General features: G+C 73.6%; 104 protein-coding genes and 4 tRNA genes (1 of these 108 cut by a window edge). 37 read left to right on the plus strand and 71 right to left on the minus strand.

The features are described from left to right. Positions 1-94: 94 nt before the first annotated feature. From ABZ479_RS11545 to ABZ479_RS11555, 3 genes are all read right to left on the minus strand, one after another. Positions 95-415 carry a DMT family transporter gene (locus ABZ479_RS11545; RefSeq protein WP_499599238.1) on the minus strand — a complete coding sequence of 107 codons (321 nt, stop codon included), beginning with the start codon at positions 413-415 and terminating at the stop codon, positions 95-97. A gap of 103 nt (positions 416-518) precedes the next feature. Continuing rightward, on the minus strand, positions 519-857 hold the full coding sequence (locus ABZ479_RS11550) for a co-chaperone GroES (protein WP_319139263.1): 339 nt from the start codon (positions 855-857) through the stop codon (positions 519-521). Between the two features lie 10 nt (positions 858-867). Beyond that, on the minus strand, positions 868-1,191 hold the full coding sequence (locus ABZ479_RS11555; protein WP_499599236.1) for a DUF3618 domain-containing protein: 324 nt from the start codon (positions 1,189-1,191) through the stop codon (positions 868-870). 100 nt (positions 1,192-1,291) lie between these two features. Between ABZ479_RS11555 and bcp the strand changes: the two genes are divergently transcribed. Next, positions 1,292-1,759 carry a thioredoxin-dependent thiol peroxidase gene (bcp, locus tag ABZ479_RS11560; protein WP_500461411.1) on the plus strand — a complete coding sequence of 156 codons (468 nt, stop codon included), beginning with the start codon at positions 1,292-1,294 and terminating at the stop codon, positions 1,757-1,759. Between the two features lie 21 nt (positions 1,760-1,780). Here the strand turns inward: bcp and ABZ479_RS11565 are convergent, their stop codons facing one another. Both ABZ479_RS11565 and ABZ479_RS11570 read right to left on the minus strand, forming a co-directional pair. Next, on the minus strand, positions 1,781-2,428 hold the full coding sequence (locus tag ABZ479_RS11565) for a class F sortase (RefSeq protein ID WP_499599233.1): 648 nt from the start codon (positions 2,426-2,428) through the stop codon (positions 1,781-1,783). 3 nt (positions 2,429-2,431) lie between these two features. After that, positions 2,432-3,415, minus strand: a complete 984-nt coding sequence (locus ABZ479_RS11570; protein ID WP_500461412.1) for a hypothetical protein — start codon at positions 3,413-3,415, stop codon at positions 2,432-2,434. 193 nt (positions 3,416-3,608) lie between these two features. On the opposite strand from ABZ479_RS11570, the gene ABZ479_RS11575 reads away from it, so the two are divergent. Further along, positions 3,609-4,388 carry an HAD-IIA family hydrolase gene (locus tag ABZ479_RS11575; RefSeq protein ID WP_499512058.1) on the plus strand — a complete coding sequence of 260 codons (780 nt, stop codon included), beginning with the start codon at positions 3,609-3,611 and terminating at the stop codon, positions 4,386-4,388. Positions 4,389-4,454: 66 nt separating this feature from the next. Here the strand turns inward: ABZ479_RS11575 and ABZ479_RS11580 are convergent, their stop codons facing one another. From ABZ479_RS11580 to ABZ479_RS11610, 7 genes are all read right to left on the minus strand, one after another. Further along, on the minus strand, positions 4,455-5,555 hold the full coding sequence (locus tag ABZ479_RS11580; RefSeq protein WP_500461413.1) for a 2-aminoethylphosphonate ABC transporter substrate-binding protein: 1,101 nt from the start codon (positions 5,553-5,555) through the stop codon (positions 4,455-4,457). Between the two features lie 23 nt (positions 5,556-5,578). Beyond that, positions 5,579-6,376, minus strand: a complete 798-nt coding sequence (locus tag ABZ479_RS11585) for an ABC transporter permease subunit (protein ID WP_500461414.1) — start codon at positions 6,374-6,376, stop codon at positions 5,579-5,581. Then, entirely contained in the window at positions 6,363-7,199 is an 837-nt protein-coding gene (locus ABZ479_RS11590) for a 2-aminoethylphosphonate ABC transporter permease subunit (protein WP_500461415.1), read from the minus strand. Before ABZ479_RS11590 ends, ABZ479_RS11585 begins: the two co-directional genes overlap by 14 nt. Further along, positions 7,192-8,253, minus strand: a complete 1,062-nt coding sequence (locus tag ABZ479_RS11595) for an ABC transporter ATP-binding protein (protein ID WP_500461416.1) — start codon at positions 8,251-8,253, stop codon at positions 7,192-7,194. The genes ABZ479_RS11590 and ABZ479_RS11595 overlap by 8 nt, the downstream gene beginning before the upstream one ends. Before the next feature lies 1 nt (position 8,254). Beyond that, the gene (locus ABZ479_RS11600; RefSeq protein ID WP_500461417.1) at positions 8,255-8,926 is read right to left on the minus strand and encodes a phosphonatase-like hydrolase; all 672 of its coding nucleotides are present in this window, start codon (positions 8,924-8,926) and stop codon (positions 8,255-8,257) included. A gap of 5 nt (positions 8,927-8,931) precedes the next feature. Further along, positions 8,932-10,053, minus strand: coding sequence for a TIGR03364 family FAD-dependent oxidoreductase (locus ABZ479_RS11605; RefSeq protein WP_500461418.1), 1,122 nt, complete (start codon positions 10,051-10,053; stop codon positions 8,932-8,934). A 155-nt stretch (positions 10,054-10,208) separates the two neighbouring features. After that, positions 10,209-10,961 (minus strand): GntR family transcriptional regulator, encoded by a 753-nt coding sequence (locus tag ABZ479_RS11610; protein WP_500461419.1) that lies wholly within the window; start codon positions 10,959-10,961, stop codon positions 10,209-10,211. Positions 10,962-11,151: 190 nt separating this feature from the next. Between ABZ479_RS11610 and ABZ479_RS11615 the strand changes: the two genes are divergently transcribed. Then, on the plus strand, positions 11,152-12,558 hold the full coding sequence (locus ABZ479_RS11615) for a hypothetical protein (protein WP_500461420.1): 1,407 nt from the start codon (positions 11,152-11,154) through the stop codon (positions 12,556-12,558). Here the strand turns inward: ABZ479_RS11615 and ABZ479_RS11620 are convergent. After that, complete coding sequence (locus tag ABZ479_RS11620) at positions 12,542-13,492, minus strand: hypothetical protein (protein ID WP_500461421.1); 951 nt, start codon at positions 13,490-13,492, stop codon at positions 12,542-12,544. The genes ABZ479_RS11615 and ABZ479_RS11620 overlap by 17 nt on opposite strands. A gap of 81 nt (positions 13,493-13,573) precedes the next feature. Beyond that, positions 13,574-14,749 carry an ROK family transcriptional regulator gene (locus ABZ479_RS11625; RefSeq protein WP_500461422.1) on the minus strand — a complete coding sequence of 392 codons (1,176 nt, stop codon included), beginning with the start codon at positions 14,747-14,749 and terminating at the stop codon, positions 13,574-13,576. Between the two features lie 47 nt (positions 14,750-14,796). Here ABZ479_RS11625 and ABZ479_RS11630 point away from each other — a divergent pair, with 47 nt between their 5' ends. Continuing rightward, positions 14,797-15,867, plus strand: a complete 1,071-nt coding sequence (locus ABZ479_RS11630; protein WP_500461423.1) for a Gfo/Idh/MocA family oxidoreductase — start codon at positions 14,797-14,799, stop codon at positions 15,865-15,867. 88 nt (positions 15,868-15,955) lie between these two features. Here ABZ479_RS11630 and ABZ479_RS11635 read toward each other — a convergent pair whose 3' ends face one another. From ABZ479_RS11635 to ABZ479_RS11645, 3 genes are all read right to left on the minus strand, one after another. Next, positions 15,956-16,504 (minus strand): ATP-binding protein, encoded by a 549-nt coding sequence (locus ABZ479_RS11635; RefSeq protein ID WP_500461424.1) that lies wholly within the window; start codon positions 16,502-16,504, stop codon positions 15,956-15,958. A 129-nt stretch (positions 16,505-16,633) separates the two neighbouring features. Continuing rightward, on the minus strand, positions 16,634-16,987 hold the full coding sequence (locus ABZ479_RS11640; RefSeq protein WP_500461425.1) for an STAS domain-containing protein: 354 nt from the start codon (positions 16,985-16,987) through the stop codon (positions 16,634-16,636). Between the two features lie 391 nt (positions 16,988-17,378). Continuing rightward, a complete protein-coding gene (locus ABZ479_RS11645) occupies positions 17,379-18,119 on the minus strand; it encodes a GAF and ANTAR domain-containing protein (RefSeq protein WP_500461426.1) in 741 nt (246 codons plus the stop codon). A gap of 172 nt (positions 18,120-18,291) precedes the next feature. Between ABZ479_RS11645 and ABZ479_RS11650 the strand changes: the two genes are divergently transcribed. Beyond that, on the plus strand, positions 18,292-19,332 hold the full coding sequence (locus tag ABZ479_RS11650; RefSeq protein WP_500461427.1) for a glycoside hydrolase family 6 protein: 1,041 nt from the start codon (positions 18,292-18,294) through the stop codon (positions 19,330-19,332). 21 nt (positions 19,333-19,353) lie between these two features. Here the strand turns inward: ABZ479_RS11650 and glxA are convergent, their stop codons facing one another. The 5 genes from glxA to ABZ479_RS11675 form a co-directional block, all read right to left on the minus strand. Further along, entirely contained in the window at positions 19,354-21,282 is a 1,929-nt protein-coding gene (gene glxA, locus ABZ479_RS11655; protein ID WP_500461428.1) for a radical copper oxidase GlxA, read from the minus strand. Then, entirely contained in the window at positions 21,279-23,081 is a 1,803-nt protein-coding gene (locus tag ABZ479_RS11660) for a glycosyltransferase family 2 protein (RefSeq protein WP_500461429.1), read from the minus strand. The genes glxA and ABZ479_RS11660 overlap by 4 nt, the downstream gene beginning before the upstream one ends. Before the next feature lie 472 nt (positions 23,082-23,553). Continuing rightward, positions 23,554-25,701, minus strand: coding sequence for a SpoIIE family protein phosphatase (locus ABZ479_RS11665; protein ID WP_500461430.1), 2,148 nt, complete (start codon positions 25,699-25,701; stop codon positions 23,554-23,556). A 135-nt stretch (positions 25,702-25,836) separates the two neighbouring features. Beyond that, positions 25,837-25,909: transfer RNA gene (locus ABZ479_RS11670), tRNA-Lys, on the minus strand. Beyond that, on the minus strand, positions 25,872-26,195 hold the full coding sequence (locus ABZ479_RS11675; RefSeq protein WP_500461513.1) for a LuxR C-terminal-related transcriptional regulator: 324 nt from the start codon (positions 26,193-26,195) through the stop codon (positions 25,872-25,874). Before ABZ479_RS11675 ends, ABZ479_RS11670 begins: the two co-directional genes overlap by 38 nt. Here ABZ479_RS11675 and ABZ479_RS11680 point away from each other — a divergent pair. The 4 genes from ABZ479_RS11680 (at position 26,107) to ABZ479_RS11695 (ending at position 27,685) form a co-directional block, all read left to right on the plus strand. Then, the gene (locus tag ABZ479_RS11680; protein WP_500461431.1) at positions 26,107-26,415 is read left to right on the plus strand and encodes a hypothetical protein; all 309 of its coding nucleotides are present in this window, start codon (positions 26,107-26,109) and stop codon (positions 26,413-26,415) included. The genes ABZ479_RS11675 and ABZ479_RS11680 overlap by 89 nt on opposite strands. Positions 26,416-26,442: 27 nt before the next feature. Continuing rightward, positions 26,443-26,934, plus strand: a complete 492-nt coding sequence (locus ABZ479_RS11685; RefSeq protein ID WP_500461432.1) for a hypothetical protein — start codon at positions 26,443-26,445, stop codon at positions 26,932-26,934. A 288-nt stretch (positions 26,935-27,222) separates the two neighbouring features. Beyond that, positions 27,223-27,390, plus strand: coding sequence for a hypothetical protein (locus tag ABZ479_RS11690; RefSeq protein WP_500461433.1), 168 nt, complete (start codon positions 27,223-27,225; stop codon positions 27,388-27,390). Between the two features lie 222 nt (positions 27,391-27,612). Beyond that, positions 27,613-27,685: transfer RNA gene (locus ABZ479_RS11695), tRNA-Lys, on the plus strand. A 74-nt stretch (positions 27,686-27,759) separates the two neighbouring features. On the opposite strand, the gene ABZ479_RS11700 is transcribed toward ABZ479_RS11695, so the two are convergent. The 5 genes from ABZ479_RS11700 to ehuB form a co-directional block, all read right to left on the minus strand. Continuing rightward, positions 27,760-28,515, minus strand: a complete 756-nt coding sequence (locus ABZ479_RS11700) for an IclR family transcriptional regulator (RefSeq protein WP_500461434.1) — start codon at positions 28,513-28,515, stop codon at positions 27,760-27,762. A 215-nt stretch (positions 28,516-28,730) separates the two neighbouring features. Further along, a complete protein-coding gene (ehuA, locus tag ABZ479_RS11705) occupies positions 28,731-29,540 on the minus strand; it encodes an ectoine/hydroxyectoine ABC transporter ATP-binding protein EhuA (protein ID WP_500461435.1) in 810 nt (269 codons plus the stop codon). Continuing rightward, the gene (gene ehuD / locus ABZ479_RS11710; protein WP_500461436.1) at positions 29,530-30,165 is read right to left on the minus strand and encodes an ectoine/hydroxyectoine ABC transporter permease subunit EhuD; all 636 of its coding nucleotides are present in this window, start codon (positions 30,163-30,165) and stop codon (positions 29,530-29,532) included. The genes ehuA and ehuD overlap by 11 nt, the downstream gene beginning before the upstream one ends. Next, the gene (gene ehuC, locus ABZ479_RS11715) at positions 30,165-30,812 is read right to left on the minus strand and encodes an ectoine/hydroxyectoine ABC transporter permease subunit EhuC (protein WP_500461514.1); all 648 of its coding nucleotides are present in this window, start codon (positions 30,810-30,812) and stop codon (positions 30,165-30,167) included. The genes ehuD and ehuC overlap by 1 nt, the downstream gene beginning before the upstream one ends. 78 nt (positions 30,813-30,890) lie before the next feature. Then, entirely contained in the window at positions 30,891-31,808 is a 918-nt protein-coding gene (gene ehuB, locus ABZ479_RS11720; protein WP_500461437.1) for an ectoine/hydroxyectoine ABC transporter substrate-binding protein EhuB, read from the minus strand. 141 nt (positions 31,809-31,949) lie between these two features. On the opposite strand from ehuB, the gene ABZ479_RS11725 reads away from it, so the two are divergent. Continuing rightward, positions 31,950-33,434 carry an NAD-dependent succinate-semialdehyde dehydrogenase gene (locus ABZ479_RS11725; protein ID WP_500461438.1) on the plus strand — a complete coding sequence of 495 codons (1,485 nt, stop codon included), beginning with the start codon at positions 31,950-31,952 and terminating at the stop codon, positions 33,432-33,434. Between the two features lie 75 nt (positions 33,435-33,509). Here ABZ479_RS11725 and ABZ479_RS11730 read toward each other — a convergent pair whose 3' ends face one another. Together ABZ479_RS11730 and ABZ479_RS11735 are read right to left on the minus strand one after the other, a co-directional pair. Next, positions 33,510-34,604, minus strand: a complete 1,095-nt coding sequence (locus ABZ479_RS11730) for an LLM class flavin-dependent oxidoreductase (RefSeq protein ID WP_499599206.1) — start codon at positions 34,602-34,604, stop codon at positions 33,510-33,512. A 67-nt stretch (positions 34,605-34,671) separates the two neighbouring features. Continuing rightward, the gene (locus ABZ479_RS11735) at positions 34,672-36,537 is read right to left on the minus strand and encodes a putative bifunctional diguanylate cyclase/phosphodiesterase (RefSeq protein ID WP_500461439.1); all 1,866 of its coding nucleotides are present in this window, start codon (positions 36,535-36,537) and stop codon (positions 34,672-34,674) included. A 384-nt stretch (positions 36,538-36,921) separates the two neighbouring features. On the opposite strand from ABZ479_RS11735, the gene ABZ479_RS11740 reads away from it, so the two are divergent. Together ABZ479_RS11740 and ABZ479_RS11745 are read left to right on the plus strand one after the other, a co-directional pair. Beyond that, positions 36,922-38,103 carry a M6 family metalloprotease domain-containing protein gene (locus tag ABZ479_RS11740; RefSeq protein ID WP_500461515.1) on the plus strand — a complete coding sequence of 394 codons (1,182 nt, stop codon included), beginning with the start codon at positions 36,922-36,924 and terminating at the stop codon, positions 38,101-38,103. Between the two features lie 4 nt (positions 38,104-38,107). Next, positions 38,108-39,340, plus strand: coding sequence for a M6 family metalloprotease domain-containing protein (locus ABZ479_RS11745; RefSeq protein WP_500461440.1), 1,233 nt, complete (start codon positions 38,108-38,110; stop codon positions 39,338-39,340). A gap of 80 nt (positions 39,341-39,420) precedes the next feature. Here ABZ479_RS11745 and ABZ479_RS11750 read toward each other — a convergent pair. The 7 genes from ABZ479_RS11750 to ABZ479_RS11780 all read right to left on the minus strand — a co-directional run bounded on the left by ABZ479_RS11750 (position 39,421) and on the right by ABZ479_RS11780 (position 45,601). After that, positions 39,421-39,493 (minus strand) — tRNA-Lys (locus ABZ479_RS11750). A gap of 53 nt (positions 39,494-39,546) precedes the next feature. Beyond that, entirely contained in the window at positions 39,547-40,095 is a 549-nt protein-coding gene (locus tag ABZ479_RS11755; RefSeq protein WP_500461441.1) for a bifunctional DNA primase/polymerase, read from the minus strand. Between the two features lie 112 nt (positions 40,096-40,207). Further along, positions 40,208-40,579, minus strand: a complete 372-nt coding sequence (locus ABZ479_RS11760) for a DUF8844 domain-containing protein (protein ID WP_500461442.1) — start codon at positions 40,577-40,579, stop codon at positions 40,208-40,210. Between the two features lie 77 nt (positions 40,580-40,656). Beyond that, a complete protein-coding gene (locus ABZ479_RS11765; RefSeq protein ID WP_500461443.1) occupies positions 40,657-41,982 on the minus strand; it encodes an AAA domain-containing protein in 1,326 nt (441 codons plus the stop codon). Beyond that, positions 41,979-43,553 (minus strand): hypothetical protein, encoded by a 1,575-nt coding sequence (locus tag ABZ479_RS11770; RefSeq protein ID WP_500461444.1) that lies wholly within the window; start codon positions 43,551-43,553, stop codon positions 41,979-41,981. Before ABZ479_RS11770 ends, ABZ479_RS11765 begins: the two co-directional genes overlap by 4 nt. Beyond that, a complete protein-coding gene (locus tag ABZ479_RS11775) occupies positions 43,544-44,638 on the minus strand; it encodes a hypothetical protein (RefSeq protein WP_500461445.1) in 1,095 nt (364 codons plus the stop codon). The genes ABZ479_RS11770 and ABZ479_RS11775 overlap by 10 nt, the downstream gene beginning before the upstream one ends. A gap of 78 nt (positions 44,639-44,716) precedes the next feature. After that, positions 44,717-45,601, minus strand: a complete 885-nt coding sequence (locus ABZ479_RS11780; RefSeq protein WP_500461446.1) for a phosphatase PAP2 family protein — start codon at positions 45,599-45,601, stop codon at positions 44,717-44,719. A gap of 260 nt (positions 45,602-45,861) precedes the next feature. On the opposite strand from ABZ479_RS11780, the gene ABZ479_RS11785 reads away from it, so the two are divergent. After that, positions 45,862-46,545: a TetR/AcrR family transcriptional regulator gene (locus ABZ479_RS11785; RefSeq protein WP_500461447.1), complete on the plus strand. Its 684-nt coding sequence runs from the start codon at positions 45,862-45,864 to the stop codon at positions 46,543-46,545. A gap of 332 nt (positions 46,546-46,877) precedes the next feature. Here the strand turns inward: ABZ479_RS11785 and ABZ479_RS11790 are convergent, their stop codons facing one another. Then, positions 46,878-48,266 (minus strand): sensor histidine kinase, encoded by a 1,389-nt coding sequence (locus tag ABZ479_RS11790; RefSeq protein WP_500461448.1) that lies wholly within the window; start codon positions 48,264-48,266, stop codon positions 46,878-46,880. Beyond that, the gene (locus ABZ479_RS11795; RefSeq protein WP_500461449.1) at positions 48,263-48,940 is read right to left on the minus strand and encodes a response regulator transcription factor; all 678 of its coding nucleotides are present in this window, start codon (positions 48,938-48,940) and stop codon (positions 48,263-48,265) included. The genes ABZ479_RS11790 and ABZ479_RS11795 overlap by 4 nt, the downstream gene beginning before the upstream one ends. Before the next feature lie 108 nt (positions 48,941-49,048). On the opposite strand from ABZ479_RS11795, the gene ABZ479_RS11800 reads away from it, so the two are divergent. Then, positions 49,049-49,606 (plus strand): hypothetical protein, encoded by a 558-nt coding sequence (locus ABZ479_RS11800; protein ID WP_500461450.1) that lies wholly within the window; start codon positions 49,049-49,051, stop codon positions 49,604-49,606. A gap of 18 nt (positions 49,607-49,624) precedes the next feature. Here the strand turns inward: ABZ479_RS11800 and ABZ479_RS11805 are convergent, their stop codons facing one another. Both ABZ479_RS11805 and ABZ479_RS11810 read right to left on the minus strand, forming a co-directional pair. Next, the gene (locus ABZ479_RS11805) at positions 49,625-50,488 is read right to left on the minus strand and encodes a spermidine synthase (RefSeq protein ID WP_500461451.1); all 864 of its coding nucleotides are present in this window, start codon (positions 50,486-50,488) and stop codon (positions 49,625-49,627) included. Between the two features lie 34 nt (positions 50,489-50,522). Next, the gene (locus tag ABZ479_RS11810; RefSeq protein WP_500461452.1) at positions 50,523-50,921 is read right to left on the minus strand and encodes a hypothetical protein; all 399 of its coding nucleotides are present in this window, start codon (positions 50,919-50,921) and stop codon (positions 50,523-50,525) included. 177 nt (positions 50,922-51,098) lie between these two features. Here ABZ479_RS11810 and ABZ479_RS11815 point away from each other — a divergent pair, with 177 nt between their 5' ends. Then, the gene (locus ABZ479_RS11815; RefSeq protein ID WP_500461453.1) at positions 51,099-52,421 is read left to right on the plus strand and encodes an NsdA family TPR-like regulatory protein; all 1,323 of its coding nucleotides are present in this window, start codon (positions 51,099-51,101) and stop codon (positions 52,419-52,421) included. Between the two features lie 30 nt (positions 52,422-52,451). Here ABZ479_RS11815 and ABZ479_RS11820 read toward each other — a convergent pair whose 3' ends face one another. From ABZ479_RS11820 to ABZ479_RS11840, 5 genes are read right to left on the minus strand one after another with little or no spacing between them, the layout of a single operon-like run. Beyond that, positions 52,452-52,919: an SUKH-3 domain-containing protein gene (locus ABZ479_RS11820; protein ID WP_500461454.1), complete on the minus strand. Its 468-nt coding sequence runs from the start codon at positions 52,917-52,919 to the stop codon at positions 52,452-52,454. A gap of 33 nt (positions 52,920-52,952) precedes the next feature. Continuing rightward, positions 52,953-54,923, minus strand: a complete 1,971-nt coding sequence (locus ABZ479_RS11825) for a hypothetical protein (RefSeq protein WP_500461455.1) — start codon at positions 54,921-54,923, stop codon at positions 52,953-52,955. Between the two features lie 5 nt (positions 54,924-54,928). Then, positions 54,929-55,750 carry a nucleic acid/nucleotide deaminase domain-containing protein gene (locus tag ABZ479_RS11830; protein ID WP_500461456.1) on the minus strand — a complete coding sequence of 274 codons (822 nt, stop codon included), beginning with the start codon at positions 55,748-55,750 and terminating at the stop codon, positions 54,929-54,931. Between the two features lie 38 nt (positions 55,751-55,788). Further along, complete coding sequence (locus ABZ479_RS11835; protein ID WP_500461457.1) at positions 55,789-56,370, minus strand: SUKH-4 family immunity protein; 582 nt, start codon at positions 56,368-56,370, stop codon at positions 55,789-55,791. A 54-nt stretch (positions 56,371-56,424) separates the two neighbouring features. Continuing rightward, positions 56,425-58,152 (minus strand): WXG100-like domain-containing protein, encoded by a 1,728-nt coding sequence (locus ABZ479_RS11840; protein ID WP_500461458.1) that lies wholly within the window; start codon positions 58,150-58,152, stop codon positions 56,425-56,427. Positions 58,153-58,434: 282 nt separating this feature from the next. Here ABZ479_RS11840 and ABZ479_RS11845 point away from each other — a divergent pair, with 282 nt between their 5' ends. The 3 genes from ABZ479_RS11845 to ABZ479_RS11855 are packed head-to-tail and all read left to right on the plus strand — an operon-like array spanning position 58,435 to position 60,260. Further along, positions 58,435-59,196: a GNAT family N-acetyltransferase gene (locus ABZ479_RS11845; protein ID WP_500461459.1), complete on the plus strand. Its 762-nt coding sequence runs from the start codon at positions 58,435-58,437 to the stop codon at positions 59,194-59,196. 51 nt (positions 59,197-59,247) lie between these two features. Continuing rightward, entirely contained in the window at positions 59,248-60,063 is an 816-nt protein-coding gene (locus ABZ479_RS11850) for a Scr1 family TA system antitoxin-like transcriptional regulator (RefSeq protein ID WP_500461460.1), read from the plus strand. Continuing rightward, complete coding sequence (locus ABZ479_RS11855) at positions 60,060-60,260, plus strand: DUF397 domain-containing protein (protein WP_500461461.1); 201 nt, start codon at positions 60,060-60,062, stop codon at positions 60,258-60,260. Before ABZ479_RS11850 ends, ABZ479_RS11855 begins: the two co-directional genes overlap by 4 nt. A 22-nt stretch (positions 60,261-60,282) precedes the next feature. Here ABZ479_RS11855 and ABZ479_RS11860 read toward each other — a convergent pair whose 3' ends face one another. The 4 genes from ABZ479_RS11860 to ABZ479_RS11875 all read right to left on the minus strand — a co-directional run bounded on the left by ABZ479_RS11860 (position 60,283) and on the right by ABZ479_RS11875 (position 65,148). Next, positions 60,283-61,767 (minus strand): GH1 family beta-glucosidase, encoded by a 1,485-nt coding sequence (locus tag ABZ479_RS11860; protein ID WP_500461462.1) that lies wholly within the window; start codon positions 61,765-61,767, stop codon positions 60,283-60,285. A 74-nt stretch (positions 61,768-61,841) separates the two neighbouring features. Then, positions 61,842-62,759: a carbohydrate ABC transporter permease gene (locus ABZ479_RS11865; RefSeq protein ID WP_500461463.1), complete on the minus strand. Its 918-nt coding sequence runs from the start codon at positions 62,757-62,759 to the stop codon at positions 61,842-61,844. A 5-nt stretch (positions 62,760-62,764) separates the two neighbouring features. After that, the gene (locus tag ABZ479_RS11870) at positions 62,765-63,796 is read right to left on the minus strand and encodes a carbohydrate ABC transporter permease (protein ID WP_499599164.1); all 1,032 of its coding nucleotides are present in this window, start codon (positions 63,794-63,796) and stop codon (positions 62,765-62,767) included. A gap of 5 nt (positions 63,797-63,801) precedes the next feature. Next, the gene (locus ABZ479_RS11875) at positions 63,802-65,148 is read right to left on the minus strand and encodes an ABC transporter substrate-binding protein (RefSeq protein WP_499599162.1); all 1,347 of its coding nucleotides are present in this window, start codon (positions 65,146-65,148) and stop codon (positions 63,802-63,804) included. A gap of 157 nt (positions 65,149-65,305) precedes the next feature. Here ABZ479_RS11875 and ABZ479_RS11880 point away from each other — a divergent pair, with 157 nt between their 5' ends. The 3 genes from ABZ479_RS11880 to ABZ479_RS11890 all read left to right on the plus strand — a co-directional run bounded on the left by ABZ479_RS11880 (position 65,306) and on the right by ABZ479_RS11890 (position 67,439). Continuing rightward, positions 65,306-66,334, plus strand: a complete 1,029-nt coding sequence (locus ABZ479_RS11880; protein ID WP_500461464.1) for a LacI family DNA-binding transcriptional regulator — start codon at positions 65,306-65,308, stop codon at positions 66,332-66,334. Positions 66,335-66,688: 354 nt separating this feature from the next. Next, a complete protein-coding gene (locus ABZ479_RS11885) occupies positions 66,689-66,880 on the plus strand; it encodes a hypothetical protein (protein WP_499599158.1) in 192 nt (63 codons plus the stop codon). 55 nt (positions 66,881-66,935) lie between these two features. Continuing rightward, complete coding sequence (locus ABZ479_RS11890) at positions 66,936-67,439, plus strand: pyridoxamine 5'-phosphate oxidase family protein (RefSeq protein WP_500461465.1); 504 nt, start codon at positions 66,936-66,938, stop codon at positions 67,437-67,439. Between the two features lie 7 nt (positions 67,440-67,446). Here ABZ479_RS11890 and ABZ479_RS11895 read toward each other — a convergent pair whose 3' ends face one another. Beyond that, on the minus strand, positions 67,447-68,241 hold the full coding sequence (locus ABZ479_RS11895) for an isocitrate lyase/PEP mutase family protein (RefSeq protein WP_500461466.1): 795 nt from the start codon (positions 68,239-68,241) through the stop codon (positions 67,447-67,449). A gap of 124 nt (positions 68,242-68,365) precedes the next feature. Between ABZ479_RS11895 and ABZ479_RS11900 the strand changes: the two genes are divergently transcribed. Beyond that, complete coding sequence (locus tag ABZ479_RS11900; protein ID WP_499599153.1) at positions 68,366-68,572, plus strand: hypothetical protein; 207 nt, start codon at positions 68,366-68,368, stop codon at positions 68,570-68,572. A 67-nt stretch (positions 68,573-68,639) separates the two neighbouring features. Continuing rightward, positions 68,640-69,149 carry a flavoprotein gene (locus tag ABZ479_RS11905; RefSeq protein ID WP_499599151.1) on the plus strand — a complete coding sequence of 170 codons (510 nt, stop codon included), beginning with the start codon at positions 68,640-68,642 and terminating at the stop codon, positions 69,147-69,149. Positions 69,150-69,293: 144 nt separating this feature from the next. Here ABZ479_RS11905 and ABZ479_RS11910 read toward each other — a convergent pair. The 3 genes from ABZ479_RS11910 to ABZ479_RS11920 form a co-directional block, all read right to left on the minus strand. Beyond that, positions 69,294-69,366: transfer RNA gene (locus ABZ479_RS11910), tRNA-His, on the minus strand. A gap of 91 nt (positions 69,367-69,457) precedes the next feature. After that, the gene (gene orn / locus ABZ479_RS11915; protein ID WP_500461467.1) at positions 69,458-70,069 is read right to left on the minus strand and encodes an oligoribonuclease; all 612 of its coding nucleotides are present in this window, start codon (positions 70,067-70,069) and stop codon (positions 69,458-69,460) included. Positions 70,070-70,074: 5 nt separating this feature from the next. Next, positions 70,075-71,589, minus strand: a complete 1,515-nt coding sequence (locus tag ABZ479_RS11920) for a helix-turn-helix domain-containing protein (RefSeq protein ID WP_500461468.1) — start codon at positions 71,587-71,589, stop codon at positions 70,075-70,077. A 714-nt stretch (positions 71,590-72,303) separates the two neighbouring features. Here ABZ479_RS11920 and ABZ479_RS11925 point away from each other — a divergent pair. Both ABZ479_RS11925 and ABZ479_RS11930 read left to right on the plus strand, forming a co-directional pair. Further along, a complete protein-coding gene (locus tag ABZ479_RS11925; protein WP_499599145.1) occupies positions 72,304-72,825 on the plus strand; it encodes a universal stress protein in 522 nt (173 codons plus the stop codon). 107 nt (positions 72,826-72,932) lie between these two features. Beyond that, complete coding sequence (locus tag ABZ479_RS11930) at positions 72,933-73,529, plus strand: acetate uptake transporter (RefSeq protein ID WP_499599144.1); 597 nt, start codon at positions 72,933-72,935, stop codon at positions 73,527-73,529. 72 nt (positions 73,530-73,601) lie between these two features. Here the strand turns inward: ABZ479_RS11930 and glmS are convergent, their stop codons facing one another. The 6 genes from glmS to ABZ479_RS11960 all read right to left on the minus strand — a co-directional run bounded on the left by glmS (position 73,602) and on the right by ABZ479_RS11960 (position 81,584). Next, on the minus strand, positions 73,602-75,416 hold the full coding sequence (gene glmS / locus ABZ479_RS11935) for a glutamine--fructose-6-phosphate transaminase (isomerizing) (protein WP_500461469.1): 1,815 nt from the start codon (positions 75,414-75,416) through the stop codon (positions 73,602-73,604). Positions 75,417-75,459: 43 nt separating this feature from the next. Next, positions 75,460-75,735, minus strand: a complete 276-nt coding sequence (locus tag ABZ479_RS11940) for a hypothetical protein (protein ID WP_500461470.1) — start codon at positions 75,733-75,735, stop codon at positions 75,460-75,462. Between the two features lie 72 nt (positions 75,736-75,807). Next, the gene (locus ABZ479_RS11945; protein WP_500461471.1) at positions 75,808-76,974 is read right to left on the minus strand and encodes an acyl-CoA dehydrogenase family protein; all 1,167 of its coding nucleotides are present in this window, start codon (positions 76,972-76,974) and stop codon (positions 75,808-75,810) included. An 8-nt stretch (positions 76,975-76,982) separates the two neighbouring features. After that, positions 76,983-77,939: a hydroxymethylglutaryl-CoA lyase gene (locus tag ABZ479_RS11950; RefSeq protein ID WP_500461472.1), complete on the minus strand. Its 957-nt coding sequence runs from the start codon at positions 77,937-77,939 to the stop codon at positions 76,983-76,985. Continuing rightward, on the minus strand, positions 77,936-79,933 hold the full coding sequence (locus ABZ479_RS11955) for an acetyl/propionyl/methylcrotonyl-CoA carboxylase subunit alpha (RefSeq protein WP_500461516.1): 1,998 nt from the start codon (positions 79,931-79,933) through the stop codon (positions 77,936-77,938). The genes ABZ479_RS11950 and ABZ479_RS11955 overlap by 4 nt, the downstream gene beginning before the upstream one ends. Positions 79,934-79,955: 22 nt before the next feature. Further along, positions 79,956-81,584, minus strand: a complete 1,629-nt coding sequence (locus ABZ479_RS11960; protein ID WP_500461473.1) for a carboxyl transferase domain-containing protein — start codon at positions 81,582-81,584, stop codon at positions 79,956-79,958. Between the two features lie 140 nt (positions 81,585-81,724). Here ABZ479_RS11960 and ABZ479_RS11965 point away from each other — a divergent pair, with 140 nt between their 5' ends. From ABZ479_RS11965 to ABZ479_RS11975, 3 genes are read left to right on the plus strand one after another with little or no spacing between them, the layout of a single operon-like run. Further along, positions 81,725-82,348 (plus strand): SACE_7040 family transcriptional regulator, encoded by a 624-nt coding sequence (locus ABZ479_RS11965; RefSeq protein WP_499599135.1) that lies wholly within the window; start codon positions 81,725-81,727, stop codon positions 82,346-82,348. 38 nt (positions 82,349-82,386) lie between these two features. Further along, the gene (locus tag ABZ479_RS11970; protein WP_500461474.1) at positions 82,387-83,544 is read left to right on the plus strand and encodes an acyl-CoA dehydrogenase family protein; all 1,158 of its coding nucleotides are present in this window, start codon (positions 82,387-82,389) and stop codon (positions 83,542-83,544) included. 31 nt (positions 83,545-83,575) lie between these two features. Continuing rightward, positions 83,576-84,466 carry an acyl-CoA thioesterase gene (locus ABZ479_RS11975; protein ID WP_499599131.1) on the plus strand — a complete coding sequence of 297 codons (891 nt, stop codon included), beginning with the start codon at positions 83,576-83,578 and terminating at the stop codon, positions 84,464-84,466. 37 nt (positions 84,467-84,503) lie between these two features. On the opposite strand, the gene ABZ479_RS11980 is transcribed toward ABZ479_RS11975, so the two are convergent. From ABZ479_RS11980 to ABZ479_RS11995, 4 genes are all read right to left on the minus strand, one after another. Further along, positions 84,504-85,679, minus strand: a complete 1,176-nt coding sequence (locus ABZ479_RS11980) for a sensor histidine kinase (protein WP_500461475.1) — start codon at positions 85,677-85,679, stop codon at positions 84,504-84,506. Beyond that, positions 85,676-86,338, minus strand: a complete 663-nt coding sequence (locus ABZ479_RS11985; RefSeq protein ID WP_499599364.1) for a response regulator — start codon at positions 86,336-86,338, stop codon at positions 85,676-85,678. The genes ABZ479_RS11980 and ABZ479_RS11985 overlap by 4 nt, the downstream gene beginning before the upstream one ends. A gap of 363 nt (positions 86,339-86,701) precedes the next feature. Next, complete coding sequence (locus ABZ479_RS11990; protein WP_500461476.1) at positions 86,702-87,511, minus strand: phosphatase; 810 nt, start codon at positions 87,509-87,511, stop codon at positions 86,702-86,704. Positions 87,512-87,614: 103 nt separating this feature from the next. Continuing rightward, the gene (locus ABZ479_RS11995) at positions 87,615-89,111 is read right to left on the minus strand and encodes a PucR family transcriptional regulator (RefSeq protein WP_500461477.1); all 1,497 of its coding nucleotides are present in this window, start codon (positions 89,109-89,111) and stop codon (positions 87,615-87,617) included. 163 nt (positions 89,112-89,274) lie between these two features. Between ABZ479_RS11995 and ABZ479_RS12000 the strand changes: the two genes are divergently transcribed. The 5 genes from ABZ479_RS12000 (at position 89,275) to ABZ479_RS12020 (ending at position 98,936) form a co-directional block, all read left to right on the plus strand. Further along, on the plus strand, positions 89,275-90,747 hold the full coding sequence (locus tag ABZ479_RS12000; RefSeq protein ID WP_500461478.1) for a sodium:solute symporter family protein: 1,473 nt from the start codon (positions 89,275-89,277) through the stop codon (positions 90,745-90,747). Between the two features lie 53 nt (positions 90,748-90,800). Continuing rightward, positions 90,801-91,763 (plus strand): agmatinase, encoded by a 963-nt coding sequence (gene speB, locus ABZ479_RS12005; protein ID WP_500461479.1) that lies wholly within the window; start codon positions 90,801-90,803, stop codon positions 91,761-91,763. Further along, positions 91,760-93,367, plus strand: coding sequence for a thiamine pyrophosphate-binding protein (locus ABZ479_RS12010; protein ID WP_500461480.1), 1,608 nt, complete (start codon positions 91,760-91,762; stop codon positions 93,365-93,367). The genes speB and ABZ479_RS12010 overlap by 4 nt, the downstream gene beginning before the upstream one ends. Before the next feature lie 246 nt (positions 93,368-93,613). Beyond that, positions 93,614-97,390: an ABC transporter ATP-binding protein gene (locus tag ABZ479_RS12015; RefSeq protein ID WP_500461517.1), complete on the plus strand. Its 3,777-nt coding sequence runs from the start codon at positions 93,614-93,616 to the stop codon at positions 97,388-97,390. A 136-nt stretch (positions 97,391-97,526) separates the two neighbouring features. Next, positions 97,527-98,936 carry a S28 family serine protease gene (locus ABZ479_RS12020; RefSeq protein ID WP_500461481.1) on the plus strand — a complete coding sequence of 470 codons (1,410 nt, stop codon included), beginning with the start codon at positions 97,527-97,529 and terminating at the stop codon, positions 98,934-98,936. Between the two features lie 7 nt (positions 98,937-98,943). Here ABZ479_RS12020 and ABZ479_RS12025 read toward each other — a convergent pair whose 3' ends face one another. The 3 genes from ABZ479_RS12025 to ABZ479_RS12035 all read right to left on the minus strand — a co-directional run bounded on the left by ABZ479_RS12025 (position 98,944) and on the right by ABZ479_RS12035 (position 102,273). Then, positions 98,944-99,564 carry a hypothetical protein gene (locus ABZ479_RS12025; protein ID WP_500461482.1) on the minus strand — a complete coding sequence of 207 codons (621 nt, stop codon included), beginning with the start codon at positions 99,562-99,564 and terminating at the stop codon, positions 98,944-98,946. A gap of 98 nt (positions 99,565-99,662) precedes the next feature. Then, positions 99,663-101,456: a glycoside hydrolase family 3 protein gene (locus ABZ479_RS12030; protein ID WP_500461483.1), complete on the minus strand. Its 1,794-nt coding sequence runs from the start codon at positions 101,454-101,456 to the stop codon at positions 99,663-99,665. Between the two features lie 79 nt (positions 101,457-101,535). Continuing rightward, a complete protein-coding gene (locus tag ABZ479_RS12035) occupies positions 101,536-102,273 on the minus strand; it encodes a hypothetical protein (protein ID WP_500461484.1) in 738 nt (245 codons plus the stop codon). 7 nt (positions 102,274-102,280) lie between these two features. Here ABZ479_RS12035 and ABZ479_RS12040 point away from each other — a divergent pair, with 7 nt between their 5' ends. Next, positions 102,281-102,436, plus strand: coding sequence for a hypothetical protein (locus ABZ479_RS12040; RefSeq protein ID WP_500461485.1), 156 nt, complete (start codon positions 102,281-102,283; stop codon positions 102,434-102,436). 171 nt (positions 102,437-102,607) lie between these two features. On the opposite strand, the gene ABZ479_RS12045 is transcribed toward ABZ479_RS12040, so the two are convergent. The 4 genes from ABZ479_RS12045 to ABZ479_RS12060 form a co-directional block, all read right to left on the minus strand. After that, positions 102,608-103,513, minus strand: a complete 906-nt coding sequence (locus ABZ479_RS12045; RefSeq protein WP_500461486.1) for a LysR family transcriptional regulator — start codon at positions 103,511-103,513, stop codon at positions 102,608-102,610. 151 nt (positions 103,514-103,664) lie between these two features. Then, a complete protein-coding gene (locus ABZ479_RS12050) occupies positions 103,665-104,462 on the minus strand; it encodes a sugar phosphate isomerase/epimerase family protein (protein WP_500461487.1) in 798 nt (265 codons plus the stop codon). 10 nt (positions 104,463-104,472) lie between these two features. Further along, on the minus strand, positions 104,473-105,387 hold the full coding sequence (locus ABZ479_RS12055; protein WP_500461488.1) for a bifunctional helix-turn-helix transcriptional regulator/GNAT family N-acetyltransferase: 915 nt from the start codon (positions 105,385-105,387) through the stop codon (positions 104,473-104,475). A 112-nt stretch (positions 105,388-105,499) separates the two neighbouring features. Then, on the minus strand, positions 105,500-106,606 hold the full coding sequence (locus tag ABZ479_RS12060) for a LacI family DNA-binding transcriptional regulator (RefSeq protein ID WP_500461489.1): 1,107 nt from the start codon (positions 106,604-106,606) through the stop codon (positions 105,500-105,502). 651 nt (positions 106,607-107,257) lie between these two features. Between ABZ479_RS12060 and ABZ479_RS12065 the strand changes: the two genes are divergently transcribed. The 3 genes from ABZ479_RS12065 to ABZ479_RS12075 are packed head-to-tail and all read left to right on the plus strand — an operon-like array spanning position 107,258 to position 110,474. Next, positions 107,258-108,415 (plus strand): Gfo/Idh/MocA family protein, encoded by a 1,158-nt coding sequence (locus ABZ479_RS12065; protein WP_500461490.1) that lies wholly within the window; start codon positions 107,258-107,260, stop codon positions 108,413-108,415. Next, entirely contained in the window at positions 108,412-109,617 is a 1,206-nt protein-coding gene (locus ABZ479_RS12070) for a dihydrodipicolinate synthase family protein (RefSeq protein ID WP_500461491.1), read from the plus strand. The genes ABZ479_RS12065 and ABZ479_RS12070 overlap by 4 nt, the downstream gene beginning before the upstream one ends. Positions 109,618-109,619: 2 nt before the next feature. Further along, positions 109,620-110,474, plus strand: a complete 855-nt coding sequence (locus ABZ479_RS12075; RefSeq protein ID WP_500461492.1) for a sugar phosphate isomerase/epimerase family protein — start codon at positions 109,620-109,622, stop codon at positions 110,472-110,474. Positions 110,475-110,717: 243 nt separating this feature from the next. Here ABZ479_RS12075 and ABZ479_RS12080 read toward each other — a convergent pair whose 3' ends face one another. Next, positions 110,718-110,863, minus strand: partial view of a DUF937 domain-containing protein gene (locus ABZ479_RS12080; RefSeq protein WP_500461493.1) — the 3' end only. The gene runs 298 nt beyond the window's last position; the window shows 146 of its 444 coding nt (coding positions 299-444); the start codon falls outside the window, past its right edge; its stop codon occupies positions 110,718-110,720.

Below are 110,863 nucleotides of genomic sequence, written 5' to 3' on the forward strand. Positions count from 1 at the left end.
CGCGTAACTTCCGCCGGGGGCCACCCCCTACGAAGAAGGGGCCCCAGCCATGGCCGAACTCGTCTCCGCACCAGGGCGTGCGCCGCGGCGCCGTTCAGTGCCCCGAGGTCGCCTTCAGGCCGACCACGGACACCAGCAGCAGGCAGATGAAGAAGATCCGGGCGGCGGTCGCCGGCTCGTCCAGCACCACGATGCCGAGCACCGCCGCGCCCGCCGCGCCGATCCCGACCCACACCCCGTAGGCGGTGCCGATCGGGAGCGTCCTGGCCGCGTACGACAGCAGCAGCATGCTCGCGACGATGCCGAGCCCGGTGCCGACGCTGGGCCACAGCCTCGTGAAGCCGTCGGTGTACTTCATGCCGACCGACCAGCCGACCTCCAGCAGGCCGGCGAGACACAACAGGACCCATGCCATGACGGGCACCTCCACGATCCTCGAGGGGTCAGGGGGTGCGTCGTCTTTGCATGGGCCCTGGTACGGCGCGTCTCGTCAGGGTACGGACCCGACGATAGCAAAGTCAGAGGTAGAGGCCGGTGGAGTCCTCCGAGCCCTGCAGCCGCTCCGCCGCCACCGCGTGCAGGTCCCGCTCCCGCATCAGCACGTACGCCGTACCGCGCACCTCGACCTCGGCCCGGTCCTCCGGGTCGAAGAGCACCCGGTCACCGACCTCCACGGTCCGTACGTTCTGTCCCACCGCGACCACCTCGGCCCAGGCCAGGCGCTTGCCGACGGCCGCCGTGGCGGGGATCAGGATGCCGCCGCCGGAGCGCCGCTCGCCCTCGGGGACGTCGGACCGCACCAGCACGCGGTCGTGCAGCATGCGGATGGGGAGCTTGTCATGCGTCTGCGAACTCACAGGTACGACGTTACCGGCGACGCCGGCGCAGTGAGAGACCGGCCACCACCGCGACCAGCGCCACCGCCGCCACCGCGACCGGCACGATGCGCTCCACGCGGGGCGCGCCGTCCTCCGCCACGAAGTGCCCCCGCAGTTCGGTCACGCCGCGGTTCACCGCCACGTACGCGCGTCCCGCGGTGCGGTCCACCGCCGAGGCGACCTTCGCCTTGGTGTCCGCCGCGATCGTGCTGGGGTGCACCCGCACCGCGATCTCGTCCAGCGTCGCGGCCAGCGCCTGCCGCTTGAGGGCGATGTCCGCCTCGATCTGAGCAGGGCTCCTGCCATCCGACACTGCTCCGCCTCCGTCGTCCTTGTCGACCGGTACCGTGCAGACAGTCTGTCAGTCCGTCCGTGCCGATGCCCGTCGGCACCCCGAACCGGAGAACTGCACCATGAGCGAGCGCCTCCAGCCCGGCGACACCGCCACCGCCTTCACCCTTCCCGACGCCGACGGCAACGAGGTCTCCCTCGCCGCACACGCGGGCCGCAAGGTCATCGTCTACTTCTACCCGGCGGCCCTCACGCCCGGCTGCACCAAGCAGGCCTGTGACTTCACCGACAACCTCGAGGTGCTCGCGGGCGCCGGCTACGACGTGATCGGGATCTCCCCCGACAAGCCCGAGAAGCTCGCCAAGTTCCGCGAGAAGGAGTCCCTGAAGGTCACCCTGCTCGCCGACCCCGACAAGTCGGTGCTGACCGCGTACGGCGCCTTCGGCGAGAAGAAGCTGTACGGCAAGGTGGTGACCGGGGTGATCCGTTCCACGGTCGTCGTCGACGAGCAGGGCAAGGTCGAGCACGCCTGGTACAACGTCAAGGCCACCGGCCACGTGGCCAAGCTCATCAGGGACCTGGGGGTCTGACGTCCCGTCGGTCCCGGGGGGTCACGCCCGGGTGTGCGAGCCGGTCAGCGCCGCGTACACCACGACGTTCGCCGAGTAGGTCTGGGTGGCGTGGTCGAAGGTGCCGCCGCAGGTGATCAGCCGCAGCTCGGGGCGGACCCCGGAGCCGTACACCCGGTCGGGGCGGAAGCCCGCCTTGTCGACGATCTCCACGCCCTCGACGGCGAACTCGGCGACCGAGCCGTCCGAGCGGGTGACCTCCACCAGGTCGCCCTGCGTGACCGTGCTCAGGGCGTAGAAGACCGCCGCCTTGCTGCGGGTGTCGACGTGCCCGACGATCAGCGCCGCCCCCGCGTCACCCGGGGCGGGGCCGCGCCCGTACCAGCCCGCCACGTCCGGTGTGCTGAACGGCGGCGGGTCCACCGCGCCGTCGGCGGTGAGCCCCCGCTCCACCAGCTTGGCGTGGATGCCGGCCGAGCGGATGTCGATCCGCAGCGGGCGTGCCGGGGGCAGCGGTGTGTGCGCCGCGTAGACCTGGGCGGGCCGCCCCGCGGCCCCGGCCTGCGCGGTCGCGGCGGGCGCGGGCGCGCCCACCCCGAAGCCGGGCAGGCCGGGGTCGACGTATCCCTTCAGCCACGCCGCGCCGAGCACCACGGCGGCGGCGAGGGCCGCGACGGTACGTCCCTGCACCGGTCAGTCCCGGGTGCGGCGGCGGTGCACGACCAGCCCCGCCGCCCCTGCCACGGCCAGCACGCCGGCGGCCACGATGCCGGGGACGCCCGCCGGCTGCTGCTCCGCGGCGGCCTGGTGGTTCGCCATGGCGCCGCCGCCCGCGGGGACGGGCGCGGACGGGAAGCCGGAGGCGGCCTCGGTGACCTCCAGCGTTCCCTCGTGGGACGCGCCGTCGCAGGTGATGGCCACCCGGTAGGAGCCCGGGGTCAGTCCGGAACGGACCACCGCGGAGGCGTACATGCCGCCGTCGCTCGCCGGGGCGAGCGTGACCGGGGTGACGAACGCGGAGGAACTGACGGTGCCGGTCTTGGCGCGGTCGCACTGGTCGGTGCGGACGTCCACGTCACCGCCGGGGCCGACCGTGCCCGGGGTGATCCGCACCGGGACGGCGACGCCTCCGACACCCCCGACGCCTCCGACGCCACCCGTGCCGCCGATCCCGCCGACGCCTCCGGTGCCGCCGGTCCCGCCGTTGTTGTCCGTGCCGTTGCCGTTGCCGGGGCCGTCGTCCTCGCCGTCGTTGCCGTCGCGTCCGGAGTCGTCCCGCCCGGAGCCGTTGTCGTTGCCGTTGTCGCGGCCGGAGTCCTGGCGGTCGTTGTCGTTGCTGTTGTCGCGGCCGCTGCTGTCGCGCCCGCTGCCCCCGTCGTCGTCATCGTCGTCGCGGTTGTTGCTGTTGCCGCTGTCGCCGTTCTGCCGGCCGTTGTCCTGGCGGTCGTCGTTGTTGTCGTTGTTGTCGTTGTTGAAGAACTGCAGGAGGGGGTTGCTGCTGCTTCCGCCGTCGTCGTCCCCGTCACCGCCTCCGCCGCCCCCGCCGAACCGGAAGCTGGACCCGCTGGAGTCGTCCGGCCCGTCGTCGGCCAGGGCGGCGGGACCGCAGAACACGATCAGCGTCGCCGCTGCGGCGGCGCACAGGGGAACGCGGGCGGCTCCCATGACAGAGCCCATGATCACGACCTCCACTCACCCGGGCTCATGTCGTCGGATTGGTCGGCCCCGGTGTTTCGAAGGTCCCTTCCCTCGCGGGCCCCCGCATGCGGTGGTGCTCCGGACGGGTCGGGAGGTCGCCCGGACCGGGGAACGCGGGGCGGACACCGGGCGCATGTGCACAGGTCACCCGGCCGGACTAGAGTCCGCAGCCATGACAGCGCGCAAGCCCATCGAATCCTGGCTCACCGACATGGACGGCGTCCTCATGCACGAGGGCATCCCGGTGCCCGGCGCGGACGCCTTTATCAAGCGGCTGCGGGACTCGGGCCGCCCGTTCCTCGTCCTGACGAACAACTCCATCTACACCCCCCGCGACCTGGCGGCCCGGCTCAGCCGCATCGGCCTGGACGTGCCGGCCGAGAACATCTGGACCTCGGCGCTGGCCACCGCCCGTTTCCTGGACGACCAGCACCCCGGCGGGACGGCGTACGTGATCGGCGAGGCCGGCCTCACCACCGCCCTGCACGACGCGGGCTACGTGCTGACCGACCATGAGCCGGACTTCGTGATCCTGGGCGAGACGCGCACCTACTCCTTCGAGGCCCTCACCAAGGCCATCCGGCTGATCAACGCCGGCTCCCGGTTCATCGCCACCAACCCCGACAACACCGGGCCCTCGCCCGAGGGGGCGCTGCCCGCGACCGGCTCGGTGGCCGCCTTGATCACGAAGGCGACGGGGAAGGACCCCTACTTCGTGGGCAAGCCGAACCCGCTGATGATGCGCACCGGCCTCAACACCATCGGCGCGCACTCCGAGACCTCCGCGATGATCGGCGACCGCATGGACACCGACGTGCTGGCGGGCCTGGAGGCCGGGATGCAGACCTTCCTGGTGCTGACCGGCCTGACCAAGGCGGGCGACATCGACCGCTTCCCGTACCGGCCGACCACCGTCGTGGACTCCATCGCGGACCTCGTCGACCTGGTCTGACCCGGCCCTGACGACGGTGCGCCCCCGGCCGGTCCCGGCCGGGGGCGCACCGTCGCCGGGCACGCGTCAGCTGCCGGTGGCCTCCTGCCAGGCCTGGACGTAGGTGTCGAGGTTGGTGTCGATGTCCGCCCAGTCCGGCTGGAAGACCTCGACGCCCTGGAGGATCCCGGCGAGCGCCGTGGCGTTGGCGTCGTCGGCCTTGACGTCGGAGCGCGCGGCGAAGCCGCCGCCGATGGAGCTGACCTGCTTCTGGGCCTGCTCGCCGAGCATGAAGTCCAGCAGCTTCCTGCCGTTCTCCGCGTGCGGGGCGCCCTTGACCAGGCCGCCGGCGTACGGCAGCGCGAAGGTGGTGGGCTTGCCGCCCCGGGCGGCCGGGAACCAGATGCCGAGGTTCGGCATCGACCTGGCCTGGGCGAAGTTCATCTGGACGTCGCCGTTGGCGACCAGGATCTCGCCCTTGTCGACCTTCGGCGCCAGTTTGCCGGTGGAGGAGGACGGGCCGACGTTGTTGGCCTGGAGCTTCTTGAGGTACTCCATGGCCTGGTCCTTGCCGCCGAAGTCGTGCATCGCCTTGATGACGACCGCGGTGCCGTCGCCGGCGACGCCCGGCGTGGAGTACTGGAGCTTGTCCTTGTACGTCGCGTCCAGCAGCTCGTCCCAGGTGGTGGGGGCGGTCTTCAGCTGCTGTTTGTTGTAGACGAAGCCGAAGTAGTTGTTGACGACCGAGGTCCAGGTGCCGTCGGTGGACTTGTCGGCGGCCGCGACCTTGTCGGCGCCCTTCGGGGCGTACTTCTCCAGCAGGCCCTTGGCGTCGGCCTGCTGGATGAAGGGCGGCAGGGTGACCAGGACGTCGGCCTGGGTGTGGGACTTCTCGCGGACGGCGCGCTGCACGACCTCGCCGGAGCCGCCCTCGACGTAGCGGACCTTGATGCCGGTCTGCTTCTCGAAGTCCTTGAAGACCTGGTCGTACCAGCCGTCGCCGTTCTCGCCCTTGAGGCCGTCGGCGCTGTAGACGGTGACCTCCTTGGCGTCCGCGGCGGAGGAGTCGCCGCCGCAGGCGGTGAGGGCGCCGCCGAGGACCAGGGAGGAGGCGAGGACGGCGATCGGGGCGCGCAGGGCGCGACGGGAGACGCGTGAGACGCGGGTGACGCGGGGCACGGAGGACATGGCGGGACTGATCTCCTTGGGGGTCATCGGTAGGAGGCCTTGGTGCGGATGCGGGAGAGGGCGAGCAGGACGAGCAGCGTCGTGCCCATGAGGACCACCGCGAGGGCGGAGCCGGTGAACGGCGAGCCGCGGTCGGTGGCGCTGAAGACGAGGACCGGCAGGGGCAGCCAGTCGGGTGGGTAGAGCATCATCGTGGCGCTCAACTCGCCCATGGACAGGGCGAAGCAGAGCCCGGCCGCCGCCCCCAGGGAGGGCAGCAGCAGCGGCAGGCGGACCCGCCACAGCACGTACCAGGGACGGGCGCCGAGGCTGGCCGCGGCCTGTTCGTAGGCGGGGTCGAGACGGCCCAGCGCCGCCGTCACGGACTGGTACGCGAAGGCCGTCACCAGGACGGTGTGGGCCAGGATCACGATCGTCCGGGTGCCGTTGAGCAGCACGGGCGGCCTGCTGAAGGCGACCAGCAGCGCGAGCCCGGCGACCACCGACGGCACCGCGACCGGCAGCATGAACAGCAGGTCCATCACCCGCCGGGCCCGGCGGCCCAGCGCGTGCGCGGACAGCGCGGCCCAGGTGCCCGCGGTCAGCGCCAGGGCGCTGGCGGCGGCCGCGGTGGCCAGGCTGGTGGTCAGGGCCTGCAGCGACTCGCCGCGCACGGCGGCGTCGTAGTGGTCCAGGGTCGGGCCGGACGGCAGCGCGCCGCTCCAGTGGCCCGCGAAGGACGCGGCCACCAGCACCAGCAGCGGCAGCGCGAACAGCGGCAGGAAGAGCAGGGCGAACAGCGCCCACACGGCCCGGCGGCCGCCGCGGCTATGCACCAGCACGTCGGCTCACCGCCCGGTAGAGGCCGTACAGCGTCAGCGAGACGGCGACGTTGACGGTGGCGACGACACAGGCCGCGGGGTAGTCGGACTCCAGGATCGCCTTGGTGTAGACGAGCATCGGCAGCGTGGTGACGCCCTTGGCGCCGGTGAAGAGCACGATGCCGAACTCGTTCAGGCACATCACCAGCACCAGGCTCCCGCCGGCCGCCAGCGCCGGCAGCGCGTCGGGGAGGATCACCTGCCGCACGATGCGCGGGGCGCGGGCGCCCAGCGAGGACGCGGCCTCGATCTGCGCGGGGTCCAGCTGCCCGAAGGCGGCCAGCAGGGGGCGCATGACGAAGGGCGTGAAGTACGTGACTTCGGCGAGGATCACGCCCCACGGCGTGGTCAGGAAGGCGAACGGCCCCTCGGCGGCGCCGGTGGCGTCCGTCCACAGCCCGTTGGCCATGCCCGCCGACCCGTACACGAAGACCAGCGCCAGCGTGATCAGGAAGGACGGGAAGGACAGGAAGACGTCGACGAACCGGGCGACCGCGCGGGCACCGGGGAACGGCACGAAGGCGATCACCAGGGCGAGGACGAAGCCCAGCACCAGGCAGCCGGCCGTCGAGGCGGCCGCGATCCACACGGTGTTGCCCAGCGCCCGCCGGAAGACCTCGGAGCCGAAGACGTCGCCGTACACGGCGAAGGAGTGCCCGCCGGTGTCGGGGGACACCGACTGCCACACCAGCAGCACCAGGGGGTAGAGGAACCCCGCCGCGAGCAGCGCGACCGGCACCCCCGCCCACAGCAGGCGGGGCGCCCAGGGGCGTGCCTCAGCCATCGCGGTCACCGCCCCCGGTGCCGGCGGGCAGCAGGACGGCGTCGTCGGGCGCGAAGTGCACGGTGACGGCGTCGCCGGGGGCGGGCGGGTCGCGCAGTTCGCTGACGTCGGCCATCACCTGGTGGCCCGCGGTCTCCACCAGCAGGCGGTGGGTGGCGCCGCGCCACTGGATGCCGGTGACGGTGCCGGGCAGCGGGTTGGGCCCGTCGCCCAGGGCCACGGCGTGCGGGCGCACGCACAGCGTGGCCTCGGCGCCAGGGGCCGCGTCGCCGGTGGGGGCGAGCAGGTCGTGACCGGCGAAGCGGACTTCGCCGTTCTTGCCGACGGTGACCGGCAGCAGGTTGGCGTTGCCGACGAAGGACGCGGTGAACTCGGTGCGCGGGCGCCGGTACAGCTCCTGCGGGGTGCCGACGTCCCTCAGCCGGGCCCGGTCCATCACCGCGATGCGGTCGGCCAGGGTCAGCGCCTCGATCTGGTCGTGGGTGACGTACAGCATGGAGACGTCGGGCAGTTCGCGGTGCAGGCGCGCCAGTTCGGCCAGCATCCCCGAGCGCAGCTTCGCGTCGAGCGCGGACAGCGGCTCGTCGAGCAGCAGCACCCGGGGGCGTACGGCCAGGGCGCGGGCGATGGCGACCCGCTGCTGCTGGCCGCCGGACAGCTCGCGCGGGTAGCGCCGCGCGAACTCGCCCATGCCGGTCAGTGCCAGGGCCTGCTCGACCCGCTCGGCGGTCTCGGCGCGCGGCACCCCCTGCGCCCGCAGCCCGAAGCCGACGTTCTTGTCGACGCGCAGGTGCGGGAAGAGGGCGTAGCTCTGCACGACCATGCCGATGCCGCGCCGGTACGGCGGCAGCTTGGTCACGTCGCGGCCGTCGATCCACACCCGCCCGCGGGCCGGGGTGACGAACCCGGCGACGGCGCGCAGCGCGGTGGTCTTGCCCGAGCCGGAGGGGCCGAGCAGGGCCATCACCTCGCCGGGCTCCACGGTGAGGTCGAAGGAGTCCAGGACGGTGGTGCGGCCGTAGGCCACCGTCACGTCCTCGAACCGTATGCCCATCTCAGACCTTCGCCAGCAGGGCGGGAAGCGCGGCGACGGAGTCCAGGACGTGGGTGGCGCCCGCCTCGCGCAGCGCCGTCCCGTCGTGGGCGCCGGTCAGCACGCCCGCCACGACGGGCGCGCCGGCGCGGACGCCGGAGAGCATGTCGTACGCCGTGTCCCCGGCCACCGCGATGTCCCGGACGGAGTCGGCGGCGCGGGTGCGCAGCAGCGCGGTGAGCACCATGTCCGGGTAGGGGCGGCCACGGCCGCCGGCGTCGGCCGGGCTCAGGGTGAGGTCGGCGATGTCCTGCCAGCCCAGGGCGGCCAGGATCGCGTCCTGGGTGGTGCGGGAGAAGCCGGTGGTCAGCACCACGGTGCGGCCCTGCTCGCGCAGCGCGGCGATGGCCTCGGCCGCGCCGGGCAGCGGCGCGCAGGCGCCGGAGTCCACGAGGTCGGCGTAGGCGGCTTCGAACTCGGTGTTGGCGCGCTGCGCCCGCTCCTCGGTGCCGAACAGGGCGCGGAAGACGGAGATCTTGGACTCGCCCATGGTGCGGCGGACGTAGTCCAGGTCGGGTTCGGCGCCCAGGCGTTCGGCGGCCCGGACGAAGGCCCGCTCGACCAGGCCGTCGTCGGCGACGGTGGTGCCGGCCATGTCGAGGACGACGAGCGTGGGGGAAGTGCGGTCGGTCATTGTCGTTACCAGCCGATCTCGTTGGCGGTGTCCTCGCCGATGGCGGGGGAGCAGGTCATGCCGCGGCCACCGGGTCCGGTGACCAGCCACACGCCGTCGGCGACGCGGCTGCGGTGCACCACCAGGGACGGGTCGGTGCACTGCGCGTACACCCCGGCCCAGCGGCGGCGCACGCGTGGCAGGGGGCGGCCGAGCAGTGCTTCCGCGGTGGCGGTGAGGTGGTCGTAGGGGTCCTCGGTGACGTCGAAGGCGAAGGGCTCGTCGTACTCGTGGGTGTCGCCGATGGTCAGCCCACCGTCGAGGCGCTGCACCATGAGCAGTTGCATGCGGTGATGGGCGGCGACCGGCGGCTGGGGCTGCCCGGCGCGCAGGGCGTCGAGCGTGGTGCCGGCGTAGGCGGGGTAGTAGCGAAAGCTGTCGGCGTCGGCGACCGAGGTGGTCAGCGGCTCGTCCAGCGGGTCGGTCTGGGCCATCTGCAGGCGGACCCGGCGCACCGGCAGTCCGGGGCCCGCCAGTTCGCGGACGAGTCCGGTCAGGTGGGCGCCGGTGGCCAGCACGACGGTGTCGCCGTGGTGGGTGTCGCCGTGGTCGTCGCGGACGGTTCCGGTGGTGACGTCGCGGACCTCGCGGCCGGGCAGGAAGGTGTAGCGGCCGGTGGCGGCCAGGTGCGCGCGCAGCGCGGGCAGCGCGACGCGTGACTCGACGGCGGCGTCCCGTTCGCACAGCAGGGCGCCGGTGAACTCGCCGCGCAGCGCCGGGTTGCGGTGCCGGACCTCGTCGGCGTCGAGCCACTTCATGCCGCGCGCGGCGGCGTCGGCCGAGGCCAGGGCCTGCTCGGCGACGGCGCGTTCGGCCTCGGTGCGTACGACGGTCAGCGAGCCGTTGGCGCGGAAGCCGACGCCGGGCACCTGCTCGCCGATGCGCTGCCACAGCTCGCGGGCGCGCTGCGCCGTCTCCAGTTCGGCGCCGGAGGCCCGGCCGGAGACCCAGACCAGTCCGAAGTTGCGGACGGAGGCGCCGCGGGCCTCGGTCTCCCGTTCCAGGTGGACGACCTCGTGGCCGCGCGTGACGGCGTGCCAGGCGTGGAGGGTGCCGAGTGCTCCGGCGCCCACGATCAGGACTCTCATGACGACCACGGTCGGCTCGCCGTCGGACGCGGCCACGTCCGCTCGCTGAACCGGTTGTGAACGGACCCGCAATCTTGGACTAGACCCGTTATCTTTCCGTGACCGTTCGGGGGTCAGGGAAGGGGCGGTCCGGGGGTGCCGAAGGGGGCGTACGCCTACGTACGGGACAGGTGGGTCGTGAAGCTGAAGCGGTCGCCGCGGTACAGCGACCGCACCCGCTCCAAAGGCGCGCCCTCGGTGTCCCGGCTGTGCCGGTGCAGCAGCAGCATCGGCAGCGCGGGCGGCGTGCCGATCAGCAGCGCCTCGCGCGGGGTGGCGAGCACCGTCTCGATCCGCTCGTCCGCGTCGCCGAACTCCACGCCCGCGCGCTCGCGCAGGTACGCGTAGAAGGAGGAGTCCGGGTCGAAGTCCGCGTCCAGCCGCGGCACCCGCACCACCGCGACGTAGGTGCTCTCCAGGCCCACCCGCTCCTCGTCGGCGAGCAGCACGCGCTCCATGTGCCACACCGTGTCGCCCGTGGCGATGCCCAGTTGGCCGGCCAGCACCTCGTCCGCCGCGATCCGGTCGAGCGCGGTCAGGTTGCGGCCCGGCACCCGGCCCTGGCGGCGCACGCCCTCGGTGTAGCTGGCCAGCGACAGCGGCTGCTCGAGCTTGGGCCCCGCGACCACCGTGGCACGCCCGCGACGCCGCAGCCGGCCCTGGATCAGCAGTTCGCGCAGCGCCTGCCGCACGGTCTCACGCGCCACGCCGAAGCGGGCGGCGAGCTCGCGCTCGGTCGGCAGCGGCACGTCCTCGCCGAGTTCGCCGAGCAGCTCCTCCAGCCGCGTCTTGACGACGAAGTACTTGGGGAGCCGGCCGTGCTCGGGGATGCCGGCCCGGGTCGGCGCGCCCGCCTGGGTGTCGTTCACCTGTCGATCCTCGCAGACGGGCGTGGGTGCCCGGCCGCGCGCGGGCGGCGGCCCGGCGGCGTCCGGGCCGCGGGGCGCCGCCGCGCCGCGAGACGTTCACCTGATGATCATCCGGCGGGCGGCGGGAGTTGGGGGCCGCGGAGCAGTCTCTCCCCGCATTTCCGCAGCGATCTTGGAAGGGCGTCCACCGATGCTGTCCCGCTCCCGCACGGCCACCCTCGTCCCCGGCGCGGTCGCCACCGTGCTCGCCGCCACGATGGTGCCGCTCCTCGGCACCCCGGCGGGCGCCGCCTCGTACGGCACCCCGACGATCTCCCTGTCCGCCTCCTACCTCTCGGGCGCGGTCGGCGCCACCGCCGACCCGTCCGTCACGGTCACCGTCGCGCAGAGCGGCGCGGACGCCTCGGCGCTCACCGTCGCCGCCTCCGCCAGCACCAAGACCTCGGTCGCCGGCACCGGCGACGTGACCGTCACCGGCACCGCCGGCACCCGCACCCTCACGGTCGCCCCCCGGGCCCGCGGCTACGCCGACCTGACGGTCAAGGTGACCGGCCTCGGCGGCAAGACCGCCACCAAGACCCTGCACTTCGCCGCCTCCGCCGCCGTCACCCGCGCCGCCGACACCCGCTACACCACCGGCTCCAGCGACGCCTCCGCCGCCGTGGACGTCGGCGGCGGCTACATGGTCGTCGCCGACGACGAGAGCAACGTGCTGCGGCTGTACCGGCGCGACGGCTCCGGCGCCCCGGTGCGCACCTGGGACATCGGCTCCAAGGCCGGCGCCTCCTCCGAGATCGACATCGAGGCCGGCACGCGGGCGGGCAACACCATCTACTGGACCGGCTCCATGGGCAACAACAAGGACGGCGAGGTCAAGGCCGACCGCTCCACGCTCTTCGCCACCACCGTCACCGGCAGCGGCGCCGACACCCAGCTGGCCGTCTCCGGCTACTACGAGGGCCTGCGCGCCGACCTGATCGCCTGGGACAAGGCGAACGGCAACCGCTACGGCTTCGCCTCGGGCGCCGCCTCCGGCGAGATACCCAAGGCCATCGACGGCTTCAACGCCGAGGGCATGGAGTTCGCGCCCGGCTCCACCAGCACCGCGTACATCGGCTTCCGCGCGCCGCTGGTGCCCCCGGCCTCCGGCGGCAAGGCCCTGCTGGTGCCGGTCACCAACCTCGACAAGCTGGTCGGCGGCAAGCCCAACACCTCCGTCCACGCCACCTTCGGCACCCCGGTCACCCTCGACCTCGGCGGCCTCAGCGTCCGCGACATCCGCCGCAACGCCGCCGGGCAGTACCTGATCCTGGCCGGCTCCTGGGCCGCCGACGACAACAGCGACCCGTACGCCCTGTACTCCTGGGACGGCAACGCCGGCAGCGCCCCCGTGAAGCTGCTCGACCTGCCCACCTCCGACCCGGGCGCCTGGGAGGCCGTCGTGGACGTCCCGGACCTCACCGTGGCCGGCGCCCGGGCGCAGCTGATGACCGACAACGGCGCCGCCGACCTGTACGGGGACGGCAAGGAGGCCAAGGACCTCAGCCACCCCGAGTGGCAGAAGTCCCGCAGCACCTGGTTCACCCTCGGCGGCTGAACCTCAGGGCCGCACCGCCCATGACCATGAGCACCCCGGCGCCCGTGAGCATCAGCGCGGGCGCCCGGTGCGGGTCGCCGGTGGCGGCGAGTTCCGGGACGGTCCCGCCGCCCTTGCCCGTCCCCGGGTGCGCCCCGGGTCCGGTGTCCGGTCCGGTGCCCGGCGCGGCGCCCGCGGAGGGCTCCTGCCCGGTCCCGGGCCCGCCGCCCGGCCCGCCGCCCGTGGAGGGATCCGGTGCCGGGGAACCGCCGGGCCGCGCGCCCGGCGTCTCGCCCGGTCCGGCGCCGGTGCCCCCGCCGCCGTCCCCGTCCTCACCGCCGTCGGGCCGCCCCTCCTCGCCGGTCCGGCCGGGGCGCGGGGACTGCGGCCCGGCCGGGGCGTGCCGGGACGGTACGACGTCGAATTCGTAGCCGGTGGACTCCCCGACCCAGTCGCCGTCCTGGCCGCGCCGCTCCATGATCGTGGCCGACGCGGTGACCGGCCCGGCGGGTGTGTCCGCGGTGAAGCGCAGCCGCAGCGCGATCGCCACCTTCCGGCGCGGGGGGAGCGTGGTGCCCGGCCCGTGCGCGCCGCCCAGCACGGCGATGTTCTCGTCGTTGTCCGTGTGCTCGACGGCCACCGGCCGCCACGTGCGGTCCCGGGCGGTGTTCCCGGCCCCCGCGACGGACGTCGCCTTCCGGTACTCCAGGCGGATCTGCCCGGCCGTCAGTTTCCGTCCGCGGTCGACGAAGACGAGGACCGGGTGGACGTCGCGCAGCGGCCCGCGCGAGGTGTTCTCCAGTTCCACCCGGAACTCGCGGGGTCCGGCCCCCGCCGTGTAGACCGGCGGGCCGTCCAGCAGCCGGGCGTCGACCGGGAAGGGCTCCACGGGTGTCCGGGGGGCCGCCGCCACGACCGCGGCCGCCGCGACGGCCAGAGCGCTGCACCACCTCATGGGCAGCGAAGCTCTCACGGTCATCCGCTGATATCACCGCACGACGCGGCGCGGGCCCGCCCGCCGTACCCGTACGGGCGGCTAGCCCACCGCCGTCTGGCCGAAGAGCGGCGCCAGCGCCAGCAGCGCGGCCCCCTCGGCGACCACCCGCCGGCCCGCCGGCGCGACGGTGACCGGCACCGTACGGCCGGCCGCCCGCAGGGTGCGCGGGTCCATGGCGGCGGCCACCTCGCGCGCGAACAGCCCGGGGTCCGCCAGCACCGTACGGCCGCCGAGCACGACCCGGTCGATGTCCAGCAGCGAGACCAGGTTGGCGGCGCCGACGCCGAGCAGCCGCGCGGCCCCGGCGGTGTCGCCGCGGCCGACGGCGGCCAGGCACAGCGCCTCCAGGCAGCCCCGGTTGCCGCAGGCGCACTCGGGCCCGTCCAGGGCGACCGCCTGGTGGCCGAACTCGCCCGCGCCGGTGCGGGCACCGCGGTGCAGGGTGCCGTCCAGCACGAGGCCCGCGCCGAGCCCGGTGCCCAGGTGCAGGTAGCCGAACGAGTCCCCGGCGCCCGTTGCGCCCGGCCCCGGCCCGTCGTCTCCGCCCTCTCCGACGTCCTCGCCCCCGGCGCCGGGCGGGAGCACGGCGAGCGCGGCGGCGTTGGTGTCCTTGTCCAGCACGACCGGCAGCCCGAGGTGCGCGGCCAGCGCGTCGCGCAGCGGGTAGCCCTCCCACCCCGGCAGGCCCGTGACGCGGTGCAGCACCCCCGCGGTGTGGTCGAGCGGGCCCGGGCAGGCGAGTCCGGCGCCGAGCACCGCCCCGTCCGCGCCGGGCGTCGCGCCGACGGTCTCCCGGACCAGGTCCGCCACGGCCTCCAGCACCTCCCCGGCCGGGCGGCCGAGGTCCAGCGGGACGGTCCTGGCGTCCACCACGCCGCCCGCGAGGTCGGCGAGCACCACGGTCAGTTCGTCGCGGTCCAGGTGCACCCCGGCGGCGTAGCGGGCCCGGCGCGCCAGGCGCAGCAGGGTGCGCGGCTTGCCGCCGGTGGGGGCGCCCCGTCCCGCCTCGTCGACCAGTCCGTCGGCCCGCAGCCGCGCGGTGATCTTGCTGACCGCCTGCGGGGTGAGCCCGGTGCGCTCGGCCAGTTCCAGACGGCTGATGCCCGTGCCCCCGCCGGCCGTCGCCGTCCGCAGCAGGCCCAGCACGAGGGCGGCGTTGTGGCTGCGCAGCGCGGGCAGGTTGGCCCCGGAGATTCCCCTGTTCACGTTCCCCATTGTCGGCTTCCCTTGCACTTTGGCAACAGCGTTGCTTAAGTGGTCGCATGTCTCCCGCACCTCTTCGCGTCGGGCTGGTCGGCTACGGTCTGGCCGGCTCGGTCTTCCACGCCCCGCTGCTCGCCACCACCGACGGCCTCGTCCTGGACACCGTCGTCACCAGCAACCCGGAGCGCCAGGCGCAGGCCCGCACCGAGTACCCGGACGTCCGCCTGGCCGGCACCCCGGACGAGCTGTGGAAGCGGGCCGGCGAGCTCGACCTGATCGTCGTGGCCTCGCCGAACAGGACCCACGTCCCGCTGGCGACCGCCGCCCTGGAGGCCGGGCTCGCGGTCGTCGTCGACAAGCCGGTCGCCGGCTCCGCGGCCGAGGCGCACGCCCTCGCGGACCTCGCCGACGAGCGGGGCCTGCTGCTCTCGGTCTTCCAGAACCGCCGCTGGGACAACGACTTCCTCACCCTGCGCGGGCTGCTGGAGCGCGGCGAGCTGGGCGACGTGTGGCGCTTCGAGTCCCGCTTCGAGCGGTGGCGGCCGAGCCTGAAGGGCGGCTGGCGCGAGTCCGGCGACCCCGCCGAGGTCGGCGGTCTGCTCTACGACCTCGGCAGCCACCTCGTCGACCAGGCGCTCACCCTCTTCGGCCCCGCCGTCTCCGTCTACGCCGAGCTCGACGTGCGCCGCCCCGGCGCCCAGGTCGACGACGACGCCTTCGTGGCCGTCACCCACGCCGGGGGCGTCCGCTCCCACCTGTGGATGAGCGCCACCACCGCGCAGCTCGGCCCCCGCTTCCGGGTGCTCGGCAGCGCCGCCGGCTACGTCAAGCACGGTCTGGACCCGCAGGAGGCGGAACTGCGCGACGGCGCCCGCCCGGCGCCCGGCGCAGTGTGGGGCACCGAACCGGAGGCCGAATGGGGCGTGCTGGGCGCGGGCGACGACGTGCGCCCCGTGCCGACCGTGCCCGGCGACTACCCCGCGTACTACGCGGCCGTCGCCGCCGCCCTGCGCGACGGCACCGCCCCGCCGGTCACCGCCCGCGAGGCCGCCGACGCGCTCGCGGTCATCGAGGCGGCCGCCGTCTCGGCCCGCGAGGGGCGGACCGTGCGGCTCACCCCGGCGGTCTGACGGCACCTCCACGCCTCCCGCACCCCACGAGGGGTCACAGCGCCCGGCCCGCGGTCCGCTCCTCCCGGAGCCGCCGGCCGGGCGCTCCTCACCCTCGGGCGCCGGGACCGCGGGAGTGGTCCGGCGCGTCAGGGGAGAGACGGTGGGCGCGCCCCGGACCGCCCGGTTCGGGCAGCCGGGCGCGGAAGCGCACCAGCACCGCGCCGTCGGCCGTGTGGTGCACCTGCACCCCGTCCAGCGGCCCGCCCGTGCCGGTGCCGGTCAGCGTCCGGCACAGCCGGGTGGTCTCGTCCGGGGACGGCGGCTCCGCCGGCCCCTGCGCGGACCCGCCGGGCGGCCGGCCGTAACCGGTGTCGGTCACGCACACCGCACAACGGCCGCCGTCCACGCCCAGGGTGACGCGGAACCGGGGCGCCTGCCCGTACGCGACGACGTAGCCGCAGGCGACCGCGACCGCCTCGGCCACCCGCTGCGCGGCGGGCCCGTACGCCAGGGTCTCCAGCGCCGCACCGCTCATCCGGGCGGCCAGGGCCTCGCCGCCGGGGGCGCGCCGCAGGGAGAAGGTCCAGGAGACGTCGAGTGCGGATCTGCGCGGATCGGACAGGGACAGTCGTGAGGAGGCCGCGAGCTTGGCCATGGCCGGACCACGTCCTGGAGGCGTAGGAGGCACTTCCGGCGACCGGGGTCCAGGGCCGCTCGGTCAGGCTAGAACACCTGAACGCGGCCGGGCTAGGGCGTGTTGGGGGCGCGCGGGCGGGCGCGCGCGTCAGCCGGGGGGCTCCGGCCAGTCGCGCAGGATGGTGAAGCACCGGGTCAGCCGGGTGGCCCGCAGCGTGCGCAGCGTGAACTCGTCCCGGCACACCAGCCGTACCCGCCCGGAGCGTTCCTCGGCGCGGCGCCGGGCGCGCACCAGCGCCGACAGGCCGCTGCAGTCGATGAACTCAACCGGCCGCAGGTCCACCACGATGTCCGGGCGGCCGGCGCCGGTCAGCGCGTCCAGGGCGGCGGACACCCCGGGTGCGGTGAGCGCGTCCACGGCGCCGCCGAGCGTCACCAGGGTGCTGGACCCGTCGGTGCGCCGGTGGATCAGGGGCGTGGCGTCTGTGGCGTCGTCGGACATGGGACGTCTCCGGGAACGGGAGCCTGGCGAGTGCGGCAGGGACGGGAACGGGACGGGACGCCACCGGGGTCCGGGGTGGTGCGCCCCACCCTATGCCCGGCGCCCCGGCACGGGACCGGCCGAGGACGGACCCGGGGCCCGGCCGGGCGGGCCGCCGGCCGGCGCCGTGCCGAGAGGGGCCGCCGTGGCCGCGGACTGCGACCGGCCGCGAACCCCGGGGACGCGCGGGTACGGCCGCTGACCTCCGACGTCGGGCGGCTGGTCGACCTGGGCGCGACGATCCCGGCCCGCGCCCCGGACCCGTGACCGTGTTCGGGGAGGGTCCGCACCGGGTGCCGGAACCGCCGCTCCGGCACGGGTGTTCGCCCGCGCCGGCCACGGGCACCGCGCGTCAACCGCCGGGCCCCCGCAGGGCGTCGGAGTCCACCGCGCCGCCCACCACGCCCGCGGCCAGGTCCGCCAGCCGCACCCGGTGGGTGCGCGCGTACCGCCGCAGCGCCGTGAACGCCTCGTCCACACCGACGCCCCAGCGTTCCGCCAGCATGCCCTTGGCCTGCTCCAGCACGACCCGGCTGTCCAGCGCGGCCTGCAACTGGGCCGCCAGCGACTCCTGCCGCTGCCGGGCCCGTTCCTGGAGGATCCCGACGGCGGCGGCGTCCGCGAAGGCCCGGGCCAGCGCCACGTCACCGCGCGGCGGATCGCCCGGCACCTCCCGGAACAGGTTGAGCGCCCCGATCACCTGCGCCCTGCGCCGCAGCGGCACGGCGTACGTCGCGTGGAAGCCCCGGTCGCGGGCGAGCGGGGCGAAGCGCGGCCAGCGGTCGTCGCAGCGCGCCAGGTCCGGGGCGGTGACCACGTCGGAACCCCGGTAGCACTCCAGGCACGGCCCCTCCTCCCGCTGCCGCCCGAGGAGTTCGCCCGCCCCGCCGCGGCCGGCCGCGGTCCGCAGCTCCCCGCGGCCGTCGTCCAGCAGCAGCCCGGCCGCCGTCACGTCCAGCATCTCCACGCAGCGGTCGGCCACCCGCTCCAGGAAGACGCCCACGTCGAAGTCGCCGTCCAGGGTGTCGGCGAACTCCACGAAGACCTCGGCGAGCCGCAGCTCGCGCGCACTGTGCGTCGGGTGCTCTGTCACGTACGGCTCCAGCCCTCGGCGGCCACGGCTTCGCCGGGGGATTCTGCCATGCGGACGAGACGCGGCATTCGACGGGAAAGTCGCGGACTGGCCCGATCCCAGGGCCTGTTGAGGGTTCGGTATGTCAGGATTGAGGACGACCGGTCTCGTCCCGCCATCCAAGGGGGAGTGGATGTTCGGCACCAACACCGGCCCGCTGCGCAGAGCGGCGTGCGCCGTGTCCGCCGCCGGACTCCTCTCCGTCGCCCTCGGCGGCTGCTTCGGCACCGGCAGGCCCGGGGGGAACCAGGACAAGGGTGGAGACGACCGGAGCAGCAGCCCCGCGAGCACGGCGGGGGCGCCGTTCTGGGTCAACCCCGACACGGCCGCGGCCCGGCAGGTGGCGCAGTGGCGCGCGGGCGGCCGGGAGGCCGACGCCGAACTGCTGGAGAGGATCGCCGGCCGGCCCGTCGCCGAGTGGATCGGCCAGGACGACGCCGAGGCGCGGGCCAGGACCTACACCGAGTCCGCCGCCCGCGACGACCGGGTGCCCGTGCTCGTGCTCTACAACATCCCGCACCGCGACTGCGGCCAGTACTCACGGGGCGGTGCCGCCGACGGCGCCGCCTACCGCGCCTGGGTGGCCGAGGTCGCGGCCGGCATCGGCGACCGCGAGGCCCTGGTGGTCCTCGAACCGGACGCCCTCACCCACCTCGTCGACGGCTGCACACCGGCCGAGTTCCACGACGAGCGCTACGCCCTGCTGACCCACGCCGTGGACACCCTCGGCGCGCTTCCCCGCGCACGGGTCTACCTCGACGCCGGCAACTCCGGCTGGGTCAGCGACCCCGCGCGCCTGGCGGGACCGCTGCGCGCGGCCGGCATCGCCGGTGCCGACGGCTTCGCCCTCAACACCTCGAACTTCTACACCACCGCCGCGAACACCGCGTACGGCAGGAAGTTGTCCGCCCGGCTCGGCGGCAAGCACTTCGTCATCGACACCAGCCGCAACGGCCGCGGCCCCCTCGACGGCGCCCACGACGAGGCCTGGTGCAACCCGCCCGGCCGCGGTCTGGGCACCCCGCCCACCACCGACACCGGCGACGGACTCGTCGACGCCTACCTGTGGATCAAGCGCCCCGGCGACTCCGACGGCACCTGCAAGGGCGGCCCGCAGGCGGGCGACTGGTGGCCCGAGTACGCCCTGGGGCTGGCCCGGCGCGCGGCCTCCTGACCGCGCGCCGGGCCCCCGGCCTCAGGTCACCCGCACCCAGCGCGCCTCGGAGGGCGTGCCCTCGTCGTCGGTGACGACCAGCATGTACCAGCCCGGCGGCACGATCGACGGGTCCGCGGGGACGGTCACGCTCACCGTCCCCTTCCCCCGTCGCACGTCCAGCGCGATCGACCGCTGCTCCACGTCGGTGGCGTGGGTGACCGCGCTCGGCCGCATCAGCCGTGCCGTCTCGATGTGCTCCGCGTACGCCGTCGGGTACGTGGCCGTGCCGCCGCGCCGGACGAACGCCGGGCCCTCGCCGAGCGAGGGCCGGGAGTCCCGGTAGCGGTACGCCGGGGTGTAGACCTCGATCCGCTGCTCGAAGAAGCCCGGCTTGGTGTCGGCCGCGTCCCCGAAGAGCGGGTTGGACCCGAAGACCGCCACCCGGCCGTCGGGCAGCAGCAGCGCCTCGGAGTGGTAGTTGCGGCCCACCGACGGGTCGGCCGCCTCCCGGAAGGCGTTGTCCGCCGGGTCGTAGATCTGCGCCCGCAGGACGTCGCTGGCGCCGCGGCCCCGGTAGTCGCGGGAGCCGCCGGTGGTGAACAGGGTGTCGTCGGGCAGGATCACCGTGTTCAGGTACCGGGTCGGCTCGGGCAGGTCGGGACCGGTCGTGTAGCGCGGGTCCGCGGCGTCCAGGTCCACCACGGCGGTGCGGGTGGTCGAGGAGTGCGACTCGCCGACCCCGCCGCCGCCCAGCACCATCACCTTCTGGTCCTGCGCGGGCGGCAGCAGCACCGAGCCCGCGGTCTCCAGGTCCCCGGCGTCCTCCAGCCCGCCCACCGGGGTGAAGCGGTTGGTGCGCAGGTCCCACACACCCGGGACCCGGCCCTCGTCGGCCGGCCCGTACCCCGCGTTGGCGCCCGAGTAGAAGATCTTCCCGCCCTTCATCAGGAACAGCGCCGGGTAGGTGGGGAAGTACCGCTCGGTGGTGTACGTCCACCTGCGGGTCCTCGGGTCGTAGACCTCGTTCTTGCCCGGCACGACCTGGCCGATGTCGTCCAGCCCGGAGACCGACAGCACACGGCCGTCGGCGAGGGTGACCAGCGTCGGGTACCAGCGGGCCTCTTTCATCGGGTCGACCGGGACGTAGGCCTCGGCGACCGGGTCGAACTCGTAAGTCTCCTTGATCCCCTGGAAGTCCTTCTTGTCCAGGCCGAGCTTGGTGGCCAGCCCGTAGAGGTTCTCCCGGTCCTCGCCCGAAAGGCCCCTGATCCCGTACTGCGCCGCGGTGTTGACGATGCCCTTCTCGCCCTTGACCAGCGACTGCACGAACACCCGCGCCTCGCTCGCCGTGACGGTGACCTCGCCGGTCCGGGCGTCGACGGTCTTCTTGGCGCGGGGCACGTTGACGGGGAACTCCGACCGGAACGAGCGGCCGTTCTCGTTGTTGACGAAGACCGTGCCCTTGGGGAAGTTCCGCGGCTCGTCCGGGTCCTCGTTCTTGATGAGCATCGCGCCGCCCGCCCGGTCCACGGCCTCCTTGAGCTTCTCGTAGCGGGCGGTGCCGCCGGCCACCAGCAGGGTGCCGTCGGCGAGCTGGCTGTGGCCGGCGCAGAACATGTCCTTGGGGGTGTCGACCTCCTTGAAGGTGTTCTCCACCGGGTCCCAGAGCACGCTCTTGAACGACTTGGCCTTGAAGTTCCGCTCGTCGTTGCCGGAACCGGCGATCAGCAGCACCTTCCCGGTGCGCAGCAGCGCCGCGTGGATGGCGTTGACCCGGAACTCCTCGGGGACCTCGACCAGGTCCCAGTGGCCGTACGCGGCCTTGTACTCGGGCTGGTTGATCTTGTAGTCGTGGTACTTCGCGGCGGAGTAGCCGTAGATCGCGGGCGCGTTCATCCCGGCGAGCACCCCCACGGCCGTGCCCCCGACGGCGATCTTCCGCAGTCTGCGGCTGGGTCGGTAGCTCATCGGGCGGCGCTCCTGGCACGGACGAGGGACAGGGACCAGACGGCGACCGGCGCCAGCGCCAGGACGAACGCCAGCGTCGCCCAGGTGCGCATCGCCACGTGGCTGTGGCCGTTGAAGAAGCTGGCGGCGAGCGAGCCGCCGAAGACGAGCAGCCAGAACAGGTGGATGCGGAAGGTGGACAGCAGCCGGTCCGGGCTCGCGGAGTCGCCCTTGGGCGTGACCACGAACCTGCTCTTGCGCCGCAGCACCGCGTCCATCAGCGAACGGGCGTAGATCGGCGCGGACAGCGCCGACATCACCATGCCCGCCGCGCCCGAGGAGCCCTCCGGCTCGTGGGGGCTGACGTTGTGCCGCCGGTTCCACACGTACAGGCCGATCTGCAGCGCCGCCGCGTCGCTGTAGAGCATCATCCAGACCTCGGAGTCGATCTGGATGCCGGAGGCGCCCAGGCCGAGGAAGAGCGCGCAGCTGAGGCCGCCCAGCACCCAGTTGACGGCGGTCATCGGGTAGTAGACGACCATCAGCGTGTAGTTGAGCAGGCGCCCCGGGGAGAGGGTGAACGGCACCCTCCAGAACTGCTTGATGAGCGTCTCGTAGGTGCCGCGGCTCCAGCGCAGCTGCTGGGTGAAGAAGTCGGTCCAGGAGGTCGGCCCCTCGCCGACGGCGAGCACGTCCGGGGTGTAGACCGAGCGCCATCTGCGGCCGGTGGCGGGGTTGCGGTGCCGGTGGAGTTCCAGGCCGGTGGCCATGTCCTCGGTGATGGAGTCGTACAGCCCGCCGACGCCCTTGAGGGCGCTGACGCGCACCGCGTTGTTGGTCCCGACGAACATGGGGGAGCCGTAGCGGTTGCCGGCCCGCTGGATGAGCGCGTGGAAGAGGAACTGCTGGCTCTCGGCGGCCTTGGTGACGGCGCTGTCGTAGTTGCCGTAGACCTGCGGCCCGACGACGAAGGCGATGTCCGGGTCGCGGAAGTAACCGAGCATCCGCTCCAGGAAGTTGGGGAGCGGGACGTGGTCGGTGTCGACGGAGGCGAAGAAGTCGTAGTCGTCACCGTGGGCGTCGAGCCAGGCGTTGTAGTTGCCGTGCTTGGTGCGGGCGCGGAAGGCGCCGCTGGGCCGGTTCCAGCGTTCGACGCCCTTGCGGGTGAAGTGGCGTACGTTCAGGCGCTCGCAGAGGCGCTTGACGTCGGGGTCGTCCCCCTCGTCCAGGAGCCAGACGTGCAGTGTGCCGCGGTGCCGCAGGCGGACCGCGGCCTCCAGGGTCGCCCGCACCATCGCCAGGGGCTCCTTGCCCGGCACGAAGGTGGTCACGAAGGCGACCTTGCTGCCCTTCTCCGGGACCACGGGTACCGGATCGCGCGCGACGAGCGTCGCGTGGGCGTTGGACGTCACGTTGATCAGCCGGAAGAGCTCGATCAGGCCGATGGATATCAGCATCACGGCGTCGCAGGCGACCATCCAGCCCGGCGCGTTCTCCCGGCGGGTCCAGTGGGCCGGCTGCATCAGCCAGACGAGCAGCACCGCCGAGAGCACCGGGGCCGCGCCGAGCAGCAGCGCCGCGCGTATCCGGTGGGGCTCCTCGGAGAGCAGGCTGCGGTACTTCACCCGGTACGGGACGCCGGGCTCCGGCTCCGTGAGCGGGCCCGCGAGTCTGCTGTAGTGCTCGTAGTCGTACCGGGGCGCGGCCGCGCCGGGGTCCGGCCGGGACGGGCCGGGACGGGACTGCTGGGGTATGACGGGCACGGCTGTGCCGGCCCTGGGGTCGGTCGTGTACTGCTGGGCGCCGGGTGTCGGCGGCATGTGGATGCTCCCCCCGAAGCATGTCGCGCCGCTGTCGCGGCGGTGTCGGCGCCCCGGGCGCTGCGGCCCCCCGCCCCCGGGGCATGCGTGGGCGTTCTGTGGCCTCCGGGTCGCGTGAGGCCGACTATGACTCGTCAACGACCGCACGACCGTGAGGTAACGCCTGAATTCACCCCCCTTGCCCCCTGAGGGCCCTCCCCAGGGCCCCACACGAAAAAGCCGCCGAAACGGACCCTTTCGTTCACCGGTAAGGGCGCATAGGTCCGTTTGGCGCATACATGTCCTGCGGTCCCAGCGTCCCTGAATGCCCGTCTTGATCGCAAGGTGTGAAACGAGTTGTTAACCGGTCGTATGAGCGATTTGGTCTGGTTGTGTGCGGGTGACCAGCGGCAGGACCGCGGACGGGGAAGTTTGGACCGGGAAGCGCGGACCGGGGAGCGCGGACCGAGCACCGCGAGCCGGGAGCCGCGGCTCAGCTCCCGTCGGCCGCCTCGAAGCCGGGCGGCTCGTCGTCGGCCTGTTCGTCGTCGCCCGCCGCCGGTGCCCCCATCCGGGCCAGCAGCAGGGCGACGTCGTCGTCGGGTGACTGCAGCCGGGCGCCCAGGACGACGTCGCAGGTGTCCTCCAGCGAGCGGTTGCGGCTCTTGAGCTTGAGCGCGCGCATCAGCGTGCGCAGCCCCACGTCGATGGACTGCCGGCGGTCCTCGACCAGCCCGTCGGTGAACAGCGCCAGCAAGGTGCCCTCGGGGAGCTTGCGCTCCACCGTGCGGAAGCGGATGCCGCCGACGCCCAGCGGCACCGCGCTGGGCAGGTCGATCAGCTCGGCGCGGCCGCCGGGCGGCACCAGCACCGGCGGCAGGTGCCCGGCGGTGGCGAACTGGCAGCGGCCGGTCGCCGGGTCGCAGACGGCGTAGACGCAGGTGGCGATGAAGTCGCCCTCGGCGCTGCCGGTGATGTTGTCCAGGTGCGCCAGCACCTCGTGCGGCGGCAGGTCGAGCCGGGAGAAGGCCCGGGTCGCCGTCCGCAGCTGGCCCATGATCGCGGCCGCGTGCAGGCCCTTGCCCATCACGTCGCCGACGATCAGGCCGACCTTGCCGTCCCGCAGCTGCAGGACGTCGTACCAGTCCCCGCCGACCTCCCGGACGGCGGGGATGTAGCGCGCGGAGATCTCGATCCCGTCCACGCGCGGTGGCTCGTGCGGCAGCAGGCTGCGCTGCAGGGTCAGGGCCGCGTTGCGCTCGCCCGCGTACAGCCGGGCGTTGTCGATGGAGATCGCGGCCCGGGCGGCCAGCTCCAGCGCCAGGGTCCGGTCCTCGTCGTCGAAGGGCTTCTGGTTGCGGGTGCGGAACATCCCCACCGCCCCCAGCACCTCGCCGCGGGCGATCAGCGGCGCGGCGAGGTAGGAGTGCGCCCCCGCCCGTTTCAGCTGGGCGGCGGCCCGTTCGTCGCGGGCTATGCGGCGCAGCATGCGGCTGCTCACCCGGTGCACGACCACCGGCAGGCCCTCCCGCACGATCTTGGTGATCAGCCGGTCGTCGGGGTACCGGGCCAGCTCGCCGACCGGGTCGACGGCGCCGATCGCCTCGCCGGACTCGGCGGCGGCGACGGCCAGCGCCCGGAACTCGGCCGACTGCTGGGCCCGCACCTTGGGCACCGGGCCGCCGCGCAGCACCTCGTCCAGCACGTCGACGGTGGCGATGTCGGCGAGCGTCGGCACCACCACCGAGGCCAGCTCCCGTGCGGTCTGCTGCAGGTCCAGCGTGGTGCCGATCCGGGTGCCGGCCTCGGCGATCACCGCGAGCCGGCCGCGGGCCTCGGCGATCTCCTCGGCCGCCTGGTGGCGCTCGGTGAAGTCCGCGATCGACGCGGCCAGGCCCAGCACCCGCCCGGTGGGGTCCTGGATCCGGTAGTACGAGACCGACCAGGCGTGGTCATGCTCCTGGTCGGCGTAGGTCCGCACCACCGTCTCCAGGTCCAGCAGCGGCTCCCCGGTCTCCAGCACCTGCCGCATCCGGGCCTCCATCGCCCGGAACTCCGCGCCGGGCGAGATCTCCCGCACCCCGCGCCCGATCATGGCCGCGGCGGGCAGGCCGTGCAGTTCCTCCATGGCCCGGTTGACCCGCACGATCCGCAGGTCGGTGTCGAAGACGGCGAGCCCGATCGGGGACTGGTCGACGAGGCTGGCGGACAGCGCCATGTCCGTCTCCACGCGCCGCACCGTGGAGAGGTCGGCGCCCAGGCCCAGCGCGTACACGCCGCCGTCCACGTCGTGCATCCGCATGTTGCGGAACTCCACGTCGCGGGTCGTGCCGTCGGCGTGCACGATCGGGAACACGCCCTGCCAGATGGCACCCGCCCTGACCTGCTTGAACAGCTCGGTGACCAGCTCCAGCTTGTCCGGCGCCACCAGCAGCAGACCGGCGTTCTGGCCCAGCGCCTCGGCCGCCGAGTAACCGAACAGACGCTCGGCCTCTGGGCTCCACAGCACGATGTGACCGGTCCGGTCCAGCACCATCGCCGCGACCTGCAGCAGGTCGAGCAGGCCCCCGGGCGAGGCGGCCCCTGGACTCGGCCGGGCCTCCCTGCCCGTGCCGGGCGGCGGCGGATCGTGCGCGCGCATGGCCTCCTCGTGAGCCCCCGTAGAGCCCTCACATCATCGTTACGGGATATTTTCGCACCGAGTCACCCGGGACGCCGCCCTTGCCGCACAAATGAGCGAGGGCGCCCTTCCCGAAGGAAGGACGCCCTCTCGCTGTGCGCCGCCAGGGACTCGAACCCCGAACCCGCTGATTAAGAGTCAGCTGCTCTGCCAGTTGAGCTAGCGGCGCTCACCGACAGAGAGGATCCTACCGGACCTGTGGGGGTGCTCCCGACCACGTCGTCCAGGAGCGCGGGGTCGTCGTCCAGCCATCCGAGGCGGACCATCTTCACCCCCGCCTGGAACCGGCTGTCCGCCCCTATCTGCTGCATCAGCTCGGCCACTATCCGCCGTACCGTCCGGTCGGACAGGCCCAGCTTCCGGCCGATGGCCTCGTCCGTGAGCCCGGAGGCGAGCAGCCGGACGACCTCCCGGTGCCGTGCGGCGGGGGCGGCGCCGACGTCGTCGGTGAACAGGTCCGAGGCCGCGGCCCAGCAGTGCTCGAACATCTGCCGCAGCACGGCCACCATGGCGGGGCTGCGCAGCACCATGGCGGAGCCCGGGCTCCGCTCGGAGTGGGCCTCGGGGCCGAGCGGCGGCACGATGGCGAGGGTGTGGTCGACGATGATCAGCTTCATGGGCACCGTCGCCGCCGTACGGACCTCGCCGCCGTCGTTGACCATGGTCCGCAGGTGAGCGCGCACGTGCGGCACGGCCGCGGCCGTGGCCAGGTGGATGGAGCGCATCGCGACGCCCCGGCTGAGCGCCTCACGGTTGCGGTCGTCCGCCTCGAAGAGGTGGTCCTCGGGCAGCGCGCTGGGGTGCATCGACAGGATCTCGGTCGTGACGGTGCTCGCCGCCTCGTCCAGGATCGCCGCGATCTGGGACGGCTGGGCGGCGACCTCGATGCGCGCCTCCGCCAGCTGCCGCATGTGCACTGGCTGGAATTCGGACGCCACCTGGCTGAGCGCGGTGTGGGCGTGGGTGATGGTGCCGACCAGTTCCTCGGTGCGCCGGCGGCTGCCCTCGATGAGCTGGGCCATCGCCGTCGCGGGGGAGTGCACCGACCAGCCGCTGCGGGAGGAGGGGAACTGGGCCGCGAGCCCCAGTTCCGCCAGGCAGCGCAGGGCTTCGTCCAGTTCTTCGCGCGACCAGCCGGTGAGTGAACAGACGCTCTCCGGTGTCCAGTCGGCCTCGGCGAGTGCCAGGGCGTAGAGTTCCTGCGCCCGGGCGCGCAGAAGGTCGTCGGTCACTGCTCGCACCCCCAATGCTTCACGTCACCCCCGGCTTCGATCAGGTTAAGGGGCGGGGCTCGTGTATGGACCCTTCGGGGCCCATCCGGTCCCATGTGTCCGCATAGGGCCATGTCCGAATCCGGAACGCGAAAACTACAGACCAGCGGCCCGGCGTCCGACAGAATTCAGTCAGTCGTACGGTTCCCCCAGACCGGCGCAGCACCTCCACCAGCAATACCCCAGCTCACACCCCCAGGACAGGCCTGCCATGACTTCGATTCGCCGCTTCGCCCTCCGTGTCGCACTGGGCGTCGTCGCTTCCATCTCGATGGGGCTGATCGGCGCGAGCGCAGCATCCGCGCAGCCTGCACCGGCCGGTGACATCGCGTGGACGGCGCCCAACCTCGTCATCCACGCGAATGACATCGCCTGGTAGGTCCCGGGCGTAGTACCCCCAAAGACAACAACACCCCCCAAAAGCCACACCCCCTCCCCCCACGCTGACGGGCCCGGCATACCTCCCCCCTCTTGCCGGGCCCCTCAGCATGCCCGCGTGGCGGGCGGCCGTACGGGAGTTCGGCGAGGGGGCCGGTCAGGCCCCGGGGCCGGCGGGCGTGGTCATGAGCACCCCCCTGGACCCCGTATGATTGTCCTGCACGCGCCGCTAGCTCAACTGGCAGAGCAGCTGACTCTTAATCAGCGGGTTCGGGGTTCGAGTCCCTGGCGGCGCACAGCGAGAGGGCGCCCCTCCTCCGGGAGGGGCGCCCTTCGTCGTGTCCGGTCGGGTGCGTGCGTCGTCGCGGCCTCAGAGGGTCAGTGAGAGCAGCACCGGCGCCGCCCGCTCGTTGAGGGTGTCGGCCGCGCCCTTGAGGCGGTGGGCCTGGGTGACGGGCAGGGAGAGGGCGAGGCAGCCGACCGCCTTTCCGACGGTGATCGGGATCGCGGCGCAGACCGTGCCGATCGCGTACTCCTGGATGTCCAGGGTCGGGGTGCTGGCCGGCTGGCTCTCCAGCTTGGTCAGCAGCAGCTTCTCGCTGATCGTCGTCTTGGAGGTGAGCCGTACCGTCTTGTGCCGGGACAGGTGGTCGCGGCGTCCGTTGTGGTCGAGTTGGGTGAGCAGGCACTTGCCGACCGCGCTGGCGTGGGCGGCGAAGCGGAAGTCCACCCACTCGTTGACCTTGGGTGCCGCCGGGCCGTCGGCGAAGTCGACGATCTTGACCTCGCCGTCGTCGTAGCGGCTGAAGTAGACGGCCGCGCCGACCTCGTCGCGCAGGGCCGTCAGGATCTTCTTGATCTTCTCGCCGAGGGCCAGGTCGCGGCTGGCGCTGCCCAGCAGGACCAGCGACTCCCCGACCGCGTACCCGCCGCCGGGCAGGGCGTTGAGGTAGCGCTCGCGGTTGAGCATCGCGAGGAGTTGGCCGAGGTAGGCGATGGGTACCCCGATTTCGCGGGCGAGCTGCTCGGCGGTGACGCCGTTCCTGTGCTTGTCCACGGTCTCGAGCACGCGCAGCGCGTGCTGGACCGCGTAGACCGGCGCGACCTGTCGGTGCTCAAGCGCCACGGTGTCCCCCTACAGGTGTGACCGTTTGCGTCCTTGCTGTAGCTGCTGGTCACGGCTGCCGGGCACGACGGGCGGGCCCGGCAGCTGGGCCGGATTCCACGATAGCCTCAATGTTGTTTGCAGTAGAGCCCGTTGGCGCTTTCCGTACGGGGCCTCAGGCGTATACGCAGGAACGCGCCACTCTGGCATATGCCAAGGGCACGGACCAATTTTCCTCAGAGCACCGCACCGAGGAATTCCCGGGTCCTGGCGTGCTCCGGGGAGCCGAAAATCCGCTCCGGCGGACCCGACTCGACGACCCGGCCGCCGTCGAACATCAGTACGCGGTCCGAGACGTCCCGGGCGAACCCCATCTCGTGGGTGACGCAGAGCAGCGTGATGTCCGTGCCGCGGGCGATGTCCCTGAGCACGTCCAGCACACCGGCCACCAGTTCGGGGTCGAGCGCCGAGGTCACCTCGTCCAGCAGCAGGATGTCGGGCCGCATCGCCAGCGCCCGGGCGATGGCGACACGCTGCTGCTGGCCGCCGGAGAGCCGGGTGGGGTGGGCGTCCTGCTTGTCGGCGAGACCCACCAGCTCCAGCAGCCCGCGGGCGCGCTCGGCGGCCTCGTCGCGGTCCATGCCGAGGACGTGCACCGGGGCCTCGGTGACGTTGTCCAGCACCTTCATGTTCGGGAAGAGGTTGAAGTGCTGGAACACCATGCCGATCCGGCGCCGCGTGGCGCGCAGGTGCCGCTCGTCGGCCGGCACGAGCCGCCCGCCGCGGCCCGGCATGTGGGAGAAGGGCGTGCCCTCCACGTGGATGACGCCCTCGGTGACCCGCTCCAGGGTCATCAGCAGCCGCAGGATGGTCGTCTTGCCGGAACCGCTCGGGCCGATCAGCGTGACGCGCTCCCCGCGGCCGACCTCCAGGTCGAGGTGGTCGAGCACGGTGTTCTCCCCGTACCGCTTGACCACCCGGTCGAAGCGGACGGCGGGCGCCGTGGGAGGCGACCCGGCGGGGACGGTGGACTCTTCAGTGAGCAAGGCGCTTCTCCAGCTTCCGCATCAGGATCGAGGTGGGGCAGCTCGCGACCAGGAAGACCACGGCCGCGATGGTGAACGCCTCCAGGTAGGCGAAGTGGTCACTGCCGAAGCGGTTCGCCTCGTGCACCATCTCGTCGACGGTGATGACCGAGAGGAAGGGCGTCTCCTTGAACATCGAGATCACGTAGTTGCCGAGGGCGGGCACGATCTTCCGCACCGCCTGCGGGAGCACCACGGCGGACCAGGTGCGCGCCCGCGGCAGCGACAGGGCGACGGCCGCCTCCCACTGCCCCTTCGGCACCGCGTCGATGCCCGCCCGGTACACCTCCGAGGTGTACGTCGCGTAGTGCACGCCGAGCACGGTGATCCCGATCACCAGCGGGTCCAGGCCCGGCACCAGCACCCAGACCGCGAAGAGCTGGATCATCACCGGCGTCGAGCGCACGAACTCCACGGCCGCCCGCAGCGGCAGCGTCACCCAGCGGCCGGCCGTGCGCCGCAGCACCGCGATCCCCAGTCCCAGCACGACGGCGAGCGCCGAGCCCAGCACCGTGGCCAGCAGGGTGATCCCGAAGCCGCGCAGGATCAGCGGCAGGCCCTCGCGGGCCGTCTCCCAGCTCCACATCAGGCCCGACCTCCCGCCGGCTGCCCGAGCCGTGCCTTGGCCACGGACTCCAGGCCGTTCACGGCCAGCGTCAGCGCGTACGCCAGGACGAAGTAGACGACCAGGAGCAGCAGGTACGCCGTCGCGGTGTCACCGGTGGTCGAACGGAGCTGGTCCATCTGGAAGGTGAGGTCCGAGATGGTGATCAACGACATCAGGGGCGTGCACTTCAGCAGCTGGATCAGCAGGTTGCCGAGCGGCGGGATCATCTGCGGCCAGGCCTGCGGCAGGACCACCAGGCGCATCCGCTGCCAGGGCGTCATGCTCAGCGCGACCGCCGCCTCCCGCTGCCCGGCGGGCACGGCGTCGAGGGCGCCCCGGACGACCTCCGAGCCGTACGCCCCGTAGTTGAGCCCGAAGGCGACCACGGCGCAGGCGAGCGGCACGAGCTTGAAGCCGAGGATCGGCAGCGCGAAGAAGAGCCAGAACATCTGGACGTACAGCGAGGTGCCGCGGAAGAACTCCACGACCACCCGGGCGCCGCCGCGCACGAGCAGCCGCCGCGAGCGCGCCATGAAGCCGAGGACGAAGGCGAGCAGCAGCGCGAGTGCCGCGCCCAGGACGGTGGCCTGCACGGTGACCCACAGGCCGGCCCCCAGGCTCGGCAGGGAGTGCGTGAACTCCGTGAGGCCGGAGAGGGGTTCACCGGCGCGGAGGAGGTACGGGGACGAGGACAAGGCGCCGCCTCAGGCCTTGCACAGCTGTGCGGTGCGCAGGGTCGCCGGCGGGACCTCCGCCTTGGTGAAGCCGTACTTCCCGATGAGGGACGTGTAGCGGCCGGGGTCGGCGGTGATCCTCCCCAGCTCCTTGTTGAACGCGTCGCGCAGTGCGGTCGCGTCCTGCCGGAACACCGCGCCGCCCGGGCTGTACTGCTTGCGGCCGCCGACCACCGGCAGGAAGGGGTCCAGCACCTCCACCGCGGCGCCGTCGTTGGTGCGGGCCAGCCAGCGCAGCGAGATCCCGGTCAGGGCGAAGGCGTCGATCCGCCCGGCGAGCAGCGCGTCCACCCCGTCCTGCTGCTTGGCCAGGGACTTCACCGAGGTCAGCGGCACCCCCGCGGCGTCCGCGTAGTCCGCCTCGACCGCCGCGCTGAGGACGCCGACGGTGGCCTTCTCGCGGGCGCAGGACACCAGGTCGCTCAGGCCCTTGGGGTTGCCCTCGCGGACCATCAGGGCGGTCGGCGAGACGAACTCGGGCTCCGAGAAGATCACCTTTCTGCACCGGTCGGGCGTGATCGCCATCCCGGCGCTGACCACGTCGAAGCGGTCGGCGGTCAGGCCCGGTATGAGCGCGCCGAAGTCGGTGAGCGTGGGCCGCAGTTCCGGTACGCCGAGCGCCGTGAAGATCTCCCGGTGGAGGGTGGGCGCCTCGCCGGCCAGCTCGTTGCCGTCCCGGTACCCGTACGGGGCCTCGCCCGCGAACCCGACCCGGACGTACCCCTGCTTCCTCAGCCTGGCCAGCAGGTCGCCGTCGCCGGTGGGCGCGCCGGTGCCCACCTGGGTCCGGCTGCAGGCCGCCAGCAACCCCGGGACCGCGGCGAGACCGCCGACGGCCGCGGTACGGGAGAGGAAACCCCTGCGGGACAGTGCACTGCGCTCCGACATGAACCAGACCTCCGGTAGTTCGCTTCCGTGCGGCGCGGTGACCGCACGAGGGCCGCGCCTACCCCGGCGCACCGGGGGCATTCATGCGAATCTGGTGGGGTACCCGATGTCCGGAACGTCCGCGAGAGGCAGGGAGCTGCCATGAGCGACAGCACCGAAGGGAACGGCAAGCGCGAGCAGCTGGTCGTCGAGCGGGTGCCGAAGGCACTGCTCGTCGGCGGCCGCTGGCGGCCGGCGAGCGACGGGCGCGAGTACGAGGTCGAGGACCCCTCCACCAGGCGGTCGCTGTGTGCCGTGCCGGACGCCGGGGCCGATGACGCCGAGGCGGCGATGGACGCCGCGGCCGCCGCGCAGGAGGGATGGGCGGCCACGGCGCCGCGCGAGCGCGGGGAGATCCTGCGCCGGGCCTACGAGCTCATCGTGGAGCGGCAGGACGAACTCGCCCTGCTGATGACCCTGGAGATGGGCAAGCCGGTCGCCGAGTCGCGCGGCGAGGTCCTCTACGCCGCCGAGTTCTTCCGCTGGTTCTCCGAGGAGGCGGTGCGGATCGAGGGCGGCTGGCGCACCGCGCCCGACGGCAACGGCCGGATCTGGGTGATGCGCCGGCCGGTGGGCCCGGCGCTGCTGATCACCCCCTGGAACTTCCCCATGGCGATGGGCACCCGCAAGATCGGCCCCGCCGTCGCCGCGGGCTGCACCATGATCGTCAAGCCGGCCCACCAGACACCGCTGTCGATGCTCGCCCTCGCCGAGGTCCTCGGGCAGGCCGGGCTGCCGGACGGCGTGCTCAACGTGCTGACCACCTCACGCCCGGCGGAGATCAGCGACCCCCTGACGCGGGACCCGCGGCTGCGCAAGCTCTCCTTCACCGGTTCCACGGGCGTCGGGCAGAAGCTCATCGAGCTGAGCGCGCGGCAGGTGCTGCGCACCTCCATGGAGCTGGGCGGCAACGCCCCCCTCATCGTCTGCCGGGACGCGGACCTGGAGAAGGCCGTGGAAGGCGCGGCCATCGCCAAGATGCGCAACATCGGCGAGGCCTGCACGGCCGCCAACCGGATCTACGTCCACCGCGAGCTGGCCGAGGCCTTCACCGGGCGGCTCGCCGAGAAGCTCGGCTCCATGGTCGTCGGCCGCGGCACCGAGCCCGGCACCCAGGTCGGCCCGCTGATCGACGGCGCGGGCCTGGACAAGGTGGACCGCCTGGTGCGCGACGCCGTGACGGCCGGGGCCCGCGCGGTCACCGGCGGCGCCCCGCTCTCGGACCGCCCCGGCTACTTCTACCCGCCGACCGTGCTGGCCGACGTGCCGCCGGACGCGGCGATGCTGCGGGAGGAGATCTTCGGCCCGGTCGCGCCGGTCGTCACCTTCGAGGACGACGACGAGGCGATCCGGCTGGCCAACGACACCGTGTTCGGCCTGGTCGGCTACGTCTTCACGGAGAGCCTGCGGCGCGGGATCCGCTACGCCGAGGAGCTGGAGACGGGCATGCTCGGCCTCAACAAGGGCGTGGTCTCCACGCCCGCGGCGCCCTTCGGCGGCGTCAAGCAGTCCGGGACCGGACGCGAGGGCGGCGCCGTGGGGATCGACGAGTACCTGGAGATCACGTACGTGGCGGTGGACGTCTAGCGGAGCGGTCCCGAGCGCGCGGACGGGCGGTACGGCCGGGGCGTGGGCGGCGGCGCCCACGTCCCGGCCCCGGGGTCAGGCGCCGCCGGGCAGGCCGTACGCGTCGGCGATCAGCTCGTAGGAACGCACCCGCGCGGCGGGCGTGTGGGCGTTGGCCGTGATCATCAGCTCCTGTGCGCCCGTGCGGCGCACCAGCGCGTCCAGGCCCTCGCGGACCGCGTCCGGCGTGCCGTGCACCACGTTGCCGAGCCACCCGTCGACGAAGTCCCGCTCGGCCGGGCTGAACTCGTACGCCTCCGCCTCCTCAGGGGAGGGCAGCAGGCCCGGGCGTCCCATGCGCAGGCGCAGCATGCCCAGGGCGCCGCTGAGCACCTGCCGGCGGGCGTCCTTCTCCTCCTCCGCCGCCAGTGCCGCGACGCCGATCAGCGCGTACGGCTCGTCCAGCACCTCGGAGGGCCGGAAGGACCTGCGGTACAGCTCCAGCGCCGGTTCGGTGTTCGCCGCGGAGAAGTGGTGGGCGAAGGCGAAGGGCAGTCCGAGGACCGCGGCCAGCCGGGCGCTGAAGGTGCTGGAGCCGAGCAGCCAGACCGACGGCCGCGCCGCGGACTGCACACCGCCCGGCACCGTGCCCTGCACGGGACCGGGGATGGCATGGATGCGCGCGTAGGGGTGGCCCTCGGGGAAGTCGTCGTCCAGGAAGCGCAGGAGTTCGGACAGCGCTTGCGGGAACTCGTCGGCGCCCTCGTTCAGCCGGTCCGTGCGGCGCAGCGCGGCGGCCGTGGCGCCGTCGGTGCCGGGGGCGCGGCCGAGGCCGAGGTCGACCCGGCCAGGCGCCAGCGCCTCCAGGGTGCCGAACTGCTCGGCGATGACCAGCGGCGCGTGGTTGGGCAGCATGACGCCGCCGGAGCCGAGGCGTATGCGCTCGGTGTGGGCGGCGAGGTGGGCGAGGATCACGGCGGGGGAGGAGGACGCGACCCCGGGCATCGAGTGGTGCTCGGCGACCCAGTAGCGGTGGTAGCCGCGGGCCTCGGCGAGCCGGGCCAGCTCGACCCCGGAGACGAGGGCGTCCCTCGCGGTGAGGCCGCTGCCGACACCCGCCAGGTCGAGGACGGAGAGCGGGACGGGTGCGTTGCCGAGGGTGGTTCCTCGTACCGGGTCGTTCGTGTCCACGTGCCTGCGTCGCCTCCTGCGGCCGGTTCGCTGCCTACGGCAACGACCAACCCGGCGCCGGCTCCCGCTATTCCCCGGGGGCGGCGGCGTCCGGCCCGGGGCCGCGCAGGGCGGCGATGCCCTCGGCCGGCACGGGGCGCGAGTACAGCCACCCCTGCCCGGTGTCGCAGCCGATCCGGCGCAGCCGCTCCGCCTGCTCGGCGTTCTCCACGCACTCGGCGGTGACGGTCAGCCCGAGCCGGTGGGCGAGCTGCACCAGCGCCTCGACGATCGTCTCGTCGGCCGGGTTGGGGTGCAGGCCGTCGCGGAAGCCGTGCACGAAGCTGCCGTCGAGCTTGAGCGCGGAGACCGGCAGCCGGCTGAGGTAGGCCAGGTTGGAGTAGCCGGTGCCGAAGTCGTCGATGGCGATGCGCACGCCCATCTCCTGCAGGGCGTGCAGGGCCTGTAGCGGCCGGCCGGCCGAGCCCATCACCGCCGACTCGGTCAGCTCCAGTTGCAGCAGCCCGGCCGGCAGCCCGGTGTCGTCGAGGATCTCCGCGACGTCGGCGACCAGGTCGGAGTCCCATACCTGGCGCACGGCGACGTTGACGCTGACGAAGAGGGGGTCGTCGGGCCAGTCCTTCTGCCACTGCCGTGCCTGGCGGCACGATTCGGCGAGCACCCAGCGGCCGAGCTGGACGATGGAGCCGTTCTCCTCCGCGAGCGGGATGAACCGGTTCGGCCCGAGCCGCCCGAAGTGCGGGTGCTCCCAGCGCACCAGGGCCTCGACCCCGCGCAGGCAGCCGGTGCCGAGCTCCACCAGCGGCTGGTACTCCAGCGTGAACTCCCCGCGCTCCACGGCCTGCCGCAGGGTGCTCGACAGCGCCTGCTTGGTCATCCGGTGGGCGTTGCGCTCGGGGTCGAAGAGCGTCCAGCGGGCCTTCCCGTCGGCCTTGGCCCAGTACAGGGTGGTGTCGGCGGCCTGCATGATACCGGTGGCGGTGGCCCCGGCGGCCTCGCGCTCGACGACGCCGATGCTGGCCGAGACCGCCAGGCGCTGCCCGGCGAGGTCGAAGGGCAACTGCAGCGCGGTCAGTACGGAGTCGGCGAGCCCGGTGGCCTGCCCGGTGCCGGTGGAGTCCTCGACGAGGACGGCGAACTCGTCGCCGCCCAGCCGGGCGACGAGCGTCCCGCTGCGCCCGAGGCGGGCCGCGCAGTCCGAGAGCCGGCCGGCGACGGCCTTGAGCAGCCGGTCGCCGATCCGGTGGCCGAGGGTGTCGTTGATGGCCTTGAAGCCGTCGAGGTCGAGGTAGCACAGGCCGATCCGGCCGGTGCGGCTGTCGGCGCCCTCCAGCGCGGTGGCCAGGCGCTCGAAGAACAACTGCCGGTTGGGGAGCCGGGTGACCGGGTCGTGCATCCGCAGGTGCCGCAACTCCTCGCGCAGGTCGCGGGTCTCGCCCAGGTCCTCCACGGACATCAGCGCACCGCCGGGCACGGGCACGACGACGACCTCCGCCCAGACCGTGCGTCCCTCCGGTCCGCGCACGGGTCTGGTGCGGCGCAACTCCCCGCGCCGTCCGGTCAGTACGTCCTCGTACTCGGCGTACTCCGGGCTCTCCGCGAGCGGGGGCGCCTCGCCGCCGGCGCCGGCGAGGCCGAGCAACTCCGCCGCCGTGCGGGTGGTGAGCAGCAGCGGGTCCGCGCCGAGCAGCGCGCCGAGCGCCGGATTGGCCTCGCGCACCCGCCCGTCGGGGTCGACCAGTGCCATCGGCAGCCTGGCCACGTTGAAGGCGGCGCGGTAGTCGCGCACCTCCGGCGACGTGCGCTCCGGGGCCGGCCGTTCGGAGGCTGACCGTTCCGAGGCCGAAGCGTGACGCTGAGTGACCGTCGTGGCTGTCGCCTCGGGTTCGAGGTCCGGGCCTCCCGAGGGTCCGCCCACCGCTGGCTCCCGCATAGGTGTCGTCTCGCACACGTGGTCGTGGAGGAATCGAATGACCGCCAAGAAGCGGCGTTCACGCTGGAAATGTGCCGATCATAGACGTTGGGGAATTGTCGCGGCCACCGCCGTCGTGGTGATTCTCGGCACGCGGCATGCGATCTTGATCATTTGTGATTGGCCCCTGAATTCCATTGACCGGTTTTCGTCACTCATTACGCACTGTAGTGATCGGACGGTAACCCGGGCGGCGCAGCATAACAGGGCAAAACATAGCAAACCGTAGCAGCGTGATGTGGGTGTCCCGACCCCGTACGGGAGGTCCACGTGCCGCTGTCAGGGCTACCCATACGTGCGCATCGGCGGTTCCGCCGGAGCGTCCGCGGGCATGCCCCCGACGGGATCCGGGCGGCCATCGCCGCCGTCAGCGTCTTCGCGGCCGTCGTCGCGTGGACGCTGGTCACCGGCCCCGCGGCCGGCGGTTCGGACTCCTCGCTGTGCGCCCTGCAGCGGACCCGGGCCCACCACTCCGAGGGCGTCAGCGCCTGGAACGCCGCCTACCCGCGCGCCCGCGGCGACGTTGACGCGCTGATGGTGTTCCTGGCGTTCCCCGACGCCGCCCCCACCATCAGCCCCGGCGAACTGGCGGCCGATCACTTCCCGGCCACCACCGACTTCTTCGCCCGCGCCTCGTACGGCACCTTCCGGCTGCGGCCGCGCATCCTGCCGCACTGGCTGCGCATGCCCGCGCCGTCCACCGCGTACGGCATCGGCCGCGACTGGAGCCCCGCGCTGCGCGCCCGCTACCTGAGGGACGCCGTGGTCGCGGCCGACCGGCAGGTGGACTTCTCCCGGTACGGGGTCGTCTACCTGGTCGCCGACCCCGACGCCCCGGGCGTCGACCCGGACGCCACCAAGGTGGTCAACCTCGGCCGGCCGGTCCAGGTCGACGGCGCGGACCTGCACCGCTTCGTCACCGTCTTCGAGGGCCACCCGCCGGACATCAACGTGCTGGCCCACGAGACCGGCCACGCCTTCGACCTGCCCGACCTCTACTACCGGCCGCCCGCGGGCAGCATCGCCGACTGGGACACCCACGTCGGGGACTGGGACCTCATGGGCAGTCAGTTCGGCCTGGCCCCGGACTTCTTCGCCTGGCACAAGTGGAAACTGGGCTGGCTCCGGCCGTCGCAGGTCCGCTGCGTCATCGAGGGCGGCACGCACACCTTCCGCCTCAGCCCCGTGGAGCGGCCCGGGGGCACCAAGCTGCTGGTGCTGCCCGCGGGCCTGGAGGGCGCCGTCGCCATCGAGGCCCGCGCCGCCCTCGGCAACGACCGTCTCACCTGCAGCCAGGGCGTGCTGATGTACCGCGTCCGGGCCGACGTGTCGTCGGGCGACGGTCCCGTGGACGTCGTCGACGCCCACCCGGGCAGCGAGGGGTGCGGCGAGTCCTCGGTCTACCCGCCGCTCGCCGACGCCCCGCTGCGGACGGGGGAGACGTACGCCCTCGGCCGCTCGGCGCGCGTCCGCGTCGCCGACCGCCACTCCGACGGATCCTGGACCGTCCAGGTCACCCAGGGCTGAGGCGATGCGCGGTCCCCGGGCGCTCGCGGTCGTGGCCTCGGTGCTCCTGTTCGCCGCCGGCAGCACCGCCGTCACCGAGGGCGCGCCCGCCGCGGCCCCGCCCGCCGACCGCCCCTGTGCGCTGCGCGCGGCGCCGGGCGTCACGATGTCCGAGGGGTTCGGGGGCGCCGACGGCCGGGAGTTCGCCCGCGCCACCGGCGAGGTGCGGGCGCTCACCCTGCTCGTCGACTTCCCCGACAAGCCCGCCCCCTACAGCGCCGCCGAGCGCTACAGCGAGTTCTTCCCCGCCGTGCGGCACTGGTTCTACCGCGCCTCGTACGGGAAACTGCGCTACGTCTCCACGCCGGTACTGCGCTACATCCGCATGCCCCGGCCCTTCGAGTCGTACGGGATAGGGCGCGGCTACGGCTGGCGGACGCACACCGCCATGATGCGGGACCTGCTGCGCGTCGCCGACCGCGAGGTCGACTTCTCGGGGTACGACCTGGTCAACGTCCTGGTGACGCCCAACGCCGGTCCGCCCGCCGAACAGGCCGTCCTCTCCGTGACCTGGACCGGCGCCTCGGCCGCCACCACCGACGACGGCACGAGCCTGGACCGGGTCTCCCTGGTCTACGGCCACGACCAGTCCGGGGCACGCGTGCTCAGCCACGAGAACGGCCACGCCTTCGGGCTGCCCGACCTGTACTCCGTCGAGGACTTCGGGCACACCGACACCCTCGCGGGCCAGTGGGACAGCATGTCGCTGGACTGGGGCCTGCAGGGCGACCTCTTCGCCTGGCACAAGTGGCGGCTGGGCTGGCTGGACGACTGGCAGGTCGTCTGCGTCCGCGACCCGGGCGCCCGCTCGGTGCACCTCACCCCGGTCGAGGTGCCCGGCGGCCGCAAGGCGGCGGTCATCCCCCTGGGCCGGACCCGGGCGTACGTGGTCGAGGCGCGCGCCGCCCGCGGCAACGACAGCGAGGCCTGCCGCGAGGGGGTGCTCGTCTACCAGGTGCGCACCGACGTCGCCTCGGGGCACGGCCCCGTCACCGTCGCGGACGCCCACCCGCGCACCTCCGCCTGCGAGTACAGCAGCGCCACCTTCAACGCGCTCAACGACGCCCCGTTCTCCACCGGCGGACGCTTCACCGACCCCGCCCGCGGCCTCACCGTCGAGGTCCTCCGCCGTGACCGGGAGGACGAGGGCTGGACGGTGCGCATCACCACCACGCGCCCCCTGTGGGACGGCCCGTAGCGGCCCCGGGAGCACGGCACGCAATGACGAAAGGCGCCCTCCCGATGGGAGAGCGCCCAGGTCAACGGCCTTGCCGTGAGTGCGCCGCCAGGGACTCGAACCCCGAACCCGCTGATTAAGAGTCAGCTGCTCTGCCAGTTGAGCTAGCGGCGCTCGCTGACGTCGTAGACATTAGCATCCGCTTGCGGGCGGGTGAAAATCGATAATCATCCGGCCTCCGCGCGGGCCGCCCGGACGCAGGCCCACAGCAGGACGTCGGCCCCGGGGAGCCAGGGCCGGCGGGTGTCGGGGGCGACCAGCCAGCGGGAACGCGCGTGGCCGGTGTCCCCGTACGGCGGGGGCAGCGCCACCGAGTCCCCCGCGCCGTGGCACAGGACCGGCGGCACCGTCAGGCCCCACTCCTCCCAGCCGAGCAGCGTGGGGAGGCGCGCGGCGGTGCCCGGCTCGGCGAGCAGCAGCAGCCGTCCGCGCAGCGTCGCGGCCGGGCCGGAGCCCGGTCCCGCGGACCACAGCTGCTCCAGGACCCGGCGCCCGAACAGGGCCGGCAGGTTCACCGCGTCGAAGGCCGTCCCGCAGGGCAGCACGCTGGGCGCGGTGGGCCGGGCGGACCACAGCGCGCGCACGCTGCGCGGGAAGGCGCTGGCGGAGGCGAGCCAGTCGGCCCCGTCGGGGGTGGGGTACTGCGCGTACGGATATGGGTGGGAGGCGGACTCCGGCACGCCCCCCGGCCATGTGTGCCACTGCCAATCACTCATGACCCATACAACTACCGTGAGTGAACGTTTCGCTACGCGACATCCCCCGAAGGCCGGACACGCCCGCCCTGTGTCGGGTACCTTGCCCCGAACGCATATGCCACGTGCGCCGTCAGGACAGCGCCGCGTCCCCGCCGCGCATCAGGCCCTCGCCGAACTCGATCATCCGCTTCGCGTAGTCCTCGGACCAGCCCGCCTGCTCGGCGATGGCGGCGGGGGTCAGCCGGTCGAAGCGCTTGGGGTCGGCGAGCTGCGCGGCGGCCATGGCCTGGAACTCCGTCGCCCGGTCCGCGGCCGCGCGGAAGGCGAGGGCGAGCTCCGACGCACGCGACAGCAGCTCCCGGGGGTCCTCGATGGACTCCAGGTCGAAGAAGTGCTCCTCGTCCTCGGCCAGGGCGGCGGGCTCGAACACCAGCTGGGCGGGTTTCAGGCGCGGGGCGGGCTGCTTGCCCGCCGCGCTGTGAGCCGACTGCGGCTCGGACATGAACGTACCTCCAGGATCGTCAGCGCCTTCCATTGTCCCGCCTCGCGCAAGAGTGCCCCGGGCGGACGGCCGGCGCGCTACGGCCGCCAGGCCACGCGGTGCTCGGACAGGTGGGCCAGCACGGCGTGGTTGGCCTCCCAGCCGTCCGGGAACTTCACGGTCACGCCGAGCTGCACCGGCTCCGTCGAGGGGTGCTCGTCCAGCAGCTCCGAGACCCCCGCCCGGCACACCACGATGCACGCGTGCCGGTGGCGCGAGGCCAGCACGCACAGCCGCCCGGTCTCCAGGTGGAACGCGGTGGCGTCGGGACGCCCCGACAGCGGGTGCAGCACCACGGTGACGTCGAACTCCCGGCCCTGCAGCCGGTTGGCGGTGTCCACGGTGACCCCGGTCACCCCCAGGGCGGCCAGCGCCGTGCGGACCGCCGCCGCCTGGTCGCGGTGGGCGGTGCCCACCGCGATCCGGTCCGGGCCCACCGGGGCGGTGCCCCGTTCGGAGACCGCCACGCCGCCGCGGTCCAGCAGCCGCCGGACGACCAGCGCGACCGCGCGCACCGCCTCCGGGTCCGTGCGCGGGGTGCGCCGCGCGGGCAGCTCCAGCAGTCCCCAGCCGGAAGCGGCGGCCTCGTCCACCACCCGGTCCGGGCCCGAGCCGTCACCGGGGACGCCGAAGGACAGCCGCCGGTCACCGTGGTCGGTGCCGCTGCGGAACGGGGTGTACGGGTAGAAGGCGTCCGAGACCAGCGGCGCGGCGGAGACCGGCAGCCGCCAGGACACCGGCAGCCGGTGCTGCGGCAGCCCCGGGTTGTGCGCCAGCAGGGTGACCACCGCGCTGGCCGACGGGTCGTAGCTCAGGCCCGCCCACTGCTCGGCGCCGACCACGCTGAACGGGTCCAGCTGACCGGGGTCGCCGACGAACAGCGCCCGCTCGAACAGTCCGGCCACCTGCAGCAGCGCGTCCGAGCGCATCTGGTAGGCCTCGTCGACGATGGCGTGCCGCCAGGGCTCGGTGTCCTTGACGAAGGCCCACTTGGCGGCGGTCGCGATCACCACCTTGGCCCCGGCGAGGTCCGCCGCCTTGGCGGACTTCAGCACCGCCTCGTGGCGGTCGAGCACCGGGTCCGGCGGCGAGTCGCTGCCGTGCAGCCGGCCGATCGGCAGCCCCGGGTCGGCGGTGGCCAGCCGGTCCACCAGGTCGTCCACCTGCGCGTTGGTCTGGGCGACCACCATCAGGGACTCGCCGGCCGCGACCAGCTCCTGGGCGGCGCGCACCACGAGGGTGGACTTGCCCGCGCCGGGCGGCGAGTCCACGACGACGCCGCGGTGCGTGCCGTGCAGGGTGTCGTGCAGGATCCGCGCGGTCGCGGTGCCGGCCGCCCGGGCGGCGTCGCTCACCGGGCTCACAGATAGTCCTCCGTGGTCGCGGGGTCGGGGCTCTCGGCAGGGACGACGGCGGCGGGGACGACGGCGGCGGGGACGACGGCCGCGGGCGTGCCGCCGCCCGCGGTGGCGGCGCCCGGGGGCCCGCCGTGGGTCCACGGCGTGTCCTCCGGCTCCGGCAGCCCGGCGCCGCCGCGCGGCGCGTGCTCGAACAGCGTCCAGCACACCTCGTCCCCTTCCTCCGGCACCGTGCCGGGGTCGGGGACCTTGCCGCGGCCCATGCCGTTCACCACCCGCAGGAGCACTGCCCCGGTCCCGGCCCACTCGACGAACCGGGCCTGCTGGGTACGGCCGTCCGGCAGCGCGCGGTAGAGCTTCGCGTCCTCGTCCAGATGGGGCCGGTCCTGTGTGAGGACCGTCACCAGGGGGCGCGGCTTGGGCACCTTGCCCTCGCTCATCGCCATCTCCACCCGGTCCACCCGGCCCGCGAAGGCCTCCCCGGCCAGCCGCCGCCCGGCCATCACCAGCGGGTCGTCCAGCGCCTCCTGGGCCTCCAGCCGCACCTGCGCGGTCTCCCGGCCGGCGAGCTTCTGGGCCGCCGACACGGCGTCGTCGCGGCGGGGCTGCGGCGGTTCCCCGGCGCGCACCCGGTCCCGGTGGGAGGTGTACGACCAGCGGTCGCGCTTCCAGCGGTCCGCGACGTGGCCGCCCTCGGGCAGCTCGTGCAGCAGGTCCAGCGACCGCCACACCGCGTCCCAGGTGGGGCGCATCTGGCCGGCCAGCAGGCGGGCGATCTCCTCCCCGGCACCGCTGATCCCGGCGTCGTAGCGGGCGGTCGCCGGGGCGAGCACGGCGTTGTCGAAGACCGGGTCGGTCGCCGGGCCGGCCGGCGGGCAGACCAGCAGGCCGTCCGCGCCGCGGTGGGACTCCGCGCGGCGGGCCGCCGCCATGCCCGTCGTGCCCTCGGGCGGGTCGATCCAGGCCAGCAGCGCGCCCAGGTGCTGGTCCTCGAGGTTGCTCTGGCCGGTCGCCCAGTGCCGGGAGAGCAGTTCGGTCGCGGACAGCAGCAGCGCGGAGCCGGGGGTGCGGGCGCGTTCCCCGTAGTGGGTGAGCCAGCGGCCGAGCAGCGGCACCCGGGCCGGCACCGGGTGCGGCTCGTCGGGGTCGTCCTCGGCGGTGCGGCGGAAGCGGGTCGAGCGCCCGAGCAGACGCACGTACTCCGCCGCGGGCGTGTTGGCGACCACGATCTGGGGCGCGTCGGCGCAGACCTCCGACTCCTCCCGGTTGCGGGTCGCCGGCTCGGTCTCCGTGTCGTCCGCGTAGGACTCCAGGTAGGGGAGGACGACCTGGGCCAGTTCGGCGAGGAAGGCGAAGCGCAGGTCGCGGTCGCGCGGCTGCGGCACCGCCAGCACCCGCGGCGCGTCCCGGTCCGTGCCGACCAGGGCGCCCAGCGGTGCGCCCACCTCGCCCGCGGTGGTCAGCGGGACGAGGACCAGCGGCCGGTCCGACAGATGGCGGTGGCGCACCGTCGCGAGCGGGGTCGCCCGGCCGGTCGCCATGGCCTCCGCCCGGGCCAGCACGGAGATCAGCGACATCCCAGCGCCTCCGCCCGCAGGGCCTGCGCCCGCCGCAGGGCGGCGACCGCGGGATCGTCGGGATCGCCCTCGGTGCCCAGCGCTGCCGCCAGCACCTGCTCCACCTCGGTCAGCGAGCCCAGTTCACCGCGCACGCCGCGGCCGAGGACCTCCACCGCGCCGCAGCCCCGGGCCTGTTCACGGCAGTGGAAGGACAGCTCGCAACTGGCCAGGCACTCGGGCGCGTAGGCCGCGGGCAGCCGGTCCACCGCGTCGGAGAGCTCCGCGGCGGGGCGGGTCGCCGTCCGTCCGTCGTCGGTCAGCCGCAGGTCGAAGGTCGTGCCCTCGGGCAGGGCGGCGGCGATCTCCTCGATCCGGGTCAGCCGGTTCAGCTGCCGCCGGGTGACCGAGAGCTGCTTGCGGACGTCGACGAACTCGGAGGCGGGCAGGTTGGAGAAGTCCTTCGGGCACACCAGCAGCACCCGCTGCTCCGGGGTGCCGAACCCCAGCCGCTCCAGGGCCAGGACGTACACCGCGGCCTGCCGGGCCGCCGCGCCGACCTTCACCGCGTCCGCCGAACCGTCCAGGATCGGGAAGGACTTGACCTCCACCACCGTCCACGAGCCGTCCGGCCGTACGGCGATGGCGTCCGGCTCGAGGTAGACGGGTGAGTCCGCGACCTCGAGCACCAGCAGGGGGTGGTCGAGCAGGGTCCACCGGCCCGCCACGGTCGCCTCCTTGAGCGCGAGGCGGGTCCGGGCGACCCGGCCCTCGGGGCCCGGGGCGGACAGGTCGGGCAGCACGGCCTCGGTGTTCTCGGGCGCGCCCAGCAGGCGCAGCAGTTCCGCGCACCCCTCGGCCTTCACCCGGGCCTCGAAGGCATGGCCCCGTACGAAGGCGAACTGCGACTGCCCGAAGGGCGCGGGGTTGCCCAGCACACGGGCCACCGCCGCCTTGTCCACCCCCGCGGCGTCCAGCAGCGCCCGGCGCCGGCACCCGGGGTTCGCGGCGAGCGCCGCCAGGGCGCGCGCGTCCATCGGGCGCGCCACGGTCGTCGGGCCACGCAGCGCGGCCAGCCGCTCTCGCAGATCGTGCGTAGTGCTCACCCGCGCAAGTCTCGCACCCCCCACCGACAACGCGGGCCACAACGCGGACGCCGCCGGTCCGCGGCCCCGGCCGCGGCGTCAGTGCCGCGGTTCGACCGCCGGTTCCGGCAGGATCCCGACGTCCGCCGGGGCGAGGTCGCGCGAGGTCGCGACGACCGTGGAGGGGGCGGGCCGGGGTGCCGCGAACCGGGTGCGCGCCGCGTCCGTCATGAGGTCCACCACACGCAACGTGGGGCGCGCGAGCAGGAACCCGATGCCCATCACGGCGACGCCGGCCAGGGCGTCCAGCAGGTAGTGGTTGGCGGTGCCCATGACCACGAGGGTCGTGCCGAGGGGGTAGAGGACGCCCAGGGCGCGGACGAAGGACGTGCGTCCGTGGCGCCAGAGCATGATGCCGCACCACAGCGACCAGCCCACGTGCAGGCTCGGCATGGCCGCGTACTGGTTGGTCATCCCGCCCAGCCCGCGCGGCGCGCTCGCCTCGGCGCCCCACCAGCCGTAGGAGCCGTACTGCGCCATGGTGTCGACGAAGCCGTGGCCGGCGGCCAGCAGCCGCGGCGGCGCGGTGGGCATGAGCGTGAAGCCGATCAGCCCGATGAGGGTGGACAGCAGCAGCCAGGTGCGGGCGAGCCGGTAGACGGTGGGCCGCCGGCGCCACAGCCAGACCAGCACCACGGGGGTGACCAGGTAGTGGAGGGAGGCGTACCAGAAGTCGGCGGGAACACCGAGCGCCCGGTAGCGGCTGAAGAGGGAGTTGAGCCAGCGCTCGGGGTCGAGGCTGAGCGCTCCCTCCAGGTGGAGTATGGCGATGCCGTGGTCGACGGCCCGGCCCACGTCGCCGCGTACGAGGAGGCGGCCCGCGGTGTAGAGGCCGTAGACCACCGCGATCAGCGGCAGTTCGGTCCACCAGCGGAGCCCGCCCCGGTAGGCGGACGCCCGCGGGGCGGTCATGCTCATGGTCATGCGGCCGTTCTCCCCCCATCTCTCCCTGTGAGAGTCACATCGGTCTACCGTACGACGTACGCTAGGGAACCCGGGCACCGCCCCCGCCTATTCCCTTCACCCCCGATTCGTCCTGGATTCAACTAGCTGTGCTCGGGAAGACGTGCGAAAAGACGCCCCGACTCCTCCCCGGGTTGCCCGGTAACGCGGGAGAATCAAGGAAACCGCTCGACCCGCAGACCGCTCACCCACGATTCCCCCCGACCGGACACACATTCCACATGACTGTGACCCCGCCGGCCCGCTCCCCACGGCGCCGCGTCCCCCGCAACACCCTGAACCCGGACCGCGTCCTCGACGCCGCCGTCGCGCTCCTCGACCGCCACGGGCCCGAGGCCTTCACCATGCGTGCGCTCGCCCAGGAACTCGGCGTCGGCACCATGGCCGTCTACTCCCACTTCAAGGGCAAGGACGAGATCATCGACGCCGTCAACGAACGGATGCTCGGCGAGATCGAACTGCCCCCCGGCTCCGGCGAGCCGCGCGGGCAGCTTATTGAACTCTGTGTCGGTGTGTACCGGCTTTTCAGTGAGCATCCCTCCGCGCTCCAGTTGCTGACGAGCCGCCCGCTCCGCGGCGACGAGGCCATCGCCGTCATCGACCGCATGCTCTGCCTGCTGATCACGGCCGGACTCGATCCGCCGGCCGCCGCCCGGGCCCAAGTGGCCCTGATGCAGTACACGGTGGGCGCCGCCCTGTGGGTGGTCCGCCGCAAACGCGCGGAGTGCGAGGAGGCCGAGGCCGGGCTGCGCGAGCGGATCCGCAATCGGCTAGCCGACCTGTCGCCGGACCGGTACCCCTCGCTCGCCGGGCTCGCCCCCGAACTCGTCGCGGCCCAGCAGTCGAGCCGCGCGCAGTACGAGTCCGGGCTGTCCGCGCTGCTGGACGGTCTGCTCCCCGGCTGAGCGCGCGGCGCGCACACGGGAGCGCCCCGGCCGGGGCGGGGTGCTGAACTGCCGGCCGGGGCGCCCGTGTGGGGGGAGCGGGGATGGTCGTGTGCGCGGCCTCAGCCGCCGTGGGCCGCGAAGGGCCCGGCGCCCGCGGTCGTGCCCGTGGCCGTGCCCCCCAGGAGGGCGGCCCCGCGGGTGGGGCGACGGCGATGCGAGTTCCTCATGGAGCCGCACGCTAGCGCTGCCGATTCGGACAAATGCCCAGAGCCGCGCGGGCGTTCGATCTTTTATGGCGGGCTTAAGGGAGCCATCGGGGCCGGTTAATGGTGCGGACCTCCCGGGGCGGGTCAGGCCTCCGTGGCCGCGGCGGGGCGCTTCAGCCGCCTGCGGCGCACCACCCGGTGGTTGCGCTTGCCGCCCGTCGCGAGCGGGCGCAGCGCGATCCACACCCGGATCTCCGCGCCTCCCAGCACCGAGGCACCGAGGCGTACGTCGCCGCCGGTGGATTCCGCCATGCGCCGCACGATGTCCAGCCCGAGGCCCGTCGAACCGTCGCCGCCCGCGCCCTGGCCGCGTCGCATCGCGGCCGCGGGGTCCTTGATGCCGGGGCCGGCGTCGGAGACCAGCACGATCACCGCGTCCTGGCTGCTGTGCACGTCCACCGCGAAGGCCGTGCCCTCCGGGGTGTGCCGGAAGACGTTGCCGAGCATCGCGTCCAGCGACGCCACCAGGTCGGCCCGGGCCACCGGCACCCGCACCGGGCGTTCGACGCCGGCGGTGCTCACCTCGCGCCCCTGGTCCTCCGCGAGCGCCGACCAGAAGGCCATCCGCTCCCGGATCACCTCGGCCGCGTCGCAGCCCACCGCGACCGGCTGGCTCTGCGCCTGCTGGGCGCGGGCGGTGCGGATGACCTGGTCCACCTCGCGCTCCAGCTGGGCCACCGCGTGCCGGGTCTGCTCCCCGGCCGGACCGTCGCCCAGCGAGGCCGCGTTGAGCCGCAGCACGGTCAGCGGGGTGCGCAGCCGGTGCGACAGGTCGGCGGCCAGTTCCCGTTCGTTGGCGAGCAGTTGCACGACCTGGTCGGCCATCGCGTTGAACGCGGCGGCGGCGGAGCGCAGTTCGGCGGGGCCGTCCTCCGGGACGCGTACGGTCAGGTCCCCGCGCCCCAGGCCGTGCGCGGCCTCCGCGAGACGCCTGGCCGGGCGCACCATGCGTGTGCCCAGCCGGTCCGCCACCGCCACCGCGCCCACGACCAGGGCCACGCCGACCAGTGCCAGCACGGCCCAGGCGGTGGTGACCCCGCGGCTGACCTCCGCGTCCGGCACGAACACCTCGACCACCGCCACCGAGCCCGAACCGACCGCGGTCGGCTGCAGCAGGGCGTAGCCGCCGGCCACCGGGACGGTGGCGGCCCGGCCCAGTTCGGAGGCCCGGTCGAGGTCGGCGTCCGGCGCGTGCGGGTCGCCGATCCCGACCCCGGCCGTGCCCTCCGTCGCCGGCACCCGTACGGCGATGCGCCCGTCGGCGCCGGCCTGCGTGGAGGCGACGGCCCGCTCCAACTGGGTGCGGTCGGTGGTGATCGCGAGCGCCGGCCCTATCGCCGCGGCCTGCCGCTCGGCGTTGCCGATCGCCCGGTCCCGGGCCATCTCCTTGACCGTGAGCGCCAGCGGCACCGCGAAGGCGACGACGACCATCGCCGTCACCGCGACGCAGACCTTGACCAGCGCCCACCTCATCGGGGTGGCTCCAGTTTCACTCCCACTCCGCGCAGCGTGTGCAGGTAGCGCGGCCGGGCCGCCGTCTCCCCCAGTTTGCGGCGCAGCCACGACAGGTGGACGTCGATGGTCTGGTCGTCGCCGTACGACTGCTGCCACACCTCCGACAGCAGTTCGCGCCGCGCCACCACCACGCCGGGCCGGGCCGCCAGGAAGGACAGCAGGTCGAACTCGCGGCGCGTCAGGTCCAGTTGGGTCCCGTCCAGGACGGCCTGGCGGCGCAGGACGTCTATCCGCAGCCCGCCCACCCGCAGCACCCGGTCGGCCTCGTGGGTACGGGAGCGGCGCAGCACGGCCGTCATGCGCGCCGACAGGTGCTCGACCGAGAACGGTTTGATGAGGTAGTCGTCCGCGCCGGCGTTGAGCAGCCGTACGATCTCCGACTCGTCGTCCCGCGCCGTGGCGATGATCACCGGCACGTCGGTGATGCCGCGCAGCATCTTCAGCGCCTCGGCCCCGTCCAGGTCCGGCAGGCCGAGGTCCAGGATCACCACGTCGAAACCGACCTGCGCGACCTCCCGCAGCGCTTCCAGGGCCGTGCCCACGCTCCGTACGGTGTGCGCGGCCTCGGTGAGGTGCCGGATGAGGGCGGAGCGCACGAACTGGTCGTCCTCGACCACGAGCACACTTGCCATGGCCCGCAACCTAGCCCATCCGGGGGATGCCGGGTGGGCGCGAGCACGTCAGAACGCGAAGCGCAACCCCCAACCCCGCCCGGCGGTTGCGTCCGGCACCATGGACGGATGCGAAGAGGACTGGCGCACGCCGGAGCGTGGACGCTCGCCACGAGCGCCGCCGTCGCACTGTCGTGGTTCGGCGTCCACCACGTGCTGGCGGGTACGGCCTACGACCCGCCGCGGGCCCTGCCGATCTCCGAGCCGGTCGCCGACGAGGTCCGCGCCCCCACCCGGTCCCCGGACGGCGCCGCCACGCACCGTGCCGACCGGCCCGGGGCCGGCGGCAGCCCGGACCGTACCGCCCGGGCCAGGCCGCGCACCCCCTCCACCGCCCCGGCCCGCCCGCCCGGTTCGGCCACCCCCGCAGCGACCTCCTCCGCCGACACCGGCACCGTGCACGGCTACCCGGTCGAGGGCGGACGGGTCGTGCTCGACCTCGGCGCGGACTCCGCGACCCTGGTGTCGGCGACACCCGACGCCGGCTGGGAGATGAAGGTGTGGAAGCAACCGGAGTGGATCCGGGTCGACTTCGTCTCCGCCACCACGACGTCCTCGCTCTTCTGCACCTGGAACGGCCACCCGCCCACGGTCGACACCTACAAGGCGCGGAACACCGGCGGTTAGGGCCCGCCCCGGTCGCGCCTACCGGAACACCGACTCCGGGGGAACGGGGGAGGCCGCCGCCGTCGCGTCCGTGACCGCCGCCGCGCCGCCCGCGAAGGCCTCCAGCTCCCGGCCGTGCTCGACCCGCCCCGGGTGCGGGTCGGAGGCCACCCGCCGGGTGAACTCCGCGACCGGCAGCTCGCCGTCCGCGGCGACCAGGATCACGTTGCCGAAGCGCCGCCCCCGCAGCACGGCGGGATCCGCCGCCAGGCACACGTGCGGGAAGCACGCCCGCACCGTCGCGATCTGCGCCCGCAGGAACTCCAGCCGTCCGCCGTCCGCCACATTGGCGGCGTAGACCCCGCCGGGTGCCATCGCGCGCCGGGCCTGCGCCAGGAACTCCGTGCTGGTCAGGTGGGCGGGCGTCCTGGCCCCGCCGAAGACGTCCGTGATGACCAGGTCCGCCCAGCCCTCCGGGACCTTCGCCAGGCCCTCGCGGGCGTCGCCGCCGCGTACCTTGATGCGCCACGTGCGGTCCCAGGGCAGCTCCCGCCGCACCAGCTCGACCAGCGCGGTGTCCAGCTCCACCACCTGCTGCGTCGAGCGCGGCCTGGTCGCCGCCGTGTAGCGGGCCATGGTCAGCGCGCCGCCCCCGAGGTGCAGCACCCGCAAGGGGCGGCCGGGCGGTGCGGCGAGGTCGACGACGTGGCCGAGGCGGCGCTGGTAGGAGAAGTCCAGGTACGCGGGGTCGTCGAGGTCGACGTGCGACTGCGGGGCCCCGTCGATCAGCAGCGACCAGCCGCGCGGCCGGTCCCGGTCCGGCACGAGCTCGGCGAGACCCCCGCCGACCTGCTCGCGTATGCCGTCCGGTGCCTTCGTCGTCCTCATCCTGCGCGGTGCCATGCCCCCCAGTATGGGCGGCGGTCCGCGGGCGGGCTCAGAGCCGGTCGGCCAGCTCGATCATCCGGGCCGCCTCGCCCAGGGCGTCGCGCAGCACCGCCGGGTCCGTCACGGCGGTGTCGTCGTGCGGCGGCACCAGCCAGCCGGTGCCCGCCACCGGGGGCTCGCGCAGCTCGCCGGGGACGGTGAAGCCGCCGCCCGCGGTCCGGGTGCAGGCGCTGCCCGGCATGTCCCAGCCGTCGGCCGTGCCCGGCGGCACCAGGAAGCCGAGGCTGTCCCCCGAGCTGTCGTGCAGCACGGGCCCGAGGCCGGTCCGCAGGCGCAGGATGTCAACGGCCTCCAGCCCCTGCCGGGCCGGGACGGTGACCAGATCCCATGGCTCGTCCAACAAGGCGCATCCTCCTCGGGCTCGGACGGTGGGTTGCACGGTGTCCAACGCGCGCGGACGTCAACAGCTACGCCTCCTTGACGCCGCCAGGGGTGGCGTTTCATGGCGAATGGAGGGTGAGATATCCCTTTTGTAGCCAAACTCCCGGTACTCGGACCGTCACAGCGAGTACGGTCGTCGCGCCGCCACCCGGCACCGCACCGACCGTCCATCGGGAGCCCGGCGATGCACTCGTCACCGTCCACCCCCAACACCGCCTTCCGGCGCCTGCGCGGAGACCGGTCGCCCGGTGAGTTCGCCGCCGCCGTGCGCCGCGCGGGACGGGACATCGGTGAGCAGGTCAGTTGCGACGCCCGCTACATCGGCCGCGTGGAGTCCGGTGAGATCCGCTGCCCCAACTACGCCTACGAGCGGGTCTTCCGGCACATGTTCCCCGGCCGCGACCTCGCCGACATGGGCTTCGAGCCGCGCGAACTGGTCCGCGGCCGGCGCCTCCCGGCGACACCGGCCCCCCGGCCGGCCCCGTACGAGACCGAAACCGACGAGGAGAGCGACGTGCTGCGTCGCGCGTTCATGACCGGCGGCCCGGCCGCCATCGCCACGACCCTCATGCTGGGGCCGGCCGCCGCGGCGGAGACGGTGCACAAAGTAGGCAGACCCCAGGCCCGCGCCGTCCGCGCGGCCGTCCGGGAGATCCGCCTGCACGACGACCGGCACGGCGCAGGCGCGCTCTACCGCCAGGCCGGCCACTCCCTCGGCGCCGCCTACCGCCTCCTCGACGAGGGCACCTACAGCCAGGCCGTCGCCGAGGACCTGATGGGCGGCGCCGGTGAACTCGCCATCTCCGTGGGCTGGCTGGCCCACGACTCCGGGCGCCTCGCCGACGCCCGCTCCTTCTACGGCGAGGCCCTCGCCACCGCCCGCATGGCCGGCGACCGCGCCCTGGAGTCGCACGCCTTCTGCAACGCGTCGTTCCTCGCCCGCGACGCCGGCCGCTCCCGCGAGGCCGTCCGCGCCGCGCAGGCCGCCCAGCAGGCCGCCCGCCATCTCGGCTCACCCCGCCTGCTCTCACTGCTCGCCCTCCGCGAGGCGGGCGGCTGGGCGGGCCTCGGCGACCGCCCGGGCTGCGAACGCGCCCTGTCCCGCGCCCAGACCCTGTTCGGCCGCGGACCCAGCGCCGCGGACCCGGAGTGGATGACGTTCTACGGCGAGGCCGAACTCGCCGGGCTGGAGGCCCAGTCCTGGTCCGCCCTCGGCGACCACCACCGCGCCGCGGAGCACGCGCGGCGCGCGGTGGGCCTGCAGGCACCGCACTTCACCCGCAACGCCGCGCTGTACACCGCCGAACTCGCCAACAACCTCGCCTCCGCGCGCCGCGTCGACGAGGCCACCGACGCCGGCATCCGCGCCCTCGACCTCCTCGGCCGCGTCCAGTCCCCGCGCGTACGGGGCATGCTCGCCTCCGCCGCCCAGACCCTCCAGCCGTACACCCGGCGCCCGGACGTCGCCGAATTCCTGCGCCGGCAGGCGGAGTCGCGACCGGCGTGAGGCGGCGCGCCCGGCTGTGCCGGGGTCGCGTCAGACGTAGAAGTCCTCCGCGTCCGGCAGAACGTTCCCGCAAAGGCGGCGGGCGAAGGCCTCGTAAGCGTCGTGGCCCAGGAAGTACGGCCCGGTGGAGTGCTGGTAGAACACCCGGCCCAGGTCGTCGACCAGCACGATTCCGCCCTCCGAGGTCTCGTACCCGACGGGGAACACCGCCCGGCGCAGGTTGCCGCCGAGATCGGCGAAGTCCTCGGCGTCGCCCTCGTAACCGACGTCCGGGCGGACGACGAGAGCGATCTCGGGTGCCGCCCGGTACGGAAGGCGCAACAGCCCGTACGAGCCCAGGAATCCCAGGGCGGCGGCGAACGTGGTGAGCGGAAACCCCTGGCGTTCCGCCTCGTGCAGCCGGAAGGCGAGATGCTCGCCGATCCGGTCCCGCACGTCCCGCCCGGGGTACCACCCGTGCTCCCGCAGCCACGGCCGGACCGTCGCCTCGTGCGTCAAGGCGCCGCCACCCTCGTCACCGTTCGGCCACCGCTACGTCCACAGCCGGTCGAAGTGGAGCCGGAGGCCGTACGTCCCGCCGGGGCCGGTGACGGTGAGGGCGCCGTCGGGCGTGAGGGCGATCGCGTCGGCCCGGTGCAGCAACGGAAGGGGGTGGACGCGGGCGCCGAGCAGGTCCCAGACGCCGGCCCGGCCGTCGGCCCAGGCGGCGACGGCGACCGGGCCGTGGGCGGGGGTGTCCGCGGCGGCCAGGGCGGTGATGACGCAGTCGCGCCGCTCCACGGGGTCCGGCATCGGTTCGTCCGAGGTCGCCCACAGGCGCAGGGTGCCGTCCAGCCCGCCGCTGAGGCAGAACGACAGGTCGTGCCGGGCCGAATGGACGTGGGCGAGCGTGGAGACCGGCGCCTGGTGCAGGAGGCGGCTGAGGGGCTCGGGGTCGTACGCGGGGGAGCGCCACAGGTGGACGCGGCCCTCGGCGTCGCCGACGGCCAGGAGACCGGAGGCGGGCACCGAGGCCAGGGCCGACGGACCGTCCTGGTTGTGGCGGTGGGCGGCCGCGCCGAAGGCGACCGTGCCGGGCGGGAAGGCGTGCAGGACCTGGTCGCGGTCGAGGAGCAGCAGGCCGTCGCCGAGAGCCGCCAGGGCCAGCGGCCGTACCTCGGTGGGGGCGGGCACCCTGCGCAGGTCCGCGCCCGTGGCGGGGTCGAGGGCGTGCAGCCGGCCGAGGGGATCGGCCGCGAGCAGCTCCCCCTCGACCGTGCCGGGTCCGAGGGCGGTGAAGGAATCGCCGGGGCGGAACCACTCCGCGGTCCAGGTGTGCCGCTCGGCGACGGGGCGCAGCAGAGCGGCCATCTGCGGCGCGTCGGCGAGCGCGGCGGCGTGCAGGACGGCGGCGCGCTCGGGGTCGCTCAAGCCGGGGGTCGTCAGCACGGGCGCCGCGCGGCGCCATACGGGGGCCAGCACCGCGGGGGCCGCGGCTGCGGTGTCCGGGTCCGAGAGAGCCGCCGTCACGGCGGTCGCGGAGCCGTGGACGAGGAAGCCCGCGTCGCGCAGCAACCGGTCCGCCGTACCGGCGGCGACGGCGTGGCCGAGCACGTGCTCCCGGGCGAAGGAGCTGGTCAGGGCACGGGACTTGAGGACGTCGACGATGCGCTGGTCCAGGTCCGCGACGACCGGTCCCCCGGGCGGCACTTCGTACGGGGCTCCCGCGGGCAGGCGCTCCACGGCGGCGGCGACGGCCTCGCGCGCCGCGGGGTCGCCCGTCAGTTGCGCGTGGAGCAACTCCCACACGTCCCGGGGGACCGGGCCGCGCAGCGCGGCCAGCGTGTGCAGCGCGGGGCGGGCCGCCTCGGGCAGCCGCGCCCACCACACGGCCGTCACGGGCCCCTCGGCGGGCGGCCCGGGGACCGTCGTGGCGAGGCGGGCCGTGGCGGGGTGTGGGAACACCTGGTCCGCGGTGAAGGCGGCGCCGGCGGGGACCAGCCCGGCGTACCAGGCGGCGAACTCCGCGTGATCGGTCAGCACGGGGTCGTCGAGGTCGACCACGAAGGCGCCGTCCGGAACGCTGCCCGCATCCCCCGCTTCGAGCAGCATGCGCACGTGCGGGAAGTCCAGCAGGGGGTTCACGAGGCCCTCCCGGCAGCCGGGCCGGGCGCGGTGCAGGTCGGCGAAGCCCAGAGTCAGCGGCCGCGGGTCGGCCAGGATCCGCCCCAACAGGTCCTCCGGGGAGAGCGGCCCGTACCCCAGTTGCCGTCCCAGTTCCCAGGACATGGCGTCCACGGCCAGACCGCGGGCGGGGGCGAGCCCGTGCACCATGGTGCCGGGGTCCCGCTGCGCGCCGGCCACGAACCACGCCAGCAGATGGCTCTTGCCGGCCCCGGGGGAACCGGTCACCGCCAGCGGTGCCTTGGTGCCCGACGTCGCCCACTCCAGGATCCGCCGCCCGGCGGGCCCCCGGCCGGCCCCGAGAGCGGGCCGGTCCGCCGTCCCCAGTTCCCCGTCCATGGTCCTCAGCCTTCCTGTGCCGCCGCCTCGCGCAGCTTCCGGATGCCGGCGGCCCGGGACCCGGCCGTCTCCCCGTAGGGGAAGTTGTGCGTCAGCCCGGCTTCAGGGAAGAGGTCCGCGAGCATCATCGAGCAGTAGTGCCCCGGCATGAAGCACGACTCCAGTTCGGTGTGGATGCGCTTGACCTGCTCCGGTTCCACCCCGGACGCCCGCAGGTTCGCCCACAGCCGCTCCTCGGGGTGCACGCAGATCCCGCCCGAGGAGGTCAGGATCTTCGCCTCCCCGTCGGCGTCGACGACCTCGAACGCCGCGAACCACTCCGCGCTCGCGGTGTCCCGGATGTCGTCCAGTACCTGCGGCCACCAGTCCTCGCGGTCCGCGAACGCCGTCCCGTCCAGTTCCCGCAGCCGCGTCTCCAGTGCCGCGAACGCCTGCGACGCCGTCTCGGGCCGGTCGGTGGCCGCGATCGCCGTGAGGGCCTCGTCCAGCGCCACCAGGCTCCGCGCGAACGCCTCCAGAGTGCCGTTCACATGCCGCTCGGGCTCGTCGTAGCCGACGAGGACCCCGCGCACGGCGCCGTCCGGGGCGAGGCAGATCTCGTACCCCCGGTCGGTGCCCAGGCGCAGGTACTCCCGGGCCCGCTCGGGCACCTCCGCCTCCAGCGCGTCGGCGAAGTCGGCCAGGGTCTCCGGTTCCTCGGGCGACGTGGCGAAGTACGGTCCCACCTGCAGGGGCACCACCACCTCGGGCGCCCCCGCGAACCGCCGCACCCCGCCGTCGCCGAACCGGGCCACCACGCTTGCCGTCACCTCTGGGCGGCCGTCCATTGCCTGTCGTCTCCTTCTCCTGGTCCTCCGGCGCCGCCCTAGCCGGCCACGCCGTCGAAACCCTTCGAGGCGTCCTGGAGGAACAGGGACCACGGGCTGTTCTCGTGTCCGAACGCCATGGGCTCCAGCGGACGCAGTTCTGCGAGGAGCCGGTCCGCCGCCCCCCGCGGGTCCCAACGCGCCGCCCGCACGGCGGCGTCCGGGAACTGCGGGTCGTAGGCGGGGCGTTCGCGTTCGGCGGCGCAGAGGAAGTACGCGAGCGAATGCAGGTCCTCGTGGAGGGGGAACACCTCCGGCTCCGCCTCGGGCAGTGCCCAGACCCTCCCGGACGCCCCGTCCAGGACCACGTGGTCGTAGTGCAGCTGGGCCACGTACAGGAAGCCCGCCGCGCCCGGAGGGGCGTCGTCGCCCAGGTGCCAGTCGTGGATGGTCGTCATGTGCGTCGGGAAGTCCGGGTCCAGCACGAACAGGCCGCTCTCCTGGAGGGGCAGGCCGATGTTCCGCAGGAACGCGCGCGAGGGCTCGTGGGTGATCAGGGACATCGCCGGGTCGTCCAGGGTGACCAGTTCACCGGGAGCGAAGACGGACTCCAGCAGGGCGCGTGTCACCGTCGGTGGCATGATCCCCTCTCCTGCGCGTCATGGGTGCGGGCGGTCGGTCACGGGCTGCCGATCCTACCGGCGGCCCGCCCGGAGGTCGTCGAGGTAGTCCTTCATGATCGCGTTGCCCTTCACCTGGGACGCGGCGTCCCCGTACTCCACGCTGTGGCTGACCCCGACGTGCGGCATGTACCCCTCAAGCCAGTAGGCGCAGGTGGGCGACTTGTCGTAACACGGCTCCCGCTCCGTGTACATGTGCGTGACGTTTCCGTCCATCCCCCTGTCCATGAACGGTGTCGCCAGGCGTTTCTCCGAGTGGTAGGGGCGATCGCTGTAGGCGACCAGCACGAACTCGTGGTCGTTCGCCTCGTCGCGGTAGTGGGCGGCGGCGAAGTTGTTGCTGGTGAAGGTCTCGTCCTTCGTGCCCGGCTTGTCGTACGTCCCGTAGTGGCCCTTCGCGTGGCGTGCCCTGCGGGTGGCGTCCGCGAGGGGAGTGGACGACAGCGGGACCTCGGTGGACTCCTTCTTCTTGGCGGGCTTGCCGCCGGGCAGCTGGCCCACGGTCCGCTTGCCGGGCTGCGGGATGCTCGTCCGGTCCGTGGGGTTCCCGTCGCGGTCCTGGAGGAGCCGGGTGATGCCGGACTTCTTGTCGTCGTCCGTGAGGTCGACGAGTTTGCCCTGGTCGTCCAGGCGTCGTATCTGTCCGTCCGACTCCAGCACGTAGACCGGCTTGCCCCTGCCCGTCTTCTGCAGTTGCTGCAGCTCGGTCGCGATGCTGTCGTCGTTGTCGCGGTGGTTCTGGTGCATCTGCTTCAGGCCCTTGCGCATGTCGTTGCGCACATGGCCCACGGCCTTCTCGGCCGCCTCGCCGATGCCGTCCACGATCTTCGTGGCGATCGGCATGATGTGCCCGGCGATCTCGCCGCGGCCGCCGGTGCGGTTCTTGGCGTCGCGGGCCCGGCCTATGTGACCCTTCGACTTGCCGTGCAGGGAGCCGGTGATGCCGTCGAGCTGGGTGTCGATCCGGTCGAAGCTTTCCCCGTCGCTCTGGAAGTGAGTGCCGCCGCCGCCCCCGCCACCGCCGCCCCCGCCACCACCGCTGCCTCCGGCGCTGGCGAGGGTGAAGCTGTCGGCCTGCTTCTTGGCGCCGTCGACGCCCTCGCCGAAGCCCTCCTTGCCGGCGTCGGCGGTCCGGCCGAGGTCGACGCCCTTCTGCAGGCCGAGGGCGTTGGAACCGACCTGGATGATCAGGTCGGCGGCCATCGACTCCAGGGCGGCGTAGATCGGGGCGGTGGCGATGGACATCAGCTGGTCCACGACCTGGTTGATGACCTCGCGGAAGATCTTCTTCACGATCATCCGGGTCGCCTGTGTCGCGGCGGCCCCGGCGAAGCTCGACAGCCCGAGCGTGAAGGGGGCGGAGGCGATGGTCGCGACGATCTCGGCTGCCAGGATGCCGAGTTGGACGATCGCCGCGACCTTGGCGACTTCGATCGCGATCGCCACCCCGTCGAGCGCCGTCGCCCCCATCCGCGCGGCCTCGGCGAGATTGGCCAGATGTGTGCCCTTGACCTTGCCCCAGTGCGCCTCGAAGGCGTCCATCGCGGCGCCGGCGTTCGCGCCCAGCAGCTCCTGCACGGCGGTGTGGGCGTCCATGGCGCCGCCGTCCATGTCGTCCGCGAAGTCCCGCAGCGACGTGGCCATCTCGCGGTAGTCGTCCTCGTCGACGTTCGGCCACGCGATGCCTATCAGGTCGAGCACGTACGCCAGTTCGTCGGGCAGTACGACACCCACCGCGGACACCCCCGTGTCTCTTCTTGACTGCAGCAGCAGAGAAATTGACGCTACGTAAGAGGTATCAGTTCCTCAACTGTCGTGGGAATGACGGGCTGTGTATCGGACGGGCACCTGAGCACGCCGCCGTCGCGCACCGGCTCGCGCCACCAGTCGTCGGGGCCCTCTTCGCGCCGAAGGGAGGAGTCGGCCCCCAAACCGGCCGACGACCGGTCCACCTCCCAGCCGTCGGCTCTCAGCAGTTGCACCGCCATGGCCCGTGACCCTGGCGCCCCCGCCTAGGCTGCCCCCATGACCGGACCGGAACTGCGGGGGATCCGCGCCTTCGTCGCCGCCTTCGCCCGCCGCCAGGCCGCGCGCACCGTCGAACTACCCGGCGCCTTCGCCGTTCTCGACGACGCCTACGCGTACTCGCACGGCAACAACCAGGTGGTCGTGGACGGGGCCGTGGACCCCGAGGCGCTGCCGGCCCTCGCCGACGAGGCGCTGGGCCACCTCAAGCACCGAGCGATCACCGTCCTGGACGACGCGGCGGGCACCGCCTGCGCCGGGCCCCTGATCCGTGCCGGCTACCACCACTCCGCCGAGCTCGTCATGCTGCACACCGGCCCGGTGCCGGACGGCGGTCCCGCGGAGGAGGTGGACCTCGACGCCCTCCGCGAACCCCTCGCCCGGCGCTGGCGCGGCTTCCTCCCGGAGGCCGACGACGAGGCCGTCCGCCAGCTCGTCGACCGCCGTGAGGTTCGTCGGCACGGCGCGGACGTCGTCCGCTTCATCGGCGCGCGGACGCCCGAGGGCGATGTCGCCTCCTGGGCGGATCTCTACATCGACCCCGCGTCCGGCACCGCCCAGGTCGAGGACCTCATCACCTCCGAGACCCACCTCGGCCGCGGCTACGCCGACGCCGTCCTGTCCACGGCCTTGCGCCAGGCCGTCGACGCCGGGTGCCCCACCCGCTTCCTCGTCGCCGACGAGGACGACTGGCCCCGGCACTGGTACGGCCGCCGCGGCTTCACGGCCATCGGCCGCTTCCACAGCTTCGGGCGCGGCTGACACTGCCCTTCCGTAGTCTGGTGACCACGGAGAGTACGGGGGTGGGTGTGGATGGCCGGCGAGGTGACCCAGCCGCCGATGGCGTGGCGGTACTGCGGCAACCAGGTCAAACTCTGGCGTGAGCAAGCGGGCGTCACACGCGAGCAGTTGGCCCGCGAGGCGGCGTACGGCTACGAGACGGTGAAGTCCATGGAGCAGGGCCGCCGCCGGCCCACCACTCGACTGCTCCAGGTCGCGGACCAGCTCTGCGGGGCCCACGGGAAGCTCACCGCGGCGCAGGAGTTCCTGAAACCGGAGCGGTTCCCCGAGCGCACGCGCGAGTTCATGCAGGCCGAATCCGAGGCGATCGCGCTGTACGGGTACGAGCCCCTGCTCGTGCCCGGGCTGTTGCAGACCGAGGCGTATGCCCGTGCGCTGATGGGCAACAGCTGTCCGCCGCTCGACGACGAGACGATCGAGGAACGGGTCGCGGCGCGGCTGGAGCGGCAGGAGAAGCTGCGGCGGAAGCCCGCGGCGCTGTTCGGCTTCGTGCTCTACGAGGCGGCCCTGAGGACGAGCGTCGGTGGCCCGGAGGTGATGAAGCGGCAGTTGCAGGGTCTGCTGACCGCAGGCTCACTGCGCAACGTCTCCATCCAGGTGCTGCCTGCCGACCGTGTCGCGTATCCGGCGCTCAGTGGGTCGTTGGTGCTCCTGGAGACGGAGGAGCACGAACACCTCGCCTACGTGGAGGCGCAGGAGACGAGCGCTCTCTACACCGACCCGACGAAGGTCAGCCGGTTGTCGCAACGTCATGGAATCATCCGCATGCAGGCCCTCGGCGTCGAGGAGTCGGCGCGGTTCATCGGCGAGCTGGCGGAGGCCATATGAGGACCCGGCTGGTGTGGTTCACGTCCAGCTACAGCGACGACCAGGGAGGCAACTGCGTCGAGGTCGCCACCACCCCCCACCGCGTGCACGTGCGCGACAGCAAGGACCCGGACGGGCCCTCCCTGTCCTTCACCCCCGCGGCCTGGACGGAGTTCCTCCGCGCCGTGGGACGGGACGCGGCGCTCCCCTCCAAGTAGCGCGCCGCGTCCCGTCGCCGCGTCACGACGAGGCGTCGGCCTCCGCCGCGTCGGGGCCCGCGTCGGGGAGCGCGCCGTTGCGGGCGACGCCCGCGTACCAGTGGGCGCTGGACTTCGGGATGCGCTCCTGCGTCTCGTAGTCGACCCAGACCGCGCCGAAGCGCTTGCTGTACCCGTACGCCCACTCGAAGTTGTCCATCAGGGACCACAGGAAGTAGCCCCGGACGTCGGCGCCGTCGCGCATGGCGCGGTGGACCGCCTCGAGGTGGACGCGCAGGTACTCCACCCGCTCGGGGTCGTGCACCGCGCCGTCGGGGCCGACGGAGTCCTCGTAGGCCGCGCCGTTCTCGGTGATGAGCATCGGGAGGTCGGGGAACTCGCGGTTCATCCGCATCAGCAGGTCGTACAGGCCCGTCGGGTCGACGGACCAGCCCATCGCCGTCCGCTCGCCCGGGGGCTGGTGGAAGGCGACGTCGTCCGCGCCCGGCCAGGGCGAGAACGCGCTGGAGCCGTGGCCGTCGCTGCGCGGGCCGTCGACGGAGGCGCCGTCCGACACCAGGGTGGGCGTGTAGTAGTTGATGCCGAGCACGTCCAGCGGGTGGCGTTTGATCGCGGCGAGGTCGCCGTCCTGGACGAAGGACCAGTCGGTCAGGCCGCGGGTGTCCTCCAGCAGGTCCCGCGGGTACGCGCCCTTGAGCAGCGGGCCGGTGAAGACCCGGTTGCCGACGGCGTCGATGCGGCGGGCGGCGTCCACGTCGCCGGCGGAGCCGGTGAGCGCGCGGACCTGGTGCAGGTTGAGGGTGATGCCGAGCTGGGCGCGGGCCGGGAGGACCGAGCGCAGCGCCTCGGCGGCGCGGCCGTGGCCGAGGTTGAGGTGGTGGGCGGCGCGCAGGGCGGCGACCGGGTCGGTGCGGCCCGGGGCGTGGACGCCGGAGCCGTAGCCGAGGAAGGCGCTGCACCAGGGCTCGTTGAGGGTGGTCCACAGCTGGACGCGGTCGCCGAGCGCCTCGGCGACGATCCGCGCGTACTCGCCGAAGCGCTCCGCGGTGTCGCGGGCGGGCCAGCCGCCGGCGTCCTCGAGCTCCTGCGGCAGGTCCCAGTGGTAGAGGGTGACGGCGGGCTGGATGCCGTGCTCCAGCAGCTCGTCGGTGAGCGCGCGGTAGAAGTCGAGGCCGCGTTCCACCGCCGGCCCGCGGCCGGTGGGCTGGACGCGGGACCAGGAGACGGAGAACCGGTAGGCGCTCAGGCCGAGGTCGGCCATGAGGCGCACGTCGTCGCGGAACCGGTGGTAGTGGTCGGCGGCGACGTCGCCGGTGTGGCCCTCGAAGACCTTGCCGGGGGTGTGGCTGAAGGTGTCCCAGATCGACGGGGTGCGCCCGTCCTCGGCAGCGCCGCCCTCGATCTGGTACGCGGCGGTGGCCGCACCCCACAGGAAGCCGGGCGGGAACTGGTGGCCGCCGGCTGCGGCGGTGCCGCTCGCTGCGGGACGGATGTCGGACGCTGTCATACGGGAGCGCTCCCATCGGAACGAGTGAACAAGAGGAGTGAGGGGGAGGGGCGCGGCCGCGGCCGGGGGAGGGCTCAGCCCTTGACCGCGCCCTGCATGATGCCGCCGACGATCTGCTTGCCGAAGATCACGAAGACCAGCAGCAGCGGGAGCGTGCCGAGCAGCGCGCCGGCCATGATGACGGACTCGTCGGGGATGTAGCCGCGGCCGAGGCTGGTGAGCGCGACCTGCACGGTCGGGTTCTCCTGGGTCAGCGCGATGATCGGCCAGAAGAAGTCGTTCCAGGCCGCGACGAAGGTCAGCATGCCCAGGACCGCCATCGCGGGCCGGGCGGCCGGGAAGACCACGTGCCAGACGATCCGCAGGCTGCTGGCGCCGTCGACGCGGGCGGCCTCGATGATCTCGGTGGGCAGCGCCTGGGAGAGGTACTGCCGCATGAAGAAGACACCGAAGGCGCTGACGAAGGTCGGCAGGACGACCGCCTGGAGGTGGTTCGTCCAGTCGAGGTCCGCGATCCACAGGAACAGCGGCACCACGCTCAGCTGCGGCGGCACCATCATGGTGCCGATGGTCAGCATCAGCAGGAAGTTCTTCATCCTGAACTGCAGCTTGGCGAAGGCGAAGCCGGCGATCGTGGAGAACAGCACCGTGCCGATGGTGATGCTGCCCGCGACGATGGTCGTGTTCAGCAGCGCCGTGCTGAGGTTGGCCTCGGTCCACGCGGTCTGCAGGTTGCTGAAGAGGTTCGAGCCGAACCAGAACGGCGGCGGGGTCTGCGCCAGCCGCGAGTTCGTCCGGGAGGCGGCGATCGCGGTCCACACCAGGGGGAAGAGCGATATCGCGGTGAAGACGATCAGCACGATGTAGGTGAACGGGCCCGCGTGCAGCTGCCGTCCGGCCTTGGGCGCCCCGGGGGTGCGGCGCTTGGCCTTGCGGGGCGCGTCCGCCGCGCCGGCCGCCTGATCCGCCGGGTTGGTCGAGATGGTGGCCATCGTCGTCACCCCTCGTGGTTCTTGCGCAGCCAGCGGGCGACCAGCCCGTTGACGGCGGCGATCAGCAGCAGGAGCAGGAACATCGCCCAGGCGATGGCCGAGGCCCGCCCGAGGTGGTAGTTCGTCCAGCCCTGCTCGTACAGGTACAGGCCCAGCGTCTGGAACTGGTGGGAGGAGCCGCCCTTCTCGCCGCCGGGGCCGCCGAAGAGGAACGGTTCGCCGAAGAGCTGGGTGGCACCGATCGTCGAGACCACGATCGTGAAGAGGATCGTCGGCCGCAGCATCGGGATCGTCACGTGGCGGAACTGCTGCCAGCGCGAGGCGCCGTCCAGCGCCGCGGACTCGTACAGGTCGTGCGGTACGGCCTGCATCGCGGCCAGGTAGATCAAGGTGTTGTAACCGGTCCACCGCCAGATCACGATCGACGAGACCGCGATCTGCGAGGACCAGGTGCCCGCCCGCCAGTCGATGTGGTTGCTGAACCCGAGGTGCTCGAGGCCCCAGTTGATCATGCCGTAGTCGGTGCCGAACATCAGCGTGAAGACCAGCGTCGCGGCGGCGACCGAGGTGGCGTACGGGGTGAGCATCGCGACGCGGAAGAAGGTCGAGCCGCGCAGCTTGTAGTTGAGCAGGTGGGCCAGGCCCAGCGCGATCAGCAGCTGCGGGACGGTCGAGATCACACCGATGGTGAACGTGTTCTTCAGGGCGTTCCAGAAGAACTCGTCCTCCAGCAGACGGGTGTAGTTGTGGAAGCCGACGAACTCGCGCGCGTCGAGGTTGGTCAGCTCCACCCGGTAGAAGGAGGACCAGCCCGTGTAGATCAGCGGGAAGAGGCCGAAGGCGGCGAAGAACAGGAAGAAGGGCGAGACGAAGGCGTACGGCATCGCCTTGACGTCCCACCGGTAGCGGCGGCTGCGCCAGCGGCCGCGTCGCTCGTCACGTGCGTCGCGCGGACGGCCGGAGCCGCCGCGCGGGGCCGCGCCCCCCTCGGAGGGGGGCGCGGTCACTGCGGTCATGTCGGAGGTCTCCGAAGCCATGCGGGTCACTGGTCCAGTGCGTTGTCGATTTCCTTCTCGGCAGCCGCCCAGCCCTGAGCAGGGGTCTTGCCCTGCTGCTCGACCTGCAGGATGCCGACGTCGGTGATGGCCGTGTAGATCTGCTGGTCCTTCGGGCCGATCACCAGGGTCGGGATGCTCTTGGCCGCGTCGGCGAAGATCTGGCCGATCGGCGCGTTGTTGAAGTACTCGTGCTTGGCGTCCTTGACCTCGGGCAGGTCATAGGCGCCCGGGGCGCTCGGGAAGCTCGCCTGCTTGGCGAAGACCTTCGCCTGCTGGGCGGGGGCGGTCAGCCACGCGGCCAGCTTGACGGCCTCCGCCTTGTTCTTGCCGGCCGAGGGCACGCCCACGAAGGAGCCGCCCCAGTTGGCGGGCTTCGGCGCGGCGGCGACGTCCCACTTGCCCTTGCCCGCGTCGCCGGCCTTCTCCTGGATGTAGCCGAGCATCCACGACGGGCAGGGGAGCGAGGCGAAGCGGCCGTTGGCGAAGCCCTGGTCCCAGGCCTTGTCGAACAGCTTCAGCTTGGCGGTCATCTTGCCGGTGGTGGCCTCCATGGCCAGGTTCCAGGCCTCCTTCACGGAGGGGCTGGTCTTGTAGATGACCTTGCCGCTGCTGTCGTAGTAGCGCTCGGAGGCGGAGTTGCTGATCGCCTGGTAGAGACCGGCGGACGAGTCCAGGAACGTGGTGTTCTTGGGCGCGTGCTCGGTGTAGGTCTTGCCCGCGTCCAGGTACTTGCTCCAGTCACCGGCCCACAGCTTGCCGACCTCTTCGCGGTCGGTGGGCAGACCGGCCGCCTTGAACAGGTCGGTGCGGTAGCAGATGGCCATCGGGCCGATGTCGGTGCCGAGCGCGACGGTCTTGCCGTCGGAGGTGCTGGCCTGCGCCCACTTCCAGTCGAGGTAGTTCGACTTGTCGACGCCCTCGGCCTTGGAGAGGTCCTCGAACTTCGCCGCCTGGGTGGTGACGACCTCGTTGATGTTGCCGACCTCGATGGCCTGGATGTCGCTCAGGCCGCTGCCGGCGGCGAGGTGGGTCAGCAGCTGCGGGTAGTAGGCGTCGTTCCGCTCGATCACGTTCTCCTTGATCGTGATGTTCGGATGCGCCTTCTCGTACTCCTCGTACAGACCGGCCTGCTTGTAGCCGAAGACACCGAAGGTGCCGACCGTGAGGGTGATCTTGCCCTTGCCGTCACCCTCCGAGCCACCGGCCTTGGCCGGCTCGTCGCTGTCCTTGGAGCAGCCGGCGAGCAGGCTCACTCCCAGCGCTGCCACCGCGGTTATCGCGACGGCCGCGGTACGGCCTCGTGGCCGGGACGACTTCCTTGTCGTGCGCATTCGGGTCCTCCGGGTACGTGCGGGAAGTGTACGTGTTCGATAGTGTGGGAGCGCTCCCATACGTGATGTGTTGAAGAGTCTCCGTTCCCCGATGAGGTGTCAAGGGAGCAGACGCTCTAAGTTGGCGCAGTTACCACCTCGTGATTGGGAGGCCGCAATGGTGATCGGCGGACGGCGCAGCGGCAGGCCGACGCTTGAGGAGGTCGCCGCGCGTGCCGGAGTGGGCCGCGGCACGGTCTCCCGGGTGATCAACGGATCGCCCCGGGTGAGCGACCGCGCCAAGACCGCGGTCGAGGCCGCCATCGCCGAGCTCGGCTACGTCCCCAACCGCGCGGCGCGCGCCCTGGCGGGCAACCGGACGGACGCGATCGCCCTGGTCATCCCGGAGGCGGAGACCAGGCTCTTCGCCGAGCCGTACTTCTCCGACATCATCCGGGGCGTCGGCGCCGAGCTCGCCGACACCGACATGCAGCTGCTGCTCACGCTGCTGCGGACGCCCAAGGAACGGCAGCGCTTCGCCCAGTACCTCGGCGCGCACCGGGTCGACGGCGTCCTGCTGGTCTCGGTGCACGAGGACGACCCGCTGCCCGACCTGCTGGAGCAGCTGGAGATGCCGACGGTGCTGAGCGGCCGCCGCTCCGACCTGGAGTCGGTGTCGTACGTCGACTCCGACAACGTCGGCGGCGCCCGTTCGGCCGTCGCCCACCTGCTGGGGCGCGGGCGCAAGGCGGTGGCCACCATCACCGGGCCCCTGGACATGTACGTCGCCCGCTCCCGCCTCGACGGCTACCGCCAGGCGGTGGAGGATGCCGGGCTGGCCCACGACCACGCGCTGGTCGCGGCCGGCGACTTCACCGAGGAGGGCGGGCGTGCCGCGATGCGGGCGCTGCTGGGGCGCCGGCCGGACGTCGACGCGGTCTTCGCGGCATCCGACGTGATGGCCAGCGGAGCGCTGCAGGTGCTGCGGGAGAAGGGGCGGCGCGTGCCCGACGACGTGGCGCTGATCGGCTTCGACGACTCGGCCATCGCCCGCCACACCGACCCGCCGCTCACCAGCGTGCGGCAGCCGATCGAGGAGATGGGCCGCACCATGGCGCGGGTGCTGCTGGAGGAGATCGCGGCGAGCACCGCCACCCGCCGGCAGGTGGTGCTGTCGACGGAGCTCGTGCGCCGCGAGTCGGCCTGACCACGCGGCCCGACCACGCACGGCGGGACCGATGCGCGGCCTGACCGCCGCGCGGCCTTCCCGGCTGCCCGGCCGTACCGCCGTCGCGCGCTGCGGAGGGCGGGCGCGCGGACCCGGAACCGCCCGCCCGGCCTCGTGCCGCCTGCCCTGTGGCGGGAGAGGCGCCGGTCAGGGGCGTGGGCGCGGCTCCCTGGGGTCCCGGCGGACCGTGGCGCCACAGAACGCGCGCGACCAGGGAGCCGGCGCGGACCGGGGGGAGTGAGCCCCGTCACGTGAGGAGGCTCACGGTGTGACATGGCCCCACGAGGCCGTCAACCAGGGCTCTTTGTCACACCCCTCTCCTAAAATCAAGGCATGCCACCGACCGTTGTTCTGGACCGCCGATCCGTCGAAGCCGCCAATGAGGCCATACGGCGGTACGTCGCGGGCCGGCGCACCTGGTCGCGTGCCGAACTGGCCGAGCTGGACCGCCTGCGCGGGATCTGGCAGGCGGCCCGTCAGGGACAGGGCGACGCCCCGGCCCGCCGCCTCCCGGGCGAGGAGTGATCCCGCCCCGGCAATGCCGACAGAGGATGTCGGGTATGCCGGGCAGCATGGCGGCATGACGACCAGCTGGACAGACTTCCAGGAGGCGCAGCCCGGCCTCGCCGAGGCCGTGCGCACCCGATTCGGCGGCTACAAGCACCACGTCCTCGGCACCCTCCGCGCCGACGGCGCTCCCCGGCTCAGCGGCATCGAGGCCGAGTTCCGGTTCGGCGAGCTGTGGCTCGGCATGATGCCCCGCTCCCGCAAGGCCCTCGACCTGCGGCGCGACCCGCGCTTCGCGCTCCACGTCAACCCCGGCCCGGACACCTCCATGGACGGCGGTGACGTGCGGATCTCCGGGCGCGCCGTCGAGGTCACCGACGCGGCGGTGATCGCCCGCTTCACCGGCGAGGTGACGGTGCCCGAGGGGCCCTTCCACCTCTTCCGCGCCGAGATCGCCGAGGTCGTACGCACCTACGTCGAGGACCCCGACCTCGTCCTGCAGGTGTGGCGGCCCGGCGGCCCGTTGCGCACGATCCGGCGCGGCAACGACGAGTCGCCGCCGCGCACGGACGGCTGACGACCCGTCAGGCGTGTGTGAACGGGCTGTCCCCGCGTGCGACCGCCGCCAGGAGCCCGGCGAAGTACCCCTGGACCAGCTGGTGGAGCTGATGACCGAAGCTGATCCTGGCGACCCCCAGCTCCGCCAGACGGGCCCGTGACGGCCCGCCGGGCCGGGACAGCACGTTGACCGGGCGGCCGTCCACGGCCTCGACGACGGCCGCCACGGCCGGCTCGTCCAGCGCCCCGATCGGGTAGACGCAGTCCGCGCCGGCCGCCAGGTACGCCCGTGCCCGCTCCACCGCCTCCGCCAGGCGCCGCGCGGGGTCGGCGTCGCGGCGCAGGAAGCAGTCCGTCCGGGCGTTGATCACCAGCTCGGGGTCCGCCGCGCGCAGGGCGGCGATGTACTCCGCCTGCTCCCCGGCGTCGGCCAGGAGGCCCGTGCGGTGGTCGGTGTCCTCCAGGTTGCAGCCCACGGCGCCGGTCGCGGACAGCCGCTCCGCCAGCTCCGCGGGCGCCATCCCGTAGCCCCGTTCCATGTCGGCGGTCACCGGCACGGGGACGGCCCGGGCGATGCGGGCCACCGCGGCGAGCATCTCCTCCGCGGGGGTGCCCTCCCGGTCCTGGTACCCGAGGACGCGTGCCATGGCGGCGCTCCCGGTGGCGACCGCGGGGAAGCCCGCGTCGGCCACGGCGAGCGCGGAGGCGCAGTCCCAGACGTTCGGCAGGACCAGCGGGTCGCCCGGCACGTGCAGGGCGCGCAGCCGGGAGGCGAGGGCGGTACGGGAGGCAAGGGCCGTACGGGAGGAGTCGGTGCTCATGCCCCCCACGCTACGAGCGCGGGGACGGGCCTGCCGAGGGCCATTCGCCCGCCGCGCGGCGGGGCCACTTCGGGCGCGCGGCGCGGCGGGTGCGGCGCGTGCCGGGGTGCCGCAAGCTGGACAGGTGAGCACCCTGATCGTCGTGTCCCCCGTCCAGGCCGGTGACCCGCCCTTCCGCATCGTGCAGATCGACGGGCAGCCCGTCGGCATCGCCCACGACCTGCTCGACGTCGTCCGCATCGCCCACGACGCCGGGCGGGAACACGTCGACTTCGACGACCCGCAGGTCGTGCGCTGGCTCGGCGGGGGCAAGTACCACTGGGCCCCGTGAGGGCCGCCGGGCGTCCGGTCCCGCATACGGTTGCGTAAGATCCACTTCCCGCGATTGGGTGGGCCGCATGACTCGGACCCTCTACCTCTTCGCCGGTGCCGCCCCGCCCGTCTTCGACGTCGCGCGGGTCATCGAGGACGCGCAGGTGCGCGGCTGGGACGTGTGCCTCGGGCTGACGCCCACGGCGGCCCGCTGGCTGGAGCCGAGCCTGGACGGGCTGGCCGCGCTGACCGGCCGCCCCGTACGCCACGAGTACCCGCTGCCCGGCCTGCCCGAGGTCTGGCCCCCGGCCGACGTGATCCTGGTGGCCCCGGCCACCTTCAACACGATCAACGGATGGGCGCTGGGCCTCACCGGGACCTTCGTGACCGGGGTCCTCGCCGAGGGCCTGGGCAAGCGCGTCCCGACGGTGGCGATGCCCTCCGTGAACGCCGGGCTCATGCAGCACCCGCAGTACGAGCGTTCGCTGGAGACCCTGCGTGCCGCCGGGGTCACGCTGCTGCTCGGCGACGCCGGGCCCGGGCCCGAGTACCCCTGGCAGCCCGCGCTCGCCGCCGCCGAGGCCGTCGCCGGCTGACCCGCCCGGCCGGGGCCGCGTGGGCCCTGCCCCGTGGTCCCGGCCGCCACGACCGGCGGGCCACCGCCGGGGGCCGGGCCCGCGAGCAGGTCCGCACACGACTGAGGGCCGGTCCGTTTCCACGGACCGGCCCTCAGTCGACAGGGTGAGTGACGGGACTCGAACCCGCGACATCCTGGACCACAACCAGGTGCTCTACCAGCTGAGCTACACCCACCACGACCGGCGCTTTTCACTGCTCCGCACCGGCCGAGAAAAAGTGTACAGGGTCCGGCGGGGTGCTCGCTGCCACGTTTCCCGTGGGTCGCTCACTCCACCGTTTCCGCAGGCAGGACGTACTTCGCCGCGATCGAACGCGCGGTCTCCGTGTCGGGTCCCGGCTGCGGCACGAAGACCGCCTCGCGGTAGTAGCGCAGCTCCGCGATGGACTCCCGGATGTCGGCGAGGGCGCGGTGGTTGCCGTTCTTCTCGGGGCTCGCGAAGTAGGCGCGCGGGTACCAGCGGCGGGCCAGCTCCTTGACGGAGGAGACGTCGACGATGCGGTAGTGCAGGTGCTGCTCGAGGGCCGGCATGTCGCGGGCGAGGAAGCCGCGGTCGGTGGAGACCGAGTTGCCGCACAGCGGCGCCTTGCGGGGCTCGGTCACGTACTGGCGCACGTAGTCCAGGACGAGCTTCTCCGCCTCCTCCAGCGTCACCCCGCCGTCGAGCTCGTCGAGCAGCCCGGAGGTGGTGTGCATCGTGCGGACGATCTCCGGCATGCTCTCCAGGGCCTCGGCCGGCGGACGGATGACGATGTCCACCCCCTCGCCGAGCACGTTGAGCTCCGAGTCGGTGACGAGCGCCGCCACCTCGATCAGAGCGTCCTGGGCCAGGGAGAGCCCGGTCATCTCGCAGTCGATCCACACCATCCGGTCGTTCATACGTCTCACCCTACGGGGCGATCCCGCGGAGCAGGCATAGTCGCGCTGCGACTGCGCCCGTCACGGCCGTCCCGGTCGCCCCGCGGACGCCGGCTGCCGTGCGGCTCGCGCGGGTCGAAGCGACTGCCGGGCTGCTCCGGGATGCGCGCCGCGTAGGGCGGTTCGCCCTCGGTCTTGGGCGTGCCCGGGCCGGTGCCGGGACCGTTCTGCCCCGGGATCTGCAGCACCCCGCCGTTGCCGCGGTCCGCGGTGGGCACGGGGCTGCGGCGGGGGGCCGGGACCGGGCCGCCGGCCGCCTCGGCCCCGCGCGGTTCACGGGTGGCGCCGAGCGCGGCGGGGTCCGGATCGTCCTGCGGGCGCCGGGCGCGGTAGGCGGCCCGGTACGAAGCGGGGGAGGAGCCGAGCTGGCGGCGGAAGTGCCCGCGCAGCGCGACGGGCGAGCGGAAACCGCAGCGTGCGGCGACCTCGTCCACGGAGTAGTCGGAGGTCTCCAGCAGCCGCTGGGCCTGCAGGACGCGCTGGGTGATCAGCCACTGCAGGGGAGCGCTGCCGGTCAGGGTGCGGAAACGGCGGTCGAAGGTGCGGCGGCTCATGTAGGCGCGGGCGGCCAGGGTCTCCACGTCGAACTGCTCGTGCAGGTGCTCCAGGGCCCAGGCGACGACCTCGGCGAGCGGATCGCCGCCGATCTCCTCGGGTAAAGAGCGGTCGAGGTGCCGGGGCTGGCCGCCCCAGTCGCCGCGGCGCGGCGGTACGACCAGCCGGCGGGCGAGCGCGTTGGCGGCCTCGCCGCCGTGGTCGCTGCGCACGACGTGCAGGCACAGGTCGATGCCGGCGGCGGTTCCGGCGCTGGTGAGGACGTCGCCGTCGTCGACGAACAGCTCGCGCGGGTCGACGTGGACGGACGGGTAGCGCTTGGCGAGGGTCGGCGCGTACATCCAGTGCGTGGTGGCCGGGCGGCCGTCCAGCAGCCCCGCGGCGGCGAGCACGAAGGCACCGGTGCACAGCCCGATGATGCGGGCGCCCTCCTCGTGGGCGCGGCGCAGCGCGTCCAGCGCCTCGGCGGGCGGCGGCTGCGAGATCGAGCGCCAGGCGGGCACGACGACCGTGCCGGCCCGCGACAGTGCCTCCAGGCCGTACGGGGCGGACAACTCCAGCCCCCCGGTGGTGCGCAGGGGGCCGTCCTCGCCGGCGCAGACCAGCAGCCGGTAACGCGGAACGCCCGCGTCCTGGCGGTCGATGCCGAACACGGAGAGCGGGATGGAGCTCTCGAAGATGGGCCCGCCGCTGAACAGCAGGACGGCGACCACCTCCTGACGGCGCCGTGCCGACAACTTGCGGGGTCCGCGCCCCTGTTGGGCGGTGGCGGACGGGCCGGACGGAACGGAGGTGCTCACCGGGGCGCCGGACGCTCCCGGGACGTACGGGACGTGCGCCGTACCCGTCGACGCGGACGGTGCGGTGGACGTGCCGGCGGCCGACTGGATCTCCGCCATGGTGCCGGTCCTGGACTCCTGTGTCATGGAGCTCAAGCCCCCCTCGGTCGTCTGGTCCTCTCGGTCCTGCACGGGTCCCCCGCCGTTGTCGCTCAAGATCGAATCTACTCGTTCCGCTGTACCCGCAGTGGCAAGTTCACCACCTGCCGGTATGTCGACATGACCACGTGGCGTGAAGCATTCGATCACGAAGCGTTCTCCTCGTGAAGTGTGCCTTCCGGGAGGGGAACCGGCGCACAACGCCCGTGCGCCCCCTCATTCCGCTTCCGCCCTGGTGGTGGCGGGGGTTGTGGCACATGATCCCAAGTCCCGCACCAGGATGGGAAGTTGGCCGAAAATGATGGGAAGTCCTGTACGCGCCCCTGGTCAGCGCTCCGTCGTACGCCCCCCGTGTGGCCGGGGAACGAGTGCGCCCCCTCCGCCTCGTGGGGCCGGGAGGACGATTCCGGATATGGCCGGAGGCGGACAGTGGGGGAGGGCCGCGCGCGGGGTGACTTGTCCGATTGGCGACCGGGCGTTGCGCTCCGCCGCCCGCTCCGGCATTCTCCTGGAAACTCCGGGGTAGGGGGACGCTGTGAGGGCGACTGCGCATCTGTGCAGGGGCCCACAGTCGCCGTACTCTGGAGTCAGCGGGAAGGGCAGCCCCTTACCGGTCGAAATCAGGCCGGTCCCGCGGCCCCCGCACTGTTGTTGTCCGCCCACTCGGCGCCCCCGGCGCCGACCTTGCCGAGAAACCGCATCATGGCCGGTTACGAGCTCCCCGAGCCCGCCGAAGGAAAGCCGCTCGCCGAATCGGCGGCGGTGCCCGAGGCGGACTGCGAGCCGCGCACTTCCTGTGATCCCGCGTTCCGGCACGGCGTGGTCGTCGGTTTCGACGGCTCCGTGTCGAGTGAACGGGCCCTCGCGTACGCCATCGGCATGGCCCGCCGGTCCGGTTCCGCACTGATCATCGTGCACGTCGCCAACCGGCTCCCGGCGACCGTGTGGGCGGGCTGCGAGCCGCCCGTCTTCGTCGACGTCCCCGACCACCGCACCGAGGTGCTCGGCCTGGAACTCGCCTGCGCCGACCACCTGTCGGAGGTGCCGTGGATCCTGGTCGAGCGCGGCGGCGACATCTGCCACGAACTGGAGGAGGTCGGCCGGGAGTACGAGGCCGACGCCATCGTGGTGGGTGGGACGCACGGGATCATCGGCAAGATCTTCGGGTCGGTCGCCGGGCGCCTCGCCCGCCGCGCGCAGCGGCCTGTCGTGGTCATTCCATAACGATTCGGTGCACGAGGCCCTGAATCAGGCCTCCGCGGGATTGCTTGTGCCCTTGTGAAGGGTATCTCATCTGCAGTTTCTTCCCTCGTACCCGAAGGGGGCCCGCGGTGGACAACGACGTCTCCACGGCACGCACCGCAGGAGCCGGCGCGACGGCTCTGGGATATCTGACACTCGGCCTGACGCTGATCGCCTACGGGCTGCTCAGCACCGGCGTATTCGACAACACCGCGACGGCGGACGCCGCCCGGCTCGCACTCGTCGTCGGCGGCGTGACGCAATTCGTCGCCGGCATGTGGGAGTTCTACGGCGGCAACGGCTTCACCGGCACCGCCTTCGCCTCACTGGGCGCCTTCTGGGTGACCTGGTCGGCGGGGTCCGGTGCGAGTGCGAGCAAGGAGGCCGCCGGGCTCTTCATGCTCCTGTGGGCGCTGCTGGCGCTCAGCCTGACGATGGCCGCCTGGCAGATGGGCGGGGTGGCGCAGGCGGTCTTCGGGCTGCTGACCGTCGCCACGGCCCTGTCCGGTGTCGCCGCACTCGCCTCCAACGGCGGCCTCGGCAAGGTGGCCGGCTGGGTCGCCCTCGCGGCCGGCGCGGTCGCCTGGTACGGCGGGACCGCACTGCTCACCAACGCCGCGTGGGGCCGGCGCGCCCTCGCCGACGGCTGGCGGCTGTCCGTGCCGCGCCGCGGGCACGCGGCCTGACCCTCGGGAACGAGGACGAGGCCCCCGCGCCGGGCAACGGCGCGGGGGCCTCGTCGTGACCGGGGCCGCCGGCTACTCGACCGTCACGGACTTCGCCAGGTTGCGCGGCTTGTCGATGTCCCGGCCCAGGGCCAGCGCCGTGTGGTAGGCCAGCAGCTGGAGCGGGATGCCCATGAGGATCGCGTCGAGCTCGTCCTCGTTCTTCGGGACGACGATGGTGTGGTCGGCCTTCTCCTGCTCCTGGTGCGCGACCGCCAGGATCCGTCCGCTGCGGGCCTTGATCTCCTCCATCGCGGCGCGGTTCTTCTCCAGCAGCGAGTCGTCCGGGACGATCGCCACGGTCGGCATCGCGGGCTCGATCAGGGCCAGCGGCCCGTGCTTGAGCTCGGAGGCCGGGTACGCCTCGGCGTGGATGTAGGAGATCTCCTTCAGCTTCAGCGAGGCCTCCAGCGCCACCGGGTAGCCGCGCACCCGGCCGATGAACATCATCGACCTGGCGTCCGCGTACTCGGCCGCCAGCTTCTTGATGTCCTCCTCCTGCGCGAGGATCTCCTGGATCTGCGCGGGCAGCCTGCGCAGGCCCTCGATGATCCGCTTGCCGTCGGCCACCGACAGGTCGCGGATGCGGCCGAGGTGCAGGGCGAGCAGCGCGAAGGCGACGACGGTGTTGGTGAAGCACTTGGTGGAGACGACGCAGACCTCCGGGCCGGCGTGCACGTACACGCCGCCGTCGGTCTCCCGGGCGATGGCGGAGCCCACCACGTTCACCACGCCGAGGACGCGGGCGCCCTTGCGCTTGAGCTCCTGGACCGCCGCCAGCACGTCGTAGGTCTCACCGGACTGCGAGACGGCGATGTAGAGCGTGTCGGGGTCCACGACCGGGTTGCGGTAGCGGAACTCGGAGGCCGGCTCGGAGTCGGCCGGGATGCGGGCCAGGCCCTCGATCAGCGAGGCGCCGATCATTCCGGCGTGGTACGAGGTGCCGCAGCCGAGGATCTTCACACGGCGGATGCCGCGGGCCTCGCGGGCGTCGAGGTTCAGGCCGCCCAGGTGCACGGTGGAGAACTTGTCGTCGATCCGGCCGCGCAGCACACGGTCGACCGCGTCGGGCTGCTCGCAGACCTCCTTGTGCATGTACGTGTCGTGACCGCCCATGTCGTAGGAGGCGGCCTCCCACTCCACGGTCTCCGGGGTGGCGGTGGTGCGGGTGCCCGAGGTCGTGTACGTGCGGAAGTCGTCGGCCTTCAGGGTGGCCATCTCGCCGTCGTCGAGGGTGACGACCTGGCGGGTGTGGGAGATCAGCGCGGCGACGTCGGAGGCGACGAACATCTCCTTCTCGCCGATGCCGAGGACGACCGGCGAGCCGTTGCGGGCCACGACGATCCGGTCGGGGAAGTCGGCGTGCATCACGGCGATGCCGTAGGTGCCCTCGACGACCTTCAGCGCCTCGCGGACCTTCTCCTCCAGGGAGGCGGCCTGGGAGCGGGCGACGAGGTGGGTGATGACCTCGGTGTCGGTCTCGGAGGCGAAGACCACGCCGTCCGCGATCAGCTTGGCGCGCAGTTCGTCGGCGTTGTCGACGATGCCGTTGTGGACGACGGCGACCCTGCCCTCGGTGTCGAGGTGCGGGTGGGCGTTCTCGTCGCTGGGGGCGCCGTGGGTGGCCCAGCGGGTGTGGGCTATGCCGGTGGTGCCGGCGAAGCGCTTGGGGACCCGGGCCTCCAGCTCGCGGACCCGGCCCTTGGCCTTGACGGCCTTGAGCCCGCCGGACCGGCCGGAGATCACGATGCCCGCGGAGTCGTACCCGCGGTACTCCAGCCGCTGCAGGCCCTCCAGCAGCAGCGGGGCCACGTCACGCTTCCCGATGTAGCCGACGATTCCACACATGTTTCCGTCCCTCCCGGTCGCACGAGGCGGCCCGGTCTCCCTGTCAGCCGTAGACGATGCGGCGCAGCTGCCGCAGTGAGTACGCGGGCGGGGTGACCGCCCGGTGCGGCAGCTCGGCCGTGATCCGCTCGAAGATCTCCGTGTTCTGCAGACCCCTGGCCTGCAGCTCGCGGTGGCGGCGCCGCACGTAGTCCTCGGCCGGCTCGTCGAAGTACGCCAGGACGTCGAGGACCACCCGGGCGGCCTCACCGCGTTGCAGCGGCGTGGTCCGCACCAGGTGGTCGACGAGGTCGTCGTGGGTCGTCCGGTGTTCGAGCACCGGTCGATACTGTGGGATGGAGGAGGCTGATCGCAATATTTCTGCCCGATATCGGGCAGGGAGGGGGTGGAACTACGCCGGAAGGCCGAGCTCGCGCGCGATCAGCATGCGCTGGACCTCACTGGTGCCCTCACCGATCTCCAGGATCTTGGAGTCCCGCCACATGCGGGCGACCGGGTACTCGTTCATGAAGCCGTAGCCGCCGTGCACCTGGGTGGCCTCGCGGGCGTTGGTGACCGCGATCTCCGAGGAGTAGAGCTTGGCCATCGCCGCCTCCTTCTTGAAGGGCTCGCCGGCCACCAGCCGGGACGCCGCGTCCCGCCAGGCCAGCCGGGCGGTGTGGGCGCGCGTCTCCATGTCGGCGAGCTTGAAGGAGATCGCCTGGTTGCCGCCGATCGGACGCCCGAAGGCCGTGCGCTCCTTCGCGTAGCGGACCGACTCGTCCACGCAGCCCTGCGCGAGACCGGTGGCCAGCGCGGCGATGGCGATCCGGCCCTCGTCCAGGATGCGCAGGAACTGGGCGTAGCCCCGGCCCCGCTCGCCCAGCAGGTTGGCGGCGGGCACGCGGCAGTCGGAGAAGGACAGCTCCCGGGTGTCGGAGGCGTTCCAGCCGACCTTGCTGTACTTCTTCGACACCGTGAAGCCCGGGGTGCCCGACGGCACGATGATCGAGGAGATCTCCGGGCGGCCGTCCTCCTTGCGGCCGGTGACCGCCGTCACGGTGACCAGGGCGGTGATGTCGGTGCCCGAGTTGGTGATGAAGCTCTTGGTGCCGTTGATCACCCACTCGCCGGTCGCCTCGTCCAGCCGGGCCGTGGTGCGGGTGCCACCGGCGTCCGAACCGCACTCCGGCTCGGTCAGCCCGAAGGCGCCCAGCTGCTCGCCGGCGGTCAGCTGGGGCAGCCAGGTGCGCTTCTGCTCCTCGGTGCCGAAGCGGAAGACCGGCATGGCGCCCAGCGAGACCCCCGCCTCCAGGGTGATCGCCACGGAGGAGTCCACCCGGGCGAGCTCCTCCAGGGCGATGCACAGGGCGAAGTAGTCGCCGCCCATGCCGCCGTACTCCTCGGGGAACGGCAGCCCGAACAGGCCCATGCGGCCCATCTCACGGACGATCTCGTAGGGGAACTCGTCGTGCTCGTAGAACTCGCCGATCTTGGGCGCGACGACGTCGTGCGCGAACTCCTCCACCGTGCGGCGGAGTTCCTCGTACTCGGCGGGGAGCCGGTGGGCGGTCGTCATGGCTGTGGTCACTCCTGGTGGGAGAGGGCGCGGACGGTACGGGACGGGCTCGGTCGGCCCAATTGCTCCGCCATCCACACGCTGGTGGCGGTGAGGCGGCTGAGGTCGACCCCGGTCTCGACACCGAGGCCGTCGAGCATCCAGACCAGGTCCTCGGTGGCGAGGTTCCCGGTGGCGCTCTTGGCGTAGGGGCAACCGCCGAGGCCGCCTGCGGAGGCGTCGACGACGGTCACGCCGTGCCGGAGCGCGGCCAGGGTGTTGGACAGTGCCTGGCCGTAGGTGTCGTGGAAGTGGACGGCGAGCCGTTCGACGGGCACGTCCAGGCCGCCCAGGGCGTCCAGCAGTGCCACGACGTGACCGGGGGTGGCGACGCCGATGGTGTCGCCGAGGCTGAGCTCGTCGCAGCCCAGGTCGAGGAGCCGGCGGGCCACCGCGGCGACCTGCGGGACGGGCACGGGGCCCTCCCAGGGGTCGCCGAAGCACATCGACAGGTAGCCGCGGACCCTCGCCCCGGCCTCCTTGGCGGTGGCGACGACCGGGGCGAACATCTCCAGCGACTCGTCGACGCTGCGGTTGAGGTTGGCCTTGGCGAAGGACTCGGTGGCGCTGCCGAAGACGGCGATCTCGCGCACCCCCAGGGCCAGGGCGCGCTCCAGGCCGCGCCGGTTGGGTACCAGCACGGGCAGCCGGACCCCGTCGCCCAGGTCGTCCAGCAGCGGCATCAGCTGCTCGGCGTCGGCCAGCTGCGGCACCCACTCGGGGCGCACGAAGCTGGTCGCCTCGATGGTGGTGAGCCCGGCGCCGGCCAGGCGGTGCACGAACTCGGCCTTGACCTCGGTGGGCACCGTGGCCTTCTCGTTCTGCAGCCCGTCGCGTGCGCCGACCTCGTGGATGCGCACGCGGGGCGGGAGCCCGGCCAGCGGCACGGACATGGGCAGTCCTGGGGTCCGTTCGACGTCCGTCATTCCGCCTCCTCCTGGTGCGGGGTGACGACGGCGAGCACCTGGTCCATGGCGACGGTGCTGCCCGGGGTCACGTCGATCTCGGTGACGGTGCCGTCGTGCGGGGCGGTGATGACGTGCTCCATCTTCATCGCCTCCACCACGAGCAGGCTCTGGCCCGCGGTGACCTCGTCGCCCTTGGCGACCTTGACCACGGTCACCGTGCCCGGCATGGGCGCGGCCAGGGTGTCCACCCCGCCGGCGCCGGCGCCACCGCGCAGGGCGGCCTCGACCGGGTCGTACGGCTGAAGGTGCCAGCCGTCGCCGTCCCGGCCGAGCCAGTCGCCGGCGTGCTCGAAGACGTGCGTGACGCCGTCCCACTCGACGGTGACCCGCTGCCCGGAGCCGCGGAGCAGCCGGGCACGCACCGGCGCGGCGTCCTCGACGCGCACCTCCGCCTCCCCGGCACCGCCGCGGACGCGCACGCGTACGGCCTCGGCCCCGGGCACCCGCAGCCAGTGGTCCGTCCAGGCGGGCTCCCCGCCGAGCCGCCAGCCGCTCGGCACGGAGAACGGGTCCCGCCAGCCGGCGGTCGCCGCGGGCTCCAGGGCCGCGTGGCGCAGCAGCGCGGCCGCCGCGTACACCTCGACGGGCACCTCGGAGGGCACCAGGCCGGAAAGCTCCCGGTCGATCAGGCCGGTGTCCATCTCCCCGGAGACGACGTCGGGATGGGCCAGGAGGCGGCGCAGGAAGCCGGTGTTGGTCTCCAGGCCCAGCACGGTCGTCCCGGCGAGCGCGGCCCGCAGCCGGCGCAGCGCCGTCGGTCGGTCGGGGCCGTGGGCGATGACCTTGGCGAGCATGGGGTCGTAGGACGTGCCGATCTCGCTGCCCGCGCCGAGTCCCGAGTCGACGCGCACGCCCTCGCCCGCGGGCTCGGACAGCGCCAGCACCGTGCCCGCCGACGGCAGGAAGTTGCGCGAGGGCACCTCGGCGCAGATCCGGGCCTCGACGGCGTGCCCGGTCAGGGCGACCTCCTCCTGGCCGAAGGAGAGCCGCTCGCCCGCGGCGATCCGCAGCTGCCACTCCACCAGGTCCAGGCCGGTGACCAGTTCGGTGACCGGGTGCTCGACCTGCAGGCGGGTGTTCATCTCCATGAAGCAGTAGGCGGACGGGTCGGCGCCCGGGACGATGAACTCCACCGTGCCCGCGCCGACGTAGCCGCAGGACAGCGCGGCCTGCACGGCGGCGGCTCCCATGGCGGCCCGGGTCGCCTCGTCCAGCAGGACCGAGGGGGCCTCCTCGATCACCTTCTGGTGGCGGCGCTGCAGGGAGCACTCGCGCTCGCCGAGGTGCACCACGTTGCCGTGGCCGTCGGCCAGCACCTGGATCTCGATGTGCCGGGGACGGTCGATCCACCGCTCCACCAGCAGGGTGTCGTCCCCGAAGGAGCCGCGTGCCTCGCGCCGCGCGGCCGCGATCTCCTCCGCGAGCAGGGCGGTGTCCCGGACCAGGCGCATGCCCTTGCCGCCGCCGCCCGCGGAGGGCTTCAGCAGCACGGGGGTGCCGATCTCCAGGGCGGCGGCCGTCAGCTGCTCGTCGCTGAGCCCGCTGCCGCTGCTGCCCGGCACGACCGGGACGCCGGCCTCGTGGACGGTCTCCTTGGCGCGGATCTTGTCGCCCATGAGCTCGATCGCCCGGGCGGGCGGCCCGATGAAGGCGAGCCCGGCCTCCGCGCAGGCGCCGGCGAAGGCGGCGTTCTCGGCGAGGAAGCCGTAGCCCGGGTGGACGGCCTGGGCACCGGTGCGGGCGGCCGCCTCCAGCAGGCGCTCGATGGACAGGTAGCTCTCGGTGGCGGCGGCGGGGCCGATGCGCACGGCGGTGTCGGCCTCGCGCACATGGCGGGCGCCGGCGTCGGCGTCGCTGAAGACGGCGACCGAACGGATCCCGAGCCGCCGCAGGGTGCGGATGACGCGGACGGCGATCTCGCCGCGGTTGGCCACCAGGACGGTGTCGAACATCGCTGACATCTGGGTGCTCCCCCTACATCCGGAAGACGCCGAAGCCCGGCGCCTGCGGATCGCGTTGCGGAATCGGCGCGTTGGCGCAGGCGGTCAGGGCCAGCCCCAGCACCTGGCGGGTCTGCAGGGGGTCGATGACCCCGTCGTCCCACAGCCGGGCCGTCGCGTAGTAGGCGTTGCCCTGCTCCTCGTACTGCGCGCGGATGGGGGACTTGAAGCCCTCCTCTTCCTCCGCCGCCCAGTCGCCGCCGGCCGCCTCGATCTGGTCGCGCTTGACGGTGGCCAGCACGGAGGCGGCCTGCTCGCCGCCCATGACGGAGATCTTGGCGTTGGGCCACATCCACAGGAAGCGCGGCGAATAGGCGCGGCCGCACATCGAGTAGTTGCCCGCGCCGTAGGAGCCACCGATGACCACGGTCAGCTTGGGCACCCGGGTCGTGGCCACCGCGGTGACCATCTTGGCGCCGTGCTTGGCGATGCCGCCCGCCTCGTACTGGCGGCCCACCATGAAGCCCGAGATGTTCTGCAGGAAGAGCAACGGGATGCCGCGCTGGTCGCACAGCTCGATGAAGTGCGCGCCCTTCTGGGCCGATTCGGAGAACAGGATGCCGTTGTTGGCGACGATGCCCACCGGGTGGCCGTGGATCCGGGCGAAGCCGGTGACCAGCGTCGTGCCGTACTCGGCCTTGAACTCCGCGAAGCGGCTGCCGTCGACGAGCCGGGCGATGACCTCGCGGACGTCGTAGGGGGTGCGCGGATCGACCGGGACCGCGCCGTAGAGCCCGGCCGGGTCGACGGCGGGCTCCTCGACGGGGGCCACCGTCCACGGCAGTTCGCCGCGGGCCGGCAGGGTCGCCACGATGTTCCGCACGATGCGCAGCGCGTGGGCGTCGTCCTCGGCGAGGTGGTCGGTGACGCCGGAGGTGCGCGAGTGCACCTCGCCGCCGCCGAGCTCCTCCGCCGTGACCACCTCGCCGGTGGCCGCCTTCACCAGCGGCGGGCCGCCCAGGAAGATCGTGCCCTGGCCGCGGACGATCACCGCCTCGTCGCTCATCGCCGGGACGTAGGCGCCGCCGGCCGTGCAGGAGCCGAGGACGGCGGCGATCTGCGGGATGCCGCGCGCGGACAGGGTGGCCTGGTTGAAGAAGATCCGCCCGAAGTGGTCGCGGTCGGGGAAGACCTCGTCCTGCTTCGGCAGGAAGGCACCGCCGGAGTCCACCAGGTAGACGCACGGCAGCCGGTTGTCCAGGGCGATCTCCTGGGCGCGCAGGTGCTTCTTGACCGTCATCGGGTAGTAGGTGCCGCCCTTGACGGTGGCGTCGTTGGCGACGACCACGACCTCGCGGCCGGAGACCCGGCCGATCCCGGCGACGACGCCGGCGGCCGGGGCCTGGCCCTCGTACATGCCGTCGGCGGCCAGCGGGGCGAGCTCCAGGAAGGGCGATCCGGGGTCGAGCAGCCCGTCCACCCGGTCGCGGGGGAGCAGCTTGCCGCGGGCGGTGTGCCGGGCGCGGGCCTTCTCGCCGCCGCCGAGCGCGGCCGCGGCGAGCTTCTCGCGCAGCCGTGCGGACAGCTCGGCGTGCGCCTTCTCGTTGGCGCGGTAGGCCTCGCCCGCCGGATCCGCGGCGCTGGCGAGGACGGGTGCTTCCATGTCACGGGCCCCCGGAGGAGTTAGCGGTCGTTAACGTGTTCCCCACCACGTTAGCGGTCGTTAACACGGCTGTCTAGAATGGTAGGACGATGAGATCGCGGGGGCATCCGCAGACCGGACGCCTCGCGGAAAGGTGCGGTGTGGAGCCCACGAGGACGGCGGCCAAGGCGGCCAGCGGCAGGCGCGACCAGATCCTGAGGGAGGCCGCGCGGCTCTTCGCCGAGCGCGGGTTCCACGGGGTCGGCGTGGACGAGATAGGGGCGGCCGTCGGCATCAGCGGCCCGGGGCTGTACCGGCACTTCGCGGGCAAGGACGCGATGCTCGCCGAACTGCTCGTCGGGATCAGCGGCCGGCTCCACTCGGCGGGCCGCATGCGCGTCGCCGAGGCCGACGGCCCGGCCGCGGCGCTGGACGCCCTGGTCCGCGGGCACATCGACTTCGCGCTGGACGACCGGGCGCTGATCATCCTCCACGACCGCGAGCTGGACCGGCTCCGCGACTCCGACCGCAAACTCGTGCGCCAGCTGCAGCGCCAGTACGTCGAGCAGTGGGTCACCGTCGTCCGCGACGTGCACCCCGGTGCGGCCGAGTCCGAGGTCCGGGCGGCCGTGCACGCCGTCTTCGGCCTCCTGAACTCCACCCCGCACCTCGGCCCCCACGGTGGGCTGCCCGGCCGCGCGGCGACCGCCCTGCTGCTGCACCGGCTGGCCCTGGGCGCCTTCGCCGCTCTGGACAGCGCGCACAACCGGGAAGTAACTTACTGAGCGCTTGCTTATCGCTCGGTGTGCAGAGGAGGCGCCAAGTGCGTCGCACGGTATTCAACGAGGACCACGAGGCCTTCCGGGAGACGATCCGGGACTTCATCGCCAACGAGGTCGTGCCCGTCTACCCCGAGTGGGAGGAGGCGGGGTACCCGCCCCGCGACTTCTACCGGCGCCTGGGCGAGCTGGGCATCTTCGGCATCGAGGTGCCCGAGGAGTACGGCGGCGCCGGCATCACGGGCTGGAAGTTCAGCGCCGTGGTGACCGAGGAGTGCGCCCGTGCCGGCGTCAGCTTCGGCAGCAGCGGCGTGCACACCGGCCTGGTGCTCCCGTACCTCCTCGAGTTCGCCGGCGAGGAGCAGAAGAAGCGCTGGCTGCCGGACTTCATCAGCGGCGACATGATGACCGCCATCGCGATGACCGAGCCCGGCACCGGCTCGGACCTGGCGGGGATGACCACCACCGCGAAGCTCTCCGAGGACGGCACCCACTACGTCCTCAACGGCGCCAAGACCTTCATCACCGGCGGCGTGGTCGCCGACCGCGTGCTGGTCGTCTGCCGCACCTCGCCCGCCACCCCCGAGGACCGCCGCCGCGGGCTGTCGATCCTCGTGGTCGACACCACGAGCGAGGGCTACGCCGTCGGCCGCAAGCTCGAGAAGATCGGCCTGCGCACCTCCGACACCGCGGAGCTGTCCTTCACCGACGTCGAGGTCCCCGTCGAGGACCTGCTCGGCGAGGAGGGCAGGGCCTTCTCCTACCTGGCCCACAACCTGCCGGTCGAGCGGCTCGCGATCGCCGTCGGTTCCTACGCCCAGGCCGACGCCGCCGTCCGCTTCGCCACCCAGTACGTGCGCGACCGCAAGGTCTTCGGCAAGACCGTCGCCGAGTTCCAGAACACCAAGTTCGTGCTCGCCGAGTGCGCCTCCGACGTCGACGCCATGCAGGCCGTCGTCGACCGCGCCCTGGAGGCCCACGAGCACGGCGACTTCACCGCCGCCGACGCCGCGCGCGCCAAGCTCTTCTGCACCGAGACAGCGGCCAAGGTCATCGACCGCTGCCTCCAGCTGCACGGCGGCTACGGCTACATGCTGGAGTACCCGATCGCCCGTCTGTACGCGGACAACCGCGTGCACCGCATCTACGGCGGGACCAGCGAGGTCATGAAGTCGATCATCGCCAAGTCGATGGGGCTGTGACCGGACGGTCCGCCGACCCCGAGAGACGCACGTGACCCACCACGCACACCATGCACTGCAGTCCCTGCTCGATCTGCTCGACCTCGAGCGGATCGAGCAGGACATCTTCCGCGGCGCCAGCCGCCCCGCCGTCGTCCCCCGCGTCTTCGGGGGCCAGGTCGCCGCGCAGGCGCTGGTCGCGGCGGGGCGCACCGTCCCGGAGGGACGCGACGCCCACTCCCTGCACGCCTACTTCCTGCGCATGGGGGACCCGGGCGCGCCCATCGTCTACCAGGTCGACCGCATCCGTGACGGCCGCTCCTTCACCACCCGCCGGGTGGTCGCGGTGCAGCACGGGCAGCCGATCTTCCACCTGTCCGCGTCCTTCCAGACGTACGAGGACGGGCTGGAGCACCAGGAACCGATGCCGCCGGCGCCGGACCCCGAGACCCTGCCGACCGGCGAGGAACTTCTCCTCCCGCACCGGGACCGCTTCCCCGACCCCTCGGTCGTGGACCGCCTCCTGGAGGCCCGGGCCGCAGTCGACCTGCGCTACGCCGAGGCCCCGCCGTTCCTCGCCGCCGGCGCCGGGCCGCGTGAACCCCGCTCCCAGGTGTGGTTCCGCACCAACGGCAAGCTCGCCGACGACCCGCTGCTCCACGTCTGCCTCGCCACCTATGTGTCGGACATGACGCTGCTGGACTCCGTGCTGCTGGCCCACGGGCGCGGCGGCTGGGCGGTCGGCGACGTGGTGGGCGCCAGCCTGGACCACGCCATGTGGTTCCACCGGCCGTTCCGCGCCGACGAATGGCTGCTCTACGACCAGCAGAGCCCCTCCGCCTCCGGCGGCCGCGGGCTCGGCACCGCGCGCATCTACACCCAGGACGGACGGCTGGCCGTCTCCGTCATCCAGGAGGGCGTCGTCCGCGTCCCGCGGGACTGAGCCACCTGAGCCATCGCGTCCCAGGCCGCCAGGGCGGTCACCGGTGGGCGTCCAGCGGCAGGGTGGCCCGCACCAGGAAGCCGCCGTCGGGTTCGGGACCCGCGTCAAGGGTGCCGCCCAACTGGGCGGCGCGCTCGCGCAGCCCGGTCAGGCCGTGGCCCCCCGACGGCAGCGCCGGGCCCGGGGCGCCGTCTCCGCACGGGGCGTTGCGCACCGCGACGTGCAGCGCGTCGGCGGCGAGGCGCACCGTCACCTCGGTCCGTGCGCCCGGGGCGTGCTTGCGCACGTTGGTCAGCGCCTCCTGCACCGTGCGGTAGGCGGCGTGCTGCACCGGCGGCGGGCACCCGGTCCGGCCGGGGGCGGGCAGGTCGCCGCGGACCTCGGGACCGGCCGCGGCGAGCAGCGTGGGCAGCTCGGCCAGCCCCGGACCGGCGTCCTCGCCACCCACCGGCATCCGCAGCAGCCCCACCATGTGCCGCAATTCGTCCAGTGCGTCGCGGCTGAGCTGCCGTACGGTGCCGGCCGCGGCCCGCGCCTCGTCGCCCTCGGCGGTCACCTCCAGCGCGCCCGACTGCACGGCGATCAGGCTGATGTGGTGGGCCACGGTGTCGTGCATCTCCCGTGCGAGCCGGGTGCGTTCGCGGACCACCGCCCGCTCCGCGGCCAGCCGCCGCTCACGTTCGCGGCTCTCGGCCAGCTCGGCGAGCCGCGCCGCCAGCTCCCGGCGTGACGCGGCGAGCAGCCCCAGCGCGGTCGGGGCCACGGCCAGCAGCGCCGACAGCAGCACGGCGAGCACGGTCGCCGCGGGGGCCCAGTCGACCTCCCCGATCCACGGCCAGGGGAAGAACGACACAAAGGCGACGGCTGCCGCGCCGCCGCACGTCACCACCATCGACGGCGGAATCCGCCTACGGCCCGGAAGCGGCGGCCCCCGCCGCAGCAGCCGCCGGGCGCGCGCCACGGTCAGGGCGCCGCCGTCGGCGGCGATGGTGTACAGCGCGGCCATGGGGGCCAGCCACACGTACCCCAGCGACAGGGCGGGCAGGGTGGCCAGCAGCACCGTCAGCGGCAGCCGGCGGCGCAGCGCGAGGGCGCCGGCCGCCGCATAAGCCGCCGTCAGCGCGAGCGGACCGCCCAGGGAGCGGGTGGCCCAGGCCTCGGCCGCGGCGACGGCGACCAGGCACCCGTCGACGGCGGCCCGGGGGAGCCTCACGCGGCGCTCCCCGGCGAGAGCCCGGCCCGGTGCGCGGTGATCGCCAGCGACACCCGGTTCGGGGCGTCGAGCTTGCGCAGCAGCGCCCGTACGTGGTCCTTCACCGTCGCCACGGTGATGTGCAGCCGCTCGGCGATCTCCAGGTTCGACAGGCCCCCGGCGACCAGCAGCAGCACCTCCCGCTCCCGCGCGGTCAGCCGCTCCAGGGCCGCCCCGGCGGAATCCGTCGCCCTGGCGTCGGCCGTGCCCAGGTACCCGTCGACCACGGCGCGGCTGACGGTGGGCGTGAAGACCGTCCCGCCGGAGGCGAGCACGCGGACGGCGTCGATGAGCGTGGCGACCGCCGTGTCCTTGAGCAGGAAGCCGGTCGCGCCCGCGCGCATGGCGGCCGTGATGTGGGCGCTGGTGTCGAATCCGGTGAGCATCGCGACGGCCGGCGGATCGGGCAGCGCCCGTACGGCGCGCAGCACGGTCAGGCCGTCGGGATCGGGCATCACCGTGTCCAGCAGCACCAGGTCGGGCGCGTGCCCGCGGACGGCGGCCAGTGCCGTGCGGCTGTCGCAGTCGGCGACCACCCTGATGTCCCCCGCGGACTCCAGGATCCGCCGCAGGGCGGTCCTCACCAGCGTCTCGTCGTCGACGACCACGACCCGTATCACGCTCAAGCGCCTCTCTCCGGACGGCCTTCCACTCCACCCGAGGGTGGACCGCGATGTCCGTCCCGGGGCTGATCCTCCGGCGGCGCGGGACCGGCAGAATCGACGGCGATCGTAACGAGCGCACCGCCTGGCCGCATGTCCGGGCGGCCGTGCCGGACGGTCGACGGGGGAAACCGGGGCCGGCGGCGGAACGACGGCGGCCCACGGGGAACCACGGGGAACGGGGGTTCCCATGTCGTGGACCAAGGGCGGGGCAGGGGCCCCGGCCTGACGGCATCGGGCCCCGGGCCGCCATGGGGACGGCGGCCCGGGGCCCGTCGGGAGACAGCGGGCCACGCCTCCCAGTGGGGCGTGGCCGGTCTGTCACGCGGGGCCGGTCAGGCCCGCGGCGTCCAGCAGGTAGGCGGTCATCGGGTCGTAGTGGCGCGGGTCGGTGACGTGGTCGTCGAGCGGCACGGTCACCGAGACGGTGCCCTCCGCCTCCGCGAGGAAGAGCGCCGGGTCGTTGCAGTCGGCGAAGCCGATCGCGTCGACGCCGCGCTGCCCGGCGCACCCCGCCCAGCCGTGGTCGGCGACGACCAGGTCGGGCATCGGCCGGCCCTGCGCGGCCAGCGCGTCCAGGACCGCGGCCATCGGGTTCGGGGAGTGCGTGTGCCACAGCGTCGCGCCGCGCTCCAGCATCGCCACGTCGCAGAACTGGAAGACGCCGCCCTCGTCGGTGGACAGCCCGCCCGGGATCGCGACGACCTCCGCCCCGGCGGCCCGTACGGCCGCGGCCACGGTGCGGTGGACGTCCAGCAGACCTCCGGGGTGGCCGGTGGCGAACAGCACCCGCTGCCCGCCCTCCACGGCCTTGCAGAGCATCCGGGCGGCGCGGTCCAGGGCGCTGATCGTCAGCTCGGGGTCGATGGTGTCCTGCCCCCGGACGTGGCCGGGGTCGGCCACGACGCCGCAGCGTTCGGCCATGACCGCCAGCACCGCCTCCTCGTCCGTCCAGCGGTCGCCGAACTCCAGGCCGAACCAGTAGTGGCGGTCGCCCTCGGCGAGTCTGCGGTAGTGCGAGCGGTTGTTCTCGCGGGGAGTGGCGACGTCGCCCGCGATGCGCGTGCGGACGAGGTGGTCGGCGAGGGCCTTGCGGGACGGCACGGTGACATGGGGCAGCATGACCCCCATTGTCGCCTGCTGTCGGACGTGCGTGCGGGCGGCGGCCGATCGACGCCGGTCCGTTACCTCCTGCCGGGGCGTCAGGAAGCCCGCCGCGGCGGGCCGCACGGGTTCACAGCCAGCGCAGCGCGAACCACAGCTCCATGCGTACGTCCGGGTCGTCCAGGTCCGCCTCCAGCAGGCTCGCGGCCCGCCCGACGCGCTGGCGCACGGTGTTGCGGTGCACCTCCAGGGCCACGGCCGTGCGGTCCCAGCTGCCGTGCAGGCCGATCCAGGTGCGCAGGGTCTCCACGAGGGCGGGCGAGCCCGCCAGCGGCGCCAGCAGCTCCCGCGCCCGGCCCCGGGCGTCGTCCGGGGTGACCAGCCCGGTCATGCCGGGACCGGCCCCGCGGTGGACCACCAGCGGCACACGGGTGGCGATCGCCCGGCGCAGCGCCTCCGCGGCCTGGCCGTCGCCGGTGACGAGGGCGGCCACCGTCCCCGGGCCGCTCACCCCCAGGGTCCACCCCGGCTGGGCGGTCACCTCGCGGCCGGCCGGCATCAGCAGGCGTACGACCGCGTCGCCCGGCTCGACCAGGGCGGTGCCCAGCGCCGCGCCGAGGGCGGCGGCCGGCAGCGGCCCGGCCGGGCCGGCGCGCCTGCGGGCGTGTACGACCGTCCACCGGGACTCCGGTCCCAGCAGCGGGGCCGCGTCCTCGGGGGTCGCGCCCAGCAGCAGCCGCACCAGGGCCGCGGACCGGCCTGCCTCCGCGCTGCCCAGGTGCGGCCCGGTGAGCAGGGAGAGCAGCACGGCGGCCACGTTGGCGACCGCGTGGTCGCCCGGGTCGGGGCGGCCCGTCGCCAGGACGAGCGCCGGCCGCTCGCTCGGGGGGCCGCCGGCGAGGGCGTACGCCGACAGGCGCGTCCCGGCGTGGGTGTCGGTCGCCGACGACGGTGCGTGGGCGCCCGGCGCCGGGCGGACCACCCCGGCGAGCCGGACCGCCGCCGTACGCGCCCGCGGGTCGGGGGCGGTGCCCGCCGCGAACACCTCCGTGCCGTCCGGGGCGATCAGCGCGGCCCACGCGCCCAGACGGCCGGCGAGCCTGCGCAGCACCGAGGGGACGGGATCCGGGCGCGCGGCGGCGGCGGCGAGGGCCTGCTGCGCCTCGGTGACGTGCCGCAGCTCGCGGACCCTGGCCTCGCCCATGGCCTGCCAGACCGCCCGCGCGACGGCGGTGAACGGCGTCTGCGGGGGCACTTCCACGAGCGGCAGGCCGTGGCGGTCGCAGGCGGCGAGCAGCGCGGGCGGGGTCGCGTCGTGCACCGGGGCGAGGCCGAAGCCGAGCGCCGCCGCCCCCGCCTGGACCGTGCGGGCCACGTAGCGGTCCAGGTACGCCTCGGCGCCCTCGGCCGAGGCGAAGTGCACCCCCGCGGTGAGCAGCAGTTCCCCGCCGAGGAGGTACGGGAAGGGGTCTTCCATCTCGCTGGTGTGGACCCACAGGACGCGGACGTCGCTCCCGGCCGCGGACGGTCCCGCGACCTGGCGCAGGCCGAGGTCGGGCAGGGCCAGCAGGGAGGCGAGCGGGATCGGCGGAGTGGGCGGCGCCAGGTCCTGACGCGGGGGAGTCATGTGCGTTTCCTCCATGCGGACCGGTCAGGATGGAGGAAACGTACACTTCAGCGCCTCTCCCCGGCCACCTATCGTCACCGCAGAGGAAGCCCGCGGTCCCACCCGCGGCTCCGCCCGTGGTTCCGTCCGCGGCTTTGTCCGCGCCATCGATGGAGGAGGGCCCATGGCCGTCGACTACGCCGTGATCATCGCCTACCTGGCCGGCATGCTCGCCGTGGGCTGGTGGGGCATGCGCCGCGCCAGGTCCAAGAGCGACTTCCTGGTCGCCGGCCGCCGGCTGGGCCCGTCGATGTACTCCGGCACCATGGCGGCGATCGTCCTCGGCGGTGCCTCCACCATCGGCGGCGTCGGCCTCGGCTACCGCTACGGGCTGTCCGGCGCGTGGATGGTCTTCACGATCGGCCTCGGTCTGCTGGCGCTGAGCGTCTTCTTCTCGGCGCGCATCGCCCGCCTGAGGGTCTACACCGTCTCCGAGATGCTCGACCTGCGCTACGGGGGCTCGGCCGGGGTCATCTCCGGCGTCGTCATGTGGGCCTACACGCTGATGCTCGCGGTGACCTCGACCATCGCCTACGCGACGATCTTCGACGTCCTGTTCGGCCTGGACCGCACCCTGGCGATCGTCCTGGGCGGCGCGGTCGTGGTGGCGTACTCGACGCTGGGCGGCATGTGGTCGATCACGCTCACCGACATGGTGCAGTTCGTGGTCAAGACCCTCGGCGTGCTGGTCCTGCTGCTGCCGATCGCGGTGGTCAAGGCGGGCGGCTTCGCGGAGATGAAGGCGCAGCTGCCGGCCGAGTACTTCGCGCCCCTGGGCATCGGCGGGCAGACGATCTTCACCTATGTGCTGATCTACACCTTCGGCATGCTCATCGGCCAGGACATCTGGCAGCGGGTGTTCACCGCCCGCAGCGACAGGGTCGCCAAGCTCGGCGGCACCGTCGCCGGCGTCTACTGCCTGGTGTACGCGATCGCCGGCGCCGTCATCGGCACCGCCGCGAAGGTGCTGTACCCGAACCTGGCGGCGGCCGACGACGCCTTCGCCACCATCGTCAAGGACGCGCTGCCGGTGGGTGTGCGCGGCCTGGTGCTGGCCGCGGCGCTCTCCGCGGTGATGTCCACCTCCTCCGGCGCGCTCATCGCCTGCGCCACGGTGGCCAACAACGACATCTGGTCGCGGCTGCGCGGCGCCGTCGCCCGCGGGAGGGACGGCCGGGAGGACGCCCACGACGAGGTCTCGGGCAACCGCGTCTTCATCCTGCTCATGGGTGTGGTCGTCATCGTCACCGCCATCGCGCTGAACAACGTCGTCGAGGCGCTGACCGTGGCCTACAACCTGCTCGTCGGCGGGCTGCTGGTGCCGATCCTCGGCGGTCTGCTGTGGCGGCGCGGCACCGCGCAGGGCGCCCTCGCCTCGGTGGCCGTCGGCGGACTGGCCGTCGTGGGCCTGATGGCCTGGAAGGGCATCCTCGCCAACGAGCCCGTCTACTACGGCCTGCTGGCCTCCCTCGTCGCCTATGTCGCGGTGAGCCTCGCCACCGAGCCGACCGACGCCGCCGTCCTGGCGGCCTGGCGGGAGCGGCTGGCCGGACGGGACCCCGTCCCGGCCGCCGAGGGGACCGTTCCGGTCGGATAAAGTCACAAAAGCCAGCAGAGCGCAACGAAGCGCACGAAAGAAGGCAGTTACCCATGAGCAGCACCGAACCGCGCGGCCCCATCGACTCCTCCCGCACCCCGCGGTACGCCGGTCCCGCCACGTTCGCGCGGCTCCCGCGCCTGGACGAGGTCGGCAGCACCGACGTCGCCGTGGTCGGCGTGCCCTTCGACGCGGGCGTCTCCTACCGTCCGGGCGCGCGCTTCGGCGGCAACGCGATCCGCGAGGCCTCCCGTCTGCTGCGCCCGTACAACCCGGCGCAGGACGCCTCGCCCTTCGCCCTCGCCCAGGTCGCGGACGCCGGTGACATCGCCGCCAACCCGTTCGACATCAACGAGGCGGTCGAGACGATCCAGGCCGCCGCCGACGACCTGCTCGACACCGGCGCCCGCCTGATGACCCTCGGCGGCGACCACACCATCTCGCTGCCCCTGCTGCGCGCCATGGCCCGCAAGCACGGCCCGGTCGCCCTGCTCCACTTCGACGCCCACCTCGACACCTGGGACACCTACTTCGGGGCCGAGTTCACGCACGGCACGCCCTTCCGTCGGGCCGTCGAGGAGGGCGTCCTCGACACCTCCGCGCTCTCCCACGTCGGCACCCGCGGCCCGCTGTACGGCAAGCAGGACCTCACCGACGACGAGAAGATGGGCTTCGGCATCGTCACCTCCGCCGACGTCTACCGGCGCGGCGCGGACGAGGTCGCCCAGCAGCTGCGCGAGCGCATCGGCGACCGCCCGCTGTACGTCTCGATCGACATCGACGTCCTCGACCCGGCCCACGCGCCCGGCACCGGCACCCCCGAGGCCGGCGGCATCACCTCCCGCGAGCTGCTGGAGATTCTGCGCGGCCTGGCCTCCTGCAACCTGGTCTCCGCCGACGTCGTCGAGGTGGCCCCGGCCTACGACCACGCCGAGATCACCAGCGTCGCGGCCTCCCACACCGCGTACGAGCTGACCACGATCATGACCCGGCAGATCGCGGCGGGCCGCGCATGACCGAGCGCAGCGGCGGCGACCTGGTCGTCGAGTCCCTGGCGGCGCTCGGCGCGACGACCGTCTTCGGGCTGCCCGGGCAGCACGCCCTCGGCGCCTTCGACGCCCTGCGGCGCTCCAAGCTGGAGTACGTGGGCCTGCGCGTGGAGAACAACGCGGGCTTCGCCGCGGACGCGTACGCCCGGGCCACCGGCGGCGCCGCTCCGCTGCTGGTCTCCACCGGCCCCGGCGCGCTGATGACGCTGGCCGCGCTCCAGGAGTCGGCCGCCGCATCGGTGCCGGTCGTCGCCGTCGGCAGCCAGGTGCCGGTCGCCGGTCTCGGCGGCGGCCGCCACGGCTACCTGCACGAACTCGTCGACCAGAAGGCGTCGTTCCGCGACGTCGTCAAGTCGGTGCACACCGTCCGCACCGCCTCGCAGATCCCCTCGGCGCTGGCCGCCGCCTGGGAGTCGGCCCTGACTGCGCCGTGCGGGCCGGTCTGGGTGGAGATCCCGCAGGACGTGCTGCTCGCCCCCGTCACCGTGCCGCCCGTCGGGGAGCTGCCGGCCGAGCCCCGCCCGCTGCACCCGCGCGCCGAGCTGATCGCCGAGGCGGCCGCGCTGCTCTCCCGCGCCGAGCGGCCGGTCGTGCTGGCCGGCGGCGGTGTGGTGCGCTCGGGTGCCCAGGCCGAACTGCGCGCCCTCGCCGAACGGCTCGACGCCCCGGTGGCCTGCACCTTCGGCGGCAAGGGGGCCTTCCCCTGGGAGCACCCGCTGTCGCTGCGGAGCTGGCTGGAGGACCGCCACACCACCGACTTCCTGGAGGAGGCCGACGTCCTGCTGGTGGTCGGCTCCGGGCTGGGCGAGCTGTCCTCGAACTACCACACCTTCCGCCCGCGCGGCCGGGTGATCCAGGTCGAGGCCGACCTCGGCAAGCTGGAGTCCAACCACGCGGCGCTGGGCATCCACTCCGACGCCCGGCTCGCCCTCGGCCGGCTCGCCGAGGCCGTCGACGAGCGCAGCGACGCAGCGGCCCCCGAGGCGGTGGCGGCCCTGCTGGCGCGGGTAGGGGAGCGGATCGACGGCCAGGACCTCGGCCTGGAGCGGCGCGTCCTCGCCGCCGTACGCGACGCCCTCCCGGAGGACGCCCCCAGCTTCTGGGACATGACGATCCTCGCCTACTGGGCCTGGTCCGCCTGGCCCGGCCCGATGCACTCCGCCCAGGGCGCCGGCGGCCTCGGCTACGGCTTCCCCGCCGCCCTCGGCGCGGCCGCCGCCGACCGTTCCCACCCCGTGCTGGCCGTCTCCGGCGACGGCGGGGCGATGTACTCGATCGCCGAGCTCGCCACCGCCCGGCAGTACGGGCTGCCGGTCACCTGGCTGATCGTCGACGACGGCGGCTACGGCATCCTGCGCGAGTACATGACGGAGGCCTTCGGCGAGGCCACCGGCACCGAGCTGGCCCGGCCCGACTTCGTCGCCCTCGCCGCCTCCTTCGGCGTGCCGGCGGTCCTGACCCGTCCCGAGCGGCTGCGGGACGACCTCGCGGACGCCCTCGCGGCGCCCGGCCCGTCCGTGGTCGTGCTCCCCGCGCGCCTGCGGATGTTCGCGCCCACCCACCTGGGGTGACCGGGCGGCCCTGAGCCCGGCCCGGGCATGGGGGGATACGTTTCCGCGCGCCGGCGGCCCAGGACCTCGGGCGGAACGCTGTCGGACCCTCGTCGTAGTTTTGTTGCGGGAGGATGAAATCCGCACTCCAGCGCGTTGTGATCCTCCGGCGAGAAAGACGGGACGGGAGGACACCGGGTGACGGCGAAGGACGACGAAGCGAAGGCAGGGCAGGCCGTGACGGCCCAGGGCTGGCTGCGACGGCTGATGGGGTACTGCTGGCGCTACCGGGGCAACGTCTCCCTCGCGCTGGGTTCCTCGCTCGCGGGCATGGCCGTGATGGCGCTCGTGCCGCTCGTCCCCAAGCTGATCATCGACGACGTGATCGTCAAGCACGACAAGCCGCTCGCCCCGTGGGCCGGCGTGCTGGTCGGCGCCGCCGTCGTGGTGTACCTGATGACCTTCCTGCGCCGCTTCTACGGCGGCAGACTCGCCCTCGACGTGCAGCACGACCTGCGCACGGACATGTTCCACTCGCTCACCCGGCTCGACGGGGCGCGCCAGGACGAGCTCAACACCGGCCAGGTCGTCGGCCGGGCCACCAGTGACCTGCAGCTCATCCAGGGCCTGCTCTTCATGGCGCCGATGATGATCGGCAACGTCCTGCTGTTCGTGCTGTCGCTCGTCGTGATGTTCGTGCTCTCGCCGCTGCTCACCGTGATCGCCCTCGCCGTCGCGCCCGCCCTGTGGTTCCTCGCCGACCGCAGCCGCAAGCGGCTCTTCCCCGCCACCTGGTACGCGCAGGGGCAGGCCGCCGCCGTCGCCGGGATCGTGGACGGCTCGGTGACCGGCGTCCGCGTCGTGAAGGGCTTCGGCCAGGAGCAGCAGGAGATGTCCAAGCTGCGCTCCGTCAGCGAGCGGCTGTTCGCCGGACGGCTGCGCACCATCCGGCTCAACGCCCGCTACAGCCCCGCCCTGCAGGCGGTGCCCTCGCTCGGGCAGGTCGGCATGCTGGCGCTCGGCGGCTGGATGGCCGTACGGGGCCAGATCACCCTGGGCACCTTCGTCGCCTTCTCGACCTACCTCGCCCAGCTGACCGGCCCGGTGCGCATGCTCACGATGATGCTCACCGTCGGCCAGCAGGCCCGGGCCGGCGTCGAGCGCGTCACCGAACTCATCGACACCCGCCCGAGCCTGGAGGAGGGCGCCGGGCAGCTGTCCCCCGAGGCCGCGGCGACCGTCGAGTTCGACCACGTCAGCTTCGGTTACGACCGCACCCGCCCGGTGCTGGACGACTTCTCGCTCACCGTCGAACCCGGCGAGACCGTCGCCGTCGTCGGCGCCTCCGGCAGCGGCAAGTCGACCGTCTCGCTGCTGCTGCCGCGCTTCTACGACGTGACCGGCGGCGCCGTCCGGGTCGGCGGCCGCGACGTGCGCGACCTCACCTTCGACTCCCTGCGCGACGCCATAGGCCTCGTGCCGGAGGACAGCTTCCTGTTCTCCGACACCGTCCGCGCCAACATCGCCTACGGCCATCCCGACGCCACCGACGAGCAGATCCTCACCGCGACCCGGCACGCCCAGGCGGACGGGTTCATCAGCGCCCTGCCCGCGGGGTACGACACCGTCGTCGGCGAGCAGGGGCTGACCCTCTCCGGCGGCCAGCGCCAGCGCGTCGCCCTGGCCCGCGCCATCCTCACCGACCCGCGGCTGCTCGTCCTCGACGACGCGACCTCCGCCGTCGACGCCCGCGTCGAGGCGGAGATCCACGACGCGCTGCGCGAGGTGATGGCGGGCCGCACGACCCTGCTCATCGCCCACCGCCGCTCCACCCTCGCCCTCGCCGACCGGATCGCCGTGCTGGAGGCCGGCCGGCTGGTCGACGTGGGCACCCACGCGGAGCTGGAAGCCCGCTGCCCGCTGTACCGGCGGCTGCTGACCGACCCCGACGAGCTCGGCTCGGACGTCGTCACCCACGACCCCGCCGGCGAGGTCGTGCCCCTCACCGAATGGCCCGGCGAGGGCGCGGTCGCGGTCCCCGCGTCGCGTCCCGCCGCCTCGGCGCCCGCGGACGGCGGCGTGACCGCCGCCCTGTGGCCGGGGGACCGCCGGCACCGCGACGAGGAGCCGGGACGGGCACAGGCGGCGCCCTCCCCGGCCGCCGTGCGCGGCGGGCCGGGCGGGATGGCCTCGGCCATGGCCGGGATGCCCGCGACCCCCGAGCTGCTGGCGCAGGTGGCCGCGCTGCCCCCGGCCCTGGACACCCCGGACGTCGACGAGGACGCGGCGGCCTCCGTCGAGAAGGACTTCGGCCTGCGCAGTCTGCTGCGCGGCTTCCGCGGCCCCCTGCTGCTGAGCCTGGTCTTCGTCGCCGTGGACGCGCTGGCCGGGCTGCTGCTGCCCGTCCTGATCCGGCACGGCATCGACTCCGGTGTGCGGCAGGCCGCGCTCGGCGCCGTATGGGTCGCGGCCCTGCTGGGCCTGGCCGTCGTCGCCGCGCAGTGGGCCGCGCAGTGGGGCTCCACGCGCCTGACCGGCCGTACCGGCGAGCGGGTGCTCTACATGCTCCGCGTGAAGATCTTCTCCCACCTGCACCGGCTCGGCCTCGACTACTACGAGCGCGAGCTGAGCGGCCGCATCATGACGCGGATGACGACCGACGTCGACGCGCTCTCGACGTTCCTGCAGACCGGTCTGGTCACCGCGCTGGTCAGTGTGCTCACCTTCCTCGGCATCCTGGGCGCGCTGCTGGTGATCGACGTCCAGCTGGCACTGATCGTCTTCGCCACCCTGCCGGTGCTCTTCGTCGCGACCTGGGTCTTCCGCCGCAAGTCGGTCAAGGCCTACGAGCTGGCCCGGGAACGGGTCAGCGTCGTCAACGCCGACCTGCAGGAGCACGTCGCCGGGCTCCGCGTCGTGCAGGCCTTCCGCGGCGAGCGCGGCGGCGCCGTACGGTTCGCCGGCCGCAGCGACGCCTACCGGCAGGCGCGCGTGCGCGGCCAGTGGCTGATCTCGGTCTACTTCCCCTTCGTGCAGCTGCTGTCCAGCGTCGCCGCCGCCCTGGTGCTGATCGTCGGTGCCCACCGGGTCGGCGCCGGCACCCTCACCGCCGGCGCACTGGTGGCGTACCTGCTCTACATCGACCTGTTCTTCTCCCCCGTCCAGCAGCTGTCCCAGGTCTTCGACGGCTACCAGCAGGCGTCGGTGTCCCTGGGCCGCATCCGTGAGCTGTTGCGCACGCCCACCGCCACCCCGCCCGCCGAGTCCCCGCGCGGGGTCGGCCGGCTGCGCGGCGAGATCGCCTTCCGCGACGTGCACTTCCGCTACACCGACGAGGGCGCCGAGGCGCTGTCCGGGATCGACCTGCGGATCCCCGCCGGCCAGACGGTGGCCTTCGTCGGCGAGACGGGCGCGGGCAAGTCCACCCTGGTCAAGATGGTCGCCCGGTTCTACGACCCGACCTCGGGCGCCGTCCTCGTCGACGGCCAGGACATCCGCGAGCTCGACCTGACCGGCTACCGGCAGCGGCTCGGCGTCGTCCCGCAGGAGGCGTACCTCTTCGAGGGGACGGTCCGGGACGCCATCGCCTACGGGCGGATGGACGCGACCGACGCCGAGGTGGAGGCTGCTGCGCGCGCCGTCGGCGCCCACGAGATGATCGCCACCCTGGACGGCGGCTACCTGCACTCCGTCTCCGAACGCGGCCGCAACCTCTCCGCCGGACAGCGGCAGTTGATCGCCCTGGCCCGCGCCGAGCTGGTCGACCCGGACGTGCTGCTGCTCGACGAGGCGACGGCCGCCCTGGACCTGGCGACCGAGGCACTGGTCAACCAGGCCGCCGACCGGCTCGCCGTACGCCGCACCACCCTGGTCGTCGCCCACCGGCTGACCACCGCGGCCCGCGCCGACCGGGTCGTCGTCCTCGACCACGGCCGGGTCGTCGAGGACGGCACGCACGAGCAACTCCTCGCCGCCGACGACCGGTACGCCGCGCTGTGGCGCACCTTCGTCGGCGAGGACGAGAGCAGCGAGGCCGTCGCCTAGACCGCCGCCCCTCGCCGCCCCGCGGCCCGGACCTGGTGGTCCGGGCCGCCGCTCTTTGCCCAACGCCCCCTGGCGGCAGACGACTTCCTCCTCATAGGTTCACGGGCGACGCCCGTCGAACCCCGAAGGAGGGGGCATGCGCAACGCGCTCAGATGGCTGCTGGCGCTGGTGTTGCTCATAGGCATCGCCGGCGGTGGAGTCGCCACCGCGACCGCTGACGAGCCGGACATCAGGGACCGCATCCTGGCGATACCCGGGATGAGCCTGATCGAGGAGAAGCCGGTCACCGGATACCGCTTCTTCGTCCTGGACTACACGCAGCCGGTGGACCACCGGCACCCGTCCAAGGGGACGTTCAAGCAGCGGATCACCGTGCTGCACAAGGGGACCGACCGGCCCACCGTCTTCTACACCTCCGGCTACGGCCTCTCCACGACCCCCTCGCGCCGTGAGCCGACGCAGATCGTCGACGGCAACCAGGTCTCCATGGAGTACCGCTTCTTCACGCCGTCCCGGCCGTCCCCCGCCGACTGGTCCAAGCTCGACATCTGGCAGGCCGCCAGCGACCAGCACCGCATCTACCGGGCCCTCGGCCGGATCTACGCCGAGAACTGGCTCGCCACCGGCGCCAGCAAGGGCGGCATGACGGCCACGTACTACCGCCGCTTCTACCCGCACGACATGGCCGGCACGGTCGCCTACGTCGCCCCCAACGACGTGGTGAACGACGAGGACTCCGCCTACACCCGCTTCTTCCGCACCGTCGGCACCGCCGACTGCCGGGCGAAGCTGAACGCCGTGCAGCGCGAGGCGCTCGTCCGCCGGGGCGAGATCGTCGCCCGCTACCAGAAGTACGCCGCGGACAACGGGCTGACCTTCACCACCGTCGGCAGCGCCGACCGGGCGTACGAGAACGTGGTGCTCGACCTGGTGTGGGCCTTCTGGCAGTACCACCAGGAGGCGGAGTGCGCGGACGTCCCCGCGGCGAGCGCCACGACGGACGCGATCTACTCCTTCGTCGACTCCGTCTCCGGCTTCGACTTCTACACCGACCAGGGCCTGGAGTACTACACGCCGTACTACTACCAGGCCGGCACCCAGCTCGGCGCCCCGACGTTCGCCACCCCGCACCTGAAGGGGCTGCTGCGCTACCCCGGGATCTACCAGCCGCGCTCCTACGTGCCGCGTTCCATCCCGATGCGCTTCCAGCCCCGCGCGATGCACGACGTCGACTCCTGGGTGCGCCACCACGCGGAGCGGATGCTGTTCGTGTACGGGTCCAACGACCCGTGGGGTGCCGAGCCGTTCCGGCTCTCGCGCGGCGCGCACGACTCCTATGTGATGTGGGCACCCGGCGCCAACCACGGCGCGGTCATCGGCGCGCTCGGCGCGGCGGACCGAGCCAAGGCCACCGCCGAGGTGCTGGAGTGGGCCGGGGTCGCCCCCGCGGCCGTACGCGCCGACCCCGGTTCGGCCAGGCCCCTGGCGGCGTACGACGCCAAGCTCGACCGGAGCACCGAGGCCGCCGGCCGGCTGCCCTTCTGATCGGGTGTCAGAGCCGGCGGGCGCACCCCACGCCCGCCGGCCCGGCGCCCACCCCGACGTACAGGGCCGTCCCCGCGGGGCAGGACCCGCGGCCGCGGGCCAGCTCCACGACCCGGAACTGCGGGGCGTGCGGCCCCGATCCGTCGCAGGGCGTCTCCTTCACCTGTCCCTTCCGGGACGTGTAGACGCAGTCGCCCGCGATCGTCCGGGGCCCACCGCCCCCGCCCGGGTCCCCGGGGTGCGGTGCCGCCAGGTTGCGCATGCAGGCGTAGCCCTGGGGGCGGGCGGCGGTGACGGTGAGCAGGAAGTCCGTGGTCGGCGGGCAGCGGTCGCCGGCCCGTGCGGCGGCCGGGGGAGCGGGTGACGGCGAGGCCGGCAGCAGCCCGTACAGCCGGCCGACGACGCGGGCGCGGGCGGCCGGGTCCGAGCAGCCCACCTCCCGGTAGGCGCCGGCCCGGTCGCGGGCCGCGCAGTCGCCGCGGTCCAGGAAGACCGCGTCATGGGTGACGGACGGGACCGCGGGAGCGGCGGCGCCGCTGCCCGTGCCGCCCGGGCCCGGCGAGCAGGCGGCGAGCACCACCGCGACCAGCCACGCCGCTCCCAGGAGCTGTCCGGACAACATGCGCATGGCGGCCCCCCACCCGTCCCCCCGGGCGAGTTGCCCGTTTTCGGCAGGATAAGTGGCGTGGCCCCTTTCCGGGAGGGGCCGCCCCGCGCGCCGCGGGCTCAGTACCGCAGGCCCCAGCCGACCGGATAGAGGGTCCGTGACGGGTCGTCCGCTGCGGGTACCGCCACCGGCAGCTTCCCGGTGGGCCGCACCTTGCCGGCCAGCACCCGTGCCGCCGCCCGCATCGACACGTCCGTCCAGCCGTAGGTGGCCAGTGCCGCGGCCACCCCCTCCAGCCGCGCGACGTCGTACGGGTTGCGGATCGCGACCTGCACCACCGGCACGCCGGTGGCGACGAGCGCGGCGACCAGCGCGATCTGGCCCGTCGACGCCCCGGTCACGTTGTACGTGGCCACCACCACCGCGTCCTTGTCCCGCGCGGCGGCCACCGCCTGGTCGATCGCGGCCTGCCCCGGCGCGGTCCCGGTCGACAGGACCTGGGCGATGTGCCCGAGGCCGGCCAGCGCCGCGCCGAGCACCGCGGTGGGCGGGCCGCCGGTGCCCGAGGGCGCGGCCGGGTCGGCGCCGACGACCAGCAGCCGACGGTGGGCCGGCAGCGGCAGCGTCCCCCGGTTCGCCAGCAGCGTCACGGTGCGTTCGGTGATCCGGTCGGCCTCCGCCAGGTGGCCGCGGGTGCCGACCGTCCGGTCCACGCCGCGGTGGGTGACGTACGGGTCGTCGAGCAGCCCGCGCCGCGCCTTGAGCGTGAGGATCCGGGTGAGGGACTCGTCGAGGCGCTCCTCGGTGAGCTCACCGGACCTTACGGCGGCCAGTACGCCCTGCCAGGCGGTCTCCAGGACCGGCGGGTTGAGCAACTGGTCGGCTCCGGCCTTCAGGGCGAGCACCGGGACGCGGTCGTCGCCGTACTTCTGGCGTACGCCCTCCATGCCGAGGGAGTCGGTGACGACCACACCGTCGTAGCCGAGTTCCTCGCGCAGGATGCCGGTGAGGATCGGCCGGGACAGCGTGGCGGGGTCGCCGGAGTCGTCGAGGGCGGGCACCAGGATGTGCGCGGTCATGATCGAGTCGATGCCGGCGGCGATCGCGGCGCGGAACGGCGGGGCGTCAAGGCGCCGCCACTCCTCCAGCGAGTGCGTGATGACCGGCAGGGCGTAGTGGCTGTCCGTGCCGGTGTCGCCGTGCCCGGGGAAGTGCTTGGCGGTGGCGACGACCCCGGCCCGCTGGTAGCCCTCCACCTGGGCGGCGACGAGCGCGGCCACGGCCTTCGGGTCGGCGCCGAAGGAGCGCACGCCGATCACGGGGTTGGCGGGGTTGACGTTGACGTCGGCGACCGGCGCGTAGTCCTGGCCGATGCCCATCGCCGCCAGTTCGGCCCCGGCGACGGCCGCGGCCCGCCGGGCGTCCCGGGTGCTGCCGCCCGCGCCGAGCGCCATCCCGCCCGGGAAGAGCGTGGCGGGGGAGCCGACCCGGGCGACGGCGCCGTGCTCCTGGTCGGTGGAGATCAGCAGCGGGATCCGGGACGACCGCTGGATGCCGTTGGAGAGGTCGGCGATCTGGTGCGGATCACGGGTGTTGTGGGCCCACGCGAAGTAGATGATGCCGCCGACGTGGTACTTCGCGATCAGTTCGGCGGCGTCGGAGACCCCGATCTCGGCCTGGTTCGCGGCCACGTCGGCCGGATCGGGGGCGGTGGCCGAATGGCCGTACACGCGCATGACGAAGAGCTGGCCGATCTTCTCCTCGATGCTCATGCGGTCGATGAGCGCACGGACGCGTCTGCGGTCGGCCGCGGCCGCGCTCGCGGTGCCCGGGACGCCGAGGGCGAGGGCGGTGGAGGCGGCCGCGGTGGCACCGAGCACCGTGCGGCGGGAGGGACGGGGACGGCTGTGCATGACGGACTCCTTCCGGCAGGAGGAGGCGGAAGCGCTGAAAGAAACCTTCAAGCAGACACGCTTAGCCGGAAAGTAATTGTCAGTCAATGAGTCGGGCACGCTCCGGCACGAGCACCGCCGGCACCGTGAGCACCGCCGCGTAGTGCTGGACCTGCACGCACCGGATGTGCTCGTCCCCGGTGGGGGAGGCCGAGATCTCCTGCCGGCCGATGGTCAGGACGGCCCCGGTGGGCGCGCAGCCGGTCAGTACGAAGGCGAAGCGCCGCTCGTCCGGGCGCCGGGGATGCCGTGCCAGCTGCTCGCGCAGCGCGGCCGCCCCCTTGCGGGGCAGACCGGCGAGGAAGGCATCCAGCTGCCGGGCCGTGGTGACCTCGGCACTGCGCCGGCCGACGCGGTCCCGCGTCTCCTCCAGGCCGCCGAACGCCACCGTGCTCCCCGGGGCCGGCGGATCGGCCCTCGGGTCCGCCTCCTGTGCGAAACGCGGCCGCTTCGGCATCCGGTCGCGCGGCACCTCGAACACGGTGACCACCTGGTTGGCGACCAGGCACTGACCCATCGGCCGCTGCGCCAGGCCGAGCGTCAGCCGGTCGCCGCCCCGGAAGAGGACGGCGTCCCTGGTGCTGTTGCAGCCGGTCGTCCGGCTCCAGGCGACGAGGACCGAGCGCGAGAAGTCGGTCCGCGCGGCACGCCGCGCGATGTCGTCGGCGATCTCCGGCGCCGACTTCATGAAGTAGCCGGGGAACCGGCCCAGGTCGCGCTCGCCGTCGAGGACCGTGTGCACCGCGGGCACCCGGCGCGTGGTCTCGGTGAAGTACACGCGGCGGGTGGAGACCGTCCCGTTCCCCGGCGGGGACGGCGACGGCGGCGACGACAGCGACGTCGAGGACACGGACGGCACGGCGGGCGCGCCGGACGGCGCCGGACCGGTGGGCGGGGTGGCGATCGCTGAGGTGGAGGGGCCGCCACCGGCGTTGTCGTAGGGGGGTACGCCGGTGGCGGGCTGCTGCCGGCCGCATGCGGCGGAGAGGGTTGTCAGCGACGCAGCCAGCAGCGTGACCGACACCGCTTTGCGGAGACTCCCCGGCAGCACGCGGGTTGGACGGGACGGGGACGCGAACGGTTCCCTGCGGATGGGTGCCATCCGCCCATGGTCAGGCAACGACCCCCGGGTAGTGGGCGCGCAACGCCCGGACCGTCTCCGTGATGGCCGGACGCCGCGACGCCCCCGTCCGCCACAAGGCGTAAAGCCGCCGTACGGGAGCCGGCTCCAGCGGCACCACGACCACACCCTCCGGCACCGGCCCGCGCCCCAGCCGCGGCACCAGCGCGATCCCCAGCCCGGCCGCCACCAGCGCCAACTGCGACTGGTACTCGGCGACCTGGAACGCCAGGTCCGGCTCGGCGCCCGCCTCGCGCAGGGTCCGCACCAGCCAGTCGTGGCACACGTGCCCGGGCGGCTGGCAGATCCACCGCTCGTCGACGACGTCCTCGCGGACCAGCGCGGCGCGCGCCGCCAGCGGATGCCCGGCCGGGACCAGCACGTCGCAGTGGTCCTCGCCGATCACCACCCGTTCCAGCCCTTCGGGCGCGGGCAGCGGGGCGATGTCCCAGTCGTGCACCACGGCCAGGTCGACGACGCCGCGCGAGACCAGGTCGACCGACAGGTGCGCGCCCTCCTCCACCAGCCGCAGCTCCAGCGACGGGTGCGCGGCCGTCAGCCCGGCGAGCACCTCCGGGAGCAGACCGCGCGCGGCGGTCGGGAAGGCGGCCATCGTCAGCCGTCCGGTGGGACGGCCGCGCCGCTCCTCCAGCGCCACCTCGGCCCGCTCCACGATCGCCATCAGCTCTTGCGCGGTCTCCGCCAGCAACTGGGCGGCCTCGGTCAGCGCCACACCGCGCCCCTGCCGCTCCAGCAGCGTCGTACGGGTCTCCCGCTCCAGCTTGGCGATCTGCTGGGACACGGCGGAGGCCGTGTAGCCGAGGGCCGTCGCCGCGGCCCCCACCGATCCGTGCACGTGCACGGCGTGCAGCGCCCGCAGCCGGGCCAGGTCCAGCATCCGTTCACCTCGTCATCCCGTGCGCCCGCCGGGAGGGCACACCGTTCAGCAACGCTGAAACCGACAGCTCGGCAGCACTCGCTGGTGCTTAAGGGTACGGGTGCCCGGGGCCGGGCGCGGGCGTCGGGGCCGGAGGCGGGCTCAAGCGGGCTCAGGCGGACTCGCCGAGCAGCCGCAGCAGGTGCGAACGCCCCCGCGACAGCAGCTCCGGCAGCGCCCGCACCTGCGGGTACCAGCGCTTCTCGTACTCCCAGCACAGCCAGCCGTCCCAGTCCGCCCGGCTGAGCACCTCCACCGTGCCGGCCAGCGGCAGCGCCCCGTGGCCGAGCGGCAGCGGGGTGGTGTCCGCCGCCGAGGAGACGTCCTTGACCTGTACGTAGCCCAGGTAGGGGGCGAGCACCGGATAGGTGTGCTCGGGCTGCTCGCCGCCCAGCCACGGGTGCATCACGTCCCAGAGCGCGCCCGCGTGGTGATGGCCCACCAGCCCCAGGATCCGTGCCACGTCCGCGCCGGTCCGGTGTGAGTCGTGGGTCTCCACCAGGACGCGCACGCCCACGTCCGCCGCCTCCGGGGCGACCGCGGCCAGCCGGCGGGCCGCCCTGGTGTCGGCGGCGTCCCTGTCGTCCTCGCCGGCGCCGGGGAACACCCGTACGTAGGAGGCGCCGAGGTCGGCGGCGAGGCGTACGTGGTCGCGCAGCCCGCGCAGCGCGGGGGCGTCCTCGCCCGGAGCGGCCACCTGCACGTAGGAGGCGACCGCCAGGACCGCGACGCCGGAGCCGCGGAACTCCCCTGCCACGTCGGCACGCTGCCGTTCCGTCAGACCGCTGTGCACCGGCTCCTCGTGACCCGCCCGCAGCTCCACGCCGTGGTAGCCGTGCTCCGCGGCGAGCCGGACCACGTCCGGCACGGGGAGCCCCGGCACGCCGAGGGTCGAGAACGCGAGCTTCACTTTTCGGACGTTACAGCACCAGTCGCCAGTCCTGCCCGACGAGATCGCGGCCGTAGCTGCGGTGTGGCTTCTGCCCGACGAGTTCGAAACCGGCCGCCTCGTAGATGCGCCGGGCGGAGACCAGGACGTCGTTCGTCCACAGCACCAGCTCGCGGTGGCCTGCCGCGCGGGCGTGCGCGACGCAGGCCTCGACCAGCCGGCGGCCGATGCCGTGGCCCCGGGCGGCCGGGTCCACCAGGAGCAGGCGCAGCCGTGCCGTGCCGGGTGCGTCGTCGCGTACGCAGAAGACGCACCCGGCGCGCTCACCGTCGAGTTCGGCGATCCAGGCCCGCTCGTGGCCGTCCGCGACGATCCGGGCGACGAGGGTCTCGTACTCGGCGTTCCAGCCGTACTCCTCGGCGTAGACCTCCGCGTTGCGCTGGACCACCCAGCCGAGGTCGCCGGGGCGCGGCTCCCGCAGCCGGACCCGGGCCGCGGCGGGGGACCGGGTGTCGTCGGCGTCGGCGCCGAGGACGTCTCGTACGGTGCGCATGGCCTCGGTGAGGCGGTCGCGGTCGTGCGGGGCGAGCCCGCCGACCAGGGACCCGACCGCCTCCCGCGACCGTTCCTCCAGGAGCCGGGCGGCCTCGCGGCCGTCGGGCGTCAGCTCCACGCGCTGCCGCCTGGCGTCCTGCGGTGACGGCGCGCGGGTCAGCAGGCCCCGTTCCCCGAAGGCCGCCAGCATCCGGCTGAGCTGGCCGGCGTCCACGGACAGGGCCGTGCGCAGGTCGGCGGCGTCCAGCCCGCCGTCGGGGGCGTGGGCGAGTTCGTAGAGGACGCGGGCCTCGGTGAGGGTGTACGGGGTGTGCAGGTGGCGGCTGTAGTCGAGCGCGCCGATGAGGTTGGTGTAGAAGCGGTTGAACGCCCGGATCTCCTGGACGGTCACGGCGGTCCTCCCGGAAATTCTTTGACTGGGTCAAAGGTAATCCGACCCGGGTGGTCCTGCACAGGTATCGGCCCCCGGTACGGGCGCGCGCGCCGGGGCGCTCCCGCGGCCGCTACGCGACCTTCCGCGGCGCCGCCGTCGACGCCCGCACCATCAGTTCCGTCCGCACGGTCGCCAGCCCGCCGGGAGGCGGTGCCTGCCGGCCCATGACGAGGCGTCCCGCGCGGGCGCCCGCCTCCTGCAGCGGTATGCGGACCGTCGTGAGCGCGGGGACGGCGTCCACGCTGAAGGGCAGGTCGTCGAAGCCGGCGACCGAGACGTCCTCGGGGATGCGCAGCCCGCGCTCGCGCAACGCCGCGCAGACGCCGAGCGCCACCGTGTCGTTGGCGGCGACGACGGCCGTGAGCCCCGGTTCGCGGCGCAGCAGCTCCAGCGCGGCGTCGTAACCGGAGGAGCGGTCGTAGTAGCCGTGCACGGTGAGGCGGTCGAGTTCGGCGGGGGAGCCCGCGAGTCCGGCCTCGGCCAGGGCGGTGCGGTGGCCCTCCAGGCGGTGCCGGGTGGTGCTGCGCTCGGCGGGGCCCGCGACGTAGCCGATCGCGCGGTGGCCGAGGCCCAGCAGGTGCTCGGTCAGGCGCTGCGCGCCGCCGCGGTTGTCGAAGGCGACGGTCATCACGGAGTCCGCGGCGGGCCCGGCCAGGCCGGCGAGCTCGGGCAGGGGCGGGCGGCCGCACAGCACGATCCGGGTGCCGGAGGCGGCGAGCCGGGCGAGGCGGCCGGCCACGGCGGCGCTGTGGCCGGTGCCCTCCACGGCGCCGCCGGTGAGGACCACGCCGGCGGCGCGCTGCCGTTCCAGCAGGGTGAGGTAGTTGAGCTCGGCCTCGGGGGAGCCCCCGGTGTTGCAGACCACGGCGAGCTTCCCGGCACCCGCGGGCGGCCCCGACGGCTGTTCGGCGCCGCCGCAGATCTCACTCTGCACCGCGCTGGCCATGAGCCCGAAGAAGGGGTCGGCGACGTCGTTGACCAGGACGCCGACCAGGTCGGAGGTGGCGGCGGCCAGGGCGCGGGCGTGCCCGTTCACGACGTAGTCGAGGTCGTCGACGGCCCGCAGCACCCGCTCGCGCGTGCTGCCCGCGACCGGGTAGTTGCCGTTCAGGACGCGCGAGACGGTCGCGGCGGACACTCCGGCGCGCGCCGCCACGTCGGCGAGGGTCACTGCCATCTCGTCTGTTTCCTCCGGGTCGGTCATCCCCGGGCCCTCCGCCCGTAGCGGCACATGTTCTCACCTCGGGGGCCGCCGGGGGAGCGGAGTCGCGGGGCACCTTGCCGGGGGTCCCGCACCGCGGTGGGGTGACGATCTCGGCAAGCGCTTTCTGTAAACGTTTCAGAGGCTGTGGCGTGCCGTGGCCGTCGTCGGCGGAGCCCGCCGCGGAGCCGGTTGCGGGGTCCCCGGTGGCCCCGCGGCGGCCGTGGTCCGGTGCCGTGTCCGGGGTCGTCGCGGGAGGTCCGTCGCGCCGCGTCCGGCCGGTCGCGCCGAACACCCCCACGACGGGCGGCGCGTCGGGACCCGGGGCGCCGGAGCCCGGGCGCACGGGCGCGCCACCGCGGGCGCACGCCGACGGCATCCGGTGTCGCCGGGCGTGCGGGCCGGCCGCCGTGCGGGCAACCGCCCCGGGGTGCCGGGACGCGAATGCGACGCGCCGGGGACATCGCCGACCCGCGTCCGGACCGATGACCCCACGTCAGACGGGGGACGTGTGGCCGCTCTTCGCCGTGTCCCCTCTTGTCGGGGGTGTCCGGCAGCCGTTAGCGTGAACAGAGGGAAAGCGCTTACTGCCACCGCCCGGAGATCCACGGGAGAGGGGAACCCCACGTGACACGCAGGACCGTGCGGATCGCCATGAACGGCGTCACCGGACGAATGGGCCACCGTCAGCACCTCGTCCGCTCGATCCTCGCCCTGCGCGAGCAGGGCGGACTCGACCTCGGTGACGGCACGGTGCTGTGGCCGGAGCCCGTCCTCGTCGGCCGCCGCGAGCAGGCGCTGCGCGCCCTCGCCGAACGCCACGGCCTGGACCCCGCCCTGGTCTCCACCGACCTGGACGCCGTGCTCGCCGACCCCGCCACCGAGATCTACTTCGACGCCCAGGTCACCGCCGCCCGCGAGGAGGCGATCACCAAGGCGATCGCCGCCGGCAAGCACATCTACACCGAGAAGCCCACCGCGACCGGCCTGGACGGGGCGCTGCGGCTGGCCCGCCTCGCCACAGAGGCCGGAGTGCGCCACGGCGTCGTCCAGGACAAGCTCTTCCTCCCGGGGCTGCTCAAGCTCCGGCGGCTGATCGACGGCGGCTTCTTCGGGCGGATCCTCTCCGTCCGCGGCGAGTTCGGCTACTGGGTCTTCGAGGGCGACTGGCAGCCGGCACAGCGCCCCTCGTGGAACTACCGCGCCGCGGACGGCGGCGGCATCGTCGCGGACATGTTCCCGCACTGGGAGTACGTCCTCCACGAGCTGTTCGGCCGGGTGCTCTCCGTGCAGGCGCTCGCCACCACGCACGTCCCGCAGCGCTGGGACGAGCAGCGCAAGCCCTACGACGCCACGGCCGACGACGCCGCCTACGGGATCTTCGAGCTCGAGGGCGGCGTGGTCGCCCAGATCAACTCCTCCTGGGCCGTGCGCGTCAACCGCGACGAACTGGTGGAGTTCCAGGTCGACGGCACCGAGGGCTCGGCCGTCGCGGGGCTGCGCGACTGCCGGGTCCAGCACCGGTCCACCACCCCCAGGCCGGTCTGGAACCCCGACCTGCCCGCCACCGAGGTCTTCCGCGACCAGTGGCAGGAGCTGCCGGACAACGGGGAGTTCGAGAACGGCTTCAAGGCCCAGTGGGAACTGTTCCTGCGCCACGTCCACCTCGGCGAGCCCTACACCCGGGACCTGCTGGCCGGTGCCCGCGGTGTGCAGCTCGCCGAACTGGGCCTGCGTTCCTCCGCCGAGGGCCGCCGGTTCGACGTACCGGAGCTGACGCTGTGACACTCCTCCACCTACCCACCGAATCGGGCGAGTTGTCCGCGTACCGGCCGCGCACCGAGCCCGCCGCCCACGCCGTGGCTCCCACGACGCCGGACGAGCCGCGCAGGCGCGTCGTCTATGCGGCGGCCCACGTCGTCGCCGACCCCTTCCGCACCGCGGCCGACCGGCCCGCCGCGCTGGACTGGGAGGCCACGCTGGCCTTCCGCCGCCACCTGTGGTCGCACGGACTGGGCGTCGCCGAGGCCATGGACACCGCCCAGCGCGGCATGGGCCTGGACTGGGCCGGGGCCGCCGAACTGATCCGCCGTTCGTCCGCCGAGGCCCGTGCCGAGGGCGGCCGCATCGTCTGCGGCGTGGGTACCGACCAGCTGTCGCCCACCGGGTCCGGCCACCCCCACGGCCTCTCCGGCATCCGGGCCGCCTACGAGGAGCAGTTCGCCGTCGTCGAGGACGCGGGCTCGCGGGCCGTGCTCATGGCCTCGCGCGCGCTGGCCGCCGTCGCCAAGGGCCCCGACGACTACCTGGAGGTCTACGGCCACCTCCTGCGCCAGGCGGCCGGGCCCGTCGTGCTGCACTGGCTGGGCCCGATGTTCGACCCCGCGCTGGAGGGCTACTGGGGCAGCACGGACCTGGACGCCGCCACCGCCACCCTCCTCGAGGTGATCGCCGCCCACCCCGGCAAGGTCGACGGCGTCAAGATCTCCCTGCTCGACGCCGGGCGCGAGGTCGAGTTGCGCCGCCGCCTCCCCGCCGGCGTGCGCTGCTACACCGGCGACGACTTCCACTACCCCGAACTGATCGCCGGCGACGAACGGGGCTTCAGCCACGCCCTGCTCGGCGTCTTCGACCCGCTCGCGCCGCTCGCCGCGCGGGCCCTCCGCCTGCTGGACGACGAGTGGGGCGGCGGCGGCCCCCGCGAAGCCCGCGGCGCCGCGGGCTTCCGGGCGCTGCTCGACCCCACCGTCGAGCTCTCCCGCCATCTCTTCGGCGCCCCGACCCGGCACTACAAGACGGGCGTCGTCCTCCTGGCCTGGCTGGCAGGCCACCAGTCGCACTTCACGATGGTCGGTGGTCTCCACTCGGCACGCTCCCTCCCCCATCTGGCCCGCGCCTACGAACTGGCCGACCGGATCGGACTCTTCCCCGACCCGGTGCTCGCCGCCTCGCGCGTGCGCCGGCTTCTCTCCGTGTACGGAGTGTGACATTGCGTACTGACAATCGGCCCTCCGGGGACCTCGCGCGGCTCAGCGTCAACCAGGAGACCGTGCGGCAACTGCCGCTCCCCGAACTGGTCGAGGGGCTGGTGACGCTCGGTGTCCCCGGCGTCGGACTGTGGCGCGGCCCGGTCCGCGCGTACGGCGTCGAGGCCGCGGCGAAGCTGGTGCGCGCGGCCGGGCTCACGGTCACCACGCTCTGCCGCGGGGGCTTCTTCACCGCCTCCGACCCGGACGAGCGCGCCGCCGCCCTCGCCGACAACCGGGCGGCGGTCGACGAGGCGGCGGCCCTGGGCACCGGCACCCTCGTCCTGGTCTCCGGTGGCCTTCCCGCCGGCGACCGCGATCTCGCCGGTGCCCGTGAACGCGTCGCCGACGCGGTCGCCGGGCTCGCCCCGTACGCGGAGGACCGCGGGGTGCGGCTGGCGATCGAGCCGCTGCACCCGATGTACGCCTCCGACCGCTGTGTGGTCTCGACCCTCGCCCAGGCCCTCGGCATCGCCGAACACTTCCCCGCGCGGCAGGTCGGCGTCGTCGTGGACACCTACCACCTGTGGTGGGACGACCGGGCGCCCCAGGACATCGCACGGGCAGGCGCCGGCGGCCGGATCGCCGCGTTCCAGCTCGCCGACTGGGTCACCCCGCTCCCGGAGGGCGTGCTCCTGGGCCGCGGCCAGCTCGGGGACGGCTGCATCGACCTCCGAGGCTTCCGAGAGCTGGTGGACGCGGCCGGCTACACGGGAGCGGTCGAGGTGGAGATCTTCAACCCCGCGCTGTGGGCCCGGGACGGGGCCGGGGTACTGGCCGAGACGGCCGACAGGTACCGCCGCCACGTGCTCGGGTGAATCCCTGAAAACTTTTTCCGGCAGCCGTACAACCATCCCCGGGGCCGGTGTGTCTACGTACCGTCAAGACCCAGAGGGGGGCCTCACACGGGTCTTGAGTGGGGGAGAGCGTGACGCCCGGAGGGGGCTCGGGGCATCGCGCAGAGGGAGGGGAACGCCAAAGGGGTCCGGCCGAGCCGGACCCCTTTCGCCATGTCCGCCCGGTCGTCCGGGACCCGCCCGGCCCGCGCGCCCCGCCGCCGCTCAGCGCTTCTCGCGGGCCCGCCGGGCCAGCACGGCCGCCATCACGGGGATCACCGTCTGCAGCGCCGCCGTGACCGTCTCGACCGGGAGCCCGGTCCGTTTGGCCACCGCGCGCGCCGCCGGCCCGGCGACCTTCGCCAGTACGG

The organism is Streptomyces sp. NPDC005722 (genome assembly GCF_040630935.1).
Classification (GTDB): domain Bacteria; phylum Actinomycetota; class Actinomycetes; order Streptomycetales; family Streptomycetaceae; genus Actinacidiphila.

Excerpts from the sequence above, each read along its gene's own strand:
- ABZ479_RS11545 (WP_499599238.1), bottom strand. The coding sequence starts at position 415 with ATGGCATGGGTCCTGTTGTGTCTCGCCGGCCTGCTGGAGGTCGGCTGG.
- bcp (WP_500461411.1), top strand. The coding sequence starts at position 1,292 with ATGAGCGAGCGCCTCCAGCCCGGCGACACCGCCACCGCCTTCACCCTT.
- ABZ479_RS11570 (WP_500461412.1), bottom strand. The coding sequence starts at position 3,415 with ATGGGCTCTGTCATGGGAGCCGCCCGCGTTCCCCTGTGCGCCGCCGCA.
- ABZ479_RS11575 (WP_499512058.1), top strand. The coding sequence starts at position 3,609 with ATGACAGCGCGCAAGCCCATCGAATCCTGGCTCACCGACATGGACGGC.
- ABZ479_RS11580 (WP_500461413.1), bottom strand. The coding sequence starts at position 5,555 with ATGTCCTCCGTGCCCCGCGTCACCCGCGTCTCACGCGTCTCCCGTCGC.
- ABZ479_RS11590 (WP_500461415.1), bottom strand. The coding sequence starts at position 7,199 with ATGGCTGAGGCACGCCCCTGGGCGCCCCGCCTGCTGTGGGCGGGGGTG.
- ABZ479_RS11595 (WP_500461416.1), bottom strand. The coding sequence starts at position 8,253 with ATGGGCATACGGTTCGAGGACGTGACGGTGGCCTACGGCCGCACCACC.
- ABZ479_RS11600 (WP_500461417.1), bottom strand. The coding sequence starts at position 8,926 with ATGACCGACCGCACTTCCCCCACGCTCGTCGTCCTCGACATGGCCGGC.
- ABZ479_RS11605 (WP_500461418.1), bottom strand. The coding sequence starts at position 10,053 with ATGAGAGTCCTGATCGTGGGCGCCGGAGCACTCGGCACCCTCCACGCC.
- ABZ479_RS11615 (WP_500461420.1), top strand. The coding sequence starts at position 11,152 with ATGCTGTCCCGCTCCCGCACGGCCACCCTCGTCCCCGGCGCGGTCGCC.
- ABZ479_RS11620 (WP_500461421.1), bottom strand. The coding sequence starts at position 13,492 with ATGAGGTGGTGCAGCGCTCTGGCCGTCGCGGCGGCCGCGGTCGTGGCG.
- ABZ479_RS11625 (WP_500461422.1), bottom strand. The coding sequence starts at position 14,749 with ATGGGGAACGTGAACAGGGGAATCTCCGGGGCCAACCTGCCCGCGCTG.
- ABZ479_RS11630 (WP_500461423.1), top strand. The coding sequence starts at position 14,797 with ATGTCTCCCGCACCTCTTCGCGTCGGGCTGGTCGGCTACGGTCTGGCC.
- ABZ479_RS11635 (WP_500461424.1), bottom strand. The coding sequence starts at position 16,504 with ATGGCCAAGCTCGCGGCCTCCTCACGACTGTCCCTGTCCGATCCGCGC.
- ABZ479_RS11640 (WP_500461425.1), bottom strand. The coding sequence starts at position 16,987 with ATGTCCGACGACGCCACAGACGCCACGCCCCTGATCCACCGGCGCACC.
- ABZ479_RS11650 (WP_500461427.1), top strand. The coding sequence starts at position 18,292 with ATGTTCGGCACCAACACCGGCCCGCTGCGCAGAGCGGCGTGCGCCGTG.
- glxA (WP_500461428.1), bottom strand. The coding sequence starts at position 21,282 with ATGAGCTACCGACCCAGCCGCAGACTGCGGAAGATCGCCGTCGGGGGC.
- ABZ479_RS11660 (WP_500461429.1), bottom strand. The coding sequence starts at position 23,081 with ATGCCGCCGACACCCGGCGCCCAGCAGTACACGACCGACCCCAGGGCC.
- ABZ479_RS11665 (WP_500461430.1), bottom strand. The coding sequence starts at position 25,701 with ATGCGCGCGCACGATCCGCCGCCGCCCGGCACGGGCAGGGAGGCCCGG.
- ABZ479_RS11680 (WP_500461431.1), top strand. The coding sequence starts at position 26,107 with ATGGCCTCGTCCGTGAGCCCGGAGGCGAGCAGCCGGACGACCTCCCGG.
- ABZ479_RS11690 (WP_500461433.1), top strand. The coding sequence starts at position 27,223 with ATGACTTCGATTCGCCGCTTCGCCCTCCGTGTCGCACTGGGCGTCGTC.
- ehuD (WP_500461436.1), bottom strand. The coding sequence starts at position 30,165 with ATGTGGAGCTGGGAGACGGCCCGCGAGGGCCTGCCGCTGATCCTGCGC.
- ehuB (WP_500461437.1), bottom strand. The coding sequence starts at position 31,808 with ATGTCGGAGCGCAGTGCACTGTCCCGCAGGGGTTTCCTCTCCCGTACC.
- ABZ479_RS11725 (WP_500461438.1), top strand. The coding sequence starts at position 31,950 with ATGAGCGACAGCACCGAAGGGAACGGCAAGCGCGAGCAGCTGGTCGTC.
- ABZ479_RS11735 (WP_500461439.1), bottom strand. The coding sequence starts at position 36,537 with ATGCGGGAGCCAGCGGTGGGCGGACCCTCGGGAGGCCCGGACCTCGAA.
- ABZ479_RS11745 (WP_500461440.1), top strand. The coding sequence starts at position 38,108 with ATGCGCGGTCCCCGGGCGCTCGCGGTCGTGGCCTCGGTGCTCCTGTTC.
- ABZ479_RS11755 (WP_500461441.1), bottom strand. The coding sequence starts at position 40,095 with ATGAGTGATTGGCAGTGGCACACATGGCCGGGGGGCGTGCCGGAGTCC.
- ABZ479_RS11760 (WP_500461442.1), bottom strand. The coding sequence starts at position 40,579 with ATGTCCGAGCCGCAGTCGGCTCACAGCGCGGCGGGCAAGCAGCCCGCC.
- ABZ479_RS11770 (WP_500461444.1), bottom strand. The coding sequence starts at position 43,553 with ATGTCGCTGATCTCCGTGCTGGCCCGGGCGGAGGCCATGGCGACCGGC.
- ABZ479_RS11780 (WP_500461446.1), bottom strand. The coding sequence starts at position 45,601 with ATGACCATGAGCATGACCGCCCCGCGGGCGTCCGCCTACCGGGGCGGG.
- ABZ479_RS11785 (WP_500461447.1), top strand. The coding sequence starts at position 45,862 with ATGACTGTGACCCCGCCGGCCCGCTCCCCACGGCGCCGCGTCCCCCGC.
- ABZ479_RS11790 (WP_500461448.1), bottom strand. The coding sequence starts at position 48,266 with ATGAGGTGGGCGCTGGTCAAGGTCTGCGTCGCGGTGACGGCGATGGTC.
- ABZ479_RS11795 (WP_500461449.1), bottom strand. The coding sequence starts at position 48,940 with ATGGCAAGTGTGCTCGTGGTCGAGGACGACCAGTTCGTGCGCTCCGCC.
- ABZ479_RS11800 (WP_500461450.1), top strand. The coding sequence starts at position 49,049 with ATGCGAAGAGGACTGGCGCACGCCGGAGCGTGGACGCTCGCCACGAGC.
- ABZ479_RS11805 (WP_500461451.1), bottom strand. The coding sequence starts at position 50,488 with ATGGCACCGCGCAGGATGAGGACGACGAAGGCACCGGACGGCATACGC.
- ABZ479_RS11815 (WP_500461453.1), top strand. The coding sequence starts at position 51,099 with ATGCACTCGTCACCGTCCACCCCCAACACCGCCTTCCGGCGCCTGCGC.
- ABZ479_RS11825 (WP_500461455.1), bottom strand. The coding sequence starts at position 54,923 with ATGGACGGGGAACTGGGGACGGCGGACCGGCCCGCTCTCGGGGCCGGC.
- ABZ479_RS11830 (WP_500461456.1), bottom strand. The coding sequence starts at position 55,750 with ATGGACGGCCGCCCAGAGGTGACGGCAAGCGTGGTGGCCCGGTTCGGC.
- ABZ479_RS11835 (WP_500461457.1), bottom strand. The coding sequence starts at position 56,370 with ATGCCACCGACGGTGACACGCGCCCTGCTGGAGTCCGTCTTCGCTCCC.
- ABZ479_RS11845 (WP_500461459.1), top strand. The coding sequence starts at position 58,435 with ATGACCGGACCGGAACTGCGGGGGATCCGCGCCTTCGTCGCCGCCTTC.
- ABZ479_RS11850 (WP_500461460.1), top strand. The coding sequence starts at position 59,248 with ATGGCCGGCGAGGTGACCCAGCCGCCGATGGCGTGGCGGTACTGCGGC.
- ABZ479_RS11855 (WP_500461461.1), top strand. The coding sequence starts at position 60,060 with ATGAGGACCCGGCTGGTGTGGTTCACGTCCAGCTACAGCGACGACCAG.
- ABZ479_RS11860 (WP_500461462.1), bottom strand. The coding sequence starts at position 61,767 with ATGACAGCGTCCGACATCCGTCCCGCAGCGAGCGGCACCGCCGCAGCC.
- ABZ479_RS11865 (WP_500461463.1), bottom strand. The coding sequence starts at position 62,759 with ATGGCCACCATCTCGACCAACCCGGCGGATCAGGCGGCCGGCGCGGCG.
- ABZ479_RS11870 (WP_499599164.1), bottom strand. The coding sequence starts at position 63,796 with ATGGCTTCGGAGACCTCCGACATGACCGCAGTGACCGCGCCCCCCTCC.
- ABZ479_RS11875 (WP_499599162.1), bottom strand. The coding sequence starts at position 65,148 with ATGCGCACGACAAGGAAGTCGTCCCGGCCACGAGGCCGTACCGCGGCC.
- ABZ479_RS11880 (WP_500461464.1), top strand. The coding sequence starts at position 65,306 with ATGGTGATCGGCGGACGGCGCAGCGGCAGGCCGACGCTTGAGGAGGTC.
- ABZ479_RS11885 (WP_499599158.1), top strand. The coding sequence starts at position 66,689 with ATGCCACCGACCGTTGTTCTGGACCGCCGATCCGTCGAAGCCGCCAAT.
- ABZ479_RS11890 (WP_500461465.1), top strand. The coding sequence starts at position 66,936 with ATGACGACCAGCTGGACAGACTTCCAGGAGGCGCAGCCCGGCCTCGCC.
- ABZ479_RS11895 (WP_500461466.1), bottom strand. The coding sequence starts at position 68,241 with ATGAGCACCGACTCCTCCCGTACGGCCCTTGCCTCCCGTACCGCCCTC.
- ABZ479_RS11905 (WP_499599151.1), top strand. The coding sequence starts at position 68,640 with ATGACTCGGACCCTCTACCTCTTCGCCGGTGCCGCCCCGCCCGTCTTC.
- orn (WP_500461467.1), bottom strand. The coding sequence starts at position 70,069 with ATGAACGACCGGATGGTGTGGATCGACTGCGAGATGACCGGGCTCTCC.
- ABZ479_RS11920 (WP_500461468.1), bottom strand. The coding sequence starts at position 71,589 with ATGACACAGGAGTCCAGGACCGGCACCATGGCGGAGATCCAGTCGGCC.
- ABZ479_RS11925 (WP_499599145.1), top strand. The coding sequence starts at position 72,304 with ATGGCCGGTTACGAGCTCCCCGAGCCCGCCGAAGGAAAGCCGCTCGCC.
- glmS (WP_500461469.1), bottom strand. The coding sequence starts at position 75,416 with ATGTGTGGAATCGTCGGCTACATCGGGAAGCGTGACGTGGCCCCGCTG.
- ABZ479_RS11945 (WP_500461471.1), bottom strand. The coding sequence starts at position 76,974 with ATGACGACCGCCCACCGGCTCCCCGCCGAGTACGAGGAACTCCGCCGC.
- ABZ479_RS11950 (WP_500461472.1), bottom strand. The coding sequence starts at position 77,939 with ATGACGGACGTCGAACGGACCCCAGGACTGCCCATGTCCGTGCCGCTG.
- ABZ479_RS11955 (WP_500461516.1), bottom strand. The coding sequence starts at position 79,933 with ATGTTCGACACCGTCCTGGTGGCCAACCGCGGCGAGATCGCCGTCCGC.
- ABZ479_RS11960 (WP_500461473.1), bottom strand. The coding sequence starts at position 81,584 with ATGGAAGCACCCGTCCTCGCCAGCGCCGCGGATCCGGCGGGCGAGGCC.
- ABZ479_RS11990 (WP_500461476.1), bottom strand. The coding sequence starts at position 87,511 with ATGGGGGTCATGCTGCCCCATGTCACCGTGCCGTCCCGCAAGGCCCTC.
- ABZ479_RS11995 (WP_500461477.1), bottom strand. The coding sequence starts at position 89,111 with ATGACTCCCCCGCGTCAGGACCTGGCGCCGCCCACTCCGCCGATCCCG.
- ABZ479_RS12000 (WP_500461478.1), top strand. The coding sequence starts at position 89,275 with ATGGCCGTCGACTACGCCGTGATCATCGCCTACCTGGCCGGCATGCTC.
- speB (WP_500461479.1), top strand. The coding sequence starts at position 90,801 with ATGAGCAGCACCGAACCGCGCGGCCCCATCGACTCCTCCCGCACCCCG.
- ABZ479_RS12010 (WP_500461480.1), top strand. The coding sequence starts at position 91,760 with ATGACCGAGCGCAGCGGCGGCGACCTGGTCGTCGAGTCCCTGGCGGCG.
- ABZ479_RS12015 (WP_500461517.1), top strand. The coding sequence starts at position 93,614 with ATGGGGTACTGCTGGCGCTACCGGGGCAACGTCTCCCTCGCGCTGGGT.
- ABZ479_RS12020 (WP_500461481.1), top strand. The coding sequence starts at position 97,527 with ATGCGCAACGCGCTCAGATGGCTGCTGGCGCTGGTGTTGCTCATAGGC.
- ABZ479_RS12025 (WP_500461482.1), bottom strand. The coding sequence starts at position 99,564 with ATGCGCATGTTGTCCGGACAGCTCCTGGGAGCGGCGTGGCTGGTCGCG.
- ABZ479_RS12030 (WP_500461483.1), bottom strand. The coding sequence starts at position 101,456 with ATGCACAGCCGTCCCCGTCCCTCCCGCCGCACGGTGCTCGGTGCCACC.
- ABZ479_RS12045 (WP_500461486.1), bottom strand. The coding sequence starts at position 103,513 with ATGCTGGACCTGGCCCGGCTGCGGGCGCTGCACGCCGTGCACGTGCAC.
- ABZ479_RS12060 (WP_500461489.1), bottom strand. The coding sequence starts at position 106,606 with ATGGCAGTGACCCTCGCCGACGTGGCGGCGCGCGCCGGAGTGTCCGCC.